Origin of the sequence: Bifidobacterium mizhiense (genome assembly GCF_020884755.1) — a bacterium.
Classification (GTDB): domain Bacteria; phylum Actinomycetota; class Actinomycetes; order Actinomycetales; family Bifidobacteriaceae; genus Bombiscardovia; species Bombiscardovia mizhiensis.
This window is the reverse complement of the sequence record NZ_BPWE01000003.1, coordinates 115,343-230,685: the sequence shown is the minus strand read 5'-3', so window position 1 is coordinate 230,685 and position 115,343 is coordinate 115,343. Positions and strand designations below refer to the sequence as shown.

General features: G+C 61.1%; 84 protein-coding genes, 1 other RNA gene, 3 pseudogenes and 1 riboswitch (2 of these 89 running past the window's edge). Of the genes and pseudogenes, 57 read left to right on the top strand and 31 right to left on the bottom strand.

What is annotated here, in order from left to right; translation table 11 throughout:
• Together murC and LPC22_RS05795 are read left to right on the top strand one after the other, a co-directional pair.
• On the top strand, positions 1 to 519 hold the end of the coding sequence (murC, locus tag LPC22_RS05800) for a UDP-N-acetylmuramate--L-alanine ligase (RefSeq protein WP_373312911.1). 1,059 nt of this gene lie to the left of the window's left edge; the window shows 519 of its 1,578 coding nt (coding positions 1,060-1,578); its start codon lies beyond the left edge, outside the window; the stop codon is at positions 517 to 519.
• Positions 520 to 899: 380 nt separating this feature from the next.
• Positions 900 to 1,793, top strand: a complete 894-nt coding sequence (locus LPC22_RS05795) for a cell division protein FtsQ/DivIB (RefSeq protein ID WP_229133092.1) — start codon at positions 900 to 902, stop codon at positions 1,791 to 1,793.
• Here LPC22_RS05795 and dtd read toward each other — a convergent pair.
• The 4 genes from dtd to LPC22_RS05775 all read right to left on the bottom strand — a co-directional run bounded on the left by dtd (position 1,786) and on the right by LPC22_RS05775 (position 5,504).
• Positions 1,786 to 2,286 (bottom strand): D-aminoacyl-tRNA deacylase, encoded by a 501-nt coding sequence (dtd, locus tag LPC22_RS05790; protein ID WP_229133091.1) that lies wholly within the window; start codon positions 2,284 to 2,286, stop codon positions 1,786 to 1,788. The genes LPC22_RS05795 and dtd overlap by 8 nt on opposite strands.
• 393 nt (positions 2,287 to 2,679) lie before the next feature.
• Positions 2,680 to 3,198 (bottom strand): GNAT family N-acetyltransferase, encoded by a 519-nt coding sequence (locus tag LPC22_RS05785; protein WP_229133090.1) that lies wholly within the window; start codon positions 3,196 to 3,198, stop codon positions 2,680 to 2,682.
• Positions 3,199 to 3,266: 68 nt separating this feature from the next.
• Complete coding sequence (locus tag LPC22_RS05780) at positions 3,267 to 3,584, bottom strand: DMT family transporter (protein WP_229133089.1); 318 nt, start codon at positions 3,582 to 3,584, stop codon at positions 3,267 to 3,269.
• Between the two features lie 8 nt (positions 3,585 to 3,592).
• Positions 3,593 to 3,656: riboswitch (guanidine-III (ykkC-III) riboswitch) on the bottom strand.
• Positions 3,657 to 3,878: 222 nt separating this feature from the next.
• Entirely contained in the window at positions 3,879 to 5,504 is a 1,626-nt protein-coding gene (locus LPC22_RS05775) for a hypothetical protein (protein ID WP_229133088.1), read from the bottom strand.
• A gap of 360 nt (positions 5,505 to 5,864) precedes the next feature.
• Between LPC22_RS05775 and LPC22_RS05770 the strand changes: the two genes are divergently transcribed.
• On the top strand, positions 5,865 to 7,304 hold the full coding sequence (locus LPC22_RS05770; RefSeq protein ID WP_229133087.1) for an FtsX-like permease family protein: 1,440 nt from the start codon (positions 5,865 to 5,867) through the stop codon (positions 7,302 to 7,304).
• A gap of 532 nt (positions 7,305 to 7,836) precedes the next feature.
• On the top strand, positions 7,837 to 8,382 hold the full coding sequence (locus LPC22_RS05765; RefSeq protein WP_229133086.1) for a GNAT family N-acetyltransferase: 546 nt from the start codon (positions 7,837 to 7,839) through the stop codon (positions 8,380 to 8,382).
• An 841-nt stretch (positions 8,383 to 9,223) separates the two neighbouring features.
• Here the strand turns inward: LPC22_RS05765 and ssrA are convergent.
• The 5 genes from ssrA to LPC22_RS05740 form a co-directional block, all read right to left on the bottom strand.
• Positions 9,224 to 9,622: a transfer-messenger RNA gene (gene ssrA / locus LPC22_RS05760) on the bottom strand.
• 113 nt (positions 9,623 to 9,735) lie between these two features.
• Positions 9,736 to 10,245, bottom strand: a complete 510-nt coding sequence (locus LPC22_RS05755; RefSeq protein ID WP_229133085.1) for a type 2 periplasmic-binding domain-containing protein — start codon at positions 10,243 to 10,245, stop codon at positions 9,736 to 9,738.
• Between the two features lie 89 nt (positions 10,246 to 10,334).
• A complete protein-coding gene (locus LPC22_RS05750; protein ID WP_229133084.1) occupies positions 10,335 to 11,720 on the bottom strand; it encodes an IS3 family transposase in 1,386 nt (461 codons plus the stop codon).
• An 18-nt stretch (positions 11,721 to 11,738) separates the two neighbouring features.
• Positions 11,739 to 12,164, bottom strand: coding sequence for a LysR family transcriptional regulator (locus LPC22_RS05745; protein ID WP_229133083.1), 426 nt, complete (start codon positions 12,162 to 12,164; stop codon positions 11,739 to 11,741).
• A 229-nt stretch (positions 12,165 to 12,393) separates the two neighbouring features.
• Positions 12,394 to 14,016, bottom strand: coding sequence for an NAD-dependent malic enzyme (locus LPC22_RS05740; protein ID WP_229133082.1), 1,623 nt, complete (start codon positions 14,014 to 14,016; stop codon positions 12,394 to 12,396).
• 302 nt (positions 14,017 to 14,318) lie between these two features.
• Here LPC22_RS05740 and LPC22_RS05735 point away from each other — a divergent pair, with 302 nt between their 5' ends.
• Positions 14,319 to 15,794 carry a DASS family sodium-coupled anion symporter gene (locus LPC22_RS05735; protein ID WP_015021578.1) on the top strand — a complete coding sequence of 492 codons (1,476 nt, stop codon included), beginning with the start codon at positions 14,319 to 14,321 and terminating at the stop codon, positions 15,792 to 15,794.
• Positions 15,795 to 15,896: 102 nt separating this feature from the next.
• Here the strand turns inward: LPC22_RS05735 and LPC22_RS05730 are convergent, their stop codons facing one another.
• A complete protein-coding gene (locus tag LPC22_RS05730; protein ID WP_229133081.1) occupies positions 15,897 to 16,796 on the bottom strand; it encodes a carbohydrate kinase family protein in 900 nt (299 codons plus the stop codon).
• Positions 16,786 to 18,063 carry an ROK family transcriptional regulator gene (locus LPC22_RS05725; RefSeq protein WP_229133156.1) on the bottom strand — a complete coding sequence of 426 codons (1,278 nt, stop codon included), beginning with the start codon at positions 18,061 to 18,063 and terminating at the stop codon, positions 16,786 to 16,788. The genes LPC22_RS05730 and LPC22_RS05725 overlap by 11 nt, the downstream gene beginning before the upstream one ends.
• Before the next feature lie 297 nt (positions 18,064 to 18,360).
• On the opposite strand from LPC22_RS05725, the gene LPC22_RS05720 reads away from it, so the two are divergent.
• The 9 genes from LPC22_RS05720 (at position 18,361) to LPC22_RS05680 (ending at position 34,915) form a co-directional block, all read left to right on the top strand.
• Positions 18,361 to 20,823: a glycoside hydrolase family 2 TIM barrel-domain containing protein gene (locus tag LPC22_RS05720; RefSeq protein ID WP_229133080.1), complete on the top strand. Its 2,463-nt coding sequence runs from the start codon at positions 18,361 to 18,363 to the stop codon at positions 20,821 to 20,823.
• Positions 20,824 to 20,957: 134 nt separating this feature from the next.
• Complete coding sequence (gene xylA / locus LPC22_RS05715; RefSeq protein WP_015021581.1) at positions 20,958 to 22,301, top strand: xylose isomerase; 1,344 nt, start codon at positions 20,958 to 20,960, stop codon at positions 22,299 to 22,301.
• A gap of 198 nt (positions 22,302 to 22,499) precedes the next feature.
• Entirely contained in the window at positions 22,500 to 25,649 is a 3,150-nt protein-coding gene (locus LPC22_RS05710) for an alpha-mannosidase (protein WP_229133079.1), read from the top strand.
• A 102-nt stretch (positions 25,650 to 25,751) separates the two neighbouring features.
• Positions 25,752 to 27,053, top strand: coding sequence for an ABC transporter substrate-binding protein (locus tag LPC22_RS05705; RefSeq protein ID WP_024627197.1), 1,302 nt, complete (start codon positions 25,752 to 25,754; stop codon positions 27,051 to 27,053).
• A gap of 2 nt (positions 27,054 to 27,055) precedes the next feature.
• Entirely contained in the window at positions 27,056 to 28,027 is a 972-nt protein-coding gene (locus LPC22_RS05700) for a carbohydrate ABC transporter permease (protein WP_229133078.1), read from the top strand.
• On the top strand, positions 28,024 to 28,863 hold the full coding sequence (locus LPC22_RS05695; protein WP_024627195.1) for a carbohydrate ABC transporter permease: 840 nt from the start codon (positions 28,024 to 28,026) through the stop codon (positions 28,861 to 28,863). Before LPC22_RS05700 ends, LPC22_RS05695 begins: the two co-directional genes overlap by 4 nt.
• Before the next feature lie 7 nt (positions 28,864 to 28,870).
• Entirely contained in the window at positions 28,871 to 30,163 is a 1,293-nt protein-coding gene (locus LPC22_RS05690; RefSeq protein ID WP_229133077.1) for a glycoside hydrolase 5 family protein, read from the top strand.
• Positions 30,164 to 30,486: 323 nt separating this feature from the next.
• Positions 30,487 to 31,563: a LacI family DNA-binding transcriptional regulator gene (locus tag LPC22_RS05685; protein WP_229133155.1), complete on the top strand. Its 1,077-nt coding sequence runs from the start codon at positions 30,487 to 30,489 to the stop codon at positions 31,561 to 31,563.
• 121 nt (positions 31,564 to 31,684) lie between these two features.
• Complete coding sequence (locus tag LPC22_RS05680) at positions 31,685 to 34,915, top strand: glycoside hydrolase family 2 TIM barrel-domain containing protein (protein WP_229133154.1); 3,231 nt, start codon at positions 31,685 to 31,687, stop codon at positions 34,913 to 34,915.
• Positions 34,916 to 34,934: 19 nt separating this feature from the next.
• On the opposite strand, the gene LPC22_RS05675 is transcribed toward LPC22_RS05680, so the two are convergent.
• Positions 34,935 to 36,479 (bottom strand): xylulokinase, encoded by a 1,545-nt coding sequence (locus LPC22_RS05675; RefSeq protein ID WP_229133076.1) that lies wholly within the window; start codon positions 36,477 to 36,479, stop codon positions 34,935 to 34,937.
• A gap of 242 nt (positions 36,480 to 36,721) precedes the next feature.
• Here LPC22_RS05675 and LPC22_RS05670 point away from each other — a divergent pair, with 242 nt between their 5' ends.
• From LPC22_RS05670 to LPC22_RS05655, 4 genes are all read left to right on the top strand, one after another.
• Entirely contained in the window at positions 36,722 to 37,843 is a 1,122-nt protein-coding gene (locus tag LPC22_RS05670) for a substrate-binding domain-containing protein (protein WP_229133075.1), read from the top strand.
• 66 nt (positions 37,844 to 37,909) lie between these two features.
• A complete protein-coding gene (locus tag LPC22_RS05665; protein ID WP_229133074.1) occupies positions 37,910 to 39,478 on the top strand; it encodes an ATP-binding cassette domain-containing protein in 1,569 nt (522 codons plus the stop codon).
• Positions 39,479 to 39,501: 23 nt separating this feature from the next.
• Complete coding sequence (gene mmsB / locus LPC22_RS05660; RefSeq protein ID WP_024627188.1) at positions 39,502 to 40,728, top strand: multiple monosaccharide ABC transporter permease; 1,227 nt, start codon at positions 39,502 to 39,504, stop codon at positions 40,726 to 40,728.
• 230 nt (positions 40,729 to 40,958) lie between these two features.
• Complete coding sequence (locus LPC22_RS05655; RefSeq protein ID WP_229133153.1) at positions 40,959 to 42,194, top strand: ROK family protein; 1,236 nt, start codon at positions 40,959 to 40,961, stop codon at positions 42,192 to 42,194.
• 46 nt (positions 42,195 to 42,240) lie between these two features.
• Here the strand turns inward: LPC22_RS05655 and LPC22_RS05650 are convergent, their stop codons facing one another.
• Positions 42,241 to 42,777: an NUDIX hydrolase gene (locus LPC22_RS05650; protein WP_229133073.1), complete on the bottom strand. Its 537-nt coding sequence runs from the start codon at positions 42,775 to 42,777 to the stop codon at positions 42,241 to 42,243.
• Between the two features lie 3 nt (positions 42,778 to 42,780).
• A complete protein-coding gene (locus tag LPC22_RS05645; RefSeq protein ID WP_373312904.1) occupies positions 42,781 to 44,382 on the bottom strand; it encodes an aminopeptidase P family protein in 1,602 nt (533 codons plus the stop codon).
• Between the two features lie 155 nt (positions 44,383 to 44,537).
• Here LPC22_RS05645 and LPC22_RS05640 point away from each other — a divergent pair, with 155 nt between their 5' ends.
• Entirely contained in the window at positions 44,538 to 45,959 is a 1,422-nt protein-coding gene (locus LPC22_RS05640) for a bifunctional folylpolyglutamate synthase/dihydrofolate synthase (protein WP_229133072.1), read from the top strand.
• Complete coding sequence (smc, locus tag LPC22_RS05635) at positions 45,959 to 49,600, top strand: chromosome segregation protein SMC (RefSeq protein ID WP_229133071.1); 3,642 nt, start codon at positions 45,959 to 45,961, stop codon at positions 49,598 to 49,600. The genes LPC22_RS05640 and smc overlap by 1 nt, the downstream gene beginning before the upstream one ends.
• Here smc and LPC22_RS05630 read toward each other — a convergent pair.
• The 4 genes from LPC22_RS05630 to LPC22_RS05615 form a co-directional block, all read right to left on the bottom strand.
• Positions 49,533 to 50,276 (bottom strand): aspartate/glutamate racemase family protein, encoded by a 744-nt coding sequence (locus LPC22_RS05630; protein ID WP_229133070.1) that lies wholly within the window; start codon positions 50,274 to 50,276, stop codon positions 49,533 to 49,535. The two genes, smc and LPC22_RS05630, sit on opposite strands and share 68 nt — an antisense overlap.
• Positions 50,273 to 51,517, bottom strand: coding sequence for a carboxylate--amine ligase (locus LPC22_RS05625; RefSeq protein ID WP_229133069.1), 1,245 nt, complete (start codon positions 51,515 to 51,517; stop codon positions 50,273 to 50,275). Before LPC22_RS05625 ends, LPC22_RS05630 begins: the two co-directional genes overlap by 4 nt.
• Before the next feature lie 86 nt (positions 51,518 to 51,603).
• Positions 51,604 to 53,172 carry a Mur ligase family protein gene (locus LPC22_RS05620; RefSeq protein ID WP_229133068.1) on the bottom strand — a complete coding sequence of 523 codons (1,569 nt, stop codon included), beginning with the start codon at positions 53,170 to 53,172 and terminating at the stop codon, positions 51,604 to 51,606.
• Between the two features lie 174 nt (positions 53,173 to 53,346).
• Positions 53,347 to 54,105, bottom strand: coding sequence for an exonuclease domain-containing protein (locus tag LPC22_RS05615; protein ID WP_229133067.1), 759 nt, complete (start codon positions 54,103 to 54,105; stop codon positions 53,347 to 53,349).
• A gap of 153 nt (positions 54,106 to 54,258) precedes the next feature.
• On the opposite strand from LPC22_RS05615, the gene LPC22_RS05610 reads away from it, so the two are divergent.
• Both LPC22_RS05610 and LPC22_RS05605 read left to right on the top strand, forming a co-directional pair.
• Entirely contained in the window at positions 54,259 to 54,879 is a 621-nt protein-coding gene (locus tag LPC22_RS05610; RefSeq protein WP_121914799.1) for a sigma-70 family RNA polymerase sigma factor, read from the top strand.
• A 39-nt stretch (positions 54,880 to 54,918) separates the two neighbouring features.
• Positions 54,919 to 55,206: a hypothetical protein gene (locus LPC22_RS05605; RefSeq protein WP_183129762.1), complete on the top strand. Its 288-nt coding sequence runs from the start codon at positions 54,919 to 54,921 to the stop codon at positions 55,204 to 55,206.
• Between the two features lie 129 nt (positions 55,207 to 55,335).
• On the opposite strand, the gene LPC22_RS08485 is transcribed toward LPC22_RS05605, so the two are convergent.
• Together LPC22_RS08485 and LPC22_RS05600 are read right to left on the bottom strand one after the other, a co-directional pair.
• The gene (locus LPC22_RS08485; protein WP_099327425.1) at positions 55,336 to 55,410 is read right to left on the bottom strand and encodes a 50S ribosomal protein bL37; all 75 of its coding nucleotides are present in this window, start codon (positions 55,408 to 55,410) and stop codon (positions 55,336 to 55,338) included.
• A gap of 85 nt (positions 55,411 to 55,495) precedes the next feature.
• Complete coding sequence (locus LPC22_RS05600) at positions 55,496 to 56,464, bottom strand: aldose 1-epimerase family protein (protein ID WP_229133066.1); 969 nt, start codon at positions 56,462 to 56,464, stop codon at positions 55,496 to 55,498.
• 172 nt (positions 56,465 to 56,636) lie between these two features.
• Here LPC22_RS05600 and LPC22_RS05595 point away from each other — a divergent pair, with 172 nt between their 5' ends.
• Positions 56,637 to 57,704: a 4-hydroxy-3-methylbut-2-enyl diphosphate reductase gene (locus tag LPC22_RS05595; RefSeq protein ID WP_229133065.1), complete on the top strand. Its 1,068-nt coding sequence runs from the start codon at positions 56,637 to 56,639 to the stop codon at positions 57,702 to 57,704.
• A gap of 4 nt (positions 57,705 to 57,708) precedes the next feature.
• Here the strand turns inward: LPC22_RS05595 and ybaK are convergent, their stop codons facing one another.
• Entirely contained in the window at positions 57,709 to 58,215 is a 507-nt protein-coding gene (gene ybaK / locus LPC22_RS05590; RefSeq protein ID WP_121914508.1) for a Cys-tRNA(Pro) deacylase, read from the bottom strand.
• 76 nt (positions 58,216 to 58,291) lie between these two features.
• Here ybaK and LPC22_RS05585 point away from each other — a divergent pair, with 76 nt between their 5' ends.
• Positions 58,292 to 58,888: a DedA family protein gene (locus LPC22_RS05585; RefSeq protein WP_229133064.1), complete on the top strand. Its 597-nt coding sequence runs from the start codon at positions 58,292 to 58,294 to the stop codon at positions 58,886 to 58,888.
• A 74-nt stretch (positions 58,889 to 58,962) separates the two neighbouring features.
• Here the strand turns inward: LPC22_RS05585 and gap are convergent, their stop codons facing one another.
• The 5 genes from gap to LPC22_RS05560 form a co-directional block, all read right to left on the bottom strand.
• On the bottom strand, positions 58,963 to 60,018 hold the full coding sequence (gene gap, locus LPC22_RS05580; RefSeq protein WP_121914510.1) for a type I glyceraldehyde-3-phosphate dehydrogenase: 1,056 nt from the start codon (positions 60,016 to 60,018) through the stop codon (positions 58,963 to 58,965).
• 189 nt (positions 60,019 to 60,207) lie between these two features.
• Positions 60,208 to 60,612, bottom strand: coding sequence for an arsenate reductase family protein (locus LPC22_RS05575; protein WP_229133063.1), 405 nt, complete (start codon positions 60,610 to 60,612; stop codon positions 60,208 to 60,210).
• A 43-nt stretch (positions 60,613 to 60,655) separates the two neighbouring features.
• Complete coding sequence (locus LPC22_RS05570; RefSeq protein ID WP_229133062.1) at positions 60,656 to 61,414, bottom strand: thiamine diphosphokinase; 759 nt, start codon at positions 61,412 to 61,414, stop codon at positions 60,656 to 60,658.
• Positions 61,415 to 61,455: 41 nt separating this feature from the next.
• Positions 61,456 to 61,812 carry a branched-chain amino acid transporter permease gene (locus tag LPC22_RS05565; protein ID WP_229133061.1) on the bottom strand — a complete coding sequence of 119 codons (357 nt, stop codon included), beginning with the start codon at positions 61,810 to 61,812 and terminating at the stop codon, positions 61,456 to 61,458.
• Complete coding sequence (locus tag LPC22_RS05560) at positions 61,809 to 62,546, bottom strand: AzlC family ABC transporter permease (RefSeq protein WP_229133060.1); 738 nt, start codon at positions 62,544 to 62,546, stop codon at positions 61,809 to 61,811. The genes LPC22_RS05565 and LPC22_RS05560 overlap by 4 nt, the downstream gene beginning before the upstream one ends.
• Before the next feature lie 174 nt (positions 62,547 to 62,720).
• Here LPC22_RS05560 and msrB point away from each other — a divergent pair, with 174 nt between their 5' ends.
• From msrB to LPC22_RS05455, 21 genes are all read left to right on the top strand, one after another.
• The gene (gene msrB, locus LPC22_RS05555; protein ID WP_229133058.1) at positions 62,721 to 63,698 is read left to right on the top strand and encodes a peptide-methionine (R)-S-oxide reductase MsrB; all 978 of its coding nucleotides are present in this window, start codon (positions 62,721 to 62,723) and stop codon (positions 63,696 to 63,698) included.
• A gap of 140 nt (positions 63,699 to 63,838) precedes the next feature.
• Positions 63,839 to 65,728: an asparagine synthase (glutamine-hydrolyzing) gene (asnB, locus tag LPC22_RS05550; protein ID WP_229133057.1), complete on the top strand. Its 1,890-nt coding sequence runs from the start codon at positions 63,839 to 63,841 to the stop codon at positions 65,726 to 65,728.
• Between the two features lie 50 nt (positions 65,729 to 65,778).
• Entirely contained in the window at positions 65,779 to 66,738 is a 960-nt protein-coding gene (locus tag LPC22_RS05545) for a sugar-binding transcriptional regulator (RefSeq protein ID WP_229133055.1), read from the top strand.
• A gap of 383 nt (positions 66,739 to 67,121) precedes the next feature.
• Entirely contained in the window at positions 67,122 to 68,888 is a 1,767-nt protein-coding gene (locus LPC22_RS05540; RefSeq protein WP_229133053.1) for a dihydroxyacetone kinase family protein, read from the top strand.
• Positions 68,885 to 69,814 (top strand): sugar phosphate isomerase/epimerase family protein, encoded by a 930-nt coding sequence (locus LPC22_RS05535; RefSeq protein ID WP_229133052.1) that lies wholly within the window; start codon positions 68,885 to 68,887, stop codon positions 69,812 to 69,814. The genes LPC22_RS05540 and LPC22_RS05535 overlap by 4 nt, the downstream gene beginning before the upstream one ends.
• 74 nt (positions 69,815 to 69,888) lie before the next feature.
• Entirely contained in the window at positions 69,889 to 70,884 is a 996-nt protein-coding gene (locus LPC22_RS05530; RefSeq protein WP_045924137.1) for a 4-hydroxythreonine-4-phosphate dehydrogenase PdxA, read from the top strand.
• 136 nt (positions 70,885 to 71,020) lie between these two features.
• On the top strand, positions 71,021 to 72,364 hold the full coding sequence (locus LPC22_RS05525) for a GntT/GntP/DsdX family permease (RefSeq protein WP_229133050.1): 1,344 nt from the start codon (positions 71,021 to 71,023) through the stop codon (positions 72,362 to 72,364).
• Positions 72,365 to 72,415: 51 nt separating this feature from the next.
• Positions 72,416 to 72,856, top strand: a complete 441-nt coding sequence (locus LPC22_RS05520; protein ID WP_045924139.1) for an RpiB/LacA/LacB family sugar-phosphate isomerase — start codon at positions 72,416 to 72,418, stop codon at positions 72,854 to 72,856.
• A 50-nt stretch (positions 72,857 to 72,906) separates the two neighbouring features.
• A complete protein-coding gene (locus LPC22_RS05515; RefSeq protein WP_229133047.1) occupies positions 72,907 to 73,683 on the top strand; it encodes a triose-phosphate isomerase family protein in 777 nt (258 codons plus the stop codon).
• A gap of 230 nt (positions 73,684 to 73,913) precedes the next feature.
• Positions 73,914 to 74,585 (top strand): translation initiation factor IF-3, encoded by a 672-nt coding sequence (gene infC, locus LPC22_RS05510; protein ID WP_029676114.1) that lies wholly within the window; start codon positions 73,914 to 73,916, stop codon positions 74,583 to 74,585.
• A complete protein-coding gene (gene rpmI / locus LPC22_RS05505; RefSeq protein ID WP_024627165.1) occupies positions 74,566 to 74,760 on the top strand; it encodes a 50S ribosomal protein L35 in 195 nt (64 codons plus the stop codon). Before infC ends, rpmI begins: the two co-directional genes overlap by 20 nt.
• Before the next feature lie 48 nt (positions 74,761 to 74,808).
• The gene (gene rplT, locus LPC22_RS05500) at positions 74,809 to 75,192 is read left to right on the top strand and encodes a 50S ribosomal protein L20 (protein WP_015021618.1); all 384 of its coding nucleotides are present in this window, start codon (positions 74,809 to 74,811) and stop codon (positions 75,190 to 75,192) included.
• Positions 75,193 to 75,309: 117 nt separating this feature from the next.
• Positions 75,310 to 77,079, top strand: coding sequence for a spermidine synthase (locus tag LPC22_RS05495; RefSeq protein ID WP_229133045.1), 1,770 nt, complete (start codon positions 75,310 to 75,312; stop codon positions 77,077 to 77,079).
• Positions 77,080 to 77,188: 109 nt separating this feature from the next.
• Complete coding sequence (gene xerD, locus LPC22_RS05490) at positions 77,189 to 78,118, top strand: site-specific tyrosine recombinase XerD (RefSeq protein ID WP_229133038.1); 930 nt, start codon at positions 77,189 to 77,191, stop codon at positions 78,116 to 78,118.
• Between the two features lie 45 nt (positions 78,119 to 78,163).
• Complete coding sequence (locus LPC22_RS05485; protein ID WP_024627161.1) at positions 78,164 to 79,003, top strand: ParA family protein; 840 nt, start codon at positions 78,164 to 78,166, stop codon at positions 79,001 to 79,003.
• Complete coding sequence (locus LPC22_RS05480) at positions 79,000 to 79,803, top strand: segregation and condensation protein A (RefSeq protein WP_121914517.1); 804 nt, start codon at positions 79,000 to 79,002, stop codon at positions 79,801 to 79,803. Before LPC22_RS05485 ends, LPC22_RS05480 begins: the two co-directional genes overlap by 4 nt.
• On the top strand, positions 79,800 to 80,462 hold the full coding sequence (gene scpB / locus LPC22_RS05475) for an SMC-Scp complex subunit ScpB (protein ID WP_229133034.1): 663 nt from the start codon (positions 79,800 to 79,802) through the stop codon (positions 80,460 to 80,462). The genes LPC22_RS05480 and scpB overlap by 4 nt, the downstream gene beginning before the upstream one ends.
• A 114-nt stretch (positions 80,463 to 80,576) precedes the next feature.
• Positions 80,577 to 82,496 carry a translational GTPase TypA gene (gene typA / locus LPC22_RS05470; protein ID WP_024627158.1) on the top strand — a complete coding sequence of 640 codons (1,920 nt, stop codon included), beginning with the start codon at positions 80,577 to 80,579 and terminating at the stop codon, positions 82,494 to 82,496.
• A 70-nt stretch (positions 82,497 to 82,566) separates the two neighbouring features.
• Positions 82,567 to 83,031 (top strand): alcohol dehydrogenase, encoded by a 465-nt coding sequence (locus LPC22_RS05465; protein WP_229133027.1) that lies wholly within the window; start codon positions 82,567 to 82,569, stop codon positions 83,029 to 83,031.
• Positions 83,028 to 84,014 (top strand): prephenate dehydratase domain-containing protein, encoded by a 987-nt coding sequence (locus LPC22_RS05460; protein WP_229133025.1) that lies wholly within the window; start codon positions 83,028 to 83,030, stop codon positions 84,012 to 84,014. Before LPC22_RS05465 ends, LPC22_RS05460 begins: the two co-directional genes overlap by 4 nt.
• 65 nt (positions 84,015 to 84,079) lie before the next feature.
• A complete protein-coding gene (locus LPC22_RS05455; protein ID WP_229133151.1) occupies positions 84,080 to 85,117 on the top strand; it encodes a prephenate dehydrogenase in 1,038 nt (345 codons plus the stop codon).
• Here the strand turns inward: LPC22_RS05455 and LPC22_RS05450 are convergent.
• A complete protein-coding gene (locus tag LPC22_RS05450) occupies positions 85,107 to 85,379 on the bottom strand; it encodes a DUF6725 family protein (RefSeq protein WP_229133023.1) in 273 nt (90 codons plus the stop codon). The two genes, LPC22_RS05455 and LPC22_RS05450, sit on opposite strands and share 11 nt — an antisense overlap.
• 104 nt (positions 85,380 to 85,483) lie before the next feature.
• On the opposite strand from LPC22_RS05450, the gene LPC22_RS05445 reads away from it, so the two are divergent.
• From LPC22_RS05445 to acnA, 12 genes are all read left to right on the top strand, one after another.
• Complete coding sequence (locus LPC22_RS05445; RefSeq protein WP_229133021.1) at positions 85,484 to 86,416, top strand: tyrosine recombinase XerC; 933 nt, start codon at positions 85,484 to 85,486, stop codon at positions 86,414 to 86,416.
• Between the two features lie 137 nt (positions 86,417 to 86,553).
• On the top strand, positions 86,554 to 88,233 hold the full coding sequence (locus LPC22_RS05440; protein ID WP_229133019.1) for a peptide ABC transporter substrate-binding protein: 1,680 nt from the start codon (positions 86,554 to 86,556) through the stop codon (positions 88,231 to 88,233).
• A gap of 78 nt (positions 88,234 to 88,311) precedes the next feature.
• Positions 88,312 to 89,973, top strand: coding sequence for a peptide ABC transporter substrate-binding protein (locus tag LPC22_RS05435; RefSeq protein WP_229133017.1), 1,662 nt, complete (start codon positions 88,312 to 88,314; stop codon positions 89,971 to 89,973).
• Between the two features lie 190 nt (positions 89,974 to 90,163).
• The gene (locus LPC22_RS05430) at positions 90,164 to 91,090 is read left to right on the top strand and encodes an ABC transporter permease (protein ID WP_024627150.1); all 927 of its coding nucleotides are present in this window, start codon (positions 90,164 to 90,166) and stop codon (positions 91,088 to 91,090) included.
• A gap of 31 nt (positions 91,091 to 91,121) precedes the next feature.
• A complete protein-coding gene (locus LPC22_RS05425; RefSeq protein WP_198200959.1) occupies positions 91,122 to 92,111 on the top strand; it encodes an ABC transporter permease in 990 nt (329 codons plus the stop codon).
• Between the two features lie 11 nt (positions 92,112 to 92,122).
• Positions 92,123 to 94,120 carry a dipeptide ABC transporter ATP-binding protein gene (locus LPC22_RS05420; protein ID WP_198189482.1) on the top strand — a complete coding sequence of 666 codons (1,998 nt, stop codon included), beginning with the start codon at positions 92,123 to 92,125 and terminating at the stop codon, positions 94,118 to 94,120.
• Positions 94,121 to 94,157: 37 nt separating this feature from the next.
• Positions 94,158 to 94,976 (top strand): DUF3710 domain-containing protein, encoded by an 819-nt coding sequence (locus LPC22_RS05415; protein ID WP_229133011.1) that lies wholly within the window; start codon positions 94,158 to 94,160, stop codon positions 94,974 to 94,976.
• 4 nt (positions 94,977 to 94,980) lie between these two features.
• Entirely contained in the window at positions 94,981 to 95,682 is a 702-nt protein-coding gene (locus LPC22_RS05410) for a DUF3159 domain-containing protein (RefSeq protein ID WP_024627146.1), read from the top strand.
• Positions 95,675 to 96,961, top strand: a complete 1,287-nt coding sequence (locus tag LPC22_RS05405; protein ID WP_024627145.1) for a class I SAM-dependent RNA methyltransferase — start codon at positions 95,675 to 95,677, stop codon at positions 96,959 to 96,961. The genes LPC22_RS05410 and LPC22_RS05405 overlap by 8 nt, the downstream gene beginning before the upstream one ends.
• Before the next feature lies 1 nt (position 96,962).
• On the top strand, positions 96,963 to 97,577 hold the full coding sequence (locus LPC22_RS05400; protein ID WP_024627144.1) for a substrate-binding domain-containing protein: 615 nt from the start codon (positions 96,963 to 96,965) through the stop codon (positions 97,575 to 97,577).
• A gap of 14 nt (positions 97,578 to 97,591) precedes the next feature.
• Positions 97,592 to 100,060 (top strand): HAD-IC family P-type ATPase, encoded by a 2,469-nt coding sequence (locus LPC22_RS05395; protein WP_229133004.1) that lies wholly within the window; start codon positions 97,592 to 97,594, stop codon positions 100,058 to 100,060.
• 110 nt (positions 100,061 to 100,170) lie between these two features.
• Positions 100,171 to 102,903 (top strand): aconitate hydratase AcnA, encoded by a 2,733-nt coding sequence (acnA, locus tag LPC22_RS05390; protein WP_229133002.1) that lies wholly within the window; start codon positions 100,171 to 100,173, stop codon positions 102,901 to 102,903.
• 50 nt (positions 102,904 to 102,953) lie between these two features.
• Here acnA and LPC22_RS05385 read toward each other — a convergent pair whose 3' ends face one another.
• From LPC22_RS05385 to LPC22_RS05360, 4 genes and pseudogenes are all read right to left on the bottom strand, one after another.
• Entirely contained in the window at positions 102,954 to 103,757 is an 804-nt protein-coding gene (locus tag LPC22_RS05385) for a Bax inhibitor-1/YccA family protein (RefSeq protein WP_229133001.1), read from the bottom strand.
• 328 nt (positions 103,758 to 104,085) lie between these two features.
• Positions 104,086 to 107,683, bottom strand: a pseudogene (locus LPC22_RS05380) (RCC1 domain-containing protein).
• 504 nt (positions 107,684 to 108,187) lie between these two features.
• A pseudogene (locus LPC22_RS05370) lies at positions 108,188 to 111,791 on the bottom strand (RCC1 domain-containing protein).
• Positions 111,792 to 112,314: 523 nt separating this feature from the next.
• Positions 112,315 to 115,343: pseudogene (locus LPC22_RS05360) on the bottom strand (RCC1 domain-containing protein) (it continues 575 nt past the right edge of the window).

The following is a 115,343-nucleotide window of genomic DNA, read 5'->3' as shown; positions in this document are numbered from 1 at the left end:
GCAGACTTCCGTGGGGCCTCTCGACGCTTCGAGATCCGCGGAATTCAGCATGGGGTCACCGTAGTGGACGATTACGCCCATCATCCTACGGAGATTGCCGCCCTGCTGACCGCCGCCAGACGGCGTTATCCGGGTCGGACCATCAGGGTGCTCTTCCAGCCCCACCTGTATTCGCGAACCGCCATCTTCGCCGACCGGTTCGCGGCTGCTCTGTCCCTGGCGGACGATGTGACCGTCACCGACATCTTCCCCGCCCGCGAATTGGCCAGGGATTTTCCGGGCGTGGATGCCGGGACCATCCCCGCAGCCGCCCGCAAGGCATCGAACCGGGAGTCCCAGGATTCCGGGAAGAGGTCGACCGGAACCGTCTTCCGGGCCTGCCCGGACATGCATCAGGCCGCTCTGGCTCTGGCGGAACGGGCGGAGCCGGGGGATGTGATCCTGACCGTAGGCGCCGGCGATGTCACTGCCATGGGATCGGTCATTCTCGACAAGCTGGCTGAACGGGACGAGCAGTGAGGACCGGCAAGGATCGCAGCGCCTCCGGCGGAGCTTCTTCCAGGACCAAGGCCGTCCGGGCAGCCAAAGCTGCTCGGACAGCCCGATCTGGGCGTACCAGGTCTTCAGGAGAGGAACCGCGGACTAGCAGGACCGCCAGATCAGCCAGGTCGACCGCCTCCGATGTTTCAGCACAGGCCAACCGGTCCAAGATCGACAAAACAGGCGGCGAGGGTAGGCGTCTCAAGCGATCCAAGCGTCTCAAGGGATCAAAGCGTTTCAATGGTCGTCCGAATCGTTCCAGGAATACAGGTGGATCGAGGACACGTAGCGTCAGATCCGCCTATTCATCCTCCCGCTCTCTGGTAAAAGGCAGTGGCGCCTCAGCCTCCAAGTCTGCGGTGCGCAAATCCGCGACCACACGTTCGGCGAGTTCGGCCGGCGGATTCGTCGATGCCCGGACCATACCGCCGGACCGGCCCGTCTCTGGCAGGATAGGCACCGACCAGGAGGATCAGGGGCTGGGGATTTTCGTCCGGCCCAAGGTTCTGGACTTTCAGGCCCGGGTGCGCGAGAAGAAGAAGGTCAGCCGCAGATTGGTCATGATCCGGACAGGTGTCGTCCTCTTGGTCATGGCTCTGATAGCAGGACTGGCATGGTTGCTCTTTCTCTCGCCGGTCTTCCGCCTGCAGGCCGACAAGATCAGTGTCAGCGGCGGCAATGCCTGGGTGTCCAACGATCGGGTGGCTTCAATCGTGGCCCATCAGGGGGATCGTTCGCTGCTGCTGATTTCAACCAATGGAGTCGAGGAGGAGATCAGCGGCATGGCCGGGGTGACCGATGCCAAGGTCCGCAAGAGTTTTCCGCACGGTCTGCAGGTGACCTTCGATGCCCAGGAGCCCACTGCGGTCTTCAAGGATGCGCAGGACAAACTGACGGCCGTCGACAGACAAGGGAGGGTGCTCAATACTGTGTCCAAGCCGGTGAAGGGGGTGCCGGTCATCCAGGTGTCCACCGTCAATCGTGCCCAGCAGGATCAGGCGGTCAGGCAGACCCTGCGGATACTGTCAACCATGCCCGAGGCCATGCGTCATTCGGTGACCAAGGTGACTGCGGAAACCCAGGACTCCATCACCACCGAGCTGGACCAAGGCAAACATGTCATCATCTGGGGCGACGGCTCCGACCTGAAGCTCAAGCAGGCCGTGGTCGACAAGATCATCAACGATCCATCCAAGATCGGCGACAAGCATCAGCTGGATGTGTCGGCGCCGCTGCGGCCCATCGTCAAATAGCCGCTGTAGGAGCTGCCGGCTTCATCAGCCTGTCGGTGTCCAGCAGGATTGTCACCGGTCCATCGTTGACCATATCAACTCGCATGTGGGCACCGAAGCGTCCAGCGGCAATTGGCACTCCGGTCGCAGCCAGCGCCCGGTTAAGATTCTGCCAGACTCTTTGAGCGTGTTGGGGTTCTCCCGCAGCCATGAAGCTGGGACGGTTGCCGCGACGCAGATCAGCATATAGTGTGAACTGGGAGATGGAGAGGATGGAACCGCCGCAGTCCAGGACCGACCGGTTCATCCGGCCATCCTCGTCGGCAAAGATGCGCATCCGGGTCAGCTTGCGGACGGCATAGTCCACTTGGGCATCGCCGTCGCCGTCCTGGACGGCCACCAGGAGCAAGAGTCCTGTGCCGATGCTTTGGGGTTTAAAATCAGGATCCGGCTGCCCCTGTTCGTCGACCACATCGATCCGGGCACGGCTGACCCGTTGAATGACGATTCTCATGGTTCCAGTCTAGAGAGTTCAGACGTTGTTGTAGTGCCGAAGGGGAAAGCTGGACCGGCACCTGGTGAAGGTCAGGCTGGAGAACCGTTTGAAGACTGGCATGAAAGACGCCCACTTCAATGTAGTCATGGCAGGACTGGTTCCTGTCAATGGTCCAGTCGATGGCTGTCCCTTGAACTCTTTCGATGCCTAGCTTCAGGTCGAAGCCCAATATGCCTGTGTCATCAAGGTAATACGACGGGCTTGGTCGTCGACACGGTCCTGATCAGCGTGCATGGATGATGTCATGATGAGTTACCTGCTTTACCGCTGATAGGAGGATTCTGGTCAGTCATGGTTTTTCTTGGATTGTCCCGGATTTGTCGGCTCCGCTTGGTTGTACGGACGTATCCTTCAACTGACTGCTGCGGTCATGATCCAGTCGGTCTGTAGTTCCTCGCCCAAGGTGAAGGTGTGCTCCCCGGTCCGTTTGAAGCCCATGGCTTGGTAGAAACGTTGGGCGGGCTCATTGTGTTCCCATACGCCCAGCCAGATTTTGTTCAAATTCTGAGTCCTGGCACGTTTGAAGGCTTGATTGACCAGCAGGGTGCCCAACCCGCGGTGCTTGAAGTCCGATAGAACATATAGCCGCTCGATCTCCATGGATGTGTCGCCGAACTGCTCTGTTTGGGCCTTCCCGGTGTTGAGCTGCATGTAGGCTGCGGGTACGCCGTCCACGCTGGCGAGCAGAAAAACGGATTCAGGTTCGGACAGCTTCGACTTGACCAATTCGGGGGAGAAGGAGTGCCGGAGGTAGTCGTCCATGTTCTCTTGGCTGTTGTCGGCGGCGAAGGTGTCACGGAAGGTGGTCATGCCCAAGGAACGTATCAGCCTGGCATCATCTGATGTGCATTGCCGTATTGTTGTGGTCATGATGGCGACTTCTTTCCTCTGGATTTTGTTTGTTGTTGGGATATATCTGTGTTGATGGGGCATTATTTTTAATTGACGACCTTGAGCCCGACCACGCAGGCAACCAAGTTAATGATGAGCAGAATGCGAGCCAGCGAAACAGGTTCCGAGCCCGTAGCCATGGCGTATATGACAGTCAAGGCAGCTCCGATACCGACCCAGACCGCGTAGGCCGTGCTGGTAGGGATGCCGCGCATGGCAAAGGCCAGACCCACCATGCTGAGAATCAGTCCCACAATAAAAACGATGTCAGGGACGATTTTGGTAAAACCCTGAGACTTGCCCAGGGCGGTGGCCCAGACCGATTCACAGATGCCAGCGAGTAAGAGTACGATCCACGAGGACATGGTTCCCTTTCGGCAAGTCTTGTCGCTGTCCGGGTACTTGACCATCGTCCGGGAACCTGCATTAGATTCTGGGTATCAGAATAGTTCGGGTTGGATCGTAAGATGTTGAGTCAGATATTTTCATGGCGGTACAAAGGCCGTAAATGATCAATGCTGATTCAATTCGTCAAAGATCCTGCACATTTGGGATTACTTTGCTGCTTGTCCACGAGGAATGGAAAATGCTGCAACCTAGGTGATTTGGCGGTCAAAGTCGTAAACAGTACACGCATAGGTACATCGCATGTTCTGGTTTCATCGCTTTACCAGCGTCAGTATCAGTTGCCATTTTCCTTTGCAGTTGGAAAAATTATGAGTAATGACTTTTTGTTGTTTTTCATCTTTCTTAGACTCTGAGTTTAAGGGTGTTAATAAATACTGGCGATCATCGAAGATTGCAGATAGATAGATTTTGCAATCATTCTGGTCGCAACAATTGAACTCGGGATTATTTGTGTTGATTTTATCTACCAAGCATGTGATGTTTTGTTGACGTTTTGTTTTATCTGGATTGATATCGTTGGTCTGTTGGGTTTTATTAATTTCTAAAATATCCTGAAGATCTTTAGTCGATAAAGAAAGTAAGGGGACTTCGTTTGTGTCGCGAGAATCGGGATAACATATTTCTTGCCATAACGTGTTTTCGTCTTCTTTCTTTGTTGTTATGAGAGTATGCAGCAAATACTCGCGATGTGTATCTACTGATAATTCCGAACTGAGGTACGTTGAAGCAACACTTGTATATATATGGTAGTGAATGAGTTCGATTCTACGCTGGTCGTCTTTTATCAATCTTTCAAGAAACCATTTGTGAATAGGAATTAAGAGGGAATTCCAGATAGGTAACAAATACCAAATGACGATTAATATCGGGATGAAAAATGTAATCGCTATAAAAGGCAGTGTAGTTGGATTTAGTACAATGGCAAAAAACCATATTGATAAGAGCCAGGAATATGCTGCTGTAAATATGTGATAAGCCAATTCCCCAATACTTCGAGGTGCATAGCATATTCGCTTCTTTTTGTTTACGTGAACGCCCACACCTATTGCAAGCATAAAGAAGGTATCGAGCATACAGGGGATCAGTTCTAAGGCAACAGCAATAAACGCCAACCATAGGCGGGTTAGCGTATATGTAACTGAATGATTTTGTATTTTAGCAAATAGTAATGCTATGAAGCTTGTTATTATGAATGCAAGAACAGTCTTGAATAACAATCCACCAAGAAAACGAAGAATTGCGCCTACTATCGAATGTCCTTTATCTGGTGATGCTTCAGCTAATAAAATATATTCATGCGAATGATCTGATCTTAGCCTTTCGTTTTCTTGTATCTCGCGAGCGGAAATCGTTTGTTTTACGCCATAGGCTAGGGCAAAAGCTGATATGCCAACGCTGATTATTATCATTAGCAGACTAAGACCAAAATCATACTGGTGCAACATGTCAGGTGATACGTAGCCTGTGACAATGTCGATAGCCAACGATAAGAAACCGATAAATACGGTGAATGTTCTCGCCGTTTTTGAAGATTCAGCGGTGTTTACGTCCAAAAAGGCCGTGACAAGAATGACACCTATGATCAATGACCACAATGCCAACAACATATTGGCTGGATCTTTATAAGTATTATTAAGAACAAAACTGTGAAAGAAAGTGGATTGCTTATACCAATTTTGTCTTGCTTGAGTTTTGATAGAAGAATATTCAGTAACTCTGAGGCTAATTCCTGCACCAAAAAACAGAACAGTGTAAGCTACGGCTGCTAAAAAATGAGTCAAGTTTTCAGCATGCCAGCTATCTGCTGGATGGAATATGGGAGAGAGAACTGGCTCATCTTCTAAAGAGACGTCTACCTTATCTACTATAGAGGACATACTTGAATTCTAATATAGAATTTCACCATTTATTAAATGTAGATAAAATAAAGGACATATTGTCTAAGTGCTGTCGTACTTGTTGATATAGCCGAAAGATGCTAATCAAACTAAACAATATGTTTGAATTATGCATCAGTTAGATTTCCACACTTCAAAGGTCATGGTTTGATTGAGGCGATACCCAAACGATACATGGCATATGATCGCGACAAGTTTGGCATGATAGAGGTGAATCAGGGTTGATTCAGGGTCGTTTCAGGGGTTTGCCGGATGTTTCCTCCCGCGCCGATCGGCTATTCATATAGATAGAGGGATATAACCGAGTGTACGCACGAGGATGTGGCAGGTGAATGAATCATGACTTGGGCCTTGCGTGACCTGAAAGCCAATAGTGGCATCTGGGCTGGCGTCTTTATCGTTCTTGTGGTTACCCAAACCCTGCTCTGTGCCATGAGTGTGAGCATGGGCGTCAACAGCTACTACCAGGGTCTGTCGGTCAAGACCAGGGATCCTGCCAAGAGCTTGGCTTCGGCCCTGAGTCTGGTCTTCCTCACGGTCATTGTGCTCGGCTACCTGGTGACCAAGCAGACCCTGCAGGCATCAATTCGCCAACGTCGGCAGGGCCTGGCCCTTCTCTCGCTGCTGGGAGCTACACCTAAGCAGATCCTGCTGCTTACGCTTTTGCAGGTGATGATTTTGGTTCTGCCGGCCTCCCTTGTTGCCGTGGCTCTTTCGCCTGCGCTGGCTGGAAGGATCCTGGATTGGTATTCCGCTGGAATGCGAATACCGGTGCATTTCGCTTTTACCTGGCGCGGTTTTCCCAGGTCTGCCCTGACCGGTCTTGCAGTGGGATTGGCCACGGCCGTCTTGGCGACCATCCGGACATTGCGGGATTTGGGAAAGATGACACCTGTCCGGGTGGTGCGCCGTGCTGAGAAGAGCGAATCGATTGACCGGCCCCGACATGGACGTGGTCTTGTATCCCTTTTTCTTGGGCTGGCCTTGTTGTTGTTGCCGTTGCCCGTCTTTGTCTATCTTTCGCACAGCGGCTCTGGGTCCTTGGATTCTAAGCAAGTCCAGGCGGTCATAAGTGCCGTTGGAAGTGGACCGCTTTTCGCCATTCTCTTGCTGCTGATAGCCTTGGCTCGCGCTGGTGGGCCGGTTATAGGCAGGGTCACTCAACTCTGGACTGCTCTGGTGCCGTCATCGTCTGCCGTCTGGCGGATAGCGCGTTCACAGGCTGTGGTCAGAAGCAAAGACACGACATTCGGCTCAACGGTCATAGCGTTGACCGCCTGCATGTTTCTGGTCGGCGGTCTGCTGACTGCCGGAGGCACCAGTACCGTCGCCATGAACAAGGTGCCGGGAATACCGAGTGCCACAGCGGGTGGAACTTTGGAGTTGCTCTATGGTTTCTGGGCAGCGTTGCTGGTCGCCTTGGTCGGCGTGATTGCGGGGTTCGCTATCGCCGCTCGGGATCGTGACCTCGATCTGGCGCTCCTGTCAATTGCAGGCGCAAACCCGCAGCAGCTGACTGCTATATCCATATTGGACGGCACTATTGTGATGACTACAGGCATTATCATCGCAGCAGGCGGCACCGGACTGGTCGGACTGAGCACAGCTATGGTCTACTGGCCCCTTATACACAGTCTGTCCGTAGTTTTTCCTTGGCAGTTTTTCCTTATCTGCGGGTTGCCGATCATCGTCGTCGGGTCGCTGGCGACCATGCTGACGGCGCGGCCTGCATTGAGACGCTCGCCCATAGCTATTCTGCAAGGCGCCATAGGCGAATGATCGACAATCAACGAGAATTCAAGCTCCTAATAATTTCAAGTCATAATTAGACTTAACTGCAACTGGTAATATCTAAGCATCTATAATTCATCGAAGATTGGTCTCTATTTATTAGCCAATTTAAGTCTAGGTAATGGCCTATTGTGACTCTAAGCTTTAACCATCATTTAAGCTGGTTTTTTAATCTATGTGAAATCAGATATTCATGATATCAAAGATCATTTAACTCGTTTCTGAATTATTTATTTTATTTTACAAGTCGATAAGACTATAATTAACACAGGTTTTCTTTCTATGGAAGAAAATAAATTTATTTACTCAATTTGAGAACACTTATGGTAGGCTATAAAGCATCGAATGATTAGGAGAGCTGGTATGAGTACAGCAACTAAAGTGGTGGTCAAACCTGTGCCCACGTATGTTCCGCCTAAGGATGGAAAGCCTCGTGATGCCGTTGATGAGAAGTGGATGGCTCTTAGTCGTGCGGCTTTGAATCGATCTGTTGCGATGAACAGGAAGAGTCGGTAAAGCTATGGGTGTAGCAATGCTGACTAGTTGTGAGTGCAATTCTTCCTACCAGACAGCATTGCGCCAGTTTATATGTTGCGGACCCACTAACAGGCCTGAATGGGAACTAGATGTTCAAAGATATATTCGAGAGCTTAATGTTCAATCTGCAAAGTCGTCAAATTCCGTTGAGCGATTGATTCTCACTGAGACAGGAAAAGATATCATTTATGCTTTCTCGGAGTTTGGATATTTAGCAGATTCAAAAATATACTCCATATCCTGGCTAGCTAGGAACTACAAAGTAAAAGGTAAGGGTGTTGGCACACGTATATTGGATAACACCATTCGATGGATAAAGAATGATGCATATACGTATAAGGGACGGGGAACAGAGGTGATTACACAGATAGATCCAAGAAATAAAGCCAGTATTAAGCTGTTTTCTGCTTTTGATTTTACTGATGAAGGACAGGATAAAAGTTCTCCTACATATCATGTTTGGCATTTGCAGTTTACTGCACAAAAATATGATGAATGTATACAGTATATGCCAATAATTCTCGATTAGCGGATTCCGTAACTTATAAATGAGTTGAGTTGTTCTAATTTAGTAGCGATATTGACGGAAGGCCATTAGACAGTATTGGTAAACTTAAACAAAGTTATAAATATTTAAAAGCTGTGATGTCTGGATTGTGAATATTTGACTGTAGACTGCTGAAGAACAAAAGCAGCCTTTTATAATTTTGACTTGTAAACTACGATATCATTTCAAGCAGAAGTGGACTTATCCCCTTATTGAAATCCATTTGTAGCTTTTTGACGTCCAAATCGGGCTTTCCTCGTTCGCTAAGCAAAAAGCCATAAATAGAGATTCAAAGATATATAGATTTTGGTATTAATTATAGTCATATGTAGCAGTAGGATCTTACCTTGAGGTGGCTTGTACCGTGTACTTGTAGTTAATTGCTCTATGCTTGTTTAATCTGATTACTGATAAATAGCTCGGCCGACTTAAACCTGTGTATCATGTATACCTCTTATCGAGGAAACTGAATTGTTTTAAAAGATGAGTGGAACATATTGACTTGTCAAAAACGCGAATAACTGTGTGCAGGTATTGGCCAACTGTAAAGTGATATTCCAGATTCTTGGATTTATTTGCGTGTAATATATACACACAAATGCCAAAATAGAGATTTGAAATATAATGCCGGTTTGTCGTTTAAGGTATTATATTTTAGTTTAGCGAAGCGATTGTTTTTTAATATGAGTGTTGGTATGGACCAAAGAAATGCTTCTATGCTAAGAAAGATTAACCAAAACCAACTTATCCTAAGACCCAGATAATTTTAGAAAATCTACAATATGCAACCAAAGCAAATCATATATGGAACAATGCTTTGTTCGAGTGGAGCTGCGGGGAATTGAACCCCGGTCCGGTGACCGCACCCTCAGTCTTCTACGTGCGTAGTCTGCTGGCCTTTGTGGCTATCTGTCTGCCCCCACCTGTGTCGCAGACAACCGGTGGCGGGCATAGCCGCAGAAAAAGTCCCCGAACCGTCCTGTGGCGCGGCAGTTCAGGCAAGTCTTCTTAATGACGCTCAGCATCCCCCCGAAGGCGAAGGGGAGTGAACGGAGCAGCTGCTCACTGGTTAATCCTGGCGCGAAGCTCAGGCAGCGAGAGCGAACTCAGTGCGGTTAGATTTAGCACTTGTTGTTTGCGGGAGGACATTAACGAGCGGACCCCCGCGTTCTCGGCACGCTTCCCTGCGACGAACAGGTCACCGTCGAAACCGATCAGCCCCAATCTTGAATTATCAAGCTCCGCTGATGCCATTCCGGACCAGCCTCGTCAGTATACAACAGATGGACGCTGCGGATATTCCCGCTTCTCCCTGGGCATTGACTCGAATTCTGATTAAGTCACAGAGCCTAGTTGACTGGTGGCGTAGTCACTGAAGGCATGCACCTCCTCCACGTCCTCGTGGAAGGCCTCCCGCTTGGTGTCGTTGAAGAGGAAGATGTTGAAGCGAGGCATGTCATCACCGGCAAAGGGGATGAAGCGCAGGCCATCGCCAGGGTGTACGCCGGCCGAGGTGATCAGACTGCAGACCAGGCCGGATGTGGTCACCATTTTCAGTGTTTCCACGTCCGAGACCTCGATCAGGTGGCTGACTGGCTCAGACAGGTGAATCAGTCGTTCCGCTGCCTGGGCATGGACGAAATCGCGGTTGAGGGTGGCGAAGGGGACGTCCCCGGGAAGCATGGACAGATCCTCGGGGTGCAGGCTGGTCATTCCTGCCGTGCCCAATCGTTCGACCATGGACTGGGTGCAGACCATACCAAAGGGGAAGGAGGCCAGCTTGGTCGTCTCCACGCCATCCACGCTCAGCGACTCGTCGACGCTGGCCACCGCCCCGTAGTCCACGCGATGGTTCTCTATCTGGCTCAGCAGCTTTTGGGATCCTATGGTTTGGGGGTGCGGCGGGAAAGTTGGACACGTTGTTGTGTTGGGTTCTATGCTAGCAGGCCGAGGTGTCTGCGGTGTTGGTCGGGGCTTTTGGAGCCGAGGCTGCGTTTGATGCGCCTGGTGTTGTGCCAGTCGATCCAGTCGTCGATGGCGTCGGCCAGGTCGTCCAGGGTGGCGTTGTCCCAGTCGCGGTTGTGGAACATCTCGTTCTTGAGACGGCCGAAGAAGCCCTCGGCGGCGGCGTTGTCGGGCGAGCAGCCCTTGGCGCTCATGGACCTGGTCCAGCCGTGTGCCTGCATGCGCGCGATCCATCCGGGCCACCGGTAGTGGCAGCCCCGGTCGGTGTGGATGACGGGCCTGGCGCCGGCGGGCAGGCGTTCGGCCAGCCGGTCGAGCATGTCGTTGGCCAGGGCCGCGTCGGGGTGTTTGCCGATGGTGTGGGCCAGGACCTTGCCGTCGAAGCAGTCGATGACCGGGGATAGGTAGAGGTCGCCCGCGGGTATGGAGAACTGGGTGATGTCGCTCACCAGCCTGCAACCCGGCTTTTCGGCGTGGAAGTCGCGCTCCAGGAGGTTGGGCACCGCGGGGCTGATCTCGCCCCGGTAGGAGCTGTAGGGGCGGCGTCGCCGGCCCAGGCGGGGTCGTATGCCGTGCTCGCGCATCAGGCGCCGGGTCAGGCACTCGGAGACGGGCGTGCCCGTGATGGCCATGGCGTCGTGCAGGCGCCGGTAGCCATAGACCCGACGGTTGTCCTCGAACACCGCCCCCAGCTTCCCGGCCAGGACCGCGCGCCGTTCCTCCTCAAGCCGTCGGGCCGGACCACGGGAACGGTGGTAGTAGTAGCAGCTGCGGGCCAGACCCACCAGGGAGCACAGGGCCTTCACCTGCCACCGCCCCTGCAAGGCGTCGACCAGCAGGCTCCTCTCACGGTTCGTGAGGGCCGTCAGGTCGACGCCGTGGCCTTTTTTTATCAGGCCGAGCGCCTCCCGGAGCACGTCCATCTGCATGCGCAGGTCCGCCACCTGGGCCTCCAGCTCGGCGACCCGACACGCATCGGCACCACCTCCATCATCACGCGCCGCCCCGGGCCCGCAATCCGATCCCCGCTCATCCATGGCCGTCCCCCCGTTCCGTTCGCGGTGGGCCCGCACCCACCCGCATATGGTCCTTCGAGCATACCCGCTACGACGGGCCACATCGGCCACATCGGCACCTCCCAGCACCTCCAGCACCAGCGCCAGTCGCACCTCGGGCGAGCTCGACGCCCTACGCTCCAGACCCGAGACCGACACCCGCCTGGCCGGCTCCTGCCTCAACCACCGATACACCGTCTCCCGGCACAGACCCGGATACCGCTCCAACGCCTCCCGCACCGAACGACCCGAACGCACAAACGCCACCACACCATCACGAACCGAATCCTCATACACCACAGGACACCACCAAACCCCTCAGATAAGGTGTCCAACTTTCCCGCCGCACCCCCTTTCCACGGTCGTGTTCTTGTCTGGTTCGCACTGCTCTTGCCGCCCTTGTCCGGAGCTCAGCAGGGATGAGATGATGGGCGGCAGGCCGATGGTACGCCGTCGAATCCCGGTCCGCGCAGCCAAGGCCTCGGGTAGGGTGTTGATCAGATCCAGGGCTTGGCCGACATGATCCACCACTGTTCTTCCAGCCTGGGTGAGCTGTGTGCCCTCACCTGCGCCGAAGCGTTGCCTCCGGACCAGCTTGGTTCCCAGACGCTTTTCCAGTCTTCTGATGGCCTGCGAGACCGCAGGCTGGGAGATGCTTGCCTCCAACGCGACATCGGTGAAACTGCCGTACCGGGCCAGCATGGTAAGCAGCTCGAGGTCGCGGACATTATCCATATAGGTCATGAGCCGCTTCCCTTGATTGGTGCTCAGATTATTGCTTATCCGTCAACTTTGGCGAAAGACTTCTTACCACTACACTATCATTATCGGCTGAATATAAGAAGATTGACCCATGAGAATATTGACCTGGCCTGACTCATGATGAGGGTCCGGTCGCCACGATCATCGGTTATCAATCGTGTCGACCGGACCCTCATCTCAATCTCGCAATATGCGAGGGAGCTGGTTTCGCTCAGGCGTCGTAGTGCCACTGGGCCTTGGCCACGGCGGCGTCCACATCCTCAATCGGCTCCCGGTTCAGACCCTCTTGGACCGCCTGTGCAGCCACAGCAGTGGCCACCCGGCGTGAGATCTCCTTGAGATCGGCCACCGGCGGCAACACAGCGGTTCCGGGCTTGTCCACGTCGATCATGTCGGAGATGGCGTAGGCTGCGGCCAAGAGCATCCCCTTGGTGACCAGCCGTGCCTTGGCGACGATGGCCCCGAAGCAGATGCCGGGATACATGAGTGCGTTGTTGCCCTGTCCGATGGAATAGGTTACCCCCTGGTAGTCAACAGGCTTTGAGGGGGTGCCGGTGATGACGAAGCCGCGGCCGTGGGTCCAGGCAATCACGTCGGCAGCCTTGGCCTCGGCCAGTTCCGTGGGGTTGGAGATGGGGCAGATCAGCGGCCGCTCGACATGCTTGGCCATGGCCTCAACAACATCCTGGTTGAAGGCCCCGGACCGGGTTGAGGTGCCGATGAGCACCGTGGGTTGGAAGGCGTCGACGACCTGTGCCAGCGAGGTCTTGTCGGTGACTGAGGCGAACTCATCCGGCTTGCGCGCATAACGGGTCTGGCCCTCGGTCAGATCATCCTGATCCTGCTCGATCAGACCCTGACGATCGAAGAGCAGAACCCTGCTGCGTGCAGTCTCTGAATCCATGCCCTGGCGGATGATCAGGTCGTCCACGATCTGGTCGGCGATGCCCACACCGGCGGTCCCTGCGCCGAAGACCATGATCCTGGTGTCCTTGGGGTCGGCTCCGGCAATTTTTCTGGCGGCGATCAGAGCGGCCAGGACAGTCACGCCGGTGCCCTGGATGTCGTCGTTCAGGGTCAGGATTCGGTCCTGGTAGCGCTTGAGGACGGGCGCCGCCTCAGGCCTGCCGAAGTCCTCCCAGTGGATCAGCGCCTGCGGGTAGCGCTGCAGGACCTGCTGGACGAAGTCATCGATGAAGTCGTCGTAGCGCTGGCCTCTGACCCTGGCGAAGTGGTTGCCCACGTAGTCGGGATTGTCCAGAAGTGCCTGGCGGTTGGTGCCGACATCCACCATTACCGGCAGAACGCGCGAGGGATCGATGTTGGCGGCGGCGGTGTAGACCGCCAGCTTGCCCGTCAGAATCTCAGCACCCTGTGCGCCCCAGTCGCCGATGCCGAGAATGCCTTCCGCGTCGGTGCAGACCACCAGGTCGATGGGTCGGTCGCCGGCGTATTGGTCCAGGGCGTCACCGATTCCTTCGGGGTGATCGATGGAGATGTAGGCCACGTCGCTGCCCGAATAGAACTCATCGTAGCGTTGGATGGATTGTGCCACGGTGGGTGCGTAGACAATGGGCATGTACTCGGTCAGGTGCTTGTCCATGCTCCTGTAGAAGAGCCGACGGTCGGTGCGGCAGATGCTCATCAGATAGAGTCGTTTGTCCAGATCGGTGGGCTGGGCCAGGAAGCGGCGGTAAACGATGCGCTCGCGTTGTTCCTCATCCTGCACGGCAGCAGGCAGCAGCCCGTCCAGCTTTAGCTCGCGCCGCTGCTCATAGTTGAATCCCAGTCCCCGGTTGGCATAGGAATCGTTGATGGTATCGAATCCTGTCATGGTCTCACTTGTCCTTCACGATCGGGGCCGGCCGCGTTGCCGGACCTCTGCAATCAGCCTAGGAAAGCCCTTGGCGGCCCGGCAAATAAGCATCGTCTATATGCAGTTAAAGGCCTATTGCCGGTCCTTGGCGGGTCTGGGAGGTCATAGACAGCCAGCAGTTATGGTGCCCCCTCATATAGGCAGCGCTTATTTGTCGCCCCTACCGCCTGCCGCATAGCATAAGTCCACATGAGCATGCCGACGAAGAGGTCGGCGGTTTCCGGGCAGTTATACGCCGGATCATGAGCGAAGGAGCAATGATGGGTGAAACAGTACGAACGGGTGAGGGCAGGGGAGACCCCCAGACAGGGGCCAAACAGCCTTTCAATACGGGCCAACTGGTCAAGGCTCTGATCTGTGTGGCGGTAGGGCTGGTCATCTTCCTCATACCGCCTCCCAAGGGGTTGACTCCCCAGGGCATGCACATGCTGGGAGTCTTCGTGGGCACCATTCTAGGGCTGATTCTGCAGCCTCTGCCCACATCAGCAGTGGCCATCATCGGCATGACCGTGGGGATGCTGACAGGGGCCCTGGATCCCAAGAAGGCGGCTTTCAACGGACTGGGCAGCGCCTCGATTTGGTTGATTGTGGCGGCCTTCTTCATTGCCCAGGGATTTGTCTCCACCGGACTGGGCCGCAGGATCGCCCTGGTCTTTCTGTCCAGATTAGGCAAGTCCAGTCTGGGCATAGCCTACGGGCTCTCGGCCGCCGACCTGGTCCTGGCTCCGGCCACCCCGTCAAACACGGCTCGTCTGGGCGGCATCCTTTTCCCGATCATCACCTCCATCAGCGATGTGCAGGGTTCAAAGCCGGACACTGATGAGTCCCGGCGACGCATCGGCGCTTACCTGGCAATCACGGCCAACAATGTCAACGCCATCACATCGGCCATGTTCCTGACGGCTATGGCTGCCGGCCCGGTCGTGGGACAGCTGGCCCAGAAGTTCCATGTGGACATCGGGTGGGGGACCTGGGCCCTGGCGGGCATCGTGCCCGGCCTGATCTGCCTGATTCTCATTCCCGCCTTGATTTACCGCATTTTCCCGCCCACCCTGAGGAACGTGCCCCAGGCTCAGGAGGACGCCAAGGATGAACTCAAGGGACTTGGCCCTCTGAGCATGCACGAGTGGATCATGGCCGTGACCTTCCTGGTCATGCTGGTCCTCTGGGCGACAGGCTCGGTGATCCATATCAATTCCACCACTGTTGCCTTCCTGGGCGTGGCTGTGCTGCTGTGCACCAAGATCATCACCTGGCAGGACATGGTGGCCAACAAGTCGGCCTGGTCCACACTGATCTTCTTCGGTGTCCTGGTAGGCATGGCGGAACCCCTGAACACCTTGGGCGTCACCACCTGGGCAGGGGAGATCATCGCCGGACTGGTCAAGGGTATGCCCTGGGTGCTGGTCCTGGTCATTCTGACGGTCTTCTACTTCTTCATCCACTACATGTTCGCTTCTGAGCTGGCTCAGGTCGCGGCCATATACACGCTCTTCGTCAGCGTGGCAGTGGCTGCCGGGGTCCCTGCTATGCCTGCAGCGCTGATGCTGGGATGCGCCAGCGGTCTGATCGGCGCCATGACCCATTACGCCTCCGGACCGGCGGCTTTGATTTACGGTGCCGGATACGTCAAGACCTCTGAGTTCCTGCGGATCGGCCTGATTTGCGGACTGGTGACTGTGGCCATCTTCCTGACCGTGGGTCTGGGCTGGTGGCGCCTCATCGGTATCTGGTAAATTCCGGATTCCGTAGATATAGGACTGGTGCAGATATAAGTTTGGTCCCGTGCAGTCGACAGTTCGACCGGGCGGGACCAAATCATGTTCAAAGCTGGTGGATCATTTACCCTGCTGGCTCAGGTAGTCGGGGATATGCTCGGGATATTCGGGCCAGGCGCCCTGCTGGGTGCAGACGAATGCGGCGGTGTTGACGGCAGCTCGGTGGGCCTGGGTCAGGGAGGCTCCCAGCAGGCGGTTGATGGCGAAGGTGCCGGAGAAGGCATCACCAGCCCCGACCGTGTCGGCCACAGTGATTTCAGGCGTGGGCAGGTGTGAGGACTGGCCGTCTGCCAGGTAGATTGTGCTGTAGTCGCTGCCGGCGGTCAGCACGATGGTGTCCAGGTGCCACTGGTCCATGAACCAGCGGCAGAGCTCGTCGTCGGTGGCTCCGGGAACGTGGAACATGTCGCGCAGGGTGACCAGTTCCTCGTCGTTGAGCTTGAAGACCGTGGCCATGTCCAGCAGTTCCTGGATCAGATCCTTGCTGTAGAAGGTGCCACGCAGGTTGATGTCGAAGAAGCGCATGGCATGGCTCTTGGTGTGACGCAGCACTTGCAGGCAGGTCTCGCGGGACTGGCTGTTGCGCATGCTCAGCGTGCCATAGCAGACGGCATCAGCCTTGCTGGCCAGTCCGGCCAGGTTATCCGTGTACTCCAGATGATCCCAGGCCACATCCGGTTTGAAGACATACTGGGGGATGCCTTCGGTCAGCTGGACCTCGACGGTGCTGGTGGGGTGGTCGTTGTGCTGCAACACGGCATCGACGCCGGCCTGGTGAACAGCCTCCTCAAGCTCCCGGCCAAGGTCGTCGCGTCCGACCGCGCTGATGGCATAGCCTTCCGCTCCGTTCTTGGCTGCATGGTAGCTGAAGTTGACCGGTGCGCCACCGGCCCGCTTGCCTGTAGGCAGGACATCCCAGAGGATCTCGCCGATGCTGAGGACCATGGGTTTACTGGTCATGGTGTTCCTTTCCTGATGACGGGTGATGCGCCCGCCTTGTGCTTGTTGATTTCACAGCTGTACGGCCCATGCTGGCCGGGTGCTCCAAAAATTGGTTGGCCGCCACTGCCGCAGCGCCGGTCAGCGTGGCATCGATTGGAAGGTGGGAAAGCAGGATCTGTGTGTGCTCGCGCAGGCCGGGCAGGGCGCGCTGGGAGACTATGTCTCGAACCCGTTTTAGCAGGCGGGTACCAGCGGCGGCCACCATGTCTCCGATGACAATCTGGGCGGGGTTGTAGGCATTGACGATGGTTACGCAGCCATAGCCTACGTAGTCGGCTATCTGATCCACCAGAGCCTGAGCGGCCTGTTGACCGGATCGGACCTGGTCGAACAGGCCCGTGCAGGCCTTTGCGTGGGTCATGGCCTCGACTCCAGGGAAGTGATCCCGCATATCCGGCTGACACATGCGTCGGTGGATGGCTACCGCCGAGCAGTAGCATTCCAGGCAGCCACGGTTGCCGCACTCGCAGGGCAGACCATTCAGATCGATGCTGACGTGGCCGATCTCGGTGGCTGCTCCCTGGCTGCCGTCCACCAGGGCGCCTCTGTCGATGACACCCAGCCCTACACCTTCGCCCACGAGAAAGTAGGCCATGCTGGATGCACTCACGCGGGGGTCGAACAGGCTCTGGGCCAGTGCCCCGGCCCGAGCGTCCTGCTCGATGAAGGTGGGTACGCGGAAGGCCTGACCGAATTCGTGGATAAAGTCCACGCTGCGCCAGCCGGGCATGCTGGTGACCAGGGCGATGCGTCCGCTCTCGCGCAGATAAGGGCCCGGCACAGCCATGCCTACCGCCACGATGGCGGGGTTCGCCTCAAGTCGTCTTGCCACCCGGGTTCGGACATCGGCTACGGCGTTAGGGATGTCATCGGGGTCGACGGGTGGCAGCTCCTCCGAGTCCAGCAGGCGACCGCTGATGTCGAACAGTCCGATGCTGACCAGGCTGCGGGCGAACTTGACTCCGATGACCTGGTAGCGGTCGGCGTTCAGGGTCAGGCCGATGGATCGACGGCCGCCCTCTGAGTCCATGCTGCCGGTCTCACTGATCAGGCCCAGATCCATCAGGCGGTTCACCAGCTTGCCTACGGCTGCCGGTGTCAGATCAAGGTCCCGGGCCATCTGGGCTCGCGAGCTGATGCCTTGCTGGTGCAGGTACTGGACGATGCGTGACTGGTTGAGCTCGGAGAGGGCCTTTGGTGTGCTGGCGTAGGTGCTGCTGCGCATATCGACCTCCTCCTTGAGTGGTTCCGTCACGCGATCCTCGCGCACTTTATGAACAGCGTTTATATATTAACACTGTTTAATATCTGCTGGCAAACCCCTCCGACTGTTCCAATACTGTTCAAGGTGCCGAGTTAGGGATTGCCATCTGCATCCGTCGAACTGGTCTGCTCAAGGGGCAGGGTTTCGGCTGGTAGCCAAGGTCGAACTATCCAGGCGGGAGTAGTCTGGTCTTCTATCCATCGATGTTGATTAGGTCGGCTATGCACTGGAGATCATAAACGATGGCGGAGGAGTTGTATGCAGGCAACGGATTGGAACCAGGGTTGGCGCTATCGACATTTACAGGAGTCAGAAGAACCCTGGAAGCCCGTTGAGCTGCCTCACGATGCCATGCTGGCAGAACCCAGAAGGGCCGATGCTCCGAGCGAGGCTAACAGTGGATGGTTCGTCGGACGCGATTACGAATACCGCAAGCAGGTACGTGCTGACGGTCTTAGGCAGCACGATTCGATGATTCTGGAATTCGAGGGCGTGTACCAACACAGCGAGGTCTGGCTGGATGACCAACGCCTGAGCTTTCACCCTTATGGATACACGGGGTTCTTTGTCGACCTGAGTGGGAAAATCCGACCGGGGGAACCGGGCGTGGTCCGTGTTGTCGCCCGCAACGCCCAGCAGCCCAATTCGCGGTGGTATTCCGGAGCAGGCATCTACAGGCCCGTCACGCTCTGGAGTGCTGGCCCGCAGTATCTGTACCCGGACGGCATCAGGGTCTCTACGCTTGGGGTCAACCCCTGTGCCATCCGGGTCTCCTTGCGGGCATCGTCAGGCGGGACTGCGCAGGTTCGCATTATGTGCAACAACAAGGATGAATCTGGGCCCTTGGCTGAGGTTGTAGTCCCTGTGGATTCCAAGGGCAGAGCCCAGGTCGATATCGACCTACCTGGCGCCCAACCATGGAGCCCGGAAAACCCGACGCTATATGTATGCCAGGCGCTCTTCGTCTCCTCATCGGGCTGCCATGACCAGGCTCAGGCGACATTCGGCATACGAACGGTGGCTTGGGGGGATCAGGGGCTGCTCATCAACGGCGTTCGCAGGATTCTCAAGGGTGCCTGCGTCCACCATGACAACGGGATCCTTGGCGCCTGCGCCTGGCCCGAGGCCGAGGAGCGGAAGGTGAAATTACTGAAACGTAATGGCTACAACGCCATTCGCAGCGCCCACAACCCTTGTTCGAAAAGTCTTCTGGCAGCTTGCGACGGTCTGGGTATGCTGGTCCTGGACGAATATGCCGACCAATGGTACATCCATAAGACCATCCACGACTATGCGGAATACCTCCCGAAATGGTGGCGCAGGGACCTGGCTGAAATGGTTGCCAAGGATTTCAACCATCCGTCGGTCATCATGTACTCCATCGGCAATGAGGTCAGCGAAACCGCCCAGTCCAAGGGGGTAGAGCTGACCAGGCGCATGGTTGACTTCCTCCACGGTCAGGATGCGAGCCGACCGGTTACCTGCGGGGTCAACATCTTCTTCAACTTCCTGAGTTCGATCGGGCTCGGGGTGTATTCGAGCAAGAAAGCGGCCAAGCAGGTGGCGCACGATGGGTCAAAGAGGAGCGTGTCACTTTCGATTAAACGTCACGAATTTGTAGGGAGCCGATTCTTCAATGAGATGGCCGGAATCATGGGGGCGGACTTCATGAAGAGAGGTGCCACCCTACCATCCTGCGACCGCCTGACCCGTGATGCCTTCGCACTTATGGATGTGGCCGGATACAACTATGGAATCAAACGATACCTTCAGGACCTCCGCAAATACCCCCATCGGCTCATCCTGGGGACGGAGACCTTCTGCAGCGACGCTGACGAGTTCATGCGTCTGGCCTCCCGTTGCCCGCGCCTGATCGGAGACTTCGTCTGGGCAGGTATGGATTATCTGGGCGAAGTCGGCGTGGGCGCTTGGGAGTATCGACAGGAAGCTCCACGGTTCAGCGGGCTGGGCTGGCTGACCGCTGGTTCCGGCCGTCTGGATCTGACGGGCAGGCCGCTGGGCGAAGCCTTGTACACACGGGTGGCGTTAGGGGGCGAGACCGGGCCCTATCTGGCTGTCCGCCCCGTCAATCATTCGGGGGAGAGGCATTCTCCCAGTGCCTGGAAGATGACAGATGCCCTTGACTCATGGTCGTGGGACGGCTGCGAGGGCAGAACCGCCCAGGTTGAGGTCTACGCCCGGGCTCATGAGGTTGTGCTGATGCTGAATGGTCGTTGCCTTGGCCGCTCGCGTTGGCGGGGTAGTACTCGATTCCGTTTCTCCTGCCCTTATGAACACGGCCTGCTGGAGGCGTTGGCCTACGACAGCTCGGGCAGGTTGATTGGACGGAGTCGGTTGCGGTCAGCCGCTCCCCAGACCATGGTCAAGCTGGAGGCCGATCGGAGCACCGTTCGCCCGGGAGGGTTGTGCTTTGTGAGGGCAAGGTATACCGACCAGCAGGGCATTGACAAACCCACGGCATCAGGGGATTTGACTGCTCAGGTAGAGGGTGGCCGACTGCTGGCCTTCGGGTGTGCTGCCCCATACAATCCCGAAGGGTTTTTGACCGAGCATACGCGCACCTATTACGGCCAAGCCTTGGCAGTGGTGCAGGCGGATCGGTCAGTAGGTTCAGACGGCTCGGACGTACCCAAGCAGCTTGAACTCAAGGTTTCCGACGGTCATCGCAAGGCTGCTTTGCGCCTTCCAATCCGCAGGTGACGTGATTGTCATCTATATAATTCAACGAATTGACAAAATCGATCCGTCCCTCTACTCTTATTGTTCAGGAGGCAGGAACTGGTTTCCTCCCCTGTGAACGCTGTAAAGGCAAATGCATTAGGCAAAGGAGCATTATGGGTCTGTGGGACGTTGACAAGATCGAATACGTAGGTCGCCAGGGTGTCAAGGAGGGCCTGGGCTTTCGTTACTACGACAAGAACAAGGTGGTGGCCGGCAAGCCCATGAAGGACTGGCTGCGCTTCGCTGTGGCCTGGTGGCACACCTTCAACCAGGGCCTGGTGGATCCCTTCGGCGATCCCACTGCTCAGAGGCCCTACTACCGCTACACCGATCCCATGGATCAGGCGCTGGCCAAGGTGGATTACGCCTTCGAGCTCTTCACCAAGCTAGGGGTCGAGTTCTTCTGCTTCCATGACCGTGACCTGGCTCCCGAGGGCGACACCCTGCGCGAGACCGACGCCAATCTTGACAAGGTGATCGATCGCATCGAGGCCGCCATGAAGGACACGGGCGTCAAGCTGCTCTGGAACACCTCGTCGCTCTTCACCAACCCCCGTTTCGAGGCCGGCGCCGGCACCTCGCCCTTCGCTGACATCTATGCATACTCGGCAGGCCAGCTCAAGCACAGCCTGGAGATCGGCAAGCGGCTGGGTGCCGAGAACTACGTCTTCTGGGGCGGCCGCGAGGGCTACGAATCCCTCTGGAACACCCGGATGAAGGAGGAGCAGGACCATATGGCCGCCCTCTTCCACATGTGCGTGGACTATGCCAAGGAGATCGGCTTCGACGCGCAGTTCCTGATCGAGCCCAAGCCCAAGGAGCCCACCCTCCACCAGTACGACTACGACGCGGCCACCACCATCAACTTCCTGCGCACCTATGACCTGCAGGATAACTTCAAGCTCAACATCGAGGGCAACCACGCCAACCTGGCCATGCATACCTATCAGCATGAGGTCCGCGTGGCCCGCGAGGCCGGCTTCCTGGGATCCCTGGATGCCAACCAGGGCGACAAGCTGATCGGCTGGGACATGGACGAGTTCCCCTCGGATCTCTACGATGCCACCGCCGTCATGTGGGAGGTGCTGGCCAATGGAAGCATCGGGCCCCGCGGAGGCCTGAACTTTGACGCCAAGCCGCGCCGCTCCTCCTTCCTGCCTGAGGACCTCTTCAGGACTCACATCGTGGGCATGGACACCTACGCCGCCGGTCTGCTGGTCGCGGCCAAGATGCACGAGGACGGCTACATCGAGCAGCTGCAGCAGGAGCGCTACTCCTCCTTCGAATCCGGCATCGGTTCGACGGTAAAGGACGGCACGGCCACGCTGGCCTCCTTGGAGGAGTACAGCCTTGACAAGCCACAGGCTGAGCTGATTGCCGCCGACAAGTCCGACCATCTCGAGGTCGTCAAGGCCACCATCAACAACTACATCGTCGAGGCTCTGGCACAGGCCTGAGCTGTAGCCGGCTATCGTCGTTTGGCTCCGCGAGTGAAAGCCCGCGGGGCTTTTTTATGTGCTGACCAAGGCAGACATGTTTGCCGGGTATGACACGCCAATTTTATCTGAGCCCTATCGCCTGGACCAGAGAGGAGTATAATCGAACTAAACCGCTTTAGTAGAGATGCGAAGCGGACCTACGAGGAGGTTGTGAGGATGCAGCTGAAGATAGAACGCGTGCTTGACAAGTGCGACCGTGTCATGCGTCAACGCGTGCTACCGAAGATTGAGCGGCCTGTAGGCCAGGTCCAAGTCCGCTCTTTCGTCATTTCCGGGGAACCGATACCGTCATCGGAGTTCTTCGGAAAATTACAGAGCAAGAGCGTGGACTTCCAGCCTCTCTCCCTGGGGGATACCTGGGGCACAACCTGGGGGACCACCTGGATGGAGGTGACCGGCCGAGTTGATGCCGACTGGGCCGCCAAGGGCCCGATTGAGCTGGTGGTTGATCTGGGCTGGCATCCTGATGCGCCCGGTGGCCATTTTGAAGCCCAGGCCTACAGGAGCGATGGATCGATCATCAAGGCCGTCAATCCCCGCAACCGTTGGATTCCGCTCGATGGGACCGATCTGGACGGGAATCCGACCCGTGACGAGACTTCGGTCATCAACCCTGATGGAACCTTTACCATCTATCTGGAAGCGGCCTGCAATCCGCTCCTGCTTGGCACCCCCGCATTCGTGGAGACGCAGCTGGGGGAGGGAACCACCGGTCGCGCCGATGAGCCCAACGTCCTCAAGCAGATGGACGTCTGCCATTTTGACCATGAGGCATGGAACTACTACATGGATCTTGAGGTCACGGCCCAGCTGATCCGCGAATGCGACCAGAGCCAGCCACGGTACTGGCGTCTGGGCAAGGCGCTGCAGCGTTCGCTGAATATCTATGACGAGCGTGACCTGAGCACATTAGGGCCGGCTCGACAGGCCCTGGCAGGTGTGCTGGCGGTGCCGGCGACCCCCAGTGCCCTGGACCATGCGGCAGTGGGTCATTCCCATATCGACTCCGCCTGGCTCTGGCCCAAGCGGGAGACCCGACGCAAGGTAGCGCGGACTGTTTCGAACATGCTCGCCCTGATGGAGCGCGATCCTCAATTCATCTATGCCATGAGCTCGCCCCAGCAGTATGCATGGCTGGAGGAGGATCATCCCGATCTCTTCGCACGCGTCAAGCAGCGCATCCAAGAAGGCAGGTTCATCCCCGTCGGGGGGATGTGGGTTGAGTCTGACGGCATGCTGCCCTCAGGGGAGTCGCTGACCCGTCAGTTCACCTATGGCAAACGGTATTACCGTGAGCATCTGGGGATGGATACGACCGTGGTCTGGGAGCCGGACAGCTTCGGCTACACGGGCCAATTCCCGCAGATTGCCCGCCGTGCAGGAATGACTTCCTTCCTTTCGCAGAAGATTTCCTGGAATGATACGACCAAATTCCCGCATCATACCTTTGATTGGCAGGGCATTGACGGCACGGCCATCTTCACGCATTTCCCTCCCATGGATACCTATGCCTCAAGCATGACGGCCCGCGAGCTCAACCACTCCGAAGAAAACTACCAGGACAAGGACATCTCGACCAGGGCCTTGGTGCTGTTCGGCTATGGCGATGGCGGTGGCGGCACCACCAGGGAGATGCTGGGACGCTATGAGCGCCTGCATGACGTGGAGGGATCGGCCAAGGTGCGGTATCAGGCTCCTGCAGACTTCTTCCGCGAGTCCGAGGAAGAGATCCGCGCGGAGGCTGGTTCCGAAATGCCCGTCTGGAAGGGCGAGCTCTATCTGGAGCTGCACCGCAAGACCCTGACCTCCCAGCAGGATATGAAGCGGGGCTGCCGGCAGGAGGAGGCCATGCTGCGCACGGTCGAATACCTCTGCGCCTACGCCGGCTTGGTCGATGACTCGTACACCTACCCCCGTCAGGAGCTGGACCAAATCTGGCGCACGTTGCTGCTCAACCAGTTCCACGACATTCTTCCAGGGTCCGCCATCTCCTGGGTCCATAGGCTGGCCAGGGAGGACTATCGCAGGGATATCGCCCGTCTGGAGCAGATCGGCGACGAGGCTGCCCGCGTTATAGCCTCCGCCCAGCCGCAAGCACCCATGGTGTCTGATGCCAGGCTGGTGCCCATGGACGGCAGGGGCCAAACGGCTTGGGAGCCCGTCGGACCAGTCCAGGCCCAGGAAGGCCCCGAGGGTATCAAGCCTGTCCAAGTCAGCCAAGAGGGCGACGGATTCGTCATGGACAACGGACTTATCCGGGCCGTCGTCGCTTCGGATGGCGAGGTTCATTCCATTCTCGACAGGACTTCTGGTAGGGACCTGGTCCCGCAAGGCTCCTCGGTGGGCGGTTACGAGCTCTTCAAGGACGAGCCCTATATGTGGGATGCCTGGGATCTGGAGCGTGATGCCCTGCTGACCGCTTCTCCGGTCGATGACCCAGTCACCATTGAGGCCTTGGATTCCGGTGTTCGGGTATCGCGCCGGCATGGCGAAACCACAATCGTCACCACGATCGGGCTGACTCCCGGCGGCAGGCAGCTGGACTTCACTGCTGATGTGGACTGGCATCAGGACGAGCAGCTGCTCAAGGTGGACATCCCCGTCGCCGTTCAGGCCAGATACGCGCAATTCGAGTGCCAGTATGGCTTCATCGATAGGCCTATCCAGAAGAACAATGCTGCTGAAGAGGCCCAGTTCGAGAGCTGCACGCACCGATTCGTCAGAATCAGCGACGACGACCTTGCTGTTGGTGTGGTCAACGCTTCGACATACGGCGGTGACACCACACCGATCCACTACGACGAGAAGGCTGGCAAAGAGGCAGGCACCTTGGTCAGATTGACCCTGCTATCCGCTCCGGTCTTTCCGGATCCGCATACCGATAGGGGCAAGCACAGCTTTGCCTGGTCCATCGTCCCTGGGGACACCCAGGCTGACATCCTCCAAGCAGCCTATGCCCTCAACGCCCCGGTCTTCCATCATGGATTGCCTGCCGTTGAGCCGCTGGCTGGTGTCGAGGATATTCAGGGCACCACCGTCATCGACTGGATCAAGACGGCTGATGACGACAGCGGTGATGTGATTGTCAGGGTCTATAACCCGGATTCTTCGCCCTCCAAGGCCAGGCTGCACACAGGGTCCGTCCTGCAGGGGGCGACCGTGAAAGAGACCAACTCCCTGGAGGACGGTCCTGTGCCCGAGGGTGTGCGACCAGGCCTGTGCTCCGAGCAGGGGGCACAAGCCGATGGGGCCCTGTTGGATCTGGTTCCCTTCCAATTCACCACCTTGAGACTCTCCAGGCGCTGAATCGCCTGACCATGGGTGTCTGTCCGGCCGGTTCGTTCGTCAATTTGGACCGGCCGGAAGCTCCACAAAGAAGTGAGTAGTAAAAACAGAAAGGAAGCTCCGATGAGAGCACTGAAGAAGGTAGCAGTACTGATCTGCGCGACTGCCATGGCGGGTTCGCTGGCGGCGTGCGGTGGAAGCAACAGCAGTTCAGGCGGGTCTAAAGACGGCAAGCCGTCGGGCGAGATCTCCTTCCAGACCTGGAATCTGAAGAACGACAAGTACACGCCGTACTTCAAAAACCTGATTTCGGCCTACGAGAAGTCGCATCCCGGCACCACCATCAAGTGGATCGACCAGCCCTCGGACAACTATGAGCAGAAGCTGTCCGCCGACGCAGCAGCCAATTCCCTGCCCGACATCATCGATGCCGGTCCCTCCCTGATGTACGGTCTGGCCAAGGCCGGGGCCCTGATGAACATCAGCAAGGAAGCTCCCAAGGCCCAAAACAACTATTACAAGAACGCCTGGGATGCGGTGACCTTCAAGGGCAAGGACATCGAAGAGGGTGCCTACGGATTCCCCTGGTACGTCAACGATGGACCCACCTATTACAATACCGAGCTCATGCAGAAGTGCGGGCTGGATCCCAATAAGCTGCCGGTGACCTGGGACGACTACTTCTCCCAGGCGGACACCATGGTCAAGAGCGGCTGCGGAGCCTACATGTCCACCATGCTGGGTGGTGCTGTCGATGACTATGCGTCGGCTGGCATCCCAATTATGAACAAGGACCACACCAAGTACATCTTCAATTCCCCCAAGGCCGTCAAGCACCTGCAGCGCTTCGTCGACCTGTTCAACAAGAAGGGAATTCCGCCGGAGGCCCTGAGCGCACAGTGGTCTCAGCAGGGCGAGTTCTTCCAGAAGGGCTCCATCGTGGCCATGGGCGGCAGCGCCTACTCGGCGGCGGACTTCAAGCAGAACTCTCCTGACCTCTACAAGCATCTGGCTGTGGGTACCAAGATCAGCGATGAGGGCAAGTCCGCCAGCCTGGCCTATGAGATGCTGGCTGTCAACGCCCAGACCAAGAACAAGACGCTCGCCCTGGACTTCGTCCAATATGTGACCAATGCCAAGAACCAGCTGGCATTCGCCAAGAAGTCCAACACCTTCCCCTCCAGCAAGGGCGGTCTTGATGATCCCTACTACGCCAACATCGACACCAGTGATGTTCAAGGCAAGGCCCTGAAGGTCACTCTGAACTCCGTAAAGACCGGTTACTCAAGCCGTCCTGCCGAGTTCACCGATGCCAATGGCAAGGACTACCTGCAACAGCAGGCCGCTCTGGCTCTGCAAGGCAAGCAGACCGCTAAGGAGTCCTTGGACAAGGCCGTCAAGTACGCCAACGAGAAGCTGCAGTAACTATGAGCCGCGTTGACTCTTCCGCCGTCCGGCCGAAGGCTTCTGCCCTCGGCCGGCCCGGCGGGTCTCAAGCCGGGGGGCAAGGCGGCAAGGGGACCCATTGGACCACGACCCTCGCCCCCTACCTGTTCGTCTTCCCGGCCTTTGCCATCGTATTCATATTCGTCATCGTTGCTGCGCTGAATACCTGCCGGCTGGCCTTTACCGATTCCACGCTGCTGCGACCGGGCAAGTTCATCGGCATCCAGAACTTCGTGGCGATCGTGCATGACGACTATTTCTGGACCGCGCTGCTCAATTCCACCCTGTACGTGGTCTGCGTGGTCCCCTTTATGGTGATTCTTCCATTGATTTTGGCCAACCTGGTCAAGGGGAACTCCAGGATCATGGGGTTCTTCAGAACCTCCTTCTACACTCCCGTGGTCATGTCGGCCGTGGTGGTGGGAATGATCTGGACCAACCTGCTGGATCCCAAGGGGCTGGTCAACTCGGTTCTGGAGTCCTTGCACATCATCCACAGCCCGATCCCATTCCTCAGTGATCGCTGGCTGATACTGTTCACATCCATGTTCGTCACCATCTGGCTGGGTCTGGGATACTACATGGTCATCTACCTGACCGCCTTGGCCAACATTGACGCCTCCCTGTACGAGGCAGCATCGCTGGATGGGACCGGCCCGGTAAGGCAATTCCTCTATGTCACCATTCCAGGAGTGAGATCCACCATCGTGCTGATCATGATGCTGTCCACCATCGCGGCCTTCCGTGTGTTCAACGAGATCTACGTGCTCACCAACGGCACGGCTGGTCCCGGCGGCGAGGACATCACCATGTCCATGCTCATCCAGAAGGAGGGCACTGGTATCCAGGCCAGAACAGGCTACGCCAGCGCGCTGTCGCTGATTGTCCTGGTTGTGGTCGGAGCCATGCTGATTCTGCAGCAGATCATCCAGAAGCGGGGGGAGGACTCATGAAAAGCGGTCACTCCAAAGTCACAGTCGGCAAGGTCGTCCAGTACCTTGTACTCATACTGGTCTTCATCCTGCTGGTGGGGCCCTTCGTCTGGGAGCTGTCGCTCTCCTTCAAGGGCAAGGGCGACAACGTCTATGCGGTTCCGCCCTATATCATTCCGAAGACGCCCACCTGGGATAATTACCTATCCGTTTTCAGGCAGGTTCCGGTCTTCCGGTACATGCTGAACACGGTGATCGTTGCCATTCTTTCGATCGGTGGCAACGTCATCTTCTCGACCATGGCCGGATATGCTCTGGGCCGGCTCAAGTGGCGCGGGCGCAACCTGCTCTTCACGATTTTCATGGGCACCATGGTCATCCCCGTCGAGGGTGTGGTCATCTCCCAGTTCCTGATCGTCAGAAGCGTCGGCCTGCAGAACACCCTGTTGGCTGTTGCCCTGCCAGGCATGGTGGGCGCCGTGAACATTCTGCTCATGACCAACGCCTTCAAGAGCATTCCGGACGAGCTTGAGGAGGCGGCCGAGGTGGACGGTGCCAATCTTTGGCAGCGGTTCTACCGGATTTGCGTGCCTCAGGTCAAAGGCACCATGACCGTCGTCGGCATCTTCGCCTTCGTGGGCGCCTGGAATGATTTCCTCTGGCCCCTGATCGTCATCTCCGACGAGTCAAACTACACGCTCACACTGGGCATGAACCGACTCAAGGGCATGTTCATTTCGGATCCCAGATTGATAGCAGCGGGGGCCCTGGTCTCCCTGATACCGATTCTGGTCTTCTTCGCCTGCTTCCAACGCTACTTCTTCCGTGGTCTGGAACAGGGTGGCATCAAGGAATAGCATCATCATGAAATTTGGAGTCAATTACACCCCCTCCCACAACTGGTTCTATTTCTGGCTGCATCCGGATTGGGATGCTGTCGCCAAAGACCTTGACGACATTGCTTCCATTGGGCTGGATCATATCCGCATCTTCCCGCTGTGGACGCTGCTCCAGCCCAACAGGACCTGGATCAACGGTGCCGCCCTGGACGACCTGAGGCACATGGCCGCCCTGGCGGATGAGCGAGGGTTGGATGTCTATTCGGATGTGATTCAAGGACACATGTCCAGTTTTGATTTCGTGCCCTCATGGCTGGTCTCATGGCACGAAACCAATATGTTTACGGATCCGGACGCTATTCAGGCGCAGGCCCGACTGGTCGCTTCGGTTTATGAAGCCTTGGCGGATCTGTCGCATTTCCGTGGTCTGACCATTGGCAACGAATGCAACCAGTTCACCGATCGTGTCCATCCGCGTCGAATGCCCGCCACCTCCAAGGAGGCTGAAGACTGGCTGCTGGAGCTGCTGACTCCCTTGAAGGAGAGGGCAGCCCAGGAAGGGCGTGTGCTCCTGCATTCCGAAAATGATGCGACCTGGTATCAGGACGGCCACGCCTTTCTGCCAAGATATGCGTCCAACATCGGAGACATGACCTGCATTCATTCCTGGGTTTTCAACGGCGCCGCTCAGGAGTCCGGCCCCCTGGCCGAGGAGAGCACGCGGCATGCCGAGTACCTGGTGGAACTGTCGAAGGCCTTTGCCAGTCAGCCACATCGGCGGGTTTGGCTGCAGGAGGTTGGTGCCCCGCTCAATGTGATGGACGCAGGGCAGGCCGCTGACTTTTGCAGGTCTTCGGTGGAACATGCCCTCGATTGCAGCGATATCTTCGGCATCACCTGGTGGTGTTCGCATGACGTCGACCAGCAATTCGGTGATTTTCCACCCTTTGAGCATCAGTTGGGTCTGTTCGACCAAGAGAAGCACCTCAAGCCCATAGGCCAGGCTTTCGCCCAGGCGGTGAAGGACTACTCCGGCAAGGAGGGTTCTCAGCCCAGGTCCACGGCTCTTGTCGTGGATGTGGATGAGCATGATGATCCCCTGCTCAGATCTGCCTGTGCGCCCGGCGGGTCCATCTTCAACAAGTGGATGGAACTCAGCCGTCAAGGTGCAAGGCCGACACTGGTCACCTCCCTGCACGCGGCGGATAGCAGCTGGTTGCAGGACAGGGGCATCAGCGAGTGCATCGCCGTCAAGCCTGTCGGCGGAAGCTCCTACAGCGCCGTATCTGACCCCTCCCTCCTGCGAGAGAAGTCCTGACCGCTGCACTCTGGCTCACCATATTCGGCTTTAGCCTTCGTCGGAGACTATATGTGAACGATAACAAGGTCCTTGATCTCAAACATGGTCGTCTGCAACCGTATGCGTTGTAAGTCACTGTTTTGTGCGGATGAGGGTCTAAGTTAAGGTTAAAGGCCGATGTTCATATACGCCTAAAGCGTGTGGCAGGTAGTTTTGTTTGATGAGTCGACCGAGCCGGATTACGGGCGTCGACGAGGATGGTTGATATGAGGTGGCGCATGGGCGACGAGTCCGCTGGCGGAGAAACAGAAGCCAGAACGGACTCGTCTGTTCACAAGGAGATGGACGATGCCAGGGTCAGCCTCAAGGACATAGCCAACGAACTGGGGATATCCCAGACCGCAGTCTCCTTCGCTATCAATGACAAGCCCGGAGTCTCCATCCAGACCAAGCGCAGGGTTCGCGAAGCGGCGGCCAGAATGGGTTGGAAACCTGCATATGCCGCTCAGGCCTTGGGCAGTTCCAAGACTATGACAGTGGGTTTCGCGCCGGCCAGGTCCATGGATGCCTTCCAGACCGAAGGCTTCATGCTGCATTTCATGGCCGGCATCCACGCCTCCCTGAGCAGGTCGGGCTATGGCCTGCTCTTCCGCCCCTGCGCCACCCTGGATGAGGAGCTGGACACCTATCGGGACTGGGCCAGACGCAAGCGGGTCGACGGGGTGGTGCTGGTGGATCTTCTTTCCGATGATCCCAGGCCTCGGCTCCTGCACAATCTGGGTCTGCCTGCAGTCTTGGCCGGAGGACCTGACTCAGACAACTACCTGCCCTCGCTGTCCATCGACGATTCCCGAACCATGACGACGATCATGGATCATCTGAGTTCGCGCGGGCATGCCCGGATCGCCTACTTGTCGGGGGATAAGAACCTTGACTACAGCCGTGCCCGTGTCTCTTCCTTCAAGGAGTTTGTCCGCAATAAGAACCTGGGGGAGCCGAAAGTGGAGTTCACGGACTTCACGCCGGACAAGGCCGCCGCCTTCACGCTTCGTCTGTCATCGGGGAAGAATCCATATACGGCTTTTATCTACGAGAACGAGATCATGGCTGCGGCAAGTCTGCGAGCGATGCTGGAAAGCAGGACGACATCCGTGGCAGTGCAAGGGTCCGATGAGAAGACCACTGCTCCTGCGTCGGCCTGCATGGGTCTGCCAGCCATGGTCAGCTTCGAGGACAGCTTCATCTGCCAGAGTACCTACCCCTCCATCACGTCGGTCCATCGTGATGCCGGACTCTACGGCACCAAGGTGGCCAACCTGCTTCTGAAGATCTTCCGAGGGGAGCATGTGGGGGGTAACCGCCGCATCCTTACCCCCAAGCTGGTCATCCGTGAGAGCACGGCGCGTCCGGTGCAATGAGGCCTGTGACAACCTCCGGGAATTCTGTGCCATGGCCCCGCTATCATGGTCGCATGTGAGCGTAAACAGTTACGCCTGTGAAACGTCTGCTGCCATGGCCACCGAGGAGGATGGAATAGTCATGTTCATACCACGTTATTACGAGGATCCAGCCACGCTGCATGTGGGGACCGAGCCCAACCGTGCATACTGCGTGCCAGCCGGCGCCCCCATGGACACGCGTGGTGACCTGCGCAGGCGTTCCGATCGCTACCTGGACCTGGATGGGGACTGGGATTTTCGCTATTATGCCAGCATCGACCAGTTGGATGCCGAGGTCCAATCCGCGGTCGAGGCCAAGGATCCGGTCTTCTTTGAAGCCGACTACAGCCCTTCCAAGGATGCGGGCCGAGGGGTGTACAAGCCCATCCATGTGCCGGGAGTCTGGCAGACACAGGGCTATGACAACCCCCAATACACCAACGTGCGCTATCCTTTCCCCTTCGATCCGCCCAGGGTGCCTGCCGACAATCCCTGCGGCATCTACCTGCGCGCCTTCGACTACGAGCCCGATCCCTCAGCGCCTCGGGCCCTGCTCAATTTCGAGGGAGTGGACTCCTGCTTCTATCTCTGGGTCAATGGGGATCTGATCGGCTATAGCCAGGTCTCGCACGCCACCAGCGAATTCGACGTGACCGACCACCTGCAGCGAGGCCGTAACCAGCTGGCCGTTCTGGTGCTCAAGTGGTGCGATGGCAGCTATCTGGAGGACCAGGACAAGTTCCGCATGAGTGGCATCTTCCGCGATGTCTACATCCTGCGTCGGCCCAAGGCACGTCTGCGCGACTGGTTCGTCCACACTGACCTCGATAAGGACATGAGTCACGCCAGTGTGACCCTGGACCTGGATCCGACCGGCGTATCAGATCGAGACGATGACGCTTTGGACATCCAGGCTCTGCTGACCGACCCCGATGGTGTGGAGGTGGCCCGGGCCGAGCTGACGGGTTGCAAGGAGCCTGCGCAATTTGCCATGGAGGTTGGCCATCCCCGTCTCTGGAATGCCGAGGACCCTGAACTTTACCGGCTGACCTTGTCGACCAGGGCCACCTCTACCGGCTCCGGCGACTCGGATGAGGTCATCACCGAGTACATCGGCCTGCGCACCATCAGCGTGGACGGCCAGGTGGTCAAGGTCAACGGCAGGCCAATTAAAATCCACGGGGTCAACCGCCATGACGGGGACCCACGCACCGGCTTCGCCATCGACCAGAAGCAGATCATGCGTGACCTGACCCTGATGAAGGAGCACAACGTCAACGCCATCCGCACCTCCCATTACCCCAACAGCCCTCAGTATTACGCCCTCTACGACCAGCTGGGCTTCTACCTGATCGCCGAGGCCGACCTGGAGGCCCATGGCATCGAGGCCCTCTACCACGGTCCGGACTGGAAGGAGCCCGATTACTGGAATGGCCGCATCGCCGACGAGCCGCTCTTTACCAAGGCCATTGTGGATCGGGTCCAGCGCAGCCTGGAACGGGACAAGAACCATCCCTCCATCCTGATCTGGTCTATGGGCAACGAGAGCGGATACGGCTGTGGCATCGAGGCGGCTCTGGCCTGGACCAAGTCCCGGGACCCCTCCCGTCTGACCCACTACGAGTCGGCCATCCACGGTTCGCCCCGGAAGGATCTGGACTACAGCAATCTGGACATCACCTCGCGGATGTATCCCTCCATCAAGCAAATCGAGGACTACTTCACGCCGGAGGGTCCTCACGGCATCAGCAGCCACGGGGATGACGGAGACGGGGGCCGGAAGCCTTACTTCCTCTGCGAATACTGCCATGCCATGGGACTGGGGCCCGGGGATCTGGAGGACTACTTCCGGGTCATCCAGGCCCATTCGGGGCTCCTGGGCGGCTGCATCTGGGAGTGGGCCGACCACGCCATCGACCAGGGCAGGGACCGCAAGGGCCGTCGAATCTATGCCTACGGGGGAGACCACGGCGAGTACCCCCATGATGCCAACTTCTGCATGGACGGCCTGGTCTACCCCGACCGGCGGCCCCACACCGGCCTCAGGGAGTTCAAGAACGTCTTCCGTCCGGCCCGTCTGGTCGGCTACGATCCCCAGACCCGACTGCTCACCCTGCATAACTACCTGGACTTCACTTACCTGGATGAATACCTGAGCCTGAAGTGGACCCTTCTGTGTGATGGGGAGCCTGTGGCCTCCGGGACGCCTGAACTGGATCGCGGGACCGGCCTGCACATCGCCCCCCATGCTGAGGGCACCGTGGGCCTACCCGTCATGGATCCGCCCGAGCACGGCCGCCTGACCCTGCTTGTGGAGTACGCCCTGGCCAAGGCCGATCCAGTGCTTCCACAAGGGTATCCGCTGGGCTTCGATCAGCTTGGAGCCTCAGACATGGGGATGCCTGAACGTCCCAACGGCGTGGCCAGGGTCATCAGTGCCGACCCCGGCAGTGGATCCCGGGGCGCCCACCGTCCGGTGGTCAGGCAGACGGATGCCCGTTTCGACGTGGAGGGGGCTGATTGGCGCTACGTCTTCAACCGCCGAACCGGCATGGTGGAATCCATGAGCATCGACAACCGTTCCCTGCTGGACGCCCCTATGGAGGTCAACCTCTGGCGAGCGCCCACCGACAACGATGCCATCATCAAGAATGAATGGCGCAAGGCCGAATATGATCGGGCTGGTACCAGAGCCCTCTCCAGCCAGCTGCAGACCGATCAGGACAGGGGATTGACCACAATCAAGGCTGAACTGTCCTTGGTGGCACCCTTTATTCAACCCATGGGCAGCATCCTCGCCACCTGGACCCTCAGTGACCAGGGTGGGCTGGACCTGAAGATGGAGCTGCATCGGGATCCCGAGTTTCCCTATCTGCCCAGGTTCGGTCTGCGGCTCTTCCTGCCCAAGAGCCTCCAGCGGGTCACCTACTGCGGCTACGGGCCCTACGAGAGCTACCGGGACATGCACCGTGCCAGCCACTATGGCGTTTTCCATGACACCGCATCAGGCATGGTCGAGCACTACCTGCGTCCCCAGGAGAACGGCACCCATTTTGGCTGCGATTACGTCCTGGTGGAGGATGACCGCTCTCTGCTGCAGGCGGCGGGGGATGGGCCCATCAGCTTCAACTGCTCCCCCTACACGCAGGAGGAGCTGACCGCCAAGAGGCACGACCATGAGCTGGAGGAATCTGGCTCGACCGTGCTCTGCCTGGACTATGCCACAAGCGGCATAGGCTCCAACAGCTGCGGACCTGAGCTGGATCCTGCCTATCGCCTGGATGAAACCGATCTGGTCTTCGGACTGCATCTGCGGGTCCGTTCCAAGTGACTCAGGCTGGCGGGGCCCTTCATCCCCGCCAGCGCAGGTATTGCTGGTAGACCTGCTCGCAGGGGGCTCCCGTCAGCGTGGTCTCGATGTCCACCGGCCAGGCGGGAGGCTCCTCTTCTCCAGTCAGAGCCCAAGCCGCCTGGCGGGCTGCCCCGATGGCCACGTACTCGTCCGGCCGGGGCAGCTGCACATCCATGCCCAGGATTCCCGGGGCATAGGCTCTGACCGCTGGGGACTTGGCGCCCCCGCCGACCAGAAGGATCCTGGAGACCGTGGTGCCCAGTCGTTTCAGCAGTTCCAGACAGTCACGCTGGGAGCAGAGCAGGCCCTCCACGAATGCTCTGGCCAGGTTGGTGCGCGTGGTGTTGGCCAGGGTCAGCCCCTCCAGCCTGGCATGGGCGTCAGGGCGGTTCGGGGTGCGCTCGCCGTCGAAGTAGGGGATCAGGGTGATGCCCTCGGCCCCCGGCGATGACTTCTCAGCCAATTCGGCAAGACCGTCATAATCCGTCCCCAGGGCAGCCAGGCCCGCGTCCAGGATGCGTGAAGCGTTGATGGTGCAGGCCAGAGGGAGCCAGTGGCCGGTGGCATCGGCAAATCCGGTGACCGAGGCGCTCATGTCATAGGCGGGGACCGGGCTGACCGCGGCAGCGACCCCCGAGGTTCCCAGGGAGATGGAGACGTCGCCCACCTGCATGGCCAGGCCCAGGGCCGTCATGGCGTTGTCGCCGCCGCCCGGCGCGATGATGCAGCCGCCGGGCACATCCCTGCCGGCGATGCGGGGGTCGGCCTTGGCTCCGACCTGGTGGGGGCCAAGAACCTTGGGCAGGATGACCTGTTCGGCCATCCCGTCGGGCAGGGCCAAGGCCAGCAGGTCACGCCGGTAGCTGTCGGCGGCGGGGTCGTAGTAGCCGGTGCCGGAGGCATCAGAGCGATCAGTGAAGAGATCCTCCAGTCCGGGTTCAGTCTCCGGGTCGGCCGCGGGACCATGGCCGGCGATAACCCAGCTCAGCCAGTCGTGGGGGAGGCATATGGCCGCGATGGCCTTGGCATTATCCGGCTCCACCCGGCTGACCCAGGCCACCTTGGTGATGGTCAGCGAGGCTACCGGGGAGGAACCCACAGCCCGTACCCAGGCTTGCTTGCCCCGCATGGCCAGATCCTGGTCTGAATCCGGGTTCTTGTTTGTTGTCCCTTTACTCTCTGCCTCGGTGCTTTCAGCCTCGCCGATATTGGCCTCAGCCATTCGAACTATGAGATCATCGGCATCAGGAGCTGAACGCGTATCGTTCCAGAGCAGAGCATCTCTGATCACCCGCCCTTTGTGGTCCAGCAACACCATGCCATGCTGCTGGCCGCCCACGCTGATTGCCGAAACATCGTCCAATCCACCCGCTTGGGCGGAAGCTTCCTGAAAAGCCTTCCACCAAGCCATGGGATCAACGCTGGTGCCTGCCGGATGAGGAGCCTTGCCGAAGCGGACCAGCCGACCGGTCCGGGCATCGGTGACCCTCACCTTGCAGGACTGCGTCGAAGTGTCCACTCCCGCCACCAGGATCTCATTCATGTCAGCCTCCTTGCTTGATCGCCTTTCAGCGAGAACGTGCTTGTCTCGATCAATATCATTAATTCATCATACTAATGTGCCTTCACGAATTGCTAAATCTAGGATAATCTGCGGCAAAAACCTACGTAATTACTTGAAATAGTCAAATCAATAAACTTTGTGCTAGTATGTGTGCCGGAAGAGATCCAGCTTGCCGAGGGGGACAAGTCGGAGGCAACCCTTCAACGAAGAAAGGAACCATCATGAACAATTGGAAACGAGCGGTTTGTGCACTGGCCGGGATTGTCATGCTCGCGTCAGTGGGTGCCTGCGGAGGCTCAAGAGGCGCGACTGCGGGGGGGGGGGGGGGCGTAAATGCTAAAAACCCCTCAGATGTGACCGTCGGAATCTCGATGCCGGAACAACAGCTGGAACGCTGGCGTCTCGACGGCGATAACCTCAAAAAACAGCTTGAAGGCAAGGGCTATAAGGTCCTCCTGCAATTTGCTGACAATAAGACGGATCTGCAGGCTTCCCAGATTCAGAATATGGCTAATCAGGGAGCTAATTTCGTTGTGATTGCTTCCATTGACGGCACGGCTGTAGGGCCAGCCGCGGAGGCAGCCAAATCAAACGGTGCTACGGTGATCGCCTACGATCGACTGATCATGAACACCGATGCTTGTGACTACTACTCGACGTTCAACATCACCGAGGTGGGCAAACTCCAAGGGCAATACATAGTTAAAAAGCTCGGCCTGGATAGTGGCAAAAAAGGGCCCTTCAACATTGAGCTGATGACAGGCTCCCCAACAGACAACAACGCCAAATATTACTTCCAAGGATCTTGGTCGGTCCTCGAACCATATTTTAAAAACGGGTCATTGGTGTCCCCGTCTGGTCGAGTTCCCAAGAATCTCGAGGATTGGCAGAGCATCGGCATACAGAATTGGGATCGTCAAAACGCGCAGAGCGAGATGGAAAACCGCATCAATTCCTATTACAACAGCGGAAGACATCTTGATGCCGTTCTCGCCCCCAATGATGCAATTGCCATGGGGACTGTGAACGCTGTAGACGCGGCGGGCTGGAATTACTATCCGATCATCACCGGTCAGGATGCTGAAAAGGCTAATGTGGCCAACATCGTTGCGGGTAAGCAGACAATGACGGTCTACAAGGATACTCGTAAACTGGCTGATTCCACTGCTGCCCTGATCGAGAAACTGGTCAAGGGACAGAAGCCCAAGACCAACGACACATTCAACAACAACAACAAGGATGTGCCTTCGATCCTGCTGAAGCCGGTCTCCGTTGACAAGGACAACGTCAAGAAGGAACTAGTTGACAGCGGGTATATCTCCGCGGCAAACGCTGGACTGTGACGAAACGTCATCGGGCATTCGCCGAGGTTCATTGAGTGTGGATGCCCTTAAATTCAGAAGGCACCAATGACATCATCTCAAAACACGATTTTGGAAATGCGGGACATTGTAAAGTCCTTCGGTCCAGTCACGGCATTGGACCATGTCAATATCAAGGTCCAACAGGGTCAGATCTTCTCCATCTGCGGCGAAAATGGGGCTGGTAAATCCACTCTCATGAACGTTCTGTCGGGAGTCTACCCGTATGGATCATACTCAGGAAGCATCATCTACCAGGGAAAACCCTGCAGGTTCTCTAGCATACGAGATTCGGAGCGCGAGGGAATCGTCATCATCCACCAGGAGCTGGCACTCGAGCCCTACATGACGATTGCTCAGAATATCTTTCTGGGCAATCCCATCACCAAGGGGATCTTCATCCAGGATGATCAGCAACGCCGAAAGGCTAAGGATGTCATGTCCCTGGTCGGTTTGGACGAGGATCCAGACACCCTGGTCTCCAACCTCGGTGTGGGCAAGCAACAACTGGTGGAAATCGCCAAAGCACTCAGCAAAAACGTTCAATTGCTTATTTTGGACGAACCCACAGCAGCGCTCAACGATGAGGATTCCTTCCACCTGCTGGATTTGATCGACCGGCTTCGTAGGGAACGTGGCATAACAGCCATCATCATCTCCCATAAGCTCAACGAAATAGCGGCGTCAGCGGATGCCGTCCAGGTGATCAGGGACGGAAAGACCATCAGTGATTGTCGGGTCGATAAGGAGCACCCCCTGGACATGGATGCCTTGATCCGCGATATGGTCGGCAGACCGATGACCAATCGTTATCCGGAGCACGAATCGCACATCGGCAAGGAGATGTTCCGTGTTGAGCATTGGAGCGTCCACCATCCACAGGATTCCAACCGTTTGGTGGCCAAGGATGTCAGCTTCAATCTCCGCGCTGGCGAAATAGTGGGTATGGCTGGGCTGATCGGTGCCGGAAGAACCGAAACTGCTATGAGCATCTTCGGTCACCAGTACGGCGTCGGGGCTAGCGGCGACATATACATGGAAGGCAAGAAAATTACCCTGCCCGACGTGCGCTCGGCCATCGACGCGGGTCTGGCTTACGCCACCGAAGATAGGAAAGAGTACGGCCTCAACCTGATCGCTTCCATACGAGAGAACACCTCAATGGCTAACCTCGGACACCTGTCGCACCACGGTGTCTTGGATCTCGACCGTGAAAAACAGATTGCTGAGCAGTATCGGCGGGATTTCAGGACGAAGACCCCGAGCATAGAGATGCCGGCGAGCAGCCTGTCCGGAGGCAACCAGCAGAAGGTGGTGCTTTCCAAGTGGGTATCCACTGAGCCCAAAGTGCTCATACTGGACGAGCCGACCCGTGGCATCGATGTGGGTGCCAAATACGAGATATACGAGATCATCGACCGGCTGGCCGATGCCGGTTCGGCCATTCTGGTCATATCATCCGAGTTGCCTGAGCTCTTGGGCATCTGTGACCGAATCTACACGATGAGTCAAGGAATCATTACGGCATGTCTGGACGCCCATGCCACCGATCAGGAGGAGCTGATGCGGTACATGACGTCTGAAATCCCTTGCAGTCAGGAAGCGGTGTTCGCATGAGCGTCAAGGAAGGAAAAACAACAATGAAGCAGTCGGTCGCTGAAGCGTCCAATGACAGCGGAAATCCGCAGGTGGCCACTCTTAAGTCCACCTTGCTGGGCAATGCTCGACAATATGGAATCTATCTGGCACTGGTAGTGGTCATTGCCATCTTCGAAGTGCTGACCGGAGGGCGTCTGCTCTTCCCCAACAATTTCGTTGCTCTATTTCAGCAGAATGCCTATGTGCTCGTTCTGGCCATCGGCATGCTTATGGTGATCATCGGTACTCATATCGATCTGTCTGTGGGCTCTGTGGTTGCTTTCATTGGCGGCATGGGCGCTTTCATGATGAAGAACTGGGGTTTGAACTGGTTCCTGGCCATTGTGCTCATGCTGGCGCTCGGGCTGATTGTGGGTATCTGGCAGGGCTTCTGGGTGGCCTATGTTGGCGTACCCGCCTTTGTCACGACCCTTGGCGGAATGCTGGTTTTCCGTGGTCTGGCAACTGTGATCGCCGGTGAATCCATTCCCCTTCGCTCCCGTGAGTTCCGTGCCATCTCCAAGGATTTCCTGCCTAACATCTTCGGCTTCTGGTTTGGTCTGGACGGGCTGACCTTGGTCGTTGGGGCAGTGGTCATACTCTTGGTTATCGTCATGCAGGTCCGTCGTCGGTCTCATACTATCCGGGTCGGGCTGCAGGCCGAGCCGAAGAGCTGGATGATTATCAAGTGTGTGCTGGCCACCTTGGTCATTGGGTTCGTAACCTACCTGCTGGCTTCTTCCGGAAACCAAACCCAGGGTGGTATACCCATCGTCTTGGTCATTATCGCTGTGCTAGTGGGCATCTACTGGTTCGTTCTCAACAGGATGGTGCTAGGGCGCGATATCTATGCCGTCGGTGGCAATAGAAAGGCCGCCGTGCTTTCGGGCATTGATACACGCAAGGTCGATTTCAAGATATTCCTCAACATGGGGCTGCTTGCCGCCATCGCCGCAATCATCACTTTGTCCCGACTGGCTTCGGCTACGGCCCAGACCGGTATGGAGTTTGAAATGGACGCCATCGCCGCCTGCTTCATTGGTGGTGCGGCTGTGGCTGGTGGCGTAGGCACCATCCCCGGTGCCATGGTAGGTGCACTGATCATGGGTGTGCTCAACCAAGGGCTGTCGATCATGGGTGCGGATGCCGCCATAGTGAAGATCATCAAGGGTCTGGTTGTGATTATCGCCGTGGCATATGATTTGATCAGCAAACGTCACAAGAAGTAATTGCTGACCTGTCTGCGCCCCGCCCTCTGTTCGTTTCCTGCTTGGAAGAACAGAGGGCGGGGCCTTGTTTAAAGCTCGTCGTTAATTTTCCTTCCTAGCTTCTACCTACGTATCCGAGGGCGGAAGCTCCAGCTGAATTTGCGGATTTTGGCGGGTTCATGTGTGATACTGAAAGGTGGTTTCTGGCATGTAGGGTGGTTTTGCCGCCCGGATTTGGAGGGATGATTTCCGTGACTGCCCTGCGCTCTATCAATCAGGATGATCTGAGGAACCACAACCTCTCGGTCATCATCGACACCATTCTGCGGTCGCCTACCTCGCTCAGCAGGGCGGATCTGGCCAAGGCCACAGGACTGACCAAGGCTACTATGTCGCTCCTGGCTGGACTCCTACTCAGGAATAGGGTGGTACGCGAGGAAGAGCCTGAGACTTCGCAGAGCAACCATGGCCGACCAAGTACCCCACTGTCCATCGCACACGGACGCTGGGCTGGCCTGGGCCTGCAGATCAACACCGATGGCTACGGGTGTCTGGCCATGGATCTGGATGGGACCCTGATCGATTCGGCCTGGGTCAAGGATGATATGCATGAGGCGGAACCCGATCGGGTCTTCGCTGACCTGGAGAAACTGACCAAGCCCATCGAACGTAAGCTGTCCCGTCGGCACTACCGCACAGTGGGTTCGGGCCTGGCTCTGCCCGGCCTGGTCGGCGGCGACACCACCCTGCTCATGGCCCGCAACCTGGGATGGGAACGTCTGGACCTGCAGGAATTTCCCTTGGTCCGTCGACTAGCTCCCAGAGTGGGCAACGAGGCGCGTCTGGCAGCCCTTGCTCAGATTCCCGGCTACGCTGCTCAGCGTCCTGCGGGCGGAGATGAGGGGCCACTTTCGCCCACCGACTCCTTTATTTACATTTCCACTGACATCGGTATCGGTGGGGCTGTGGTGCGTCGCGGGGCCGTCGAGACCGGAGACCATGGGTTCGCCGGTGAATTGGGGCATGCCTCGGTGGATCTGAATGGCCCAACCTGCCGTTGCGGCCGCCGTGGGTGCCTGGAGACCTATGCCGGGCGCAGGGCTCTGGTTGAGGCGGCTGACATCGCCACCGGAGCCGAGGCGGTCACACCCCAGGCCATGGAGGAGCTCTACCAGCGCTGGCAGCAGGGTGATGCCAAAGCTGTAGACGCCATCGACCGCGGGCTCGATGCCATGATCTCGGTCATCGCCTCAGCCATCAATATTGTTGACGTGGATACGGTCATTCTGGGGGGATTCTGGTCGCACTTCGGGGGGAACCTGGCCCAGCGTCTGCAGGATCGGCTCAATCAGCTGACCCTGGGCCGGGATGCCGTGGACATTCGCGTGCTCATCCCCACCCAGGCCGACTATCCGGCCCTCAAGGGGGCAGCCCTGGTAGGACTACGTCGCTTCATCGATGATCCGCTGGATTTCTTCGAGGATTGAGCCGCCAAGGGCTGAACCGTACAAGGGCCCAATGGTCAACTTGAGACTAGTGGGAATTTGCTGGCAGCTCCCTGCCGCCAGCCTTGAAGAGGGCGTGGGCATCTCCGCCCTGCAGGCGCTCCAGATAGGTCCGGGCTCGGGCCATGCGTTCCACAGTGGTCTGGGCCAGCGGGGATGGAAGTTGATCGGGGTCGAACCAGCCGACTGACAGGCTCTCCTCGTCACCCACGAAGGGATCGGTGTTGCCGTTGGGGTCAGGCCGGCAGATGAACAGATGATCCATGTACATGGTCCGGTCGCCATTGGCATAGGTGGTCACCTCTTGGGAGGATGTGACGGCCGCCAGGTCGGTGACGATCACATCCACCCCGGTCTCCTCCTTGACCTCGCGGATCACGGTGTCGGCCGGGTCCTCGCCCGGTTCGTTGATCCCGTAGACCAGGGCCCACTGGCCGGTGTCGGAGCGCCGGCCCAGCAGGAGGCGGCCCTGGTCATCGCTGACGAAGGCCGTCACACCGTTCAGCCAGAGCAGGTCATGGCCTATGGACCGGCGCAGTCTGAGCACGAAGTCAGGAGTGGGCATACATCAGTCCCTGTCCGGGTCGGCCAGTGCGGCCCGCTGCGCCATCCAGGCCTCCACCTCTTCGACGGTCTTGGGGATGCCGGCAGACAGCCACTGGGGTCCCTGCTCGGTCATGAGCACGTCGTCCTCCACGCGCACGCCGATGCCGCGGAACTCCGGAGGCACCAGCAGGTCGTTCTCCTTGAAGTAGAGTCCGGGCTCGATGGTGAAGATCATCCCGGGGGTGATGGGCGCGCCCTGGTAGGACTCGTACCTGGCCTCCGCGCAGTCGTGCACGTCCAGACCCAGGTGGTGGGCGCATCCGCAGGCGTGCCAGCGCCGGTGCTGCTGGCCCTGGGGGGAGAGGGACTCCTCCACGCTGACCTTGAGGATGCCCCACTCGTGCAAAGTTTCAGCCAGTACCCGCATGACGGCATGGTGGATGTCCGAGTAGGTGGCGCCGGGCTTGGCTGCTTCGAATCCGGCCTGCTGGGCCTTGAGCACGGTCTGGTAGATCCGCTTCTGCAGCGGGCTGAAGGTGCCGCCTACGGGGAAGGTGCGGGTGATGTCGGCCGTGTAGAGGCTGTTGACCTCCACGCCAGCGTCGATCAGGAGCAGGTCGCCCTTCTGGACCGTTCCGTCATTGCGCATCCAGTGCAGGATAGGAGCGTGCTTGCCCGAGGCGATGATGGAACCGTAGCCCACGTCGTTGCCCTTCTCGCGGGCGTTGGCATTGAAAACGCCCTCCAGCATCCGCTCGGAACGGGGCTTGCCTACCACCTGGGGCAGGTGGGTCAGAATCCGGTCGAATCCGTCCTTGGTGGCGGCGATGGCCTTGCGCATCTCGCCCACCTCGTAGTCGTCCTTGATCATGCGGGCCTCGGAGGTGAACTCTTCGAGCTTGTCGTCGGCCTCCTCGTTGCGGTCCGGACCACCGATGCCGTTGGCCTTGCGGGCGGCCTCCACCTGATTCAAGACCTCCTGGTCGGCAGTGCGGATTACCCGCATCTTGACCGCTCCCTGGTCCGGCCCCAGATCCTTGGCGATGGCATCAGGGAAGGAGGCGATGTCCTTGGTGGGGATGCCGGTCATGATGGCCAGCTCCCGCAGCCCGGCCCGGGGACCCACCCAGTACTCCCCGTACTGGGAGGACCTGTAGTAGTCGCGGGTGGACTGATCGGCCCGGGGATGGACGAAGAGCTCGGGGGTATGCGTCAGCCCCTTGGCGGCCTCCGGGCTGTCGGGGTCCACCGGGTCCAGGACCAGAATGGCGCCGGGTTCGTAGTCCTCGCCCAGGCCCGTGTAGTAGGCAAAGGTGGTGTCTGGGCGGAAGGCGTAGTCGTTGTCGTTGTTTCGGGTCTTGTAGGATCCGGCAGGGATGACCAGTCGTTCACCAGGGAAACGCTGACCCAGTTCACGCAGGCGGCGCTCAGTATATTTGCTGGACTCCAGTGGCTCGATCTGCGGCTCCTGGGCCTGCCACCCGGTGGTCATGAACTTCTGGAAGGCGGGGGAGTTGGGGCGCAGGGTGCGGTTGTTCACCCGGTCTTCCATGTTCTGCTCATCCAGGTCCACGTTCTTGGGATCAGTGTCTCCTTGTAGATGCTCCTGTGCGGATGCGGTCACGTCCAGCCTCCTTGAGATTCCGGTTCTGACTATGTTGGTTCCATGGTAGTGCGTTCGGCCGATGTGACAGTCGGCTGTTCCGGCCCTCAATCGGGGTCGGTGGCGCATAGAATAGGCGGGAAGCATCCACAGCCAGCAGGAGGCGCAGGCAGAATATGTCATTCGAACACCCCAACAGCAAGGGTCAGAATATTCGCGATGTCGAGCGGGCCATCATGGCGCGTCCCACCGAGCATGACAGCCCCAACCTGGACCTGGACAGGATGGGGATGATGCTGGACCTGCTGGGTCATCCTGAGCACAGCTTCAGGGTCATTCACGTCACCGGTACCAACGGCAAGGGGTCCACGGCGCGGATGGCCGAGGCTCTGGTGCGGGCCTACGGTCTGCGCACCGGGCTCTATACATCGCCCCACCTGGAGCGGATCAACGAGCGGATCGCCATCGACGGCAAGGAGCTCTCAGACGAGGACTTCGTAGACCTCTACCAGCAGATCGAGGATTTCATTGCCATGGTGGACGACCGCTTCGCCCAGCAGGGCAGGGCTCCCATGAGCTTCTTCGAGGTCCTGACCGCCATGGCCGTCTGGGCCTTCGCCGATGCCCCCGTGGACGTGGCCATCGTCGAGGTGGGGATGGGCGGCCGCTGGGATGCCACCAACGTCCTCGATGGCGATGCCGCCATCATCGGACCGGTGGACATGGACCATATGCAGTGGCTGGGGAATACGGTCGAGCAGATTGCAGGGGAGAAGGCCGGGATCATCAAGCCCAAGTCCACGGTCATCGTCGGCGCCCAGCCGCATGAGGAGGCCGTCATGCCCATCATCGAGCAGGCCGTGCGCGAGCAGGGCGCCCCCACCCTGCTGAGGGACGGCAACGAGCTGGAGGTCGTTTCCCGTATGCCCGCAGTGGGCGGCCAGGTGGCCACGCTGCGCACGCCGCAGGGACTCTACAAGGATGTGCCCATCGATAAGTTCGGAGAGCACCAGGCCCACAACGCTCTGGCAGCCCTGGCCGCGGCTGAGACGGTCATCCCTGTCAACGGGGCTCTGGACCAGGATCTGGTGGCCGAGGCCTTGAGTCAGGTGCGCATCCCCGGACGGATCGAGCAGGTGCGTACCTCGCCCACCATCATCATCGATGGCGGGCACAACCTGAACGCGGCCCAGTCCCTGCGCTCGGCCATCGAGGAGAACTACGACTTCAAGCAGCTGGTGGGTGTGATTTCCATGATGGCCGACAAGCAGGTGGAGGACTATCTGGGCCTGTTGGAACCCGTGCTGGACAGCGTTGTGGTCACCGAAAACTCCTGGAAGGGTCGGGTCATGCCCGCCGAAGATCTGGAACGGGTCGCCGTGCGGGTCTTCGGGCCCGACAGGGTGGTCCGTCGCGACCGGATGCCCGATGCCATCCAGACGGCCGTCGATATGGTCGACAGCGAGGACCAGACCGGGGTGGGCTATGGGCGCGGGGTGCTGATCTGCGGTAGCTTCGTCACCGCTGGAGACGCCCGTACCCTGCTGGCCGAGCGTCCCAATCCCGATCTGGCCAAACCTAAGGCGGAGCGCGCCTGATGTATCTCAAGGAGCTGACCCTCAAGGGCTTCAAGTCCTTCGCCTCGGCCACCACCCTGCGCTTCGAGCCGGGCATCACCGCTGTGGTGGGCCCCAACGGATCAGGCAAATCCAACATCGTCGACGCCCTGGCCTGGGTCATGGGCGAGCAGGGGGCCAAGAGCCTGCGCGGCGGATCCATGGAGGACGTGATTTTCGCCGGCACCTCCTCCAGGCCGCCACTGGGCCGGGCTCAGGTCACCCTGACCATCGACAACACTGATCGGACCTTGGACATCGACTACACCGAGGTGACCATCAGCCGGACCATCTACCGCAACGGCGGATCCGAATATGCCATCAACGGGTCAGACTGCCGCCTGCTGGACATCCAGGAGCTGCTCAGCGACACCGGGCTGGGCCAGCAGATGCATGTGATTGTCGGTCAGGGTCGGCTGGATGCCATCCTGCGGGCTGATCCGGCCGGCCATCGGGCCTTCATCGAGGAGGCGGCCGGCATCCTCAAGCACCGCAAGCGCAAGGAACGGGCCCTGCACAAGCTGGCCAACACCGAGGCCAACCTGTCTCGTCTGGATGACCTGATCGGCGAGATTCATCGGCAGCTGGGGCCTCTGGGCCGCCAGGCCAAGGTCTCCCGCCGAGCCGACATGATCCAAGTCAGCCTGCGGGATGCCCAGGCCCGCATCCATGCCGACGATGCTCTGACCTCGCAGAAAAAGCTGGAGAACCTGCGCTCGCAGATGGCAGAGACTCGGGGGCAGCTGGCTCGCGGGCAGGAGGATCTGACCAGGGTCAAGCTGCGCATCGAACAGCTGGAGGGGCTGGATCGACAGTCCAGCCCGGCTCTGGAGGCTGTCAACCAGCAGTGGAACGACCTGACCAAGCTGGGTGAGCGAGCCGGTTCCTTGGCATCATTGGCCAGGGAGCGCAGTCGTTCGTTGCAGGCCGGCATGGTGACCGACCAGGGGCAGGACCCCGGGGTGCTCAGGCGGCGGGCCGACGAGCTCAAGGGTCAGGCCGATCAGGAGGAGGCCCAGGTTGGAGCCGATCGGATCGCCCTGGATGGCCGCGTTCAAGCCCGTGCGGATCTGGAGCGGCGGCTGGCCGCACACCGGCAGACCATGACCGAGCTGCGGCAGGCGGCCAGAAAGCGGCAGGCTCGGCTGGGCGATCTGGCGCAGCTGGTGGCCAAGGAGGAATCGGCCCTGGAACTTTCCAGGCAGCGCGAGCGTGACCTGACCCGTCAGCAGGATCAGCTCAAGGAGAGTCTAGAGCGGGCCAGGAACCGGGTACGGGACCTGGACAGCCAGGAGGAAGGTTCTGACCAGGATGGCAGACAGGCCCTGGATCAGGCAGGTCAGGTCAGGGATCAGGCCCGAAGCAGGCTCAACGACCTCCAGGAGCGCGAACGCCGTATTCAATCCGATGCCATATCGGCCCAGGCCAAGGCCGATGCCCTGGCGGACACGCTGGATCATCGCGGCACCGGCGAGGCCCTGTCCCAGGCGGGGGATCCGGCCCTGCTGGGTGTACTGACCGACTTCGTCCGAGTGGAGGCTGGCTGGGAGGAGCCCCTGGCCCAGGCCTTGCATGACTATGCCTCGGCCCTGGTGGCCAAGGATGGCCAGGCGGTCGACCAGACCCTGGAGCGGGCACGCCGGGACCGTCTGGGACGCGCCGCGCTGATCTCGGCATCAGGCCCGCTCAAGGGGGCAGACATACGACCCGGCAATGGTCCCTGGAGGTCGGCCGCCGACCTGGTGGATCTGCGGGAGCATCCTGCCGATCCTGACCAGGCCCAGGGAGTGCTGGGGGCTGTCCGCAGTCTGCTGGCCTTGACAGCTGCCGTCGATGACGCCGATCAGGCCCGGCTTGCCCTGGAGGACGGATGGCAGCAGGCGCTGACCCGCCAGGGCGACCTCTACGACCGGGTTGGTGCTGTAGGCGGATCCGCTCCGGCCACCAGTGACTTGGCGTTGACTGCACGCAGGGATAAGGCCCTGGCACAGGTGGAGGCCCTCCAGGATGAATCCCGGACGCTGCAACCGCAGATGGATGCGGCCCGTGCCGCCCTTGAGCAGGCCGAGCAGAAGCTGCAGGAGGCGCGCAACCGGTGCACCGAGGCCCGGGTCAAGGCCGAGCAGGCAGCCCGAGATCTGGCAACGGCACGCAAGGAGTCGGATCGGGCCCAGGCCGGGGTCAAGGATCTGGATGACCGGCTGACCCAGGTGCGTGACCAGGTGCGCACCCACGAACTCAAACTGGAAGACCTGAAAGCCGGCCTGGCCCATGCCCAGGAGGATGGGAATTCTGATCCGGATGACCCGGAGGGCATGGAAGACCGGCAGCATGAATTGGAGACGGCCCTGGACCAGGCCCGCGCCGCCGAGATGGAGGCCAAGCTGACCTGGACGGAGAGCGACCGGCTGCATGCCTCTCTGCTGCGGCAGATTGATCTGCTGCGGGATCAGGCCGACCAGGCCGAGCGTCATCGTCAGCGGATAGGCGAGGAAAACCGTCGTCGCAAGGCCGGCATGGCCTCCTTGGGGCTGATCGCGCTCAGGGCCGACCTGCTGGCCCAGCTGATCAAGGGGAGGATGGAGCATGCGGCCCGCCGCCGGGATCAGCTCAGGGCCAAGGCTTCGGCCCACGACAAGGAGCTGACCGATCTGCGGGCCAGCAGGGACGATCTGGAACCCAAGGTGGCCGGTCTGCGCCAGGATGAGCACGGTCTGGATCTGGAGCGGGAGCGCCTGGCTGGCGAAGACGGTCGCCTGCGCCAGCGCATCCAGGATGACCTGGGCATGGAGCCTGAGGAGCTGATCCGCGAATACGGCCCCGATCGTCCGGTGCCCGTCCTGGATGACGAGGGCAATCCGGTGCCCCTGGACCAGGAGGCGACGGAAGATGAAGATGCAGATTCGTCAGCCTTCAAAACGGTGCCCTACCAGCGCGGTGAGCAGGAGAAGCGGCTGGCCAAGGCCAAGCGGGACCTGGCAGCCCTGGGTAAGGTCAACCCGCTGGCCACCGAGGAATACGAGGCCCTGGAGTCCCGCAACCGCTACCTGCACGAGCAGCGTCAGGATGTGATCGGGTCCCGGGACGATCTGATGGCCCTGGTCAAGGATCTGGATTCGACCATGGTCACGGTCTTCAAGGAGGCCTTCGACGACACCGCCCAGGCCTTCGAACGCATCTTCGCCACCCTCTTCCCCGGCGGGCGCGGGCGGCTGCGGCTGGAGGACCCGGACGACCTGCTGACCACAGGGGTTCTGGTCGAGGCCAGTCCGGCCGGCAAGAAGGTCCGTCGGCTCTCCCTGCTCTCGGGCGGGGAGCGGTCGCTGACAGCCCTGGCCCTGCTCCTGGCCATCTTCACGGCCCGGCCCAGCCCCTTCTACGTCATGGACGAGGTCGAGGCCGCCCTGGACGATGTGAACCTGACCAGGCTGCTCAAGGCCTTCGAGCAGTTGCGGGAGCATGCCCAGCTGATCATCATCACCCACCAGCAGCGGACCATGGGCATTGCCGACGCCCTCTACGGGGTCACCATGCGGGGGGACGGGGTGACGGCCGTCATCTCCCAGCGGCTGAAGGATCCGAATCGCCCCGGCCGCGAAGAGCCCGAGCCCGATCAAGGGTGACCTCTGCCAAAACGGCTTGGGAGTCCACGATGGGCAGCTGTGGCATGGGGTAGACCTCGTTGAGCACTGAGAGCTCGGTGCAGCCCAGCAGGACCGAGTCACAGTGGTAGTCATTCAGGAAGGCATCGAGAACGCCCAGGTAGCGGTCCTTGTCCAGTCGCCCTTCCTTGACGTCGTCGTAGATCAGTGCGCTCACACGATCCTGCAGGGCCTGGTCCGGGTCCACCAGCTGGTAACCGGCGCTGTCGGCCGGGCCCTGGTAGATGGCGGCATGGCGGGACCCCTCGGTGCCCATGTACCCCATGCGCGGATGGGATTTCGCCGGATAGTGCCGGTCAGCCCAGTCGATGGTGGCCTGGGGCATGTCCAAAATAGGGACCGGGGTCAGGGCCTGGAGCCTGGGCAGAATCTGATGGGCGGTGTTGCAGGCCATGACCATGAAGGAGGCACCCATGGCTGTGGCCTGGCGCACATCCTCGGCCAGATAGGGGAAGGGATCATCCTTGCTGCGGCCCAGGATGAACTCGGTGCGGTCGGGCACGGTGGCGTGGTTGAAGACCACATAGTCCAGAAAGTCCTGGTCCTTGTGCGCCCCGGTCATCCGGTCCAGCACCCGCACGAAGCTCTCGGTGGCCAGTGTGCCCATGCCGCCCAGGACGACGAAGAAGTTTCTCATGCCAGTGTCCTCTTGTCACGGAAGTAGCGCCGGTAACGACGCCGATAGATGGAAAACATGTGTCGAATCAGCAGCCAGCGCTTGAAGTTGCGGTCCTTACTGTACTCCAGAGTGGTGCCCCAGTCTCCGCGGCGAATCATGGCCATGGCCTGTCGCTTGTCCTCGGATTCGGCGCAGTATTTGCGGAAGATGTCCTTGGGAATCTCCATCCAGAGGCGATGCCCCCGGCCGAAGACGGTGCGTCCGTTGAAGGGGGTGTCCAGAACCAGGTCGTCCACGAAGTAGCGGGCCAGGTTGAAGCCGTTCAGGGTGACCACGTAGCTGCTGCGGCCCTGGCGCAGATTGATCTCGAAGAGCTTGTAGACGCCGTCGCGCGGATCGTACTTCATGTCGAAGTTGGCCACACCGCTGTAGTTGATGTCCTCAAGGAAGGCCTTGATCCGGTCGAAGATATCCTGGTTGTAGTCGGGCATAATGGCTGCGTAGTTGCCCACGGCCTCGGGGGTGGGGTCCTCAAGCAGCGGGTGTCCCAGGAACATCATGCGCACCCGGTGGTGGCGGTCCACATAGGCGTTGAGCACCCTCATGTTGTCATCGCCCCCAGGCACGAAGTCCTGGATGACCATTTTCGAGGTGTACCCGGCCTGGTAGGACCTGCGGATCATGGTGTCCAGCTCTTCAGGGTTGCTGAAGATGAAGGCCTTCTTCCTGCCGGGGAAGTCGATGCCCAGCCACTCGTCGCTGTCGGCAGGCTTCATGGCCACCGGGTAGTCGAAGGGCAGGTTCCGGTGGCGACCCGCCTTCACATCGTCGGCATCCACCGAGACGGTCTGCGGATGGGGCAGATCGTAGCGGTCACAGAGTTCATAGAAGGAGGACTTGAGCGAGAGGGCGCGGTTGAGCTTGGCATCAATGGCGTTGAAGACGAACCGTTCGCGCAGGGGATCGCCGAACTCATCCAGCAGGTTGGCGTAGGTGTCCCCGCAGGGCAGCAGGAGCAGGGTGGCTCCCGGGTGGTCCCGGTGATAGGCGTCGGCCCAGTCGTTCAGGGCCGGCACAAAGACCTTGGGATTGGCGAAATCCGGCACCAGGTGCACGTCGATGATCCTGCTGTACTTGGTGGGGGAGAGCTGCTGGTGGGCGAAGGCGGTGGAGACCAGTCCATAGACCTCATGAAAAGCGCGCGCCATGCCGTAGGCGTTGATATCGCTGCCCAGTATGACCGGTTGGAATTCTTGCATCTGTATGAAACCACCTACCATGTGCTCGTGCGCCCCGCCCTGCCGCGGGGCATTTGGCTTTCCATCTTAGGGTCCTGTCGGGATCGTCATCCCCGGGCTGCGCCGGTGGCTCCCAGGTTGTAGCTTTCCGTGCCCAGCAGGCGCGCCACCACGTGGTCATCGCCCTCATAGGGCACGTGGCCGTCGTCCGTCTTGAACCAGCGTTCCTCACCCTTGCCGATGACCAGCGTGACGCGCAGACGGTCCCCTGGCTGGCCCGGATCCCCCAGGGCCTGCTGGATGGCCTGGACCCTGTCCGGAACGATGCTGGCATCCAGGCTTGGGTTGGTCACGAAGCCCAGCATCTGGCGATCCACCTGATCTGCGTTCTCCCCCTCCTCGTCGTCGGCGGTCAGGATCAGCCGGTCGACGCGGTTCTGGGCGGCGCTGACGATGCCCTCCCTGCGGTCGATGGCCTTGCCGCCAGCGGAACCGGAGACCAGGGTAATCAGGGGCTTGCGCTCGCCGTAGCGCTCGTCCACAAAATCCAGCAGGGCGGTGACCGAGGCCTTGTTGTGGGCGTAATCGACGTAGACCACTCGGTTGTCGGCCTTGAATCGTTCCATCCTGCCGGCGATCCTGACGCTCCCCATGGCCCGGAATGCGTCGGCGTCGGGCTCCAGACCCAGACGGGTCAGCATGGCCAGGGCAGCGGCCGCGTTCAGGGCGTTGAAATCCCCGTCCATGGACAGGCTGACTGGCCTCATGGCTCCGCCGGCGGGTCCTATCAGGTAGTCGTCGCCCTGGCCGGGAGCCTTGCGAACCAGGAAATCGGCCTGTCGGGTTCCATCGCCGAATGTGGTCACCGGAATGCCGGCGGCGCGGGCATCCTGACGAATCAGGTCGGCTCCGCGCGCATCGGCTCCCAGGACCAGCTGCCGGCTGTTGTAGGTTATGCGGCGCTTGCAGTAGAAGTAATCCTCGAAGCTGGGGTGTTCGATGGGGCTGATGTGGTCGGGGGAGATGTTCAGGAATGCCCCCAGGTCGAATGTCAGCCCGTAGACGCGGTCCACCTTGTAGGCCTGGGAAGAGACCTCCATGACCAGGTAGTGCATGCCCGCGTCTGCCGCCTGGCGCATCATCCGAAAGAGATCCAGCGATTCGGGTGTGGTCAGCTGGGATTCTTCGTAGTGCCGGCCGTCCAGACAGTTGTCCACTGAGGAGAGCAGGGCGGCGCGGCCTCCGGAGATCTTGCCCAGCATGGCCTGCAGGAAGTAGGCGGTGGTGGTCTTGCCCTTGGTACCGGTGATTCCCACCAGTGTCAGCTGCTCCTGGGGATACCCGTAAAAAGCAGCGGCCAGCAGGCTCATGGACTTGCGCACGTCGTTGACGATGATCCCCGGGGCTTTGGTGTGGGCGGACAGATCCTGCTGGGCCACGTAGGCCTGTGGACCCTCGGGATCGCAGGCATCCAGATATTCGGGCAGGAAGTGTCCCTTGCAGAAGAGCAGGCTGCCAGGTCCAGCCTGGCGGGTGTCGTAGGTGATGTCGGTGAAGGGCTTGGATGACTGGGTGTCTTCTGGAGTATTCAAGGTCCACTGGTCGCCCTGGATCACCTCGCGCAGTTGATGATGTTTGCGCAGCAGCTCCAGAGTTGAAGCCATCGTCAGCGCCATGCCGGCTTCCCCCTTGTCTGTAGGTTTGTCACATAACTTGTTCCTGCCCGATTGGTGACCCCGATCGAGACCAGGTACAAGTCTAAACCGCCTCCAGGCGAGGGCAGGGCGATTCGACGACCCCTTGACTGAATGGGCAAAAAGCAGGAAGTGGATCGGCCTTGGAGCTGAGCTTCAGAGCCAGGAATCGGTGACCGGACGGCGCCCCTGGGAGATTAGGTGCTGGTTGAACTGATCCCGCCACTTGGCCTGCGCCTGCCGCTGCCAGTCCATAAGCGAGTCCATGGTGATTCGGGCCACCTGGGGGAAGAGGGTGGTCATGGGCTTGATCAGGTCCACGGCCGCCACCGTATCCGCTGTGGCATTGTGGAAGTTGCCATGGGGGATGACGCCGTAGTACTCACTGGTCAGCCCCAGGGTGCGGCGGCCCGACCGGTGGGAGATCTCCCTGTCCAGGACCAGGGGGTCAACCACCAGCAGATCCCCCTCGCTCAGAGGCTTGACCGACTCCGCGCACCAGTGGGCGATGTCCCCATCCAGCATCTGCACGTCAAAGGGCGCGTTGTAGGCCAGCAGGGGGATGCGCTTGTCCTGGGCGCGGGCAATGAACACGGCCATCTGCTCGGTGGCCAGCTCAGGCTCCATGCCCTCGGTGGCCAGCTGTTCATCGGTGAATCCGTTGACCCGGCTGGCCCCCTTGCTGATATGCCGGTGCGGATTGACTATCCAGGTGGCTACGACATCCCCTGCGTAGCCCTTGGTCGGGTCGCGCAGAACCAGGCTGGCCGAAACAATGCCGTCCTTGCCCGGTCTGGTACCCGTGGTCTCGGTGTCGAACCCCAGAAGCCAGGAGTCCCCTAGGCGTGTCGACCCCTCCTGTTGCGGGGCTGACGCAAGCGCCTGCTCCATGCTTGTGTACTCGGTGTTTTCCATAAGCGTGATTTCTCCTTCGTCATTATGGTAACCGAGGACCGACCGGCCCGCGAACGGGCCGAAACCGCCACGGGCGAGGGGGGATGGCACAATAGGAGTGTGGCAGATACCAGCGAACTCGAAAGCAGAAAACGTCAATTCGAGGCCCTGGCCATGCCTGCGGTGGATGTGCTGTACCGCCAGGCCATGCGTCTGACCAACAATCCGGAGGACGCCCAGGATCTGGTTCAGGATACCTTCGAGCGCGGATTCAAGGCTTTCGACCGCTTCCAGCCCGGCAGCAACTTTGAGGCCTGGATGACCACCATCGAACGCAACGCCTACTTCAACCAGTACCACAAGGCCAAGCGGCGCCCCCAAAGGGCCAACGACTCGACGGGCGAGTACAACGATTGGGACATTTATTCGGCTTCGGAGCACGGGTCGGAGGGGCTCAAATCCGCCGAGCAGGAGTACATGGAGACCTTCGCCCCTGAGGAGATCATGGCCGCCCTGAACCGGCTCAGCCCGGAACGCCGACGGGTCTTCATCGATGCTGCCATCGACGGCAAGAGCTATCAGCAGGTGGCCGATGAGGAGGGCATCAAGATCGGCACGGTCATGAGCCGGCTGAACCGTGCGCGCTCGCAGTTGCGCCAGGAGCTGGAGCGATATGCCCAGGAGCGCGGCTACCAGCAGGGGCGCGGTGCTGCAGGCAAGCCCTCAGCGGAACGACATGGTGCTGGTGCTGCCAGGCCTAGTATAAAAAAAGAGATCAGCACCAAGGGGCACTGAGGGCCCCCGAAGATCGGGTACCAGGAAGTGGGCAGGAGCATGGACGGACGCGTGGAGATGAGTCACTACGCCTACGATGACGGCGGCTCCGTCAGGGTGTCCCACACCAGCCTGCGCATCTATCGGGATGCCTCCTGCGTGGATCCCAGCGACTGTTTCGACCCGGAATCCTGCTGCGACGATCGGGAGCGCATGGTCATCGAGGAGTTGCGCCGGTATCTGCGCCCCGAGTGCGCGCCGGACTGTCTGCTGGATCGGCTCAGGCATATGTTCGATCAGATGGATGAGCTGGAGCAGGGGACTCCGGATCGCAATACGGACAAGTAGATAAAGTCAAGTAGGTTCAGTGCCTGGCTATTCAGGCTATTGCTGGAATCATGGTCATGCGTATGCGACTATGGTTTTTTTTTATGCACATATGCAAAACCCCGGCACCATTGGTGCCGGGGCAGACGATCAGGTGTTCGGCCTCTTGCCGTGGTTGGCGGCCTTCTTGCGGCGATCCCTGCGCTTGCGTCCGCGCATGCCCATGATTGGACTCCTTTGCTACTGATGAACCTATAAGCCTTGCCGATTATCGCACACCGGGGTGACCTTTGTCGACCGGACGGTCCGCTCAGAGCTGTTGTGCCCGGTATCCCACCTGGGTGGTGTAGACGGCGGCTGGCTGCAGAATGACCAGGTTCCGGCCGGTTCTGAAGGCGTTGGCGTAGGCGGTCATGGGCTCCACGGCAACGCCGGCCGGGCGCATGCCGGCGTCGAAGCCGGTCCCGGTGCAGACCTGCCAGGAGGTGATGGTCTCATCGCCCCAGAGCTGAATGCGGATGCCGTCCGGCCTGGTGAACCAGGCTGAGCAGGTGCCGTCGTCGTCCCGCTCCACATCGGTCCATGCGTCGTCGAAGACCACATCCTCGCCCAGCACAAGGCCCTGACGCAGATCGGTCCGTCCCTGGACAGGTTCGGTGCCGGTGGGCAGCAGCCTGTCCGGGTCGACCACTACGTGGGTGCGGCAGGGGATGGACAGGGTGCAGGGGGCGTTGTCCTTCTGGATCTGGTCACCGACGCCCTGCTTGCCATTGGACAGCCAGGGGTGGATGCCGAAGGCCCAAGGTGCAGCCTCGTCGCCCAGATTCAGGGCCCGGGTGGTCATGGTCAGCCCCTGGTCGTCCAGGGTGTAGGTGACGGTGACCACCACGTCGAAGGGGTATCCGGCCATGTCGGGCACCCGCCAGGAGAGGCTGACGGAGTCCTCGGCCAGGACCTGCAGGTGCCAGTAGGCGCGGTATCCGTAGCCGTGGATGGCGGTGCGCCGGTCGTGCTCGTCGATGGGCAGGGTGTAGGTGTGGCCCTGGAAGTCGTAGGTGCCGTCCTCGATCCGGTTGGGGAAGGGGACCAGGACGTTCCCGTTGCTGCAGGGTACGGTTCCATCCGGGTCGAATGAGGCCAGCAGGTCCTTTCCCTGGTATTTCAGGACGCGCAGGATGGCTCCCAGCTCGGTCACCACTGCCTCGTAGTCCCCGTGACGGATGCTGTACTGCTGCCCTGTCCGGGGCACGGCCCCGCCCATCATCTCGTTCGTATGCATGCTCCCACTTCCATAGTGCCGTTGATGCTTGGTACGCCACCATCCTAGCGCCTTGGTGGTCTTGGCTTCTTGGTGAAAGAGTGGCGGATGGACTACCGTGGGCCGCTCTGGCTTTCTACCATGGTCTTGCAATGTCCGGGAGCATCCGGATGGACGTTGATAAGGAGCGGCAGTGGCAGGATTTCGGACCACCGTGTGCGAACAGCCGACCCCGCAGGGGCATGGACGGGTCATCCTGGCTGATCCGCGCGGGTTCTGCGCGGGGGTGGACCGTGCCATCCAGACCGTGCAGACCATTCTGGATGCGGACAACCCCCACCAGGATCTGCCCCCGGTATATGTGCGTCGGCAAATAGTCCACAACCGGCATGTGGTCGAGGACCTGTCCCGGCGTGGGGCTGTGTTCGTGGACGAGCTGGACCAGATTCCCGACCAGGCCGTCCGTGCCGGGGTTCCCGTGGTCTTCTCGGCCCATGGAATTGCCCCCTCGGTCGTCAAGGAGGCCCGGCGGCGGGGGATGCGTGTGGTCGATGCCTCATGCCCCCTGGTCAGCAAGGTTCACCGGGAGGTCCAGCGCTTCGTTCGCGACGGCTACCGGATTATTTACATAGGACATCGGGGGCACGACGAAGCTGTGGGAGTCATGGGGGAGGCCCCGGACCGGGTTCATCTGGTCGAGCATGTGGCCGATATCGAGGCCTTGGACTTCGGACCGGACACGCCCCTGGTCATGCTGACCCAAACCACCCTGAGCCTGGACGAGACAGCCGACCTGGCTGCGGCCCTGCGTCGACGCTTCCCCTGGATAGAGGAGCCCCCAGGCTCCGATATCTGCTACGCCACGCAAAACAGGCAGCAGGCGGTCAAGCTGGTGTCCGGCCAGGCGGACTGCATGATTGTGGTGGGGTCGGCCAACTCCTCCAATTCGGTGCGCCTGGTCGAGGTGGCCCGTCAGGCCTTGGATATGCGCTTTCCCGGTCAGGGTGAGCGCAGGGCCCACCGGGTCGACGATGCGGGCGAGCTGGATCCGGCCTGGCTGCAGGGCATGGATTCGGTGGGTCTCACCTCGGGTGCTTCGGTTCCCGAGAACCTGGTTCAAGGGGTGCTGGAGACTCTGGCTTCCCGAGGGTTCACCCAGGTGACCCGGGCTCGGGCGGTCGACGAACATATGCACTTCGTCCTGCCGGCTGCTCTGCGCTCCGCAAGGGCGTCCAGGAAGGCTCCACAGCCTCAGCGCTAATCTCTCAGTCGGTGGCCAGCGGGGCGGTCTTGGCCTTGAGAACACGGATCAGGTCCCGCGGGTCCAGACCCAGGCTGATGCCGCGCTTGCCGCCGGAGACCATGATGGTGTCGAATTCCAGGGCGCCTTGATCCAGTACGGTGATGTGTGCAGTGCGTTGCCCGAAAGGCGATATGCCTCCCAGGACGTATCCGCTCTCTCGTTCTGCCTGGGCCTTGTCGGCCATGCGGGCCTTCTTGGCGCCCACGGCAGCCGCCAGGTGTTTGAGGTTCAGGTGGCCGGTCACCGGAACAATGCCGATGACCCGTTCCTTGCCCGTGTCGGCCATCAGGGTCTTGTAGACCGTGCGCGGGTCCAGGCCCAGCTTTTTGGCGGCCTCAATGCCGTAGCCCTGGTCCATGTGGTCGGCATTGTGTTGATACTCGTGGATGGTGAAGGGAACTCCCAGACGCTCCAGCTGGGCCATGGCCGGGGTCGCGGCATCCGAGTCCGCCCGCTTCTTCTTGCTCATGACTCCATGCTAAGGTACTGACCGTTTTGGTAGTCTGAGGGGTGTCTTTGGCGCCATTGCGCGGAAAGGGTGGTCCATGACCGCTGTCAATGCCTGGCTGCTCGATGCGGTGACGGGCGGCTGGGGGCTGGCCGTACTCTTCCTGGCCGCCTTTTTGGATGCGTTGATCATTCCCATACCCACGGAGCTCATGGTCCTGGCTACGGCTTCGGCCTTTCGGGCCTCGGGACGACCCCTGCCTGTTTTGGTCTTTGTGGTATGCGCCCTGGCCTTCGCAGGCGGCGATGCCTGTACCTATGGGCTGGGGCGGCTGGTACCGCTGAATCGTCTGGCCGTCTTTCGTGGTGCCGCAGGCAAGGCAGTGACCTCATGGGCCCATAGGGCCCTGCTGCGGGGAGGCGGATTCTTCACGCTGGCCTCGCGGTTCGTGCCCTCGGGCCGGACCGTGGTCAATCTGACGGCCGGGGCGGCGCGGTACCCGCTCAGCCGTTACCTGCCCCTGGCTGCCCTGGCCGGTCTGCTCTGGTCCATCTACATGTGGACCTTGGGGTACCTGGCCGCCTCCTGGCTGGAAAACAACCCTCTGGCCGTCATGGCCATCGGTTTTCTGGCGGGTATGGTCGTCGGGCTGGTCTGCGACCTGGCCATGCGGGCGCTCACACGGAAGCGCTAATGATAAGCAAGGGGCCCGCCCCCGTAGGGAGGCGGACCCCATAATCGCTATGGCCGGATAAACCGGCCGGATGCTCAGTCGCCCAATTCAGCGAAGTAGAGCAGGGTGCGGATCATGTTGCTGGTGAAGCCGTACTCGTTGTCGTAGAAGGCAACGGTGCGGACCAGCTGGTCGTCACCGTAGGTGTTGACATCGGTCTGGGTGGGATCGAAGATGCCACCGTGGGTGTCGCCGATCACGTCGGAGGAGACGATGCCCTCGTCGTTGTAACCGAAGTAGTCCTTGCCCTCGAAGGCCTTCTTGGCGGCGTCGTTGATCTCGTCGACGGTGACCTTCTTGTCCAGGACGCAGGTCAGCTCGGTGACAGAGCCGGAGGGAACGGCCACACGCTGTGCATGGCCCTGCAGCTTGCCGTCAACGGAGGGAACAACCTTGCCGATGGCCTTGGCGGCGCCGGTGGAGTGCTCGATGGTGTTGATGGCGGCGGCGCGGGTGTTGCGCGGCTTGTTGCCCTTGGGGCCGTCCAGCAGCATCTGGGAGCCGGTGTAGGCGTGGATGGTGGTCATGTAGCCGATGCGGATGCCGAAGTTGTCATCCAGCATCTTGACCATGGCGGCCAGGGAGCCGGTGGTGCAGGAGCCGGCGGAGATGATCTTGTCGGAGGGCTTCAGGGTCTCCTGGTTGACGCCGTAGACCACGGTGGGTGTGGTGTCGTCCTTGGCGGGGGCCGAGATCAGGACCTTCTTGGCTCCGGCGTTCAGGTGGGCCTGGGCCTTCTCAGAGGAGGTGTAGAAGCCGGTGCACTCCAGCACGTAGTCCACGCCGTCGTTCTTGACCCAGGGAATGTTGTTGGCGTCCTTCTCGGCGTAGACCGGAATCTCCTTCCCGTCCACCACGATGGCGGTGTCGGTGGAGGTGACCGAGACATTGGTGCCGTCGTCGTGACGGAAGGTGCCCTGGGTGCTGTCGTACTTGAGCAGATAGGCCAGAATGGCCGGGGTGGTCAGATCGTTGATGGCGGCAACCTCGATGTTGGAGGCGTCGCCGCCACGGGCCTGGAGCTCAAAGATGCGCCGGAAGGCCAGACGACCGATACGTCCGAATCCGTTGATGCCAATCTTTACTGTCATTCAATTCTCCCTTGGAGATTGGCCGTATACAGCACAAAAATTACCGGACCGTATATGGCCGATTACTGATAACATCTCATAGTTTATAGAACCCTGTGTACTTCTAGCAAGCGATAACGCGGGTTCTGCCAAGGAAAAAACGAACAAAAAAATTGGTAGGTTTTGTTGTTTGTTTGCGCAACAAAACGATCATGAATTGTGAGAATTTTCGTTCGTATCGGCCAGCCAATCCTCCCACTGCTGCTGACGGAATCCGACCAGGACACGCCGACCATCCAGCAGGATGGGACGCTTGACCAGCATGCCGTCGGTGGCCAACAGCTGCAGAGCCTGGTCTGTGTCCATCTGTGGCAGGCGTTTGCTTAAGCCCTGGCTGCGATAGGCCTGACCAGAGGTATTGAAGAATCGTCGAACGGGCAGTCCGCTCAGCTTCAGCCATTCGGTCAGTTCCTCCTGGGTAGGGCGGTCCTCCTTGATGTCGCGCTCGGTGAAGTCCACATTGTGGTCACGCAGCCAGGTGCGCGCCTTGGCGCAGGTGGAGCAGCGGCTGTAGCAGATGAAGAGCGGGTGCTGGGCTGTAGGTGATGCTGTCATAGTTTTTCCTTTCCAAAGTGGAGTTTGAAGTCAAAATTGAGGCTCAAGCCAGACGCCGGGAGGGACGGGTCTCCAGGGAGCCCAGGTCGGCCCTGGGTTCCAGTCTGGTGCTCCAGACCGGCTGGGGCGCCGAAGTGGGGTAGGTGACGAACACTGTTCCCTGTTTCAGGCCTATGTGGGCCGGTGCGCCGGGCAGGAACTCGTTGCTGACGCCGGTCACCTGCTGGTTGGTCATGGTCATGCCGTCCGTCTGGTATTTGAGACCCTGCTCAACCACGCCCAGGGCCTGGTCATCGGCCGCCAGGACGGAGACCATGGACTTGGGCGGGCAGTCCCAGGCGGGAAAATCCAGGCTTCCGGGGCCGAGGGCCGTGACCAGCATTCCCTGGCCCCAGAGTTCGGCGCGGCCCCCGCTGGCGGCGATCAGATGGATCAGGTTCAGGTTGGCCAGCGTGTGGTCCATGCGTCCGCCCAGGCCACCATATATAAGGAATCGTCGGCAGCCCCGTCGCCAGCCCACCTTGACCGCAGCCAGCAGGTCCGTGTCGTCCTTTTCGGCAGGCAGGACCCGACGGGGAATGTCTGTACGCAGCTTTCGGCTGCCGGCGGGCAGGGAGTCGAAGTCGCCCACGACCAGTTCGGGCTCGTCCCCGTGCTCCAGGGCCGGCTCAAGTCCGCCGTCCGCCGCGACGACCAGGGCCTGTCCGCCGCGTGCCATCTCTTGTCCGAAATACTGTCCGGCACCCCAGATCCGGCAGAGCGGCGCCTGGACAGTCTCGCCCGACTGACCGTCATCCTGCATAAGAGTCTTCTTTCTGCGCTCGTCCCTTGGAGGCGCCTCCATCATCCCAGACCAGCCAGACCGACCAGGAAGGTCAGCCACCCCTGTACCAGGGCCATGTAGGTCAGGGTCCCGCAGGCGATGCTGACCATCATGTTTCGCCAGCGCAGGTGGACCAGGGTCGTGACCAGCAGAGCCAGGGCTTCATAGATCCCGTGGTCGCCTCCGACCAGGTTGGTGTGCCGGAGCGAATAGACCACCAGCAGTCCCATGACGGCGGCTGGCAGCAGACGTCCCAGCCTGGTCACCAGGGCCGGTGGCCGACGCCCCTCCGGCCAGATGATGAAGGGCAGGAATCTGGTGGCCATGGTTCCCAGGACCACAATGCCTATGGTGATCAGTTGCTGCGTGGTGGTCATGAGGCCTCCCTCTGGCTGTGGAAGTCCAAGAGGATGAAGATGGCCAGGATGACCACCATGGACGGGATGATGAACCGGTCAGGCCCGAAGACCAGCAGGCAGGCGAGGGAGGCCAGCAGACCAATTATGGCAGGCAGGCGGGCCTCGGCCTGACGCCACTGCTCCAGAAAGAGGACCAGGAACATGGCGGTCAGGACGAAATCCAGCCCCTTGGTGTCGAAGTTGGCCAGATTGCCCAGCACAGCGCCCAGGGTGGCGCCGCCCACCCAGTAGATCTGGTTGAGCAGGGTGACGAAGAAGAGGTACCAGCCCTTGTCGGTCCCGGCCGGGTGAGGATCGGCCGATTCCAGGGCGAAGGTCTCATCGCACATGCCGAAGATCAGATAGGGCTTCTTCCGGCCCGTCCCTCGAAAGACCGGCAGCATGGCCAGACCGTAGAAGAGGTGGCGCGCATTGACCATCAGGGTCAGCAGCAGCGCGCCCCAGGGATTGAAGGTGGACATGAGCAGGTCCACGGTCACGAACTCCATGGACCCGGCGTAGATCAGGGCGCTCATGGCCAGCGGGTAGATCACCGGGAAGCCACGGCTGGTCATCAGAAAACCATAGGAGATCCCCAGCACCAGGAAACCGGCCATGATGGGAAGGGTCCGTGGGAAGGCCGCAGCCAGGGAGCCCAGGATGGTCCCGGAGGGCTCCGCATCTTCGTCTACCTCTTCCTGCGCTCGCAGCATGACCCGCCTCCTGACTTCTTTTAGGGAATGGTCAGCAATGATAATCCCCTCTCGCGCCGCGGGGATAGGCCAGTCGACAATGTGAGAAGGCTGTCAAGACGGGGCAGGAGTGGAATAGGCGCTCTCCCGCTCCTGTTGAACCTAGCGATAGGCACCGGTATGCGAGGAGGAATCATGGACAAGAACAAGATTTCGACCAACAACCCGGCCACGGTCGTACTGGCGGGGGGATGCTTCTGGGGCATTGAGCGGTTCTTCCAGGAGGTGGACGGGATTATCGACACCCAGGTGGGATACGCCCAGTCCACAGTACCCAACCCCAACTATGAGCAGGTCTGCAGCGGTGTCACCGACGCCGTGGAGAGCGTGCGATTGACCTATGATCCCCAGACGGTCAGTCTGCGGACCCTGACCCTGCTTCTGTTGGATCTGATCGACCCCTTCTCGGTGGATCGGCAGGGCAACGACCGGGGCAGGCAGTATCGCAGCGGCCTCTACTGGGATCCCGAGCATCGCGAGCAGGAGGAGCCCGTCTTTCGGCGCGCCCTGGAGGAGCTGGAGGGAAGGACCGGCCGTCATCCCGCTGTGCAGGTGGAGGCCCTGATCAACTTCTATCCGGCTGAGGAGTCCCACCAGGACTACCTGCTCAAGAACCCCGGCGGATACTGCCACATTCCTCTGGAGGCCATAGCCAACGCCGCCTCCCGCCAGCGCTACATCGAGCGCATCTGGTCCCTGGACCCTGAAAGCTACGAGGTCACCCAGCACTCGGCCACCGAACGGCCCTTCACCAACGCCTACGACGGGGAATTCCGTCCGGGCATCTATGTGGACGTGGTCAGCGGGCAGCCGCTCTTCTCCTCGGCGGACAAGTACGACTCGGGCTGCGGCTGGCCGGCATTCACCAAGCCCATCGATCCCGACCTGCTGGTCAGCCGCAAGGACTACAAGCTGCTGGGCCGGCCCCGGATCGAGGTACGGACGGCACAGACTGGCATCCATCTGGGACATGTTTTCGACGACGGTCCGGCTGACCGTGGCGGGCAGCGCTACTGCATGAACTCCGCCGCCCTGCGGTTCGTGCCGCGGGACCGGATGGAACAGGAGGGTTACGGAGACTACCTGCCCCTGGTAGACCAAGCCGGTCGTTGACCGTTCTGCCTCCAGTGACACGCCGGAGCTTCTCACCCATGGGGTTCCGGCGTAGTCCACATATATGTGAGGCCCGTCTGTTTCCTGTTGCCCTTTTGGGCTATTGTGGACTGCTGGTGGATCGATAAGGAGTCATGCCAATGTGCGGAATTGCTGGGTTCGTCAACGACACCTCTGCCGAGGAAAAAACGGCCGTGCTCAAGCGGATGACGGACATCATTGCCCACCGAGGCCCCGACAATGAGGGGCATTTCGTTGATGGGCGGGTGGCTCTGGGTTTTCGGCGCCTGAGCATCATCGACCTGCAGGGCGGTGACCAGCCCATCTTCAACGAGGACTCCTCTATGGCCATCACCATGAACGGGGAGATCTACAACTACCGTGAACTGCGCCGCCAGCTGATCGACCTGGGACATACCTTCTCTACCGAGTCCGACACCGAGGTCATCCTGCACGGCTACGAGCAGTGGGGTCACGAGGTGGTCAACCGCCTGCGCGGCATGTTCGCCTTCGTCATCTGGGACCGGGGACGCGGCGAGCTGTTCGGGGCCCGGGACCACTTCGGCATCAAGCCCTTCTATTACGCCCAGATGGGCGGCACCTTCATGTATGCCTCGGAGATCAAGAGCCTCCTGCAGCATCCGGACTTCCACAAGGAGCTCAACACCCAGGCCCTGCGTCCTTACATGACCTTCCAGTACCCGGCGCTTCCCGAGACCTTCTTCAAGGGCGTATTCAAGCTTCCTGAGGGCCATTGGTTCACCTTCCGGGACGGGAAGATGGACATCCACCAGTATTACGACCCGGCCTTTGGCGAGAGCAAGCAGGATCTGAAGGACCTGGTCGACTCCATTGACCAGACCGTCCAGGATTCAGTCAAGGCCCACCAGGTGGCCGATGTGGAGGTGGGCTCCTTCCTCTCCTCCGGGGTGGACTCCAGCTATGTCGCAGCCCTGGCACGCCCCCGGCACACCTATTCAATCGGCTTCGGCAAGGGGACCTACAACGAGTCCGACCAGGCCGGCGAGCTGGCCTCCATACTCAAGCTCAACAACACCACCGAGTCCCTGGACGGCGACCAGGCCTTCAGCTACTTCCCACAGATTCAGTGGTACATGGACGAACCTGACTCCAACCCCTCCTGCGTGCCGCTCTTCTTCCTTTCCGAGCTGGCCAGCCGGGACCTGCGCGTGGTCCTGAGCGGGGAGGGCGCCGATGAGCTCTTCGCAGGTTACGTAGACTACGGCGTGCATACGCGCTCGCGCATCATCAAAGATGTCACCCGCCTCCTGGGCCGACTGCCACGTAAGGCCCGGTATGCCATCGGACGCTGGGCCAAGGGCAAGCACTTCCACGGGGCCTGGCACCTGTATGCCAACCTGGCCCCCGCTGAGGAGAGCTTCATCGGCCAGGCCAAGGTCTTCGACGAGGACGAGGCCGGCAGGCTGCTCAAGCCGGCCTACCGCAAGGCCCCCCGTGTCTCTGAGATCACTGGACGAATCTATGCCCGGCTCAAGGGGCGCAGCCTGTCCGAGCTCAAGAAGAAGCAGTACCTGGACATCCATCAGTGGATGCCCGGGGACATCCTGCTCAAGGCCGACAAGATGACCATGGCCCACTCCCTGGAGCTGCGGGTGCCACTCCTGGATCGCAAGCTCATGGATGTGGCCGAGAAAGTGCCCACCAAATATCTGATCACTGATCAGAACACCAAGTTCGCCTTCCGCAAGGCTGCCGACCGCCATATTCCCCGGGAGTGGTCAGCCAGGGAGAAGCTGGGCTTCCCTGTGCCCATCCGGGACTGGCTGCATCAGGAGCGTTACTACCGGCTGGTCCGCAGCATGTTCGAACAGGACTGGGTGTCCGAGTTCTTCGACCAGGAGGCCCTGCTGCGCATGCTGGACGACAACTACGCCAAGCGCAACGACGCCCGTCGCAAGATCTGGACCGTCTACTCCTTCCTGACCTGGTATGACGTCTATTTCATCCACGACGGGACCAAACCTGGGCTTCAAGATCTCGGAAAATAACGCGGTACCCTTGAAACAGCTTCACAGAGCTGGATAAGGGGGTACCCTCCATGGCTTTACGCCCTGATGTTGCCAGAAGCAGGATGGCGGATGCCGCTGAACTCTATTGGGTGCACGGCATGAAAGTCGCAGCCGTGGCAAGAGAGCTTGATGTGTCCACGTCAACTGTCTCGCGTCTGCTGTCTGAAGCGAAACGTCGCCACATCATTGAGTTCACCGTCAATCGGCAGGAGGACTCGGCGCTCGAGCTGAGGCATCATCTTGAGGAGGAGTTCCATATCCATGCAGTTGTTGTGGGTACTGGTGAGATATTGGATGCTACCAGGCGGAGGGTTGCCGTAGGAGATGCCGCTCAATCGCAGATTTGGAAGATGGTCAATTCCGATACGGTCATCGGGGTGGCGTGGGGCCGAACTATAGAATCTCTCTCCCTTCAGCTGATACCCAAGCATCTATCGGGTGTTGAGATTCTGCAGCTTCATGGTTTCGGGAATACACTTTCCTTCGGGGAAAATTATTTTACCCAGATTCTCACTCGCTTTGGCACCGCATATGACGCTCAAGTTCATTTGTTCCCCGCCCCTGCAATCTTCGATTCCAGTGAAACTCGTGAGATGATGTGGAAGGAGACCAGCATTCGTCAGATGCTGGAATTGCGGCGTTCCTTGGATCTGATCATAACCTCTGTCGGCACTCCGTATGGGGCCACGCCCAGCCCCTTGTTTAGTCCGGGAGTACTGTCCCGTCATGATCGAGAAGAGCTCAAGCGTGAGCATGTAGTGGGGGATGTGACCTCCACCTTCTACCGCAGCGACGGCAGCATGCGTGATTTGGCCATCAATAAAAGGTCGACTGGGCTGAGCCGAGAGGAATTGCTCAGGGTGCCGACTCGTCTGTTCATCGTAGCCGATGAAAACAAGGTTCAAGCCTTGACTACGGCTCTTAATGCCGGCTTGGTTACTCACCTGGTCATCGACCAGACGACGGCAGCACATCTGGTCCGGCAGTAGGCGATAGTTCTCCACACACAAATACAGACGTGCATCGCGGCATGGTCTGAATTGTGGTGGATTTTATAGACTGATCAACCTGTTCTCTGCAGGGCTATGCCCAAATGTTTGGCTGTTCATACAGCATCTTGTTTCATTTATTCGAAACCAATAAATACCTGATAAATGAAAATATTCCCACAAATATCTGGTATTTCATGCTGAATATCACCATTAATGCATAAAGCATTCGCTTTTGATGGGTATTTTTGCTATCACTGAAAATACCGCAAGGGATGGCGATGTCCTGAAACGGTTCTGAAAAACAGAAGAGCCCAGTGTCATGCTCCTGGGCTCACCAACTTTGCGGGTGAAGAGCTCGAGGACAGAGAGGACTGCGCACGATGGCGTGTCGGATTGATGATGTCGGTGAATTCGCAACGGAATCGATCAGAGGATTCGTCCAGGCCAATCCTGGGTATGTCAAGGCATGCCCGGGTGGCGTGATTCGTTCTACACGTTCCAGGAATGATCAGGTTGCGCTGGTAATCGGCGGAGGCATGGGGCACTATCCGGCATTCGCGGGACTCGTGGGGCCGGGCATGGCTCATGCGGCCGTGCAGGGCAATATTTTCGCATCTCCATCCGCCAGGCAGGTTGTTGATGTTTGCCGTCGAGCCGATCAAGGGCGAGGCATAATTCTCATCTTCGGCAACTACGAGGGGGATCGGTTGAATTTCAACCAGGCTGCACGCACGCTTCGTGCTGAGGGCCATGATGTACGGGTTCTGCCGGTTACTGATGATCTGTATTCCGCCCCTCCGGATCGAATCCAGGAACGCCGAGGAATAGCGGGCGATATGGCGGTTTTCAAAATCGCCGGAGCCGCTTGTGCGGCCGGAATGGACCTGGATTCTGTGGAAGCCTTGGCTATACGTGCTAATGCTTGCACACGAAGCCTGGGTGTGGCATTTTCCGGATGCACACTGCCCGGGTCGGACAAACCACTGTTCAGTGTCCCTGAAGGCCGTATGTCGCTAGGGCTCGGCATTCATGGAGAGCCTGGAATCGGTCAAACAGATCGGCCTACTATCGATGGTTTGGCGGATCTGCTGGTCCGGCGCCTCATGGATGAAAGACCTGAGGACCGTCAAATGCATGGGGCGCATGTGGCTCCCATTCTTAACGGCTTGGGCGCTCTTAAGTCTGATGAGCTCTTTGCCGTATACGATGCTGTCCAACGACATCTGTCACAGCTGGGTCTGCAATTGATCCAACCTCTGGTGGGGGAGTTTTGCACCAGTTTTGATATGAGCGGATTGTCGCTTTCCTTGTGCTGGCTGGATGAGGACTTGGAGCCCCTTTGGTGTGCTTCCGCAGAGACGCCGGCTTTGCATTTGGGTAATCATGTAGATTCCAGCCAGACTGATATAGATGCCCAAGTGTCCGCGCAGGAGGACGGTCCGACCGAAAAAGAAGAGCAGGCCACTCCGGAGTCAAAACAGGCTGCTCAAAGCCTGGCCAGAATCATGCACACTGTGATGCAATGCGTTAACGACAACGTGGATTATCTGGGACGAATAGATGCGGTGGCGGGTGACGGGGATCATGGCCTCGGCATGCAGCGCGGTGCTGAAGCAGCGTCAAAAGCTGCAGATGAAGCAATAGCAACTGGGTCCGGTTGTCGAACTGCATTGAAACAAGCGGCTGAAGCCTGGGCCGATAAGGCAGGCGGCACGTCAGGAGCGCTCTGGGGTGAATTGCTTACATCCCTGGCAGGTCATCTCTCCGATTCATCGAGACCTGGCAAGGAGGAGATTGCTGAGGGCTGGCGCGACGCTGACAAGCAGCTAATGGAGTTTGGCGGAGCGAAACCGGGAGACAAGACCATGATCGATGCCGTGCATCCTTTCGTGCAGGCTTTTACCAGCGGCGGTGATTCGCTGGCAAACACTTGGAGCCGCGCCGCAGAAGCTGCTCGCCATGGGGCTGAGGAGACAGCCGATATGCTCCCCAAGAAGGGTCGTGCCAAAGCCCATGGCAGCAAGGATCTGGGTACCCCAGACCCAGGAGCGGTCTCATTCGCCATGATTGTCCAAGCTGTAAGTCCCGTACTGAACGATTTGGCCAGCCAAGAACAGTCCAATGCCGACAAGGTGGTGCTCTCATGAGTGCGGCCGTGACCGATAAGCCAGTGATTGCCACCTGCCTGAATGGAGCGCCTCTGCAAGCAGCGGACGGTAGATCGATGACCAAGGCCGACCCAAGCGATTGGGCCAAGGTTTTCACAGCGATAGCAGGCGCCGGTTTCCATTACGCCGAACTGTCGGATGCCTGGATCAGGCCGGCGGATATGACTCCTGCAAGGAGGCATGAATTGGTGGAGACTGCACACGGCTGCGGGGTTGAATTGCCCTCCTTGCATGTGCAGCGCGCCAGCGTCATTCAGCCGGGAATCGGGCAGAACAATCTGGCCTATGCGCACGCCAGCATTGACGCTGCGGCAGAGATGGGTATGAAAGTCTTTTCAACCGGACTGCATCAGCCCTTGAACTCCTCACAGCGCAAGGCCTTTTGGTTCTGGTTGGGGCAAGGTCCGGTGGATCCGCCTGACGACCCTGAGCGCTGGCAGACCGCGGTGCGCAGAATCAGAGAGCTGGGTCGGCATGCTAATGACGCAGGAATGGTCATGTCCTTGGAGATGTATGAGGACACCTATCTGGGCCGCGCTGACTCCGCCGTTCGTTTCGTATCCGAAGTAGGCCTGCCCAACGTGGGCCTCAATCCTGACGTGGGCAACCTGGTCCGCCTGCACCGGCGGATCGATGATTGGCGCGAAACCTATCGGAAGACGCTTCCATATGCGGTCTACTGGCATCTGAAGAACTACCAGCGCGACGAAGCCCCTGACGGTTCCTGGCAAGTTGCTATACCCACAACCTTGCGTGACGGCATCATCGATTACCGTTGGGCGGTCCATTATGCCCAAAGCTGCGGGTACCAGGGCATGTTCATCTGTGAGCACTACGGAGGCGATGTTCTATCCGTCTGCGCTCACAACGCTGAATACCTGCAGAAACTGCTTTCCCGGCCGTGACCTTCGAAACGATGAACCAATCGGTCAAAGATTTGGGGAAATAAACCAACACCATATCCAACAAAGGAGTACATATGAGTGCAAATGCATCAACAAAACCACGTATTGCCATGACGTTCGGCGATCCGGCCGGCATCGGCCCTGAACTTGGCGTCAGGTTGCTCGCTGATCCCAAAAACCGCAAGTCCGCTGACATCTATGTTTTGGCTGACAGGGTTGAGGTGGAGTCCGCGGCCGAGAAAGCCGGTCTGGAAGTCCCCATTGCTGATCAACCCAATGATGATGCGGTAGCCGTTCTCGACGACCATTCGCTGCCTGAAACCGCTATCCCTATCAAGCAAACATCCAAGGAAGCCGGCGAGCGCGCACTGCATCAGCTCAGTCGCGGACTTGATCTAGCGCGAGACGGCAAAATCGAAGCCATGGTCTTCATGCCGCTGAACAAGACCAGCCTGCACCTGGGCGGCATGAACGAACTCGACGAGCTCCGTTGGTTTGCCAAGAAATTGGACTTCGATGGATTTACGAGTGAAATCAATATCATTCCAGGATTGTGGACTTCAAGAGTGACCAGTCACATGGGACTCAAGGACGTGCCGGGCCGTATCACCAAGGATGGTGTGGTCAGCGCAATCACTCTGCTGCACAACTTGTTGCATGACTCGGGCATAGCCGAACCCCGCCTTGGCGTTTGCGCTTTGAACCCCCATAATGGCGAGAACGGTATTTTTGGCCGCGAGGAGATTGACATCATTCGTCCTGGTATCGAACAGGCTCGGCAGGCCGGTATTAACGTGGAGGGAACCTATTCGGCTGACACCATATTTATCGGCGCCAAGGACCGGTATGACGGTGTCGTGACGATGTACCACGATCAGGGCCAGATCGCTATAAAGCTGATGGGCTTTGACGGTGGAGTCACTGTCCAAGGCGGTCTTCCTGTCTTCATAGATACGCCTGCTCATGGAACGGCATTCGATCTGGTTGGAAAGAACAAGGCCAACATCACTTCAAGCCAGAATGCCTTCAACATTGCCTGCGCTATCGGATCAAGCAGGGTCAATCGCTGATCGTCAAGATCTTACCGACTGTCAGGTGAAGAGGATCGACAACGGATGTGATCCATTCGCCTGACTGTTCGACGTGCCCCGGCATCCTCTTGATTTCGGGGCCGTCTTTTGGTCATACATTCAAGGAAAGAGTGTCATGCTTCCAGTTCTCAGCGGCATTGCCGCCATCATTGTTTTAATAGTTCTGATTGTGTACTGCAAACTGCATCCCTTTGTGGCGCTCATCATCTCATCTTTGGGCCTTGGTTTGGTCAATGGCCTGGGCACGGAGAAGACCGTCAAATCCTTTACTACGGGGTTCGGTTCTCAGCTGTCCACCACCGGTATCGTGATAGGTTTGGGAGCCATCATCGGTGGGATGCTCGTCAGCAGTGGCGGAGCCGAACGCATAGCCAACGTGATCGTGGGCAAGAGCAAGAAGGCTTTGATCCCTCTTGCTGTGGGTTTGGTGGCTTTGATCATCGAATTGCCCAATTTGTTTGAGGTCACCTTCGTGCTCCTCATTCCAATTGTGTTCTCTGTGGCTAAGAGGACTCATACCAGTGCGCTTTACGTAGCCATTCCTATGGCCGCCGGTATGATGACCGCCCATGGTCTGCTTCCTCCCGGCCCTGCAACCGTCATCGGTGCAGGAGCGATCGGGGTGGATCTTGGGCTGGTGTCCATGATCGGCATCGTAATCTGCATTCCTGTGTTCGCGGCCGGTGTCTGGCTGTTCCCCAAGCTCATGCAACGGTACTACCTTCGTTATCAGGTAAGCGACGGCTCTGAGTACGCCACCAAGGACGACGACCTGGCACAGGCTCCCGGCATACTCAAATCACTGCCTTCGGTTTTGCTGGCTCCGGTTCTGCTGATCATCGGCACCATTGGCAAGGCAGTCTTCTCCAAGGGTTCCATCGGTTATGTGATTACGCAATTCTTTGGCAATACAGTGGTCGCCTTGCTCCTGTCGGCCTTGTACGCGTTGATCTTCCTGGGGCTCGGCTCGGGTATGACCGCCAAGAAGACGTTGAGTCAGAGCAAGACCAGTCTCAAAGGTGTGGTCAATGTTCTGCTGATCATTGGCGCAGGCGGTGGCCTTAAGGAAATGCTGCAGAGCACTGGTCTGAGCGATCAAATAGCGACAACCACTGCCAAGTGGGCCATTCCCACCGTTCTGTTGGCCTGGCTGATCGCTGCGCTCTTCCGAGTCGCTCTTGGATCCGGCACGGTCGCTGTGGCCGCTGCGGCGGGCATCGTGGCTCCCATGGTCGCGCAAGCAGATGATTTGCATAAGGCGCTGGCTGTGTTGGCCATCGCCGTAGGCGCGATGATCTTCTCTCATGTAAATGACGGCGCCTTCTGGCTCTTCCAGGAGTATCTGGACATGACCGTTCCTCAGACGCTGAAGACATGGAGCTTCCTGGTGACTGTCCAATCGGTGGTAGGTCTGATTGCTCTGCTGCTGGTGGATGCCGTCATAGGCGTTGTGGTATAGGCCGCTAGCCCGCTACGTCGATATTCGAGATTCAAGGAAAGGTGAAAGATAATGAGACTGGCGTTTGGAGCCGATCCTAATGCTGCAGGGTTGAAGAATGTGCTCATGGAGGAGGCAAGACGTCTAGGTCACGAGGTGATCGATTTTCCTACCGATGATCCGATCTACGCCAACGTGGCCATAGCCCTTGCGCAGTCCGTGGTTAGGGGCGAAGCGGATCGAGGTGTCCTGCTTTGCGGGACGGGTCTAGGCGTTTCGATCTCGGCCAATAAGGTGCCGGGAGCCTATTGCGCCTGCGTATCGGACATATATCAAGCCGAGCGTGCCCGCCGTAGCAATGATGCGAACATCATCGCCATGGGTGCTCAGGTTCTGGGACCAGAAACAGCCAAATCTCTGTTAAGGGCCTATCTGGACAGTGAGTTCGATCCTGATTCCAGAAGTGGCCCGAAGGTGGCGCGCATCCGCGAATTTGAGCTTCATCAGCAATGATGAATCCGTGGGCAGCAGATAGTCAATTTTAATAGCGCAGAGTGGGGAAGATGAACAAGCCGATTGTAGCTATAAGCCTGAAAATGTATTTTACAAGAAAACAGACACTGGCATATTGTCGACGATTAGCCGATCTTCTCAATGCCTCAGCCCTTCCACTGGACAAGGTGACCATGGCGGTTTTGCCGGATTACCTTACGGTGGAGCAGGCTGGGCAGGCCCTGCTGTCCACGGATGTTCATCTTGGTATTCAGGATGTATGCGATCAAGATCGTGGCCCGTTTACTGGAGAGGTCTCGCCCCGGGATGCTTTTGATCTGGGTGTGACCGTGGCCGAAGTGGGGCATGAGGAACGCCGTCGCCTGTATGGGGAAGATGATGAACTCATCGGGCGGAAGGTTCGTGCATGCTGGCGCAATGGATTGACACCCCTGCTGTGTGTGGGTGAGCTTAGCAACCACGGTCCTGAGGCAGCCGCTGATTATTGCTTAAAACAGATCGAAATGGGGCTGGGTGAGAAGCCTGACCTTCCAGCCTGGATTGCATATGAACCCGTCTGGGCCGTCGGAGCTTCCCGCCCCGCTCCAGTTGAATACGTCCAAGAGGTATGTTCGATTATCAAAAACAAGCTTGGCCCCCAATGCCACAATTTGTCGCTCATATATGGAGGGGCCGCTGCTCCGGGATTGTTGACTGAGCTATGGCCAGCTGTCGATGGGGTCTTTCTAGGCCGTTTCGCGCATGATCCCGCTGCTTTCCTGGAAGTCGTGAAAGAGGCCTGGCGCCTGATCAGCCAGGACTCGGAGGTCCAGAACGGTCAGAGTTGACCGCTTATCGGCATTGTGCTAATATGTCCAACGGCTTGAGCAATCAAGAAAGCGGGTGACCCACCTGGAAGTCTCTTATGACTTCGGGTTCGAGGAGTGGCGATATTCTGTTGTATTCTACAGAATCGCTCATGAACGCGGAAGCGCGTCGTTTACAGCGATGGTCTTTTCGTCTGGACTCATGTGGATCGGCTGCAGGCAGTGGATGTTGTGGTATTTGAGAAGGAGTCATCATTAGCGACGAACCAAGGATTAACGACGATATACGAGTGTCTCAGGTACGCCTGATCGGGCCCAACGGCGAACAGGTGGGAATCATTGCGACCTCCGTCGCCCTCAACCTGGCCAAGGAGGCCAACCTTGACCTGGTCGAGGTTGCGCCCAAGGCCAAGCCTCCGGTCGCCAAGCTCATTGATTACGGCAAGTTCAAATACAACGAGAAGATCAAGGCTCGTGAGGCGCGCCGCAATCAGAGCATGTCGGAGATCAAGGAGATCCGCTTCAGATTGAAGATCGACGACCACGACTTCGAGGTCAAGGAGGGGCACGTGCGCCGCTTCCTGTCCGCCGGAGACAAGGTCAAGGTCACCATCATGCTGCGTGGGCGCGAGCAGTCCCGGCCCATCGGCGGCGTGGAGCTCCTGCGTAAGCTGGCTGACGACGTCGCGGATCTGGGCTCCATCGAGTTTGCCCCCAAGCAGGAGGGGCGCAACATCATCATGACCCTGTCGCCCAAGGGCAAGAAGGTCCACACCCAGTCCGAGCAGCGTCGGCGGGGCGGCCAGGCCCGTGCCGAGCGCAAGGCCCGTCAGGCGGCCCATCTGGCTGCCAAGGCCGACAACAATACTTCTCCCAAGCAGATGAAATCCAAGGAGGGCAGCAATGCCGAAGATGAAAAGTAACTCCGCCGCATCCAAGCGCGTCCGGGCCACGGGTTCGGGCAAGCTCATGCACGCCGGGACCGGTATGCGCCACAATCTGGAGCACAAGTCGGCCAAGAAGCGTCGTCACCTGTCCACTGACGAGGTGCTCGCTCCGACCCAGTCCAAGAACATGAAGAGGATGCTGGCCCGCTGAGCGGGTGCTGTCGCGTCGAGTGAGATTTTAGAAAGCTGAGGAATATCTATGGCACGAGTCAAGCGGGCAGTCAACGCGCATAAGAAGCGTCGGGTCGTCCTGGAGCGGGCGTCAGGCTACCGTGGCCAGCGCTCCCGTCTCTACCGCAAGGCCAAGGAGCAGCTGCTTCATTCATATACATACAACTTCCGGGACCGCAAGGCCCGCAAGGGTGACTTCCGCAAGCTGTGGATCCAGCGCATCAACGCCGGATGCCGCGCCCAGGGAATCACCTACAACCGCTTCATCCAGGGGCTGCGCCTGGCCGGCATCGAGCTGGACCGTCGCGCCCTGGCCGACCTGGTTGTCAACGACATCGACACCTTCAACGCCATCGTGGCTGAGGCCAAGAAGGCCCTGCCTGCCGATGTGAACGCTCCGGTCGCTGCCTGATCAGCGGACCCGAACACCGCATTTCAAGAACCTCGCCTTTCGCGGGGTTCTTTGCATATTTGACCATTCCTCAGCGGGACGGTAAGTTGATTGACGACAATGATGCCGGGAGCCGCCATGAACGATGATCACAGCGCAAACGTGTCGGCTGTATCGGCGGCATCGGCTGGCCAGTCCAGTCCATCACCGAGTAGCGGTAGATCCAAGCTGGCCAGGATCAATCAGTCGCGCCCCATCCTGCGGTCGCGGATCTTTCTCTATGTGACGGAGTTCTTCTCGGGGATGGCCGTCATGGCTGCTGAGCTGGGGGCCTCCCGCCTGCTGGCTCCTTACTTCTCGTCCTCCCAGATCGTATGGACCATCATCATCGGGACCATCATGATCGCCCTGGCCTTGGGCGCCGTCGTCGGCGGCCGCTGGGCCGACCGGAACCCTGACCCGGACAGGCTCTACCTGTGCATTATGGCCGCGGCCGTCTGGATTGCCCTGATCCCCCTGGTCGGCAAGTATCTGATCATCCTGATCTCGGGGCTGTTGATTGTGGCCGTCTCCACCAACTTCCTGGTCCTGGCGGCTTTCATCTCCTGCCTGATCATCTTTGTTCCGCCCCTCTTCCTCCTGGGCACCATCACCCCCGGACTGGTCAAGAGCGCCACCGACTCCTTGGATGACAACGCTTCGGTGGTCGGCCGGCTCAGCGCCTGCAACACGGTGGGATCCATCCTGGGCACCTTCCTACCCACCTTTGTGACCATCCCGGCCGTGGGGACCTTTGTCACCTTTCTGATCTTCTCCGGGATACTGCTCCTGGTGGCCTTGGTCTACTTTCTTTCATCCCAAGCGCATCGCCTGGCCTGCCTGATCGCCACGGTGGCCTTTGTGGTCTCGGCCGCCCTGTCGCCGATGACGGGGTTCGCCTTCTGGGAGAAAGGCCTGACCTACGAGGGCGAGTCCATCTACAACTACCTGCAGGTCAAAACCCTTGCGGACAGAACCATCCTTTCCACCAACGTCCTCTTCGGCGTCCAATCGGTGACCATGAAGCACCCCGGGATGACCGGCATGTACTACGACACGGCCCTGGCGGCACCGCTCATGGCCGATCAGGCCCGCTCGGCTCTGATCCTGGGCATGGGGACCGGGACCTACGCCCGGCAACTGAGGCGGTACTATCCTCGGATGGCCATCCAGGGGGTGGAGATCGATCAGTCCATCAGCAAACTGGCTATCAAGTATTTTGATCAGCCCGCCGATATTCCGGTTTCCACCTACGACGGGCGAGCCTGGCTGGTAGCCAGTGGCCAGCGCTTCGACCTGATCATGGTCGATGCCTATCAGGACATCACCATCCCCTTCCAGATGAGTTCCACCGAGTTCTTTACCCTGGTCAGGAATCACCTGAATCCGGGCGGGGTCATGGTGGTCAACATGAACATGATCGACGACGGTCAGGGATCCATCAATGCGGCCCTGACCAATACCATCACCAGGGTCTTCGGATCCGATGCCATCCTGACAGCCGATGTGCCCCAGACCACCAACCGTGAGCTCTTTGCGCGCCGCCCTGCTTCTGAGGATTTCTCAGGATCAGAAGGTGATAACCAGGGCAAGAAGGCGGCCATGAGAGACTATCCGCATTCCGACCTGCTGGCGGAGGCTGCCGTCAGGGTCAGCCCTGATCCGGACCTATCCGCGATGATGGAGCAGGTCAGCTCCCGTCTGAGCACGGTTGGGGATGCAGAGGGGAGAGTATTGACCGATGACAATGCGCCGGTGGAACTGCTGGGCATGCATGCCATCGACAGGATCATCAGCAGGGAGGCCGGACCCTACCGACGGATTCTTCAGCAAGAGGGGATCCAAGGGCTGATCCGGGAGGTCTCTTGAGCGGTCGCCGCAATACCGAGCGCGTCGGAAGCATGGAAACAGGGGAGCGGAGCGTTAGAATATGGCCTACAGACCAGCACTGATGAAGAGAACCGGAGGTTAAGCGGTAGTGGACGGTGATCATCAGGAGGGGCTGACCGCCCTGCTGGATCAGTTCGTGGCCTATACCGGGCTGGAGCGGGGTCTAGCCCCTGCCACGGTCAAGGCCTATAAGTCCGATCTGACCATGTACATCAATTGGCTATCCGCTCGAGGCATCACCAACCTGGAACAGATCAAGACCGCCGATGTGGAGGGTTTCCTGGCCCATCTGGCCGATGAAAGTCCAGCCAGCCGCTCCCGAAGGATGGCCGCCGTCCATGAGTGGCACCGGTTCGCCCTCAAGCAGGGGGTGACCGACCAGGATGTCTCTCGTACCGTCAAGGCTCCCAAGGGCACCTCGGCCCTGCCCGATGTGTTGGACGTGGACCAGGTGGCCCGGCTGCTGGATGTGGCCGCCATGGGCGGGTCCAAGGATCCGGTGGTCCTGCGGGACAAGGCCCTGCTGGAGTTCATGTACGCCACCGGCTGCCGGGTCTCGGAGGCCGTCGGCACCGATCTGGAGGACATGGACCTTAACGAGCGGGTGGTCCGTCTGACCGGCAAGGGCGATAAGCAACGTCTGGTACCCATGGGCTCCTACGCCTGCCAGGCCATGCAGGCCTACCTGAATATGGGACGGTCCAGCCTGTGCGATCGGGCCACCAAGGGCAGGGAGCTGCGGGCCGTCTTCCTCAACAAGCGGGGCAAGCGGCTGACCAGGCAGACCGTCTGGCAGGTGGTCAGGGATGCCGGACGCCGGGCGGGCCTGAACAGACCCCTGCACCCCCACACCCTGCGGCACTCCTTCGCCACTCATCTGCTGGAGGGAGGCGCCGATGTGCGTTCAGTCCAGGAGCTGCTGGGCCACGCCTCGGTGACCACAACCCAGATTTACACACACGTCAGCCCGCAGGCCCTGATGGAGACCTACCAGACGGCCCATCCTCGTGCTCGCTGACCCGCCAACCCGCGAATGCGGTCGGAAACTTGATAGGGTAGAAGCATGCCTACGGATTTGTTAGGGCGCGAGTATGAGACGTTCGCTGCCCCGGAGCCTTTGAAACAGCACGGCCCGGCCCGTGTTCTCGCCATGTGCAACCAAAAGGGCGGCGTGGGCAAGACCACCTCATCCATCAACATCGCCGGGTCCCTGTGCCAGTACGGGCGACGGGTGCTGATCGTGGACTTCGACCCCCAGGGCGCGGCCACCGTGGGTCTGGGCATCAATGCCAACAGCGTGGATAACACCATTTACACCGCCATGTTCGACACCTCCCTGGATGTTCACGAGGTGGTCCGGCACACCCGTTTCGACGGTCTGGACATCATCCCGGCCAACATCGATCTGTCGGCCGCCGAGATTCAGCTGGTCACCGAGGTCGGCCGTGAGCAGGCCCTGGCGGCTACCATCCGGCCCCTGCGGCAGGAGTATGACGCCATCATCATCGACTGCCAGCCCTCGCTCGGCCTGCTGACCGTCAACGCGCTGACTGCTGCGGACGGGGTCATCATTCCCGTGGCGGCCGAGTTCTTCGCCCTGCGCGGCGTGGCCCTGCTCATGCAATCCATAGAGAAGGTCCGCAGCCGCATCAACCCCGACCTGCAGATCTACGGGGTGCTGGTCACCATGTACACCAAGACCCTGCATTCGGACGAGGTGCTTCAGCGCATCTACGAGGCCTTCAAGGGCAAGGTTCTTCATTCCATCATCAGCCGATCCATCAAGCTGCCCGATGCCACGGTGGCCGGCGAACCCATCACCATGTTCGCCCCCGAGCACAAGACGGCCAAGGAGTATCGGGAGGTCGCCCGGGAGCTGATCGCCCGCGGCATCGTGGCGTGAGCGGATCAGCGGACGGTTTCGCCGTCGACCTGGACGTCTACCAGGGACCCTTCGACCTGCTGCTGGGCATGCTGGCCAACCGCAAGCTCTCACTGACGGAGGTCTCCCTGGCCTCCATCACCGGCGAGTTTCTTGACTATGTACGCACCCTGGACTTCAGCCAAGGACTGGACCAGGCCAGTGCCTTTCTGGATGTGGCCTCGGTGCTGGTGGAGGCCAAGAGCGCTGCCCTCCTGCCTGTGGAGGACGAGTCCATGCGCGACCAAGCCTCCATGGATGCCCTCCGGGAGCGTGATCTGCTCTTCGCCAGGCTGCTGCAGTACCGGGCCTTCAAGCAGGCAGGGCAGGACTTTCGTGCCAGGCTGGCCGCCAACTCGGGACGCTACCCGCACCCCGGCCATCTGGAGCCCGAACTGGCCCATCTGCTGCCTGATCTGGTCTGGACCCTGAAGCCGGAGGATCTGGCCCTGCTCTGTGCCAACGCCCTGGTCAACGCTCCGGCCTCCCAGGTTCGTCTGGACCAGCTGCACGTGCCCCTGGTCGACCTGAACAAGGAGGCTGACCAGGTTCGCCAAGCCCTGCTGGTACAGCCTGGGCAACCGGTGGCCTTCGCCGATCTGGTCGCCTCCTCCAAGGGCCGGGCGCAGGTGGTGGCCCGATTCCTGGCCGTGCTGATTTTCTTTAGGCAGGAGCTGATCCAGTACCGTCAGGATGGCCCCTACCAGCCGCTCTACCTGCGCTGGGTAGGGCCTACCCAGGAGCCGGAAACAGCCTTGATCAGTGAGGGGGACTTCGCATGAGCCAAACCTCGGCTCCCGACACCCGTCCCGAATATGTGGACTTTGACGTACAGGACTTTCCCGGCGGACTGACCGCCTGTCTTGAGGCCATACTGGTGGCCACGGACCGGCCACTGACCGCAGAGGACTTCTCCCGGGTGTTGGCTGTGGATCCGGAGCCGGTCAATGCCGCCCTGGAATCGCTGGCCGAGTCCTATAGCGACCGAGGATTCGAATTGCGTCGGACCGCACGGGGCTGGCAACTGACCAGCCGGGCTGCCTACCAGCCGGTGGTGGCGGCCTTCGTCAAGGATGGTCAGACGGCTCGGCTCTCCCAGGCGGCCCTGGAGGCCCTGGCCATCGTGGCCTACCGCCAGCCCATGACCCGTGCCCAGGTAGGCCAGATCCGTGGGGTCAACTCGGATGGGGTCATCCGGGCCCTGCTGGTCCGAGGCCTGGTTCGCGAGGAGGGCCTGGATGAGCAGACCCATGCCGCGCTGCTGGTCACCACCGACCTCTTCCTTGAGCGGATGGGCCTGCAATCCTTGGATGATCTGCCCTCTCTGGCCCCCTTCCTGCCAGACGAGGACTCGGCTCTGGCCCAGGCCCGCCAGGAGCTGTCCGAACAGCCCCAATCCCTGGATTCGGCCCAAGGTTCACCCCAGGGCGAGGAGGAGTGAACGCCTGTCACACAAGGCGGTTACACTTGTCTCTGTTTGTCCAATTCCTGGACCAAGCCAGCCGGCAGACAAGCCGGTGAAGGCATGGATAGCATTCACGAGAATGAGGTTTTGATGGCGGTACGCGGCGATATACGAAATGTGGCGATTGTGGCACACGTTGACCACGGCAAGACCACCCTGGTCAACGCCATGCTGCAGCAGTCGCACGTCTTCTCCGAGCGGGAGGAGGTGCCCGACCGGGTCATGGACTCCAACGACCTGGAGAAGGAGAAGGGCATCACCATCCTGGCCAAGAACACCGCCGTCAAGTACACAGGCCCCCTGGCCGCCAAGCTGGGCGAGCCCGACGGCATCACCATCAACGTGGTGGACACCCCCGGCCACGCCGACTTCGGCGGCGAGGTGGAGCGCGGTATCTCCATGGTCGACGGCGTGGTCCTGCTGGTGGACGCCTCCGAGGGGCCCCTGCCCCAGACCCGCTTCGTCCTGCGCAAGGCCCTGGAGGCCAAGCTGCCCGTCATTCTGGTCATCAACAAGACCGACCGGCCCGATGCCCGCATCTCCGAGGTGGTCTCCGAGTCCACCGATCTGCTCCTGGGCCTGGCCCAGGACGTGAGCGAGGAGGGAGTGGATCTGGATCTGGATTCCCTCCTGGACCTGCCGGTCATCTACTGCGCAGCCAAGGCCGGCAAGGCCTCCGTCAACCAGCCAGCCGACGGCGCTGTGCCCGACAACGACGACCTGGAGCCGCTCTTCGAGGCCATCCTGACCAACATTCCCGCACCGGAATACGAGGAGGGCGCCCCCCTGCAGGCCCATGTGACCAACATCGACGCCTCCGACTACCTGGGCCGTCTGGGCCTGGTGCGCATCTACAACGGCACCCTGACCAAGGGCCGCCAGTACGGCCTGTCGCGCGTGGACGGATCCATCGAGAACTTCAAGCTGACCGAGATCCTGCGCACCAAGGGCCTGCAGCGCTTCCCTGTGGAGGAGGCCGGCCCCGGCGACATCGTTGCTGTGGCCGGCGTGGAGGACATCATGATCGGCGAGACCATCGTCGACCAGGACGACCCCCGCCCCCTGCCGCTGATCCACGTGGACGACCCGGCCGTCTCCATGACCTTCGGCACCAACGATTCCCCCCTGGCCGGCACCGAGGGCAAGGACCACAAGCTGACCGCCCGCATGCTCAAGGATCGTCTGGACCGCGAGCTGATCGGCAATGTCTCCATCAAGGTGCTGCCCACCGACCGGCCTGACGCCTGGGAGGTCCAGGGCCGTGGCGAGCTGGCCCTGGCCATCCTGGCCGAGCAGATGCGCCGGGAGGGCTACGAGCTGACCGTGGGCCGCCCCCAGGTGGTCACCAAGACCGTGGACGGCAAGCTTCAGGAGCCCATGGAGTCCGACACCATCGACGTGCCCGAGGAGTACATGGGCGCGGTCACCCAGCTCATGGCCGACCGCAAGGGCCGCATGGAGACCATGACCAACCACGGCTCCGGCTGGGTCAGGATGCAGTTCACCGTGCCCTCCCGTGGCCTGCTGGGCTTCCGCACCGCCCTGCTGACCGCCACCCGCGGCACCGGCATCTCCGCTTCAATCTCCGCCGGCTACGCCCCCTGGGCGGGCGACATCAAGACCCGGCAGAACGGATCCATGGTCTCCGACCGCTCCGGCAAGGCCAGCCCCTACGCCATGCAGAAGCTCCAGGCCCGGGGCGAGTTCTTCGTCAAGCCACAGTCGCCTGTCTACGAGGGGCAGATCGTGGGCATCAACAACAAGCCCGGCGACCTGGACATCAACATCACCCTGGAGAAGCACATGACCAACATGCGTTCCTCCACCGCCGACGTGCTGGAGACCCTGACCCCGCCCATCGACATGAGCCTGGAGGAGTCCCTGGACTTCGCCAACGATGACGAGTGCGTGGAGGTGACCCCCGAGTCCATCCGTGTGCGCAAGATCATCCTGGACAGGGATGCCTGGTACAAGTGGAACGCCCGTCAGCGCAGGGCCAACAAGAAGTAAGCTGCTCTCACAATCAGACCAGTCCGACCCGGCCGCCCCACGGTGACCGGGTCGGACTAGTCTGGAACCCATGAAGTCTCAGGTTTCCAAATCCAAGAACCAAGCCCCCTCCCGTTCGACGGGGGAGTCTGGCAAGGCCAGCGCCTTCCGTTGCCTGCTGGGCCTGCCCATCGGCCTGGCGGTGGGGGTGCTGGGGACCCTGGTCCAGCGCTCCGGGGCCGCTCAGGGTCTGCCCTGGGGGATGGTCCTGGCCTATCTGCTGGTGGCCCTGGCTGCCTGGTGGGTCCGTTGCGACAGCGGCACCATGGGTCTGGCCCTGCATCTGGTGGCCTCGACGGTCGTGGTCTGGCTGCTCTCCATGCGCGGACCCGGCGGCGACGTGCTCATGCCCTATGCCAACTTCCCGACATTCTTTGCCAAGTATGCGGTCTTCCTCTGGATGGGCGGGCTGGTCCTGATCCAGACCCTGGCCATCTGTCTGCCGGCCTCCTGGTTTGCCGATGGCCCCCTGCGTCGTCAGGGGCGATCCGCATGAGCCATGACCCGTCAGCGAGGCCGGCGACTTCATCCGACCGAATTCCCCTGCACTTCCTGGGTCCCGAGGGGACCTTCACCCATCAGGCCGCCCTTGAGGCCGCCAGCCTCATGGCGACAAGGCTGGGCTGCCAGGCTGACTTGCGCCCCTGCACGGATGCGGCGGCCATTGTGGCCTCCGTGGAGGAGGGCCGAGGCTGGGGAGTGCTGGCCTGGGAAAACAACGTGGAGGGCCATGTGGTGCCCAACATGGATGCCCTGATCGATGCTCAGGCGGTAGCGGGCTTCGGCATGGTCCGCCTGCCCATTGTCTTTGACGCCTTCGTCAGGGCTGACCATGGCCCCTTGCGCCAGGTCGGCGCCCATCCCCATGGACTGGCCCAGTGCAAGGGCTTCATCGCAGAGACCGGCCTCAATCCGGTGCCGGCCAATTCCAACGCTGCGGCCTGCCGTGACTTGGGCCCCGACCAGGTGGCTCTGGGGCCGCGCATATGCGGGAGCCTCTACGGACTGGAGACCTACCGGCGTGAGGTGCAGGACTATCAGGGTGCGCGCACCGACTTTCTTCTGCTGGCTCCCCGAGATCGGGCCGCCCGGCTGGCACGCCGCCTGGCGCCGGGCGGGGATTTCGAGTCCATCGTCACCTTCATTCCCCTGAATACCGGGCCGGGCGTGCTGGCCAACCTGCTGGACCGTCTGCGCGATGCGGGCCTGAACATGACCTCATTCATGTCCCGGCCCATCAAGGGGCACGACGGGACCTACAGCTTCGTGGCCAGCATCGACGCCGCACCATGGCAGAAGGGTCTGCATCAGGTGCTGGCTGACCTGCTGGACAGGGGGGACTGGCTCAAGACCCTGGCGGTCCATCCGCGCACCCCGCATCCAGCGCCCCCCATCCGTGAATGGATGCTGCCCAGGGCGGGGGCCTTCCGGGGTGAGGACCCCGATACCGAGACGATCAGCAAGGAGTTGTTATGGTAGATGAATCCGCACCCTTTCCACACATGGACCTGTCAGGTCCCGAGCACATGCACCCCATGGCAGGCATGGCCGCCTCGCCGGTGCTGACCTCGGCCCACAAGATCGCCGTGGCAGGGCTGGGTCTGATCGGCGGATCGCTGGCCCGCCGCCTGGCCGCCCGGGGCCGGTTCGTGATCGCATGGAACCATAATGATCGTCCCTACGAGCAGGCCCGCAGCCAGGGGATCCACTGTGTGGACACCCTGGAGGAGCTGGCCAAGGGCAAGGCAGACGTGCTGGTGCTGGCCACCCCCTTGCGGGCCATGCCCGAGGTGCTCAAGGCCCTGGCTCCGGTGCTGACCCGAGGCACCACCCTGACCGACGTGGGCAGTGTCAAGGGGCCGGTCCGCCGTCAGGTCGAGCAGGCCGGTCTGGCTGATCAGTATGTGGGCGCCCATCCTATGGCGGGCAGCGAGGGCTCAGGTTACGAGGACTCGGACCCGGCCCTCTTGGATGATGCCCTCTGGGCTCTCTGCGTCGATGAACAAACGGATTACAGCCGATTCCTGACCGTGGCCGACATGGTCACCCAGGGTCTGGGCAACCGGCTGATCGCCCTGGACGATGCCACCCATGACCGGGCCGCTGCGCTGATCTCGCACATGCCCCATGTGGTGGCCACCGCCCTGGCCAACATGCTGACCGGATCGCCTGACCGCCGAGTGGCCTCGGCTCTGGCGGCCGGATCCTGGCGTGACATGACCCGGGTGGCCCTGACCGATCCGGAACGGACCCGGGCCATGGTGGAGGAGAACGCCGACCAGGTGGCCGACCTTCTGGATGACTTGGCCGAGAATCTGCAGGGCATGGCCTCTCTCTTGCGGGACCAGGATGCGGCGGCCGATGAAAAGCGCCGGGACTTCTTCCTCCAGGCCGATCCCTTCCGGCGCTACAAGGCTGCCCTGGCCGGCCAGGAGCCGATGCCCACCACCGACCTTGAATTGGATCCGCAGGAGGGCAACTGGCGGCAGGAGCTGCTGGATTCGGCCCTGCGCGGCGAGCAGGTCTCGGCCTTCCTGACCACCAGCCGTGCCCGGGTGCTGCACCCGCCGGTCATCGACTGAGATCAGGTGGGTCCGGACGGGGCGAACGGCGTTCCGGGACCGGCTTCAGGGCCACCATGTCTTCTGCTGGCAGGGTCACCCGTTCCCCGGGACGCGACCCATTGGCCGCCGGGTCCCTGTCTAGGATCAGCTGATGTCCGTCCCAGTCGACCACATGGCCCACGTAGTCTCGGAACTTGGGCCTTCCGTCCTCCGGATCTGCTCCCAAGGCAATCCTGACCACCAGCCGCGCTCCGGCCGGTATGGTTGCTGGCAAACGCATGGCCATCCACCTCCGGGGTCAGTATCGCCTGCGGCTGCGACGAGGGCGAAAACGCCTAGACTGTATTGCACATACTGCACAGCCAAGCGAAGGGAGTGCCCGCAGTGGACCAGGATCTGCAGGACTTCACCGACTATCTTTCCCGGGTGGCAGGCAAGAGTCCCAACACCGTGCGTTCCTACCGGGCCGACCTGTCGGGCTTTCTGCACCTGATGCATCTGCACGGCTTCGACGACCCCGCGCAGATCGACCTGGCCGCCATCAGGTCCTGGCTGGCTCACGAATCCGCCACCCACGCCCGCTCGACCATGGCCCGGAAGACGGCCGCATTGAGATCCTTCTTCGGCTGGCTGAGCCGGCACGGCCGGATCAAGACCGACCCCACCCTGGCCCTGAGCAGCCCCAAGCAGTCCGAGCACCTTCCACGGGTCCTGACGCACGACCAGGCCCGCACCCTGATGGATACGGTCGACCAGGATCCGGTCGAGCCCCGGGAGGACCAGAAAGTCCAGGCGGCCCTGCAGGTCCGGGACGCGGCCATGCTGGAGCTGCTGTACGCCACGGGCATGCGCGTGGCCGAGCTCTGCGGGCTGGACCTGGATGACGTGAACCGGCACAGCCGCACCGTAAAGGTCTTGGGCAAGGGTTCCAAGGAGCGGGTCCTGCCCTATGGCCTGCCCGCCGATCGTGCTCTGGATCGCTGGCTGGGGGAGGGGCGGCCGGTCCTGGCGGGCTCAAGGGCCAAATCGGCCCGCAAGGCAGGTCAGGCCCTCTTCCTGGGTCAGCTTGGCGGCAGGGTTGGCCAACGGCAGGTCCGCAAGGTGGTCCATCAGGCGGCCGGTCAGGCTGGGGTGCCCGACATCGCCCCCCATGCCCTGCGGCACTCGGCCGCCACGCACATGCTGGATGGGGGAGCCGACCTGCGCGAGGTTCAGGAGATGCTGGGCCATTCCTCCCTGCGGACCACCCAGCGCTACACCCACGTCTCCATCGAGCAGTTGCGGGCCCGGTACAGGCAGGCTTTCCCCCGGGCCTGAGATCCGGTAAATGAGATACGACTTGTCTCGGGAAACATCCTGGTATCAGAATATGGCGTATTCTAGCTTGAACATCAGTCAAAGACTTTCGGGATCATAGGCGCAATGTTGGCAACCAGCTAAAGGGAGCAGCAAGAATGAAGAAGAGTTCACAGCTCACGGTGGCGTCAGCCGCCATCTGTGCCTTGGCGCTCTTGGCCAGCGGCTGCGGCAGTGGAGGCAGCAGCACCAATACCGAGGGTGCCGAGCAGTCGTCCAGCAGCCAGCCCAGCAACAACGCCGTGGTGTCGGTCCGTGGGTGCGAGCCGGCCAACCCGCTCATTCCCAGCAGCACTGCGGAAAGCTGCGGCGGGCAGGTCGTGGATGCCATCAACTCCAAGCTGATCCGCTTCGACGATCAGGGCAAGGCCCACAACGATCTGGCCGCGGAGATCAAGGGCAACGACGACATGTCCCAGTACAAGGTCACCTTGGTTGACGGGCGCAAGTTCTCGGATGGCACCCCGATCACCGCCAAGTCCTTCACCAGGGCCTGGTCCTGGAGCGCCAATGTGTCCAACGGCCAGCTGAACGCCAGCTTTTTCTCTGACATCAAGGGCTTTGATGACCTGCAGAAGCAGGGCGTGCCTGCGGATGCCCAGTTCTCCGGATTGAAGGTCATCGATGACAAGACCTTCACCGTAGACCTCATTTCGCCCTCGTCCACCTTCCCCATTCAGGTAGGCTATACCTCTTTTGCGCCCCTGCCTGAGTCCTTCTACAAGGATCCCAAGGCCTACGGGGAGAATCCGGTCAGCTCGGGTCCTTACACGTTTGAGTCCTGGCAGCACAACGCCATGATCAGGCTTCGCAAGAACAACGACTACGGCGGGGAGGTCAAGGTCCAGAACGGCGGCATCGACTACAAGGTCTACACTGACTTGAATTCTGCCTATTCCGATGTGCAGGCGGGCAACCTGGATGTGATCGACAGGATCCCCACCTCCGCTGTCAAGACGTTCATGACCGACAGCATGGTGCAGAGTTATAACAAGCCTGGCTCCACCCTGCAGATGTTCACCATTCCCGCCACCATGGAGCATTTCGGCCAGGACCAGGAGGGCCACCTGCGCCGCCTGGCCATCTCCATGGCCATTGACCGGAAGATGCTGATCGACAAGGTCCTGGGCGGTCTGGGCGTGCAGCCCACCGACTTCACCGCGCCGACCATCCCAGGCTATGCCAAGGATCTCAAGGGTTCGGACAACCTCAAGTACAACGCCAGGAAGGCCAAGGAGTACTGGGCCAAGGCCGATGCCATCAGCAAGTGGCCAGCCGACAAGAGCTTCCAAATGCTGTACAGTTCGGATGGCGGCGCCAAGGACTTCTACGACGGCATGGCCAACTCCATCAAGAATACGCTGGGCATCAAGGCCGAGGCCACTCCTGTGCCCACCTTCAGCGAGTTCCGCGGCAACATCAAAAAGCGCCTCTACGCGGATGCGGCCTTCAGATCCTCCTGGTCACCCGACTACCCATCGCCTGAGAGCTATCTGATGAGCAACTTCGCCAGCTCGGCGGCCGATGGCAACGGATCCAACGATGGCGACTACAAGAACCCCAAGTTCGACGCCCTGCTGAAGCAGGCTGCCAAGGCCAAGGACACCGATGAAGCCAACAGGCTCTTCCAGCAGGCTGAGGAGATCCTTCTACAGGACATGCCGGCGGTTCCGCTCTATTATGGAAACAACATCGGCGCGTCCGCCAAGAAGGTTCATGGGATGCGTCTGGGCTGGGATGGCTATCCGATCTTCTCGGAGCTGTCCAAGGACCAGTAATGATCGTGCCGGAAACGGCATAAACCGCCGTCGATGACTGGCGGTTCGGGAAACCAACCAAAGGAAAGAGCAAGATATATGAAGAAGCAATCGGCCCTGACCATTGCGGGCGCCGGACTGTGCGTCATGGCGCTCACGCTGGGCGCCTGCGGCGGATCCGGCGGATCCGGCTCCTCTGCCCAGGGGAGCAACGGCGGCAGCTCGAACGCCGTCATCTCGGTCTTCAACCCTGAGCCGGCCAATCCGCTCATCCCCAGCATGACCAACGAGGTGGGGGGTGGCAACCCCATCGACGTCATGTTCTCCAAGCTGGTCCGCTTTGACGACAAGGGCAAGCCGGTCAACGAGATCGCCAAGCAGATCAAGGCCAACGAGGACAACACCCAGTACACCGTGACCATCAACGACGGCTGGAAGTTCTCGGACGGCACCCCGGTCACCGCACAGTCCTTCACCAAGGCCTGGTCCTGGGCGGCCGACATCGCCAACAAGCAGCTGGGCTCCAGCTTCTTCGCCAACATCAAGGGCTATGACGACCTGCAGAAGGAGGGCACCCCTGGCGATGCCCAGCTGTCCGGCCTCAAGGTCATCGACAACAAGACCTTCACCGTTGATCTGACCTCGCCTTCCTCCACCTTCCCCATCCAGGTGGGCTACACCGCGTTTGCGCCCCTGCCCGAGTCCTTCTACAAGGACACCAAGGCCTTCGGCGAGAAGCCGGTGACCGTGGGACCCTACAAGTTCCAGTCCTGGGAGCACAACAAGTCCATCAAGCTGGTCAAGGATCCCGCTTACAAGGGCGGCATCAAGGTCAAGAACGGCGGCGTGGAGTTCCGCGCCTACACCGATGCCACCGCAGCCTACCGCGACGTGCAGGCCGGCAACCTGGATGTGCTGGACACCCTGCCCGCCTCGGCTCGCAAGACCTTCCAGACCGATAACACGGTCCAGGCCATCAACGACCCGGGCTCGGTCATCCAGATGTTCACCATCCCCTCCTACATGAAGCACTTCGGCCAGGATCAGGAGGGCAAGCTCCGTCGCCAGGCCATCTCCATGGCCATCGACCGGCCGACCATCATCAAGAAGGTGCTGTCCGGAACCGCCAAGGAGGTCCACGACTTCACCGCCCCCGTCATCCCCGGCTACTCAACCAGCATCAAGGGATCCGACGTGCTCAAGTACAACCCGTCCAAGGCCAAGGAGCTCTGGGCCGAGGCCAACAAGATCTCCCCATGGGGCGAGGGCGACACCTTCAAGATCGCCTACAACGCCGATGGCGCCCACAAGGAGATCTACGACGCCGTGACCAACTCCATCAAGAACGCCCTGGGCATCCAGGCTGCAGGCAACCCTCTGCCCACCTTCAGCGAGTTCCGCTCCAACGTGCAGAACCGCAAGTTCACCGACTCGGCCTTCCGCTCCGGTTGGCAGCCTGACTACCCCTCGCCCGAGAGCTACCTGTCCAGCAACTTCGCCAGCTCGGCAGCCAACGGCAACGGGTCCAACGACGGCGACTACAAGAACCCCGAGTTCGACGGCCTGATGGACAAGGCAGCCTCCGCCAAGAGCATCGACGAGGCCAACAAGATCTACCAGCAGTCCGAGGAGCTGCTCTTCCGCGATCTGCCCGCAGTCCCGCTCTACTACCAGAACTCCAACGGCGTGGCCGCCAAGAACATCCAAGGATTCTCCTTCACCTGGAAGGGCGTCCCTGCTTACTACAACATCAGCAAGTGAGGTGACGGGAGCCTGAATTCCGCACCTGACAGCTGACATCGCCCGGGCCGGCACGGAAGGATCCACTCCGCGCCGGCCTTGGTGTCTTTGCACCCCTGTTGAGGTGTGCTGGTAGACTCAAACAAGAATTTTTGCGGCGGCCTCGATCCCCATGCCGATCCCGGTCGCGGATGACAAAGGAGAATAGCCGATGGGAAAATATCTTCTGCGACGTATTCTGCAGATGATCCCCGTCGTTCTCGGCACGACACTGCTGATATACGCGCTGGTCTTCGCGCTTCCCGGCGACCCCGTGGCCGCCATGTTCGGGGACAAGCCGGTCAATCAGGCCGTTGCCGCACAGATACGTTCGGAATACAATCTCGACAAGCCCTTCATCGTGCAGTACGTGCTCTTCCTGAAGAACGCGCTGACCCTGAACTTCGGCAACACCTTCGCCGGCCAGCCCGTGATCAGCGTGATCGGCAGGGCCTTCCCGGTGACCATCAAGCTGGCCCTGATGGCCTTCGTCTTCGAGGGCGTCTTCGGCGTGATCTTCGGCATCATCGGCGGCCTGACCAAGGGCAAGTGGTCGGACAACATCATCCTGGTCCTCTCCCTGCTGCTGATTTCGGTGCCTACCTTCGTCACCGGCTTCATCCTGCAGTACCTGTTCGGCGTCAAATGGCATCTGCTGCCAGCCACCGCCGGGGCCAATCCGGGCTTCATTGACCTGCTCATGCCGGCCATCGTGCTGGGGTCGGTGTCCATGGCTTCCATCATCCGTCTGACCAGGACGGAGATCACCTCCAACATCTCCGAGGACTACGTGCGCACGGCCCGGGCCAAGGGCATGAGCAACCGGTCCGTCATCGTGCGGCACGTGCTGCGCAACTCCCTGATCCCCGTGGTCACCTACCTGGGCGCCGACATCGGCGGACTCATGGGCGGGGCCATGATCACCGAGCGCATCTTCAACATCCAGGGCGTGGGCAACACCCTTTACCAGGCCATCCTGAGGGGCGAAGGCACCCTGGTGGTCTCCATCGTGACCATTCTGGTCCTGATCTTCGTCATCACCAGCCTCCTGGTCGACCTGCTCTACGCAGTGCTCGATCCGCGGATCCGGTATGCGTGAGGGAGAGGGACCGACTATGAGTGAAACGGCAATGAACGAGTCAAGCGAACAGAACGAAAGCCAGGCCCGCGTCTACTTCCCCGACCCCCTGCCGGGCCAGGAGCGGTTCGTGGCCCCCATCGAGGAGACGCCCTTGCGCGAGGTGGACTCGGTGGATGAGGACGTGCCGCCCACCAGCATGTGGGCCGACGCCTGGAAGACCCTGAGGCGCAACCCGCTCTTCATCATCTCCGCAATCCTGGCGATCGTGGTCATCCTGGTGGCCCTCTTCCCCAACCTCTTCGCCAGGCAGGATCCCATGGCCTGCAGCCTGTCCGACTCCCTGGAGCCCGGCCGGCCCGGGCACCCCTTCGGCTTCGACCTGCAGGGCTGCGACGTCTACAGCCGCGTCATCCACGGGGCAAGGACCTCGGTGGCCATCGGCATCATGACCACCATCCTGGTCACTGTCTTCGGAGGCCTCATCGGCGCCATCGCCGGTTTCTTCGGGGGCTGGGTTGACGCCGTGCTCAGCCGCATCACCGACATCTTCTTCGCCATCCCCATGATCCTGGGCGCCATCGTGCTCCTGCAGATGTTCCGCACCTCCACCTCCCTGTGGAAGATCATCCTGACCCTGACCCTCTTCGGCTGGGTCAACATGGCCCGCATCACCCGCAGCGCCGTCCTGGAGGCCAAGAACCTGGAGTTCAACACCGCTTCCACGGCCCTGGGCTCCACGCCCCTGCGCAACCTCTTCCGGCACATCATGCCCAACTCCCTGGCCCCGGTCATCGTCATGGCCACCATGTCGCTGGGCACCTACATCGTCTCTGAAGCCACGCTGAGCTTCCTGGGCATCGGCCTGCCCTCCACCGTGGTCTCCTGGGGCGGGGACATCTCGACGGCCCAGAACCTCCTGACCACCAACCCCTCGGTCCTCTTCTATCCCTCCGCAGCCCTGGCCATCACCGTGCTGGCCTTCATCATGATGGGCGACGCGGTCAAGGATGCATTGGATCCCAAGAGCAGAACGGCCTGAGCGGAGGAAGCATGACTGAAGCAGACAAGAACATGACCACCAATCAGGAGCAGCAGCCTCTGCTCGACGTGCGGGACCTGCAGGTGGACTTCACCGCCGATGGGCGCACCGTCCACGCAGTTCGCGACGCCTCCTTCAATGTCTATCCCGGCCAGTGGGTGGCCATCGTGGGGGAGTCCGGCTCGGGCAAGTCCACCTCGGCCATGGCTGTGCTGGGTCTTCTGCCCGGCACCGGCAAGGTGACCGGCGGCAGCATCCGGCTCAATGGCCGCGAGCTGGTGGGCCTGGACCGCAAGGACTACGAGGCGCTGCGCGGCTCCCAGGTGGGCCTGGTCCCGCAGGATCCCATGAGCAATCTGAACCCGGTCTGGCGCATCGGCTCCCAGGTCAAGGAGGCGCTGACCGCCAACCATATGGATGTCTCCCGGGAGAAGCGCTCCCGGCTGGCCAAGGCCCTGGCCAGCGACGAAGAGGTGACGCTCAAGAAGTCGGACGACGAGCTTTTCATCTCCTCCAAGGACCTGCCCGGCCTGCTCCAGGCCGCCCGCCAGGCCCTGAGCGATGCCGGGGTCGCTGACGTGGACCAGACCATGGAGGCCCTGAAGGCCGAGTGGGATGTGGGCTCCGAGACCCGTTGGGGCGTGGCCAAGTCCCTGATCGACGCCGGTGTGGATGACGATGCGGCCTGGACGCTGGCCAAGGAGCATGTCACCGGCTCGGACATGGACGACCGCATCGCCGGCCTGCTGTCCGAGGCCGGGCTGCCTGAGGCCGCCACCAGGGCCCGACAGTATCCGCATGAGTTCTCCGGCGGCATGCGCCAGCGCGCCCTGATCGCCATCGGCCTGGCCTCCCGGCCCGACCTGCTGATTGCCGACGAGCCCACCAGCGCCCTTGATGTGACCGTCCAGAAGCGGATTCTGGACCACCTGCGCAGCCTGACCGAATCCCTGGGCACCGCCGTGCTCTTCATCACCCACGACCTGGGTCTGGCAGCCGAGCGCGCCCAGCACATCGTGGTCATGTACCGGGGCCAGGTGGTGGAGTCCGGGCCCAGCCTGGAGGTCCTGCAGCATCCCCAGCACCCGTACACCAAGCGGCTGGTCCAGGCCGCGCCCTCGCTGGCCTCCCAGCGCATCATCTCCGCCAAGCAGCGCGGCCAGGATGCCGAAGACCTGCTGGAGCATCACGTCAAGGGCGAGAGCACCTTGGAGCGCAGCGAGCACGTCATCACCGTGGAGCACCTGACCCGCGAGTTCAGGCTGCCCCGGCGCAAGGAGATGTTCAAGGCTGTGGACGACGTCTCCTTCTCGGTCAAGCGGGGGACCACCCTGGCCATCGTGGGGGAGTCCGGCTCCGGCAAGTCCACCGTGGCCAACATGGTCCTGCACTTGCTCAAGCCCACCTCGGGCCTGGTGACCTACGAGGGCCAGGACATCGCCGGCTTCGGCAGCCGTCAGCTCATGGAGTTCCGCCGGCACGTGCAGCCGGTCTTCCAGAACCCCTACGGCTCCCTGGACCCCATGTACTCCATCTACCGCTCCATCGAGGAGCCCCTGCGCATCCACAAGATCGGCAACGCCAAGTCCCGGCAGAAGCGGGTCAAGGAGCTGCTGGACATGGTGGAGATGCCTGAATCGGTCATGGGGCGCTACCCCAACGAGCTCTCCGGCGGACAGCGTCAGCGCATCGCCATCGCCCGGGCCATGGCCCTGAATCCGGATGTGATCATCTGCGACGAGGCCGTCTCCGCCCTGGATGTGCTGGTCCAGGACCAGGTGCTGCGGCTGCTCAACGACCTGCAGGCCGAGCAGGGGCTCAGCTACCTGTTCATCACCCACGATCTGGCCGTGGTCAGGCAGATCGCCGACGAGGTGGTGGTCATGCAGCATGGCCGGCTGGTGGAGCACGCCACCACCGACGAGGTCTTCGACCACCCCCAGCGCCAGTACACCAAGGATCTGCTGGACGCCATCCCCGGCGGCAAGCTGCGCCTGGGTCTTGACTAGGTATCCTTTGCACAGACTCACAAGGAAATGAGGCATCATGGGATTGTTCGGTTTCGGCAGGAAACGCGCCAAGAAGCAGGCTGAGGAGGCCGTCGAGGAGTCCAAGGACGTTGAAAAGTCCACGGAGAAATCAGACCAGACCTCTCAGGCTGACCGTGATGAGACGGCTGCGGAGCAGGACGAAGCCGAGCAGAGCGGGAAAGGCCCCTGGGACAGTTTGGATTCCGAGGCCCCCGACACCGATGAGTACCTGGACATCGGCGCCCTGATGCTGCCCTTCCTCAAGGGCAGCGAGCTGAGGCTCAAGGCCAACTCGCAGACCGGCGACGTGCTGGGAGCCACCATCACCTACGGGTCCTCCAGTCTGGAGCTGGAGCCCTTCGCGGCCCCCAAGTCCCTGGGCCTCTGGGACGAGGTCCGGGCCGACCTGCTCAAGGCCAACCCCTCCTGCAAGGAGGTGGACGGCGTCTTCGGCAAGGAGCTGACCCTGCCCGTCAAGGTCAAGGGCAAGAACCTGGTGACCCGGGTGGTGGGCGTCGACGGACCCCGCTGGATGCTGCGAGGCATCTTCTCAGGCCCGGCAGCCAAGGGCGGCAAGGAGAAGGATGTGCTCGACGGCTACCTGGCCGACCTGGTGGTGGTCCGTGGCGATGAGCCCCTGGCTCCCCGTGACCTGGTGCCCATGCATGCGCCCATCACCCCCAACCAGCGCCGTGGAGAAGCCGAAGACTCGGAGTCCAAGGACGATGAGAGTGCGCAGATCCCCGGCAGGCCCGAGGGCCCCTTCGACTCGGACCAGCAGACCGAGGTGAAGACCACACTGTCGCGCGGACCCATGTTCTCGGAGGTCCGCTAAGGCTGTGAAGCAGAAGCACTCCGGGCTGGCAGCACTGGCCGACGACGATTTCTCCGTCATGGAGGCCATCGGCGGATGGCGGGGGATCGTCGAATCCCTGCTGCCGGGGCTGGTATTCCTGGTTGTCTTCCTGGTGACCGGCCGTCTGGGGCTGACCGTGGAGGTTTCAGCGGCCCTGGCAGTCGTGCAGCTGCTGATTCGTCTGGTCCAGCAGCAGTCCTTTCTGGGGGCGCTGGCCGGTCTGCTTTCGGTGGGCATCTGCCTGGTGGCCGCATGGCTGACCCGGGATGCCCGCAACTATTACCTGCCAGGATTTTTGACCAACGGATTCTGGATCATTGTGCTCGCCGCCTCGCTGCTGGCACGGATGCCCGGCATCGGCCTGCTGGTGGAGTATCTGCGCCGGCCCGTCGTCTCAGGCTGGAGGCAGTGGCTGGCCTCCTGGCGGGGCGAGCCAGAACTGGTACGGGCCTATAATCAGGCCACCCAGGTCTGGATCGCCGTCTTCGCGCTGCGCCTGCTGATCCAGGTGCCGCTCTACCTGACTGGTTCCGTCGGGTTGCTTGGCGCCGCACGCCTGATCCTGGGCCTGCCCCTGTTTGCTCTGGGCATCTGGGTCAGCTGGCTGCTGATCGGCGGCCCATACCATCGTCGTCAGGCCGACCAGGCTCAGACCGACCAGGAGGTTCATGCCGATCATGACTGAGACCAGGGTTCGTCTGCGCATCGAACGCTATGCCGACCAGGGCCGTTGCGTGAGCCACCTGGAGGACGGTCGGGTGGTCTTCGTCCGCTTCGCCCTGCCCGGGGAGCTGGTGGAGGTCCTCCTGGACGAGCCTCATGGCCGGGCCGGCAGATTCGCCACGGGCGAGGTCACCCAGGTGTTGGAAGCCAGCCCCGACCGACGCGAACCCGTCTGGCCCCTGGCTGGACCCTTGGCCTGGGGAGGTGGCCTGGGTGGCGCCGATCTGATTCACGTCAGTCTGCCCGGTCAGCTGGCCTGGAAGGCTGATCTGATTGGTCAGCAGATGTCCCGCTTGGGCGGGGTGGATGTCCAAGTGCCGGTGGCTCGGGTTCCGGGCGATGAGGAGCTGGGTGGCCTGCACTGGAGGACCAGAATCGAGCTGGTGGCTGACGACCAAGGACGCCCCTCCATGCGCCGTCGGGGTTCGCATGACCGTCTGCCGATTCAGACCATGCCCTTGGCCACCCAGGAGTTGCTGGACCTGGCTGATGAACTGGGCATCTGGGAGGGCGGCCTGCCTGCTGGTGCCCGCATACGCCTGGCTGTGCCCCAGCCGCGCGACGGGGGACCGGTCGGCGACAACTTCGCGCTGCTGGTGGATGGCCGCCTGAGCCAGGGGAGCCGCCTGCTGACGGAGCGGTTGGAGGCCGGAGCAGGACCTGAATACCAGGTTCGGGCCGACGGATTCTGGCAGGTCCACCGTCAGGCACCGGTCGTGCTGACCAAGGCGGTTCTGGACCAGGCCAGGCAGGCCCTGGACGGGGTTGCCGAACCGGTCATCTGGGATCTTTACTGCGGATCAGGGCTCTTCACCCTGCCCCTGGCTGCCCTGGCTGACGGACGTGCCCGGCTCCTGGCTGTGGAGGGATCCGTTGGAGCCATTGCCAGCGCGAAACACAACGTGAAGCAGGCCGGACTGGACCGGGTGGCCCTGCGGCGAGGGGACGTGGCCAAGGTCCTGGCTGGCGGTGCGCCCAAGGGGCTGGGCCATCCCGACCTGATCCTGCTGGATCCGCCCAGGGCCGGCGCCAAGGCTCAAGTCTGCCGGCTGCTGGCCGCCAGCGGGGCGGGGACCATCATCTATGTGGCCTGCGACCCGACCAGCCTGGCCAGGGATACGGCCACCCTGATCTCCCTGGGCTACAGCCCCAAGCACCTTGAGGCCTTTGACATCTACCCGATGACCCACCACGTGGAGACCGTGGCAGTCTTCACCCGCACGGCGGGAAGGCAGCACTGACATGAGCCGCGCCGGGCGGATCGTGGCAGTGGTCAGGCGGCTGGCGGGTCTACTGCTGGCGGTCGCCCTGCTGGCAGGCCTGCCCACGCTGACCGGATGCGCCCCCAAGGACAGGGCCGTGGGCGACTCCTGGCACGAGGGCACCGTGCCCCACGACGGCGTGGATCGCTCCGACACGCTCGTGGCTTTGATTGGATGCCCGCAGAAGGGTGGCAAGGACCCGGATACCGGTCTTGACAGCCGCATCCTGGCATCCTTGAAGGCGGAGCGCATGAAGGGTTATTTCTCCTCGGCGCAGTCCACCAGCGATCAGCAGGATGGGGTGCAGGATGCCATCAACCGCGGGGTCAGTCTGATTCTGATTCGTCAACCCGGAGCCGGCGACTGGACCCCGGCCCTGAAGGCAGCCCGGAAGGCGGGCATTCCTGTGGTAGAGTTCGCTCAAAGCGCCAAGGCTTGGACCCCTGACCCAGGTAGGCTCTACTATGCGGCTACGGTTCACCCGGTGGATCCTGCCGGGCATCCACACGCGCCCTTGCTGGCTGACGCTCTGCAGACCATTGTGGACGACGGACCGCATGCAAGGATCATGGCCGTGCGCCTGAGCGCCGACTGAGAGGGGGGCCAAGGATGAGCACAGCAGCGGACACAGGCTTTCCGGACACCGACCGGCCGGGGCTGAGCTCCCAGGAGGTGGAGCGGCTGAAGGCCCAGGGCCTGGTCAACGTCTCCCAGGACCAAACCTCCCGCAGCCTGGGCCAGATCATCCGGGACAACGTCTTCACCCTCTTCAACGGGATCATCCTGACCGCCATGGTGGTGGTCCTGCTGACCGGCCAGTGGAAAGACGCGGTCTTCGGCCTGATCATCATCATCAACACCGGCATCGGCGTGGCCACCGAGCTCAAGGCCAAGCACACCCTGGACGGGCTGTCCATCCTGGTGGCCTCCGACTATACGGTGCGCAGGGATGGGCGCAACCTGACCGTGCCCCACGATGCCATCGTCAAGGGGGATCTGCTCTGGATCCGCTCCGGGGACCAGGTGCCCGCCGACGCGCAGATCATCGACACCTACGGCCTGGAGCTGGACGAGTCCATGCTGACCGGCGAATCGCGCACGGTCAAGCACAAGCCGGGGGACCAGGTCTACTCGGGCTCCACGGCCGTCTCGGGCATGGCCCTGGCCCAGGTGACCGCCGTGGGCGCCGACTCCTACGCCGCCACGCTGATGGCCAAGGCCAAGGTCTACAAGAAGGTCCACTCCGACCTGAACGAGGGCATCAACACCATCCTCAAGGTCATGACCATAGTGGTCATTCCCCTCTGCCTGCTGCTCATCTTCACCCAGATGCGGACCGTGGGCGGCTTCCAGACGGCCCTGGCCACCGGAGCCTGGCGGCAGGCCGTGGTGTCCGCCGTGGCCGGGGTCGTGGGCATGATCCCCGAGGGGCTGGTCCTGCTGACCTCCCTGAACTTCGCCCTGGCCGCCATCCGCCTGGCCCGCCACCAGACCCTGGTCCAACAGATGGAGTCCGTGGAGACCCTGGCCCGGGTGGATGCCCTGAATCTGGACAAGACCGGCACCATCACCGACGGGGGCATTGTCTACGATGACCTGCACCCGCTGGCCGAGGACCTGCCGGCCCAGCAGCTGCGGCAGGCCCTGGTGGACGTCTGCGCGGAGGAGAGCCCCAACGCCACCGGCCGGGCCATCCTCAAGGGGATGGACGATCTGCGCCCGGGCAGGGCAGTCAGCCGCCTGCCCTTTTCTTCGGCCCGCAAGTGGAGCGCCGTGGCCGACCAGTCCAGCAGAATCTGGTACTTCGGCGCCCCGGAGGTGCTCCTGGCATCCCAGGCGGGCAGCTGGCCCCAGGTGGACCGGCAGGTGGCCGACCTGGCCGACCGCGGCTACCGGGTGCTGATGCTGGCCGCCCCCGACGGGTACCCGGGCACCGACCAGCCTGACTACTTCACCAGCAGCCCCGACCTGCCCGGGAACCTGAAGCCCCTGGCCCTGATCACCTGCTCGGAGCACATCCGCGACGACGCCGCCGAGACCCTGGCCTGGTTCCGCCAGCAGGGCGTGCGCTGCCGGGTCATCTCGGGCGACAACCCGGCCACGGTGGCGGCCATCGCCAACAAGGTGGGCCTGACCGGCGACCGGGCACCCAGGGCCATGGATGCCCGCCAGCTGCCCGAGGACACCGCAGCCCTGGCCGATGTCCTGGAGGATGTGGACGTGCTGGGCCGGGTCCTGCCCGACCAGAAGAAGGCCATCGTCCAGGCCCTGCACCTGAAGGGCCACACGGTGGCCATGACCGGCGACGGGGTCAACGACTCCCTGGCCCTGAAAGAGGCTGACCTGGGCATCGCCATGGGCAATGCGGCGGCCGCCACCAAGGCCGTGGCCCAGCTGGTCCTGGTGGATTCGCGCTTCTCCCACCTGCCCGACGTGGTGGCCCGGGGCCGGCAGGTCATGGCCAACATGGAGCGTGTGGCCGGCCTTTTCCTGGTCAAGACCGTCTACTCGGCCCTGATCTCCCTGGGCGTGGTCCTGACCGGCATCCCCTTCCCCTACCTGCCCCGGCACATCACCTACATCGGCGCCCTGACCATCGGCACGCCGGCCTTCTTCCTGGCCCTGGCCCCCAACACCAGGCGCTACCGGCCCGGCTTCCTCAAGCGGGTGGTCGCCTTCGCCCTGCCCTCGGGCATCGCCACGGCCTTGATTGTGCTGGCGGCGGCCTGGAGCCTGCCCGGCCTGCTGGGACTGGACCTGGCCCGGCCCGGCGACCTGGGGCGTTGGCGTTCGGTCTGCGCCATCGTCCTCTTCTGCATGGGCGTGCTGGTCCTGACCCAGGTGGCCCGGCCCCTGCGCTCCTGGAGGGGGCTGCTGGTCCTCTTCTTCGCCGCAGCCGGGGTGATCGGGGCCCTGATCCCCGTGGTGGCACGGTTCTTCGCCATCAGCCTGCCCACCGGTCCGGCCCTGGCCGCCACCGTGGCCTTCGCCCTGGTGGGAGCCCTGCTCATGGTCCTGGCCGTCCTGGGCTATCCGGCATGCGCACGTTACATCCGTCAGGTAACACATGGGCGCTAAGAATGAACCTCACAAGCACAGATAAGCGTCACTGACGGCCTGGGGTCCTCCCGCCGCCGGTCCACATGGGCGCCAGGGCAGGGCCCGAGCGTCCAAGGAAGGGGTGGTGCATGTCAGAATCCGCACAAGATGCCGGTCGTTCCAAGCTCAAGGTGGGCTCCGAGGAGTTCGAATACTACCGGATCAGCGACCTGCCGGGCATCGACCACCTGCCCTACAGCCTGCGCATCCTGGCCGAGAATCTGCTGCGGCACCAGAACGGGACCACGGTGACCCGGGACCAGCTGGACCAGCTGCTGGACTGGGACCCCAAGGCCCAGCCCGACAGGGAGATCCAGTACAGTCCCGCCCGGGTGCTCATGCAGGACTTCACCGGCGTGCCCTGCATGGTCGACCTGGCCACCATGCGCGATGCGGTAAAAGCCCTGGGAGACGACCCCTCCCTGGTCAACCCGCTCATCCCCGCGCAGATGGTCATCGACCACTCCGTCCAGGTGGACAGCTCGGGCGTGCCCGGCGCCCTGGAACACAACATGGACATGGAATACCGGCGCAACAGTGAGCGCTACCGCTTCCTGCGCTGGAGCCAGCAGGCCTTCCAGAACTTCCGCGTGGTGCCCCCGGGCACCGGCATCATCCACCAGGTCAACCTGGAGTACCTGGCCCAGGTGGTCATGCGCAGGGACAGGATCCAGGGGGAGGGGCCGGCCCTGGTCTACCCGGACTCCTGCGTGGGCACCGACTCCCACACCACCATGGTCAACGGCCTGGGCGTGCTGGGCTGGGGCGTGGGCGGCATCGAGGCCGAGGCGGCCATGCTGGGCCAGCCCATCTCCATGCTGGTGCCCCAGGTCCTGGGCTTCAAGCTGACCGGATCCATTCCCGAGGGGGTCACCGCCACCGACGTGGTGCTGACCGTGACCCAGATGCTGCGCGAGGTGGGCGTGGTGGGCCGGTTCGTGGAGTTCCACGGCAAGGGCCTGGCCCAGGTCCCCCTGGCCAACCGGGCCACCCTGGGCAACATGAGCCCCGAGTTCGGCTCCACCTGCGCCATCTTCCCCATCGACCGAATCACCCTGGACTATCTGCGTCTGACCGGCCGCAGCGACGAGCATGTGCGCCTGGTGGAGGCCTATGCCAAGGCCAACGGGCTGTGGATGGACCCGGAGGATGCCGACTGCCCCGAGCCCGAGTATTCCCAGGTGCTGGAGCTGGATCTGTCCACGGTACGGCCGTCCATCGCCGGCCCCCGCCGGCCCCAGGACCGCATCCTGCTGGACCAGGCCCAGCAGACCTTCCATCGGGACCTGAAGGATTACAGCGACCAGGACAGGGACAGCGACGGCGAGGCTGTGCCGGTCAAGAAGGCCGACGGCAGCGAGTTCAGCCTGCGGGACGGGGATGTGGTCATCGCGGCCATCACCTCCTGCACCAACACCTCCAATCCCTCGGTCATGGTGGCCGCCGGTCTGCTGGCCCGCCAGGCGCGCGCCCGGGGCCTCAAGCCCAAGCCCTGGGTCAAGACCTCGCTGGCGCCGGGCTCCCAGGTGGTGACGGACTATCTGAACCGGACCGGCCTGAGCAAGGATCTGGACGCCCTGGGCTTCGAGCTGGTCGGTTACGGCTGCACCACCTGCATCGGCAACTCCGGCCCCCTGGACCCGGCCATCCACCAGGCCATCGCCGACCACGACCTGACGGTGACGGCAGTGCTCTCGGGCAACAGGAACTTCGAGGGGCGCATCAGCCCGGATGTGAAGATGAACTACCTGGCCTCGCCGCCCCTGGTGGTGGCTTACGCCCTGGCCGGCAGCATGGACTTCGACCCCTGGCACGACCCCCTGGGCCGGGACAGCCAGGGCAAGCCGGTCATGCTGGCGGACATCTGGCCCTCCCAGGAGGCCATCGAGTCCGTGGTGGGCACCGCCCTGGACCGGGACATGTACCTGCGCGACTATGCGGACGTCTTCGGCGGGGATGATCGCTGGCGGAAGCTGGAGGTGCCGGAGGGCGAGCTCTTCCACTGGGATCAGGATTCCACCTACATCCGCCGCCAGACCTTCTTCGACGGCATGAAGGCCCAGCCCGACCCCCTGGAGGACATCCACGGGGCCCGGGTGCTGGCCCTGCTGGGGGATTCGGTCACCACCGACCACATCTCGCCCGCAGGGGCCATCAAGGCCGACGCACCGGCCGGCCGCTACCTGCAGGAGCACGGCATAGCCCCCAGGGACTTCAACTCCTACGGCTCCCGGCGCGGCAACCACGAGGTCATGGTCCGGGGCACCTTCGGCAACATCCGCCTGCGCAACCAGCTGTTGGCCTCGGTGGGGCTGGATGTACGCCCGGGAGGGTTCACCTACGACTTCCTGAACGGCCAGGAGACGACCATATTCGAGGCGGCGCAGGACTACGCCAGGCAGGGCACGCCCCTGGTGGTGCTGGCCGGCAGCGAGTACGGGACGGGCTCCTCCAGGGACTGGGCGGCCAAGGGCACAAGGATGCTGGGTGTGCGGGCCGTCATAGCCAGGTCCTTTGAGCGCATCCACCGCAGCAACCTGATCGGCATGGGCGTGCTGCCCCTGGAGTTCCCTGCGGGTCAGTCGGCCCAGAGCCTGGGGTTGGACGGTCAGGAGACCTATGACCTGGTTGGCGTCGATGCCCTGAACAGCTCCCTGCCCGAGCAGGTCCAGGTGCGGGCCCAGCGGCCCGACGGCAGCAGGGTGGAGTTTGCGGCCAAGGTTCGCATCGACACTCCTGGCGAGGCCGAGTACTACCGCAACGGCGGCATCCTGCAGTACGTGCTGCGTGGGCTGCTGTCCAGGGCCGATCAGGAGGCCTGAAGATACAAAAATCCCCGCCACCAATGCCAGGGGCGGGGATGTTCTTTTTGTCAGTTGCGATCGCCGACCAGATCCAGGATGTAGAGGAAGAGGTTGACGAAGTCCAGGTAGAGGTTGAGGGCGCAGAGGATGGAGACCCGCTTGATGGCCTCCGGTCCCTGGCTGCGGTAGGTGGCGAAGATGACCCTGGTCTGCTGGGCGTCATACATGGTCAGGCCGGCGAAGATGATGATGCCGATGGCCGAGACCACGCGCAGGGCCGTGTTGGAGGGGGCCAGGAAGAGCATGACCACCTCGACCAGGATCAGCATGAGTAGGCCGGCCATGAAGATGGATCCCATGCCCAGCATGTTGCGCCGTGTGGTCAGCGCCAGCATGCTGAGGACGAAGAAGAAGCCTGCGGTGATCACCAGGGTCAGCATGATGGAGGGCAGGGAATAGGTCATGAAGATGGTGCTCAGGGTGAAGCCCATCAGGGCCGCATAGAGGTAGAACATGACCCGGGCGGTGGAGGTGCGCATGCGCATAACCCGGAAGCTCAGAATCATGGCGAAGGCCACCTGGACCACGGCCATGCCGATCCACCCCAGGGTGCCCGTGGCCTGCATGAAGGCCAGGAGCAGTCCGGTGCGGGCGGTCAGGTAGGCCGTCAGGGCGGTGACCAGCAGGCCGACCGCCATCTCCGCATAGGCGCGGGACATGGAGACCCGCTCCGCCTTTTCAAAGCTGTATGCTGCGTTGGTGTCGATGGGCGCGCCCATGCCGTAGGGCTCACCGCCCTGCATGGTCGGCATCGGCTGCTGTGTGTACTGACCGTATGGGGCCTGCGGCCGCGGATTCCCGTTGAAAGCCATCTGCTCCTCCTTGTCTTCCCGTCTGTGGCGGGATGGTCGTCTTGTTCAATTCTACATGGCCGGTTTGGCCATATAACAGGTGTTTGCTCTGGTTGGAATCAGGCGGGGATGGCCGCCAGGGCGGGGTGGTTGCATGCCCACATCCCGCCATGGCGGTTGCCCCTCTCCTGATGTGCGGTCCAGACTTTGCAGGCTGGACGGAGTGTGGTGGGGGCGCGGGAGGAAAGTGTCGGGCTCTCTTGGGGTTGAGCCTTGATTGACACGTTTCCTCCCTGCTCCCCCTATGTAGGGCCGGGGGCGGGGGGATTGATACGCCGCCCGGCCGCTCTTACTCGTGCGAAGCGTGAACCAGTCGGCGTGTTTCCTTCCGGTGGCGGCGGGATGCCAGGACCCCGCCCATGCCGGTCATGCCCGTGGCCAGGGCGAGCAGGATGCCTTCCCCGCCTGCCTGGGGGAGCACGCCTGCAGGCAGGTACGTGTATCGGAGGGAGGTGTCCGGCGTTTGGGGTGCGCCGCCCAGCGTGTAGTCCACGCTGACCGTGACCGTGCCCGGCTGGTGTGCGGGCGTTGTCACGGTCACGCTGCTGCCATCACCGCGCGTCAGGCCTGATACAGCGGTCTGGTCGAATCTGACGCCGGTGATCACCAGCTGCAGGTTGAACGACACCGGCACAGGAACAAGACTCCTGGCTCTGGTGTTACTTGCCCCTGTGGGGATGCTGTTGTTGCCGAGCTGGCCATACTGGTTGTTTCCCCATGCGTAGGCGTTCCCGTCGCTGCCCACGGCCAGCGAATGATGGTATCCGCCGCTGACCTGTGTGGCCTTCAGTCCTTTGCCCGTATCAGTAGGTTTGGCGGGGTCACGCACGCGCACAGGAACCCGATTCACATTGGGGCGGCTGCTGTCGTTGTTGCCGAGCTGGCCATACAAGTTGCATCCCCAGGCATATACGTATCCGTTGCTTTCCACGGCCAGCGAATGATCGTATCCGGCGCTGACCTGCACGTAAGTGTTGCGGTCGGGCGTCTTCACCCTGACCGGCGCATTCCGGTCGATGGTTGTCCCGTCGCCGAGCTCGCCAACGATATTCCATCCCCATGCGTAGGGGTTCCCGTCGCTGCCCACGGCCAGCGAATAATTGCCTCCGGCGCTGACCTGCACGTAGGTGAAGTCCGCTGGCAGGTCCGGGTACGTCTTCCGGTCGGGCATCTTCACCCTGACCGGCGCAGCCCGGTAGCTGACGGTTGTCCCGTCGCCGAGCTGGCCATTGCCGTTGGATCCCCAGGCGTAAACGTTGCCGTCGCTGCCCAGGGCCAGGGAATGAGAGGCTCCTGCGCTGACCTGCAGGTAGGTGAAATCCTCTGGCAGGTCCGGGTACGTCTTCCGGTCGGGCGTCTTCACCCTGACCGGCGCATGCCGCTCGGTGCTCGTCCCGTCGCCGAGCCGGCCATTGCCGTTGTATCCCCAGGCGTAGGCGTTCCCGTCGCTGCCCACGGCCAGGGAATAATTGTATCCGGCGCTGACCTGCAGGTAGGTGAAGTCCGCTGGCAGGTCCGGGTACGTCTTCCGGTCGGGCGTCTTCACCCTGACCGGCGCATGCCGCTCGGTGCTCGTCCCGTCGCCGAGCCGGCCAGAGTCGTTGTATCCCCAGGCGTAGGCGTTCCCGTCGCTGCCCAGGGCCAGGGAATGAGAGGCTCCGGCGCTGACCTGCAGGTAGGTGAAGTCCGCTGGCAGGTCCGGGTACGTGCTGCGGTCGGGCTTCCTCACCATGACCGGCGTAGACTGGCCGCTGTAGCTTGTTGTCCCGTTGCCGAGCTGGCCATAGGTGTTGTCTCCCCAGGCGTAGGCGTTCCCGTCGCTGCCCACCGCCAAGGAAAAACCAGAGGAAGTACTACCGTCGTATGTTGATCCGCTGATCTGGCTGAATCTGATGCCCCGGCTGGCGTTGTCGGGCGGGGTGATGGTGGCGGGTTCCCTGCCCAGCTGGCTGCCCTTATCAGGGCTGATGCTCCACCTGCTGTTCCGGCTTGCCGGCGTCCAGTGGGCGGCCAGGGTCAGGTCCTTGTCGACGGGCCTGCTGAAATCGTAGGCGACCTCGCCGGTGAACCAGCCGTCGAACAGGAAGCCTTCCCGTACAGGGTCGGGGGAGGGGCGTTTCGCCCTCCCGTATGGGGCGGGGACAGTCTGGTCTGCTGGTTTCGGGCTTCCGCCTCCCGTGTCGAAGCGGACCGTGAACGCGGATCCTGGTTCCGCAGCTCGTGCCGGCGGCTGGTCGACCGTGTACGCAAGGCTCCTGGCGAAAGGCTGCCCGTCCTGCCTGCCAGTGATAAGGATAGCGGCCTGTCCCGGCTTGCGGACGGGCATGTCCGCCCGCCAGGCATCGTTGCTCCTGGTGAGCGTCAATGCGTGGCCGTCCAGGCTGGCCGATTCCAGGATGGGCGCCTGCGTGGTGTAGATTCTGGCTGGCTTGCCGGGCTGGCCCTGCCCGTCCAGGCTCCACGCGAGCATGCCGCCCTGCCTGCTGATGGCGGTGATCCTGCCGCCGGCGCTTGCGGCCTGCTCGTACTGCTGGCTTCCGTCGTCCACGCGGGTGGGCTTGCTGCCCGGCTGCCACGCCCAGACGCGGCCGTCCTTGCCGACGATGATGGCCTGATCCTCGTTAGCGGCGATCCGGCTGGCCTTGGCGCCGTCCGGCAAGCCGACTGGGGTCACGCTTGCCTCGCTATCGGCCAGGTACCAGGGCTGTCCCTTTGAATCCAAGAGCAGGAATCCTTTACTAAAGGCTTGGACTTGGACGGTGCGCATTTCGGTGTCTTGTTTGATGTGTACAGGCTTGGCTTTTCTGGTGTTGCTCGTGTCCCAGGTCCAGGTCTGCCCGTCCGCGTCCACTATGAGAGCCTGGCTGTTGGAGGCGGCGGCGGTGACGGCTTGTGCCTGTCCGGGTAGGTTTAGCGTCGCCTGCTCAGCGGGTTTCGGGTTCAGGTCCTGGTTGCCGGGCTGGCTGGTTTGGAAGACGTGGACCTGTCCCTGCCGGTCCACCGCCAAGAGCCAGTCATCGTTCAGGCTGATGCTGGTGAACCCGGCATCCTTGCCGGTGCCGAGAATGGTGGTTGTGGCCTCTCGGCTGGTCCAGGTGTAGAGGTGCTGGTCGGATCCGAGTGCGGCCTGCCGTCGGCTGCCGGCTGCAACCTGCAGGTAGTGGAACCCGTCGGCGGCCTGGGCGGGGGAGGGAACCTGCTTGGGTGTGCCGTAGATACGGCCGTCGCCGGTCAAGCTGACTAGCTGCTCTCCTGCGGCTTGGACGCTGACAAATTGAGGTTCTTGAGTTTTGGGCGGGCTGATAGTCAGCCGGGCTCCGGACGCGGGCCCATGGTCCGGGCTTAGTGTCCAGTCTGTGGGCTTCGTCCACTGGGCTTTCAGGGTCGTGTCCTGGAGGATGGGGGTCTGGAAGTCAAAAGGCTGCCCATCATGAGTCCACCCCTCGAACCGGAAGCCTTCACGTTGAGGATTCTGCTGCGGGGGAGCGGCGAGGGTGCCGGTCTTCACAGTTGACTGAGTGGGTTTGCTGCCGTCGGCGGGGTCGAAGCGCACTGTTTGCACGGCCTGATCACTGGTATCGGATGGCTTAGTTGGAGCGGGTTCTGTGTTGTCCGGACTGCTTGTCTTCAGTGACAGGGTGTCTGGTTTGGGGCTTAATGGTGTGGTGGTTTGTATCGGTGAGGGTGTGGGTAGTGGTGTGCTGGTTGCGTTGCTGGGGAGAGTGCCGGTGGTTTGCTCAGCTACGCGAGGGGTCTGACGACCCCCCCCCCCCGGTGAGTACAGGAGTATCCGCCGCGTTGGCGGATGCGACGCCCAGGCCTGCCAGCAGGCTTAGCAGGACGGTCATCATCACACAGATGCGACGCAGACGGGAAACCAGATGCATGAAACCAAAACCCCTTCACCAAACACCAAGCGGGATAAAAACCGCCTGCCTAATAAAGTTCTTCCTGTCGGAAAGCCGTGCTGTCTGTCAACGCCAGCCCTGCATCGGATTGCAGGAGCCATGGCGCAAGCCAGCCGTCTTCTCGACATCCCCCGCTTTTCACCCTACCACCCGGTCAGCGAACAACACACATAAGCCCAAGCCAGCCGTCCGAAGACAACGAGTTCGGCAGCTGACGTTACGGAATTATGCCAGGACGGGGAGAACAGGCAGAGGCCAGGCTTGTTCCGGGTGGTAAGCCCTGTTGCCTACCCTGCTGTGTTCATCTCCCTTCTTGGGCGGAAACAAGAGAGGTTTGCCTGTATCCCCGCAGGCGGAAGTGTGGTGGGGGCGCGGGAGGGAAGTGTCGGCTCTCTTGGGGTTTGAGCCTTGATTGGCACGTTCCTCCCTGCTCCCCCTATATAGGGCCGGGGGCGGGGGGATTGATACGCCGCCCGGCCGCTCTTACTCGTGCGAAGCGTGCAATAGTCGGCGTTGTTCCCTCCGGTGGCGGCGCGAGGCGAGCACGCCGCCCATGCCGGTCATGCCGGTGGCCAGGGCGAGCAGGATGCCCTGCCCGCCTGCCTTGGGGAGCACGCCTGCTGGCAGGTACGTGTACCTCAGGGAGGTGTCGGGCGTTTGGGGTGCGCCGCCCAGCGTGTAGTCGACGCTGACGGTGACCGTGCCCGGCTGGTGCGCGGGCGTGAGCACGCTCACGCTGCTGCCGTCGCCGCGGGTCAGGCCTGATGCGGGGGTCTGGTCGAATCTGACGCCGGTGATCACCAGAGCCAGGTTGAACGACACCGGCACAGGAGCCGACTTGTTGTTTGTGCTGTTGTTGCCGAGCTGACCATAGGTGTTGTCTCCCCATGCCCAGGCGTTGCCGTCGCTGCCCAGGGCCAGCGAATCATGGTCTCCGGCGCTGAGCTGTGCGGCTTTGAGCCCTTTGCTCGTGTCGGCGGGGCTGGCGGGGTCGCGCACGCGCTTAGGAACAGAATTCATGTCACTGTATCCGCTGGCGGTGTTGTTGCCGAGCGGGCCATACAAATTGCATCCCCATGCCCAGGCGTACCCGTCGCTGCCCACGGCCAGGGAATGATCGCTTCCGGCGCTGACCTGCAGGTAGGTGAAGTCCGCTGGCAGGTCCGGGTACGTCTTCCGGTCGGGCGTTTTCACCCTGACCGGCGTGTACCGGTTGCTGGTTGTCCCGTCGCCGAGCTGGCCATTGCTGTTGTCTCCCCATGCCCAGGCGTTGCCGTCGCTGCCCAAGGCCAGGGAATGCCAGTCTCCGGCGCTGACCTGCAGGTAGGTGAAGTCCGCTGGCAGGTCCGGGTACGTCTTCCGGTCGGGCGTCTTCACCCTGACCGGCGTGTACCGGTTGCTGGTTGTCCCGTCGCCGAGCCGGCCATCGTCGTTGTATCCCCAGGCGTAAACGTTGCCGTCGCTGCCCACGGCCAGGGAATGATTGGTTCCGGCGCTGACCTGCAGGTAGGTGAAGTCCGCTGGCAGGTCCGGGTACGTCTTCCGGTCGGGGGTCTTCACCCTGACCGGCGCATTCCGGCTGCTGCTTGTCCCGTCGCCGAGCCGGCCATTGCTGTTGTATCCCCAGGCGTAGGCGTTGCCGTCGCTGCCCACGGCCAGGGAATGATTGGTTCCGGCGCTGACCTGCAGGTAGGTGAAATCCTTGGGCAGGTCCGGGTAGGTCTTCCGGTCGGGCGTCTTCACCCTGACCGGCGCATGCTTGTCGTCTTTCGTCCCGTCGCCGAGCTGGCCATAGTAGTTGTATCCCCAGGCGTAAACGTTGCCGTCGCTGCCCAGGGCCAGGGAATGAGAGCCTTCGGCGCTGACCTGCAGGTAGGTGAAATCCTCCGGCAGGTCCGGGTACGTCTTCCGGTCGGGCGTCCTCACCATGACCGGCGCATGCCGCTCGATGGTTGTCCCGTCGCCGAGCTGGCCATTGCTGTTGTTTCCCCAGGCGTAGGCGTTCCCGTCGCTGCCCACCGCCAAGGAAAAACCAGAGCCGGAGTTTTTTCCTCCGCTGATCTGGCTGAATCTGATGCCCCGGCTGGCGCTGTCTGGCGGGGTGATGGTGGCGGGTTCCCTGCCCAGCTGGCTGCCCTTGTCGGGGCTGATGCTCCACCCGCTGTTCCTGCCTGCGGGCGTCCAGTGGGCGGTCAGGGTCAGGTCCTTGCCGACGGGCCTGCTGAAATCGTAGGCGACCTCGCCAATGAACCATCCGTCGAACAGGAATCCTTCCCGCGTCGGGTCGGGTGAGGGGCGTTTCGCCCTCCCGTACGGGGCGGGGACAGTCTGGTCTGCTGGTTTGGGGTTTCCGCCGCCCGTGTCGAAGCGGACCGTGAGCGTGGATCCTGGCTCCGCAGCCCGTGCCGGCGGCTGGTCGACCGTGTACGCAAGGCTCCTGGCGAAAGGCTGCCCGTCCTGCCTGCCCGTGATGAGGATGGCGGCTGGTCCCGGCTTGCGGGCGGGAGCTTCAGCCTGCCAGGCGCTGGCGGTCTTGCTGAGGCTGAGCGGCTGGCCGTCCAGGCTGGCTGATTCCAGGATGGGCGCAGCAGTGGTGCCTAGCCTGTCGGGTTTGCCGGGCTGGCCCTGCCCGTCCAGGCTCCACGCGAGCATGCCGCCCTGCCTGCTGATGGCGGTGATCCTGTTGCCGGCGCTTGCGGCCTGCACGTAGGCTTGGTTCCCGTCGTCCGCGCGTTTGGGGGTTTTGCCGGGCTTCCAGGCCCAGACGTGGCCGTCGGTGCCGACGATCATGGCCTGATCCTTGTTGGCGGCGGTCGAGCTGGCCTGCGCGCTGTCCGGCAGGCTGAGCTGGATCATGGCGGCAGTGCCGTCTGGCAGGTACCGGGCCTGCCCGTCCGCGTCCAGGAGGAGGAACCCCTGGTTGAGGGCCTGGGCCTGGACGATGCGCATGCCCGGGTCCTGCTTGACGCGTGCGGGCTTGGCTTTCCCGGTCTTGCTTATCTCCCAGGTCCAGGCTTGCCCGTCAGCGTCCACGATGAGGATCCGGCTGGCGGAGGCGACGGCGGTGACGGCCTGCGCTTGCCCGGGCAGGCTGATGGCGGCCTGCTGTATAAGTTCCGGGTTCTGGCTGTCGGCATTGCTGGCCTGATAGGCGTGGACTCGGCCCTGCCGGTCCACCGCCAGCAGGAGGTCGTCGTTCAGGCTGATGCTGGTGAACCTGGCATTCTGATTGGAGTTGATAATCGTGGGTGCCGCTTGTCCGCTGGTCCAGATGTATATCTGCTGGTCGGATCCCAGGGCGGCCTGCGATCGGCTGCCGGCTGCAACCTGCAGGTAGCGGAACCGGTCGGATGCTTGAGCAGGGGAGGGCACCAGTTTGGGCGTGCCGTCCTGCATCCAGGTGTAGATCCGCCCGTCGCCGGCCAGGCCGAGGATCTGGCCGCCTGCGGCTTGGATGCTGGCGAACTGAGGCTCCTGCCTGTCGGGCGGGCTGATGGTCAGCCGGGCGCCGGAGGCGGGCCCATGATCAGGGCTCAGTGTCCAGTCCGTGGTCTTCGTCCATTGGGCTTTCAGGGTCGTGTCCTGGATGATGGGGGTCTGCAAGTCGAAGGGCTGGTTGTCAAGCCTCCACCCGTCGAACCGGAAGCCCTCGCGCACTGGGTTCTGTTGCGGGGGAGTGGCGAGAGTGCCGGTCTTCACAGTTGATTGTGTTATCTTGCTGCCGTTGGCAGGGTCGAAGCGCACTATACGAGAAGCTTGATTATCTGTCTTTTCGGCTGATTTAGCCGGAGCGGAGTCTCTGCCGTCTGTATTGTTTGTCGTCGATGATGGAGCGCTTGGACTCGGTGTTGCGGGGCTTAACGGTGTGGTGGCTTGTATCGGTGATGGGGAGGGCAGTGGGGTGTCTGGTGCGCTGCTGGGGGAAATGCCGGGGGTTTGCTCAGCTACGCGAGGGGTCTGACGACCCCCCCCCCCCGGTGAGGACAGGAGCATCCGCCTGGGCGGATGCGACGCCCAGGCCCGCAAGCATTCCCAGCAGGATGACAGCCATCGCCAGGATGCGACGCAGACGGGAAACCAGATGCATCAAACCAAACCCCTTCACCAGATGCCAAGCGGAGCAAACGCCGCTTGCATAATAAAGTTCTTCTTGTCGGAAAGCCGCCCGTTGCTCAATACCAGTCCGCGCAACAGATTATGCGAATCATGGCCGAGGCCGGTTGTCTTTGCGACATCCCCCGCTTTTCACCCTACCACCCAGCCTGCAGACAACACACACGGGCCAAGCCGGTCACCGATGACAATGAATTGTTTGGTTGAGCAAAAGCGTGTGTTTCTGGCGATCATCCGGAACTGGGAGCACAGATGAAGCCCAAGCGGACTTGGGGTCCAAGCCCCCTGGTCGGCGTGCCCGAGTTTCCCTTTCGAGGGCGGAGACGGGGGCATGCATGCCTGCTGTCGACTCCTGTCAGCGGCAGTCGACAGTAGTGTGGTGGTGGGGGCGCGGGAGGAGTGCCGGCTCCCTTGGGGATGAGCCTTGTATGCGGCATTCCTTCGTGCGCCCCCGTTGTAAGCCGGGGGTGGGGGGATTGATCCGCCTCCGGCCTGTCTTACTCGTGCGAAGTATGCAGTAGCCTGTGCCGTTCCCTCCTGTGGCGGCGCGAGGCCAGGACCCCGCCCATGCCGGTCAAACCGGTGGCCAGGGCGAGCAGGATGCCCTCCCCGCCGGCCCTTGGGAGCACGCCTGCAGGCAGATATGTATATCTGAGGGAAGTATCGGGCTTCTGGTGTATGCCGCCCAGCGTGTAGTCCACACTGACTGTGACCGTGCCCGGCACGTGTGCAGGTGTGAGCACGCTGACACTGTTGTCATTGCCATGCGACAGGCCTGATACGACAGTCCGGTCGAATTTGACGCCGGTGATCACCAGCTGCAGGTTGAACACCACCGGCACAGGAACATATGCATTATAGGTGGAGCGGTCGCCGATCTGGCCAAAGGCGTTGTATCCGCAGGCGTATGTGTATCCGTTTGGGCTCACAGCCAGCGAATGATGGTCTCCGGCAATGAACTGTGTGGCTTTTAGTCCTTTGCTCGAGTCGGTGGGGTTGGCGGGGTCGCGCACGTGCACAGGAACAGTTGAAGAGTTGCTGGTGCTGTTGCCAAGCTGGCCAAAGGCGTTGTATCCCCATGCGTAGGCGTATCCGTCGCTGCCCACGGCCAGTGAATGATAGTATCCGCCGCTCACTTGTACGGCTTGCAGTCCTTTGCTCGTATCGTAGGGGTTGGCGGGGTCGTGCACGCGCACAGGAACAGGATTCGGATAATGACCGCTGCTGTTGTCGCCGAGCGAGCCATTGCTGCTGTCTCCCCAGGCGTAGGCGTATCCGTCGCTGCCCACGGCCAACGAATGATAGGTTCCACAGCTCACCTGTACGGCTTGCAGTCCTTTGCTCGTATCGGTGGGGTTGGCGGGGTCGCGTACGCGCACAGGAACAGACGAATCTGCATAGTAATCGTTGCTATTGTTGCCAAGCCGGCCATATTCGTTGTTTCCCCATGCGTAGGCGTATCCGTCGCTGCCCACGGCTAGCGAGTGCTCGTATCCGGCACTGACCTGCACGTATGTGAAGTCCGCCGGCAGGTCAGGATACGTTTTGCGATCGGGTGTCTTCACCCTGACCGGCGTATACCGATAGTTGTTGCTCGTCCCGTCGCCGAGCTGACCAGAGCTGTTGTATCCCCACGCGTAGGTGTTCCCGTCGGCGCCCACGGCCAACGAATGATAGGTTCCACAGCTCACCTGTACGGCTTGCAGTCCTTTACTCTTATCGTAGGGGCTGTCGGGGTCGCGCACGCGCACAGGGACAGTCGAATACCCGCCGCTGGTCTTATCGCCGAGCTGGCCATTGTCGTTGTTTCCCCATGCGTAGGCGTATCCATCGCTGCCCACGGCCAGGGAATGATAGTATCCGGCACTGACCTGCACATAGGTGAAGTCCGCCGGCAGGTCAGGATACGTTTTGCGATCGGGCATCTTCACCATGACCGGTGTGGTCCGGTTGGTTTTCGTCCCGTCGCCGAGCTGGCCATATTCGTTGTTTCCCCATGCGTAGGCGTTCCCGTCGCTGCCCACAGCCAAGGAAAAACCATAGGAGTAATAACCGTCGTATTTTGATCCGCTGATCTGACTGAACCTGATGCCCCGGCTGGTGTTTGGCGGGGCGATAGTGGTGGATTCGTTGCCCAGTTGACTGCCCTTGTCAGGGCTGATGCTCCACTTGTCGTTCCCGCTTTCGGTCCACTTGGCGGTCAGGGTCAGATCCTTGGTGACGGGCTTGCTGAAGTCGTAGGCGACCTGTCCGATGAACCATCCGTCGAACTGGTAGCCTTCACGTGTCGGGTCGGGGGTGGGCCGCTTTACCCTGCCGTAGGGGTCTGAGATATTCTGATCAGCGGGTTCAGGGCTTCCTCCGTCCGCATTGAAAGTGACTGTATGGGTGGTGCCCTGCTGGTCGTCTCGTGTCAGCGGCTGGTCGACCGTGTAGTTGAGGCTTCTGGTGAAGGGCTGGCCGTCCTGTCTGCCGGCGATGGTGATGGCGGCTGGACCCGGCTTGCGTGCAGGGATTTCCGCCTGCCAGATGCTGCTGGTCTTGCTGAGTTTGAGCGGTTGGCTGTCCATGCTGGCTGATTCCAGGGTGGGCGCCTGTGTGGTGTCGAGTCTGGCTGGCTTGCCGGGCTGATCCTGCCCGTCCAGGCTCCATTTGTATATGTCGCCCTGCCCGCTGATAGCAATGATCCTGTTGCCTGCAGCTGTTGCCTGCACAAACTGCTGGTTCCCGTTGTTTGCGCGCATGGGTGCCTTGCCGGGCTTCCAGGCCCAGAGGCGGCCGTTCGTGCCGACGATCATGGCCTGGTCATTGTTGGTGGCGGCCGAGCTGGCTTTCATGCCTTCTGGCAGGTTGACGGCAGTGGAATCGGCTGCGGTGTTGGCCAGGTACCGGGCTTGCCCGTCCGCGTTCAGAAGGAGAAACCCCTGGTTGAGGGCTTGGGCTTGGACGGTGCGCATGCCGGGCTGCTGTTTGATGCGTGCGGGTTCGGCTTTTCCGGTGTTGTTCTTGTCCCAGGTCCAGGCTTGCCCGTCTGCGTCCAGGGCGAGGATCCGGCTGGCGGAGGCTGCGGCGAGGACGGCCTGCGCCTGCCCCGGCAGCCTGGTTGTGGTTTGCTCGACGGGCTTCTGGTGCGGATTCTGGCTGCCTGTCTGGCTGTCTTGGAAGGTGTGGACCTGTCCCTGCCGGTCCACGGCCAGGAGCCGGTCATCGTTCATGCTGATGCTGGTGAACCTGCTGCTCTGGCTGGTGTCGAGGATCACGGGTGTTGCTTGTTGGCTGTTCCAGGTGTAGATGTGCTGGTCTGATCCTAATGCGGCCTGCGATCGGCTGCCGGTTGCGGCCTGCAGGTAGTGGAACCCGGCAGGAGTCTGCGCGGGGGAGGGGATCTGTTTGGGTGTGCCATCTTGCGTCCATGTGTAGATGCGGCCGTCGCCGGTCAGGCCGACAGTCTGGTCTCCTGCGGTTTGGACGCTGACATAGTAGGGTTCCTGCGGGCTGGGCGGGCTGATGGTCAGCCGGGTGCCGG

Bases quoted from the DNA above. Each gene is read 5' to 3' on its own strand.
- dtd (WP_229133091.1), bottom strand. From the start codon at position 2,286: ATGAGAATCGTCATTCAACGGGTCAGCCGTGCCCGGATCGATGTGGTC.
- LPC22_RS05785 (WP_229133090.1), bottom strand. From the start codon at position 3,198: ATGACCACAACAATACGGCAATGCACATCAGATGATGCCAGGCTGATA.
- LPC22_RS05780 (WP_229133089.1), bottom strand. From the start codon at position 3,584: ATGTCCTCGTGGATCGTACTCTTACTCGCTGGCATCTGTGAATCGGTC.
- LPC22_RS05775 (WP_229133088.1), bottom strand. From the start codon at position 5,504: ATGTCCTCTATAGTAGATAAGGTAGACGTCTCTTTAGAAGATGAGCCA.
- LPC22_RS05770 (WP_229133087.1), top strand. From the start codon at position 5,865: ATGACTTGGGCCTTGCGTGACCTGAAAGCCAATAGTGGCATCTGGGCT.
- LPC22_RS05765 (WP_229133086.1), top strand. From the start codon at position 7,837: ATGGGTGTAGCAATGCTGACTAGTTGTGAGTGCAATTCTTCCTACCAG.
- LPC22_RS05745 (WP_229133083.1), bottom strand. From the start codon at position 12,164: ATGACCTATATGGATAATGTCCGCGACCTCGAGCTGCTTACCATGCTG.
- LPC22_RS05740 (WP_229133082.1), bottom strand. From the start codon at position 14,016: ATGACAGGATTCGATACCATCAACGATTCCTATGCCAACCGGGGACTG.
- LPC22_RS05735 (WP_015021578.1), top strand. From the start codon at position 14,319: ATGGGTGAAACAGTACGAACGGGTGAGGGCAGGGGAGACCCCCAGACA.
- LPC22_RS05730 (WP_229133081.1), bottom strand. From the start codon at position 16,796: ATGACCAGTAAACCCATGGTCCTCAGCATCGGCGAGATCCTCTGGGAT.
- LPC22_RS05725 (WP_229133156.1), bottom strand. From the start codon at position 18,063: ATGCGCAGCAGCACCTACGCCAGCACACCAAAGGCCCTCTCCGAGCTC.
- LPC22_RS05720 (WP_229133080.1), top strand. From the start codon at position 18,361: ATGCAGGCAACGGATTGGAACCAGGGTTGGCGCTATCGACATTTACAG.
- xylA (WP_015021581.1), top strand. From the start codon at position 20,958: ATGGGTCTGTGGGACGTTGACAAGATCGAATACGTAGGTCGCCAGGGT.
- LPC22_RS05710 (WP_229133079.1), top strand. From the start codon at position 22,500: ATGCAGCTGAAGATAGAACGCGTGCTTGACAAGTGCGACCGTGTCATG.
- LPC22_RS05705 (WP_024627197.1), top strand. From the start codon at position 25,752: ATGAGAGCACTGAAGAAGGTAGCAGTACTGATCTGCGCGACTGCCATG.
- LPC22_RS05700 (WP_229133078.1), top strand. From the start codon at position 27,056: ATGAGCCGCGTTGACTCTTCCGCCGTCCGGCCGAAGGCTTCTGCCCTC.
- LPC22_RS05695 (WP_024627195.1), top strand. From the start codon at position 28,024: ATGAAAAGCGGTCACTCCAAAGTCACAGTCGGCAAGGTCGTCCAGTAC.
- LPC22_RS05690 (WP_229133077.1), top strand. From the start codon at position 28,871: ATGAAATTTGGAGTCAATTACACCCCCTCCCACAACTGGTTCTATTTC.
- LPC22_RS05685 (WP_229133155.1), top strand. From the start codon at position 30,487: ATGGACGATGCCAGGGTCAGCCTCAAGGACATAGCCAACGAACTGGGG.
- LPC22_RS05680 (WP_229133154.1), top strand. From the start codon at position 31,685: ATGTTCATACCACGTTATTACGAGGATCCAGCCACGCTGCATGTGGGG.
- LPC22_RS05675 (WP_229133076.1), bottom strand. From the start codon at position 36,479: ATGAATGAGATCCTGGTGGCGGGAGTGGACACTTCGACGCAGTCCTGC.
- LPC22_RS05670 (WP_229133075.1), top strand. From the start codon at position 36,722: ATGAACAATTGGAAACGAGCGGTTTGTGCACTGGCCGGGATTGTCATG.
- LPC22_RS05665 (WP_229133074.1), top strand. From the start codon at position 37,910: ATGACATCATCTCAAAACACGATTTTGGAAATGCGGGACATTGTAAAG.
- mmsB (WP_024627188.1), top strand. From the start codon at position 39,502: ATGAAGCAGTCGGTCGCTGAAGCGTCCAATGACAGCGGAAATCCGCAG.
- LPC22_RS05650 (WP_229133073.1), bottom strand. From the start codon at position 42,777: ATGCCCACTCCTGACTTCGTGCTCAGACTGCGCCGGTCCATAGGCCAT.
- LPC22_RS05640 (WP_229133072.1), top strand. From the start codon at position 44,538: ATGTCATTCGAACACCCCAACAGCAAGGGTCAGAATATTCGCGATGTC.
- smc (WP_229133071.1), top strand. From the start codon at position 45,959: ATGTATCTCAAGGAGCTGACCCTCAAGGGCTTCAAGTCCTTCGCCTCG.
- LPC22_RS05630 (WP_229133070.1), bottom strand. From the start codon at position 50,276: ATGAGAAACTTCTTCGTCGTCCTGGGCGGCATGGGCACACTGGCCACC.
- LPC22_RS05625 (WP_229133069.1), bottom strand. From the start codon at position 51,517: ATGCAAGAATTCCAACCGGTCATACTGGGCAGCGATATCAACGCCTAC.
- LPC22_RS05620 (WP_229133068.1), bottom strand. From the start codon at position 53,172: ATGGCGCTGACGATGGCTTCAACTCTGGAGCTGCTGCGCAAACATCAT.
- LPC22_RS05615 (WP_229133067.1), bottom strand. From the start codon at position 54,105: ATGGAAAACACCGAGTACACAAGCATGGAGCAGGCGCTTGCGTCAGCC.
- LPC22_RS05610 (WP_121914799.1), top strand. From the start codon at position 54,259: ATGCCTGCGGTGGATGTGCTGTACCGCCAGGCCATGCGTCTGACCAAC.
- LPC22_RS05605 (WP_183129762.1), top strand. From the start codon at position 54,919: ATGGACGGACGCGTGGAGATGAGTCACTACGCCTACGATGACGGCGGC.
- LPC22_RS05600 (WP_229133066.1), bottom strand. From the start codon at position 56,464: ATGCATACGAACGAGATGATGGGCGGGGCCGTGCCCCGGACAGGGCAG.
- ybaK (WP_121914508.1), bottom strand. From the start codon at position 58,215: ATGAGCAAGAAGAAGCGGGCGGACTCGGATGCCGCGACCCCGGCCATG.
- LPC22_RS05585 (WP_229133064.1), top strand. From the start codon at position 58,292: ATGACCGCTGTCAATGCCTGGCTGCTCGATGCGGTGACGGGCGGCTGG.
- gap (WP_121914510.1), bottom strand. From the start codon at position 60,018: ATGACAGTAAAGATTGGCATCAACGGATTCGGACGTATCGGTCGTCTG.
- LPC22_RS05575 (WP_229133063.1), bottom strand. From the start codon at position 60,612: ATGACAGCATCACCTACAGCCCAGCACCCGCTCTTCATCTGCTACAGC.
- LPC22_RS05570 (WP_229133062.1), bottom strand. From the start codon at position 61,414: ATGCAGGATGACGGTCAGTCGGGCGAGACTGTCCAGGCGCCGCTCTGC.
- LPC22_RS05565 (WP_229133061.1), bottom strand. From the start codon at position 61,812: ATGACCACCACGCAGCAACTGATCACCATAGGCATTGTGGTCCTGGGA.
- LPC22_RS05560 (WP_229133060.1), bottom strand. From the start codon at position 62,546: ATGCTGCGAGCGCAGGAAGAGGTAGACGAAGATGCGGAGCCCTCCGGG.
- msrB (WP_229133058.1), top strand. From the start codon at position 62,721: ATGGACAAGAACAAGATTTCGACCAACAACCCGGCCACGGTCGTACTG.
- asnB (WP_229133057.1), top strand. From the start codon at position 63,839: ATGTGCGGAATTGCTGGGTTCGTCAACGACACCTCTGCCGAGGAAAAA.
- LPC22_RS05545 (WP_229133055.1), top strand. From the start codon at position 65,779: ATGGCTTTACGCCCTGATGTTGCCAGAAGCAGGATGGCGGATGCCGCT.
- LPC22_RS05540 (WP_229133053.1), top strand. From the start codon at position 67,122: ATGGCGTGTCGGATTGATGATGTCGGTGAATTCGCAACGGAATCGATC.
- LPC22_RS05535 (WP_229133052.1), top strand. From the start codon at position 68,885: ATGAGTGCGGCCGTGACCGATAAGCCAGTGATTGCCACCTGCCTGAAT.
- LPC22_RS05530 (WP_045924137.1), top strand. From the start codon at position 69,889: ATGAGTGCAAATGCATCAACAAAACCACGTATTGCCATGACGTTCGGC.
- LPC22_RS05525 (WP_229133050.1), top strand. From the start codon at position 71,021: ATGCTTCCAGTTCTCAGCGGCATTGCCGCCATCATTGTTTTAATAGTT.
- LPC22_RS05520 (WP_045924139.1), top strand. From the start codon at position 72,416: ATGAGACTGGCGTTTGGAGCCGATCCTAATGCTGCAGGGTTGAAGAAT.
- LPC22_RS05515 (WP_229133047.1), top strand. From the start codon at position 72,907: ATGAACAAGCCGATTGTAGCTATAAGCCTGAAAATGTATTTTACAAGA.
- rpmI (WP_024627165.1), top strand. From the start codon at position 74,566: ATGCCGAAGATGAAAAGTAACTCCGCCGCATCCAAGCGCGTCCGGGCC.
- rplT (WP_015021618.1), top strand. From the start codon at position 74,809: ATGGCACGAGTCAAGCGGGCAGTCAACGCGCATAAGAAGCGTCGGGTC.
- LPC22_RS05495 (WP_229133045.1), top strand. From the start codon at position 75,310: ATGAACGATGATCACAGCGCAAACGTGTCGGCTGTATCGGCGGCATCG.
- LPC22_RS05485 (WP_024627161.1), top strand. From the start codon at position 78,164: ATGCCTACGGATTTGTTAGGGCGCGAGTATGAGACGTTCGCTGCCCCG.
- scpB (WP_229133034.1), top strand. From the start codon at position 79,800: ATGAGCCAAACCTCGGCTCCCGACACCCGTCCCGAATATGTGGACTTT.
- typA (WP_024627158.1), top strand. From the start codon at position 80,577: ATGGCGGTACGCGGCGATATACGAAATGTGGCGATTGTGGCACACGTT.
- LPC22_RS05465 (WP_229133027.1), top strand. From the start codon at position 82,567: ATGAAGTCTCAGGTTTCCAAATCCAAGAACCAAGCCCCCTCCCGTTCG.
- LPC22_RS05460 (WP_229133025.1), top strand. From the start codon at position 83,028: ATGAGCCATGACCCGTCAGCGAGGCCGGCGACTTCATCCGACCGAATT.
- LPC22_RS05455 (WP_229133151.1), top strand. From the start codon at position 84,080: ATGGCCGCCTCGCCGGTGCTGACCTCGGCCCACAAGATCGCCGTGGCA.
- LPC22_RS05450 (WP_229133023.1), bottom strand. From the start codon at position 85,379: ATGCGTTTGCCAGCAACCATACCGGCCGGAGCGCGGCTGGTGGTCAGG.
- LPC22_RS05440 (WP_229133019.1), top strand. From the start codon at position 86,554: ATGAAGAAGAGTTCACAGCTCACGGTGGCGTCAGCCGCCATCTGTGCC.
- LPC22_RS05435 (WP_229133017.1), top strand. From the start codon at position 88,312: ATGAAGAAGCAATCGGCCCTGACCATTGCGGGCGCCGGACTGTGCGTC.
- LPC22_RS05430 (WP_024627150.1), top strand. From the start codon at position 90,164: ATGGGAAAATATCTTCTGCGACGTATTCTGCAGATGATCCCCGTCGTT.
- LPC22_RS05425 (WP_198200959.1), top strand. From the start codon at position 91,122: ATGAACGAGTCAAGCGAACAGAACGAAAGCCAGGCCCGCGTCTACTTC.
- LPC22_RS05420 (WP_198189482.1), top strand. From the start codon at position 92,123: ATGACTGAAGCAGACAAGAACATGACCACCAATCAGGAGCAGCAGCCT.
- LPC22_RS05415 (WP_229133011.1), top strand. From the start codon at position 94,158: ATGGGATTGTTCGGTTTCGGCAGGAAACGCGCCAAGAAGCAGGCTGAG.
- LPC22_RS05405 (WP_024627145.1), top strand. From the start codon at position 95,675: ATGACTGAGACCAGGGTTCGTCTGCGCATCGAACGCTATGCCGACCAG.
- LPC22_RS05400 (WP_024627144.1), top strand. From the start codon at position 96,963: ATGAGCCGCGCCGGGCGGATCGTGGCAGTGGTCAGGCGGCTGGCGGGT.
- LPC22_RS05395 (WP_229133004.1), top strand. From the start codon at position 97,592: ATGAGCACAGCAGCGGACACAGGCTTTCCGGACACCGACCGGCCGGGG.
- acnA (WP_229133002.1), top strand. From the start codon at position 100,171: ATGTCAGAATCCGCACAAGATGCCGGTCGTTCCAAGCTCAAGGTGGGC.
- LPC22_RS05385 (WP_229133001.1), bottom strand. From the start codon at position 103,757: ATGGCTTTCAACGGGAATCCGCGGCCGCAGGCCCCATACGGTCAGTAC.